This is a genomic window from Rhodospirillales bacterium (genome assembly GCA_016712595.1).
Classification (GTDB): Bacteria; Pseudomonadota; Alphaproteobacteria; order Rhodospirillales; family Defluviicoccaceae; genus Defluviicoccus.
Genome location: JADJQT010000001.1, coordinates 2,445,076 through 2,560,418, shown reverse-complemented (window position 1 = coordinate 2,560,418; position 115,343 = coordinate 2,445,076). Strand labels below are relative to the sequence as shown.

Annotated in this window: 97 protein-coding genes, 5 tRNA genes and 1 pseudogene (2 of these 103 only partly in view); 70 read left to right on the top strand and 33 right to left on the bottom strand. The window is 64.0% G+C overall.

All coding sequences use genetic code 11. The features are described from left to right. The 3 genes in view from IPK66_11510 to IPK66_11500 are tightly spaced (at most 57 nt apart) and all read right to left on the bottom strand, a layout consistent with a single transcriptional unit that may run on beyond the window. Positions 1 to 3,656: the 5' portion of a PAS domain S-box protein gene (locus IPK66_11510; protein MBK8175858.1), read on the bottom strand. Its footprint begins 94 nt before the window's first position; 3,656 of the gene's 3,750 nt are visible here — the first part of the coding sequence; its start codon is at positions 3,654 to 3,656; its stop codon lies off the left edge, out of view. Between the two features lie 57 nt (positions 3,657 to 3,713). Continuing rightward, the gene (locus IPK66_11505; GenBank protein MBK8175857.1) at positions 3,714 to 4,520 is read right to left on the bottom strand and encodes a transporter substrate-binding domain-containing protein; all 807 of its coding nucleotides are present in this window, start codon (positions 4,518 to 4,520) and stop codon (positions 3,714 to 3,716) included. Between the two features lie 5 nt (positions 4,521 to 4,525). Next, a complete protein-coding gene (locus IPK66_11500; GenBank protein ID MBK8175856.1) occupies positions 4,526 to 5,257 on the bottom strand; it encodes a response regulator transcription factor in 732 nt (243 codons plus the stop codon). 749 nt (positions 5,258 to 6,006) lie between these two features. Here IPK66_11500 and IPK66_11495 point away from each other — a divergent pair. Both IPK66_11495 and IPK66_11490 read left to right on the top strand, forming a co-directional pair. Continuing rightward, a complete protein-coding gene (locus IPK66_11495) occupies positions 6,007 to 7,230 on the top strand; it encodes an anaerobic sulfatase maturase (protein MBK8175855.1) in 1,224 nt (407 codons plus the stop codon). A gap of 229 nt (positions 7,231 to 7,459) precedes the next feature. Then, complete coding sequence (locus IPK66_11490; protein ID MBK8175854.1) at positions 7,460 to 9,511, top strand: sulfatase-like hydrolase/transferase; 2,052 nt, start codon at positions 7,460 to 7,462, stop codon at positions 9,509 to 9,511. Positions 9,512 to 9,699: 188 nt separating this feature from the next. Here IPK66_11490 and IPK66_11485 read toward each other — a convergent pair whose 3' ends face one another. The 6 genes from IPK66_11485 to IPK66_11460 form a co-directional block, all read right to left on the bottom strand. Continuing rightward, entirely contained in the window at positions 9,700 to 10,851 is a 1,152-nt protein-coding gene (locus IPK66_11485) for a glycosyltransferase family 4 protein (protein ID MBK8175853.1), read from the bottom strand. Between the two features lie 418 nt (positions 10,852 to 11,269). After that, positions 11,270 to 12,049 carry a succinate dehydrogenase iron-sulfur subunit gene (locus IPK66_11480; GenBank protein ID MBK8175852.1) on the bottom strand — a complete coding sequence of 260 codons (780 nt, stop codon included), beginning with the start codon at positions 12,047 to 12,049 and terminating at the stop codon, positions 11,270 to 11,272. A gap of 34 nt (positions 12,050 to 12,083) precedes the next feature. Then, the gene (locus tag IPK66_11475) at positions 12,084 to 13,874 is read right to left on the bottom strand and encodes a succinate dehydrogenase flavoprotein subunit (GenBank protein ID MBK8175851.1); all 1,791 of its coding nucleotides are present in this window, start codon (positions 13,872 to 13,874) and stop codon (positions 12,084 to 12,086) included. A gap of 6 nt (positions 13,875 to 13,880) precedes the next feature. Beyond that, a complete protein-coding gene (gene sdhD, locus IPK66_11470) occupies positions 13,881 to 14,261 on the bottom strand; it encodes a succinate dehydrogenase, hydrophobic membrane anchor protein (GenBank protein ID MBK8175850.1) in 381 nt (126 codons plus the stop codon). 4 nt (positions 14,262 to 14,265) lie between these two features. Then, entirely contained in the window at positions 14,266 to 14,655 is a 390-nt protein-coding gene (gene sdhC, locus IPK66_11465) for a succinate dehydrogenase, cytochrome b556 subunit (GenBank protein MBK8175849.1), read from the bottom strand. 433 nt (positions 14,656 to 15,088) lie between these two features. Continuing rightward, on the bottom strand, positions 15,089 to 15,607 hold the full coding sequence (locus tag IPK66_11460; protein MBK8175848.1) for a hypothetical protein: 519 nt from the start codon (positions 15,605 to 15,607) through the stop codon (positions 15,089 to 15,091). Here IPK66_11460 and livH point away from each other — a divergent pair. The 6 genes from livH (at position 15,587) to IPK66_11430 (ending at position 21,164) form a co-directional block, all read left to right on the top strand. Continuing rightward, positions 15,587 to 16,501, top strand: a complete 915-nt coding sequence (gene livH / locus IPK66_11455) for a high-affinity branched-chain amino acid ABC transporter permease LivH (GenBank protein MBK8175847.1) — start codon at positions 15,587 to 15,589, stop codon at positions 16,499 to 16,501. The two genes, IPK66_11460 and livH, sit on opposite strands and share 21 nt — an antisense overlap. Positions 16,502 to 16,539: 38 nt before the next feature. Beyond that, complete coding sequence (gene livM / locus IPK66_11450; protein ID MBK8175846.1) at positions 16,540 to 17,886, top strand: high-affinity branched-chain amino acid ABC transporter permease LivM; 1,347 nt, start codon at positions 16,540 to 16,542, stop codon at positions 17,884 to 17,886. Continuing rightward, positions 17,886 to 18,794, top strand: a complete 909-nt coding sequence (locus IPK66_11445; GenBank protein ID MBK8175845.1) for an ABC transporter ATP-binding protein — start codon at positions 17,886 to 17,888, stop codon at positions 18,792 to 18,794. The genes livM and IPK66_11445 overlap by 1 nt, the downstream gene beginning before the upstream one ends. A 2-nt stretch (positions 18,795 to 18,796) precedes the next feature. Further along, a complete protein-coding gene (locus IPK66_11440) occupies positions 18,797 to 19,507 on the top strand; it encodes an ABC transporter ATP-binding protein (GenBank protein ID MBK8175844.1) in 711 nt (236 codons plus the stop codon). Between the two features lie 25 nt (positions 19,508 to 19,532). Next, on the top strand, positions 19,533 to 19,907 hold the full coding sequence (locus tag IPK66_11435; GenBank protein MBK8175843.1) for a hypothetical protein: 375 nt from the start codon (positions 19,533 to 19,535) through the stop codon (positions 19,905 to 19,907). 153 nt (positions 19,908 to 20,060) lie between these two features. After that, complete coding sequence (locus IPK66_11430; GenBank protein MBK8175842.1) at positions 20,061 to 21,164, top strand: branched-chain amino acid ABC transporter substrate-binding protein; 1,104 nt, start codon at positions 20,061 to 20,063, stop codon at positions 21,162 to 21,164. 138 nt (positions 21,165 to 21,302) lie between these two features. On the opposite strand, the gene IPK66_11425 is transcribed toward IPK66_11430, so the two are convergent. Further along, on the bottom strand, positions 21,303 to 21,752 hold the full coding sequence (locus tag IPK66_11425) for a MucR family transcriptional regulator (GenBank protein ID MBK8175841.1): 450 nt from the start codon (positions 21,750 to 21,752) through the stop codon (positions 21,303 to 21,305). Between the two features lie 467 nt (positions 21,753 to 22,219). On the opposite strand from IPK66_11425, the gene rpiB reads away from it, so the two are divergent. From rpiB to leuA, 7 genes are all read left to right on the top strand, one after another. Beyond that, a complete protein-coding gene (gene rpiB, locus IPK66_11420) occupies positions 22,220 to 22,663 on the top strand; it encodes a ribose 5-phosphate isomerase B (GenBank protein ID MBK8175840.1) in 444 nt (147 codons plus the stop codon). Positions 22,664 to 22,683: 20 nt separating this feature from the next. Beyond that, a complete protein-coding gene (locus tag IPK66_11415) occupies positions 22,684 to 23,994 on the top strand; it encodes a serine hydroxymethyltransferase (GenBank protein ID MBK8175839.1) in 1,311 nt (436 codons plus the stop codon). A gap of 49 nt (positions 23,995 to 24,043) precedes the next feature. Then, positions 24,044 to 24,496, top strand: a complete 453-nt coding sequence (gene nrdR, locus IPK66_11410; protein MBK8175838.1) for a transcriptional repressor NrdR — start codon at positions 24,044 to 24,046, stop codon at positions 24,494 to 24,496. A gap of 34 nt (positions 24,497 to 24,530) precedes the next feature. After that, the gene (ribD, locus tag IPK66_11405; GenBank protein MBK8175837.1) at positions 24,531 to 25,625 is read left to right on the top strand and encodes a bifunctional diaminohydroxyphosphoribosylaminopyrimidine deaminase/5-amino-6-(5-phosphoribosylamino)uracil reductase RibD; all 1,095 of its coding nucleotides are present in this window, start codon (positions 24,531 to 24,533) and stop codon (positions 25,623 to 25,625) included. Positions 25,626 to 25,709: 84 nt separating this feature from the next. Continuing rightward, positions 25,710 to 26,120 (top strand): PilZ domain-containing protein, encoded by a 411-nt coding sequence (locus IPK66_11400; GenBank protein MBK8175836.1) that lies wholly within the window; start codon positions 25,710 to 25,712, stop codon positions 26,118 to 26,120. 101 nt (positions 26,121 to 26,221) lie between these two features. Further along, a complete protein-coding gene (locus IPK66_11395) occupies positions 26,222 to 26,452 on the top strand; it encodes a hypothetical protein (GenBank protein ID MBK8175835.1) in 231 nt (76 codons plus the stop codon). A 324-nt stretch (positions 26,453 to 26,776) separates the two neighbouring features. Then, positions 26,777 to 28,471, top strand: coding sequence for a 2-isopropylmalate synthase (gene leuA / locus IPK66_11390; protein ID MBK8175834.1), 1,695 nt, complete (start codon positions 26,777 to 26,779; stop codon positions 28,469 to 28,471). Between the two features lie 102 nt (positions 28,472 to 28,573). On the opposite strand, the gene IPK66_11385 is transcribed toward leuA, so the two are convergent. Further along, complete coding sequence (locus tag IPK66_11385) at positions 28,574 to 29,839, bottom strand: D-amino acid dehydrogenase (protein ID MBK8175833.1); 1,266 nt, start codon at positions 29,837 to 29,839, stop codon at positions 28,574 to 28,576. Between the two features lie 199 nt (positions 29,840 to 30,038). On the opposite strand from IPK66_11385, the gene IPK66_11380 reads away from it, so the two are divergent. From IPK66_11380 to IPK66_11340, 9 genes are all read left to right on the top strand, one after another. After that, positions 30,039 to 31,541, top strand: a complete 1,503-nt coding sequence (locus IPK66_11380; GenBank protein ID MBK8175832.1) for an NAD(P)H-hydrate dehydratase — start codon at positions 30,039 to 30,041, stop codon at positions 31,539 to 31,541. Positions 31,542 to 31,588: 47 nt separating this feature from the next. After that, complete coding sequence (locus IPK66_11375; GenBank protein ID MBK8175831.1) at positions 31,589 to 33,034, top strand: malonyl-CoA decarboxylase family protein; 1,446 nt, start codon at positions 31,589 to 31,591, stop codon at positions 33,032 to 33,034. 134 nt (positions 33,035 to 33,168) lie between these two features. After that, positions 33,169 to 33,253: transfer RNA gene (locus tag IPK66_11370), tRNA-Leu, on the top strand. Between the two features lie 96 nt (positions 33,254 to 33,349). Continuing rightward, positions 33,350 to 34,795, top strand: a complete 1,446-nt coding sequence (locus IPK66_11365; GenBank protein ID MBK8175830.1) for a trigger factor — start codon at positions 33,350 to 33,352, stop codon at positions 34,793 to 34,795. 169 nt (positions 34,796 to 34,964) lie between these two features. Beyond that, complete coding sequence (gene clpP, locus IPK66_11360; protein ID MBK8175829.1) at positions 34,965 to 35,657, top strand: ATP-dependent Clp endopeptidase proteolytic subunit ClpP; 693 nt, start codon at positions 34,965 to 34,967, stop codon at positions 35,655 to 35,657. 162 nt (positions 35,658 to 35,819) lie between these two features. Beyond that, positions 35,820 to 37,085 carry an ATP-dependent Clp protease ATP-binding subunit ClpX gene (clpX, locus tag IPK66_11355; GenBank protein ID MBK8175828.1) on the top strand — a complete coding sequence of 422 codons (1,266 nt, stop codon included), beginning with the start codon at positions 35,820 to 35,822 and terminating at the stop codon, positions 37,083 to 37,085. Between the two features lie 148 nt (positions 37,086 to 37,233). Beyond that, on the top strand, positions 37,234 to 39,636 hold the full coding sequence (lon, locus tag IPK66_11350) for an endopeptidase La (protein MBK8175827.1): 2,403 nt from the start codon (positions 37,234 to 37,236) through the stop codon (positions 39,634 to 39,636). A 207-nt stretch (positions 39,637 to 39,843) separates the two neighbouring features. After that, positions 39,844 to 40,116, top strand: coding sequence for an HU family DNA-binding protein (locus IPK66_11345; protein MBK8175826.1), 273 nt, complete (start codon positions 39,844 to 39,846; stop codon positions 40,114 to 40,116). A gap of 118 nt (positions 40,117 to 40,234) precedes the next feature. After that, a tRNA-Val gene (locus tag IPK66_11340) sits at positions 40,235 to 40,310 on the top strand. A 125-nt stretch (positions 40,311 to 40,435) separates the two neighbouring features. On the opposite strand, the gene IPK66_11335 is transcribed toward IPK66_11340, so the two are convergent. Beyond that, positions 40,436 to 40,573: a hypothetical protein gene (locus IPK66_11335; GenBank protein ID MBK8175825.1), complete on the bottom strand. Its 138-nt coding sequence runs from the start codon at positions 40,571 to 40,573 to the stop codon at positions 40,436 to 40,438. Positions 40,574 to 40,650: 77 nt separating this feature from the next. Between IPK66_11335 and glgX the strand changes: the two genes are divergently transcribed. From glgX to treY, 3 genes are read left to right on the top strand one after another with little or no spacing between them, the layout of a single operon-like run. Continuing rightward, complete coding sequence (glgX, locus tag IPK66_11330; protein MBK8175824.1) at positions 40,651 to 42,804, top strand: glycogen debranching protein GlgX; 2,154 nt, start codon at positions 40,651 to 40,653, stop codon at positions 42,802 to 42,804. After that, positions 42,801 to 44,678, top strand: a complete 1,878-nt coding sequence (gene treZ / locus IPK66_11325; GenBank protein ID MBK8175823.1) for a malto-oligosyltrehalose trehalohydrolase — start codon at positions 42,801 to 42,803, stop codon at positions 44,676 to 44,678. The genes glgX and treZ overlap by 4 nt, the downstream gene beginning before the upstream one ends. Further along, positions 44,672 to 47,620, top strand: coding sequence for a malto-oligosyltrehalose synthase (gene treY, locus IPK66_11320; protein ID MBK8175822.1), 2,949 nt, complete (start codon positions 44,672 to 44,674; stop codon positions 47,618 to 47,620). The genes treZ and treY overlap by 7 nt, the downstream gene beginning before the upstream one ends. A gap of 109 nt (positions 47,621 to 47,729) precedes the next feature. Here treY and IPK66_11315 read toward each other — a convergent pair whose 3' ends face one another. Further along, positions 47,730 to 49,286 carry a DUF839 domain-containing protein gene (locus tag IPK66_11315; GenBank protein MBK8175821.1) on the bottom strand — a complete coding sequence of 519 codons (1,557 nt, stop codon included), beginning with the start codon at positions 49,284 to 49,286 and terminating at the stop codon, positions 47,730 to 47,732. 389 nt (positions 49,287 to 49,675) lie between these two features. Here IPK66_11315 and IPK66_11310 point away from each other — a divergent pair. The 24 genes from IPK66_11310 (at position 49,676) to IPK66_11195 (ending at position 77,868) form a co-directional block, all read left to right on the top strand. Beyond that, positions 49,676 to 49,752, top strand: a tRNA-Asp gene (locus IPK66_11310). A 72-nt stretch (positions 49,753 to 49,824) separates the two neighbouring features. After that, positions 49,825 to 50,190, top strand: coding sequence for an NADH-quinone oxidoreductase subunit A (locus IPK66_11305; GenBank protein MBK8175820.1), 366 nt, complete (start codon positions 49,825 to 49,827; stop codon positions 50,188 to 50,190). Next, positions 50,187 to 50,729, top strand: a complete 543-nt coding sequence (locus IPK66_11300) for an NADH-quinone oxidoreductase subunit B (GenBank protein ID MBK8175819.1) — start codon at positions 50,187 to 50,189, stop codon at positions 50,727 to 50,729. The genes IPK66_11305 and IPK66_11300 overlap by 4 nt, the downstream gene beginning before the upstream one ends. Positions 50,730 to 50,756: 27 nt before the next feature. Next, positions 50,757 to 51,371 carry an NADH-quinone oxidoreductase subunit C gene (locus tag IPK66_11295; protein MBK8175818.1) on the top strand — a complete coding sequence of 205 codons (615 nt, stop codon included), beginning with the start codon at positions 50,757 to 50,759 and terminating at the stop codon, positions 51,369 to 51,371. Continuing rightward, positions 51,371 to 52,549 carry an NADH-quinone oxidoreductase subunit D gene (locus tag IPK66_11290; protein MBK8175817.1) on the top strand — a complete coding sequence of 393 codons (1,179 nt, stop codon included), beginning with the start codon at positions 51,371 to 51,373 and terminating at the stop codon, positions 52,547 to 52,549. The genes IPK66_11295 and IPK66_11290 overlap by 1 nt, the downstream gene beginning before the upstream one ends. After that, complete coding sequence (gene nuoE / locus IPK66_11285; protein MBK8175816.1) at positions 52,546 to 53,178, top strand: NADH-quinone oxidoreductase subunit NuoE; 633 nt, start codon at positions 52,546 to 52,548, stop codon at positions 53,176 to 53,178. Before IPK66_11290 ends, nuoE begins: the two co-directional genes overlap by 4 nt. A 2-nt stretch (positions 53,179 to 53,180) precedes the next feature. After that, complete coding sequence (gene nuoF / locus IPK66_11280; protein MBK8175815.1) at positions 53,181 to 54,470, top strand: NADH-quinone oxidoreductase subunit NuoF; 1,290 nt, start codon at positions 53,181 to 53,183, stop codon at positions 54,468 to 54,470. A 12-nt stretch (positions 54,471 to 54,482) separates the two neighbouring features. Beyond that, a complete protein-coding gene (locus IPK66_11275; GenBank protein MBK8175814.1) occupies positions 54,483 to 56,552 on the top strand; it encodes an NADH-quinone oxidoreductase subunit G in 2,070 nt (689 codons plus the stop codon). Beyond that, entirely contained in the window at positions 56,545 to 57,594 is a 1,050-nt protein-coding gene (gene nuoH / locus IPK66_11270; GenBank protein ID MBK8175813.1) for an NADH-quinone oxidoreductase subunit NuoH, read from the top strand. The genes IPK66_11275 and nuoH overlap by 8 nt, the downstream gene beginning before the upstream one ends. Before the next feature lie 13 nt (positions 57,595 to 57,607). Beyond that, positions 57,608 to 58,096: an NADH-quinone oxidoreductase subunit NuoI gene (gene nuoI, locus IPK66_11265; GenBank protein ID MBK8175812.1), complete on the top strand. Its 489-nt coding sequence runs from the start codon at positions 57,608 to 57,610 to the stop codon at positions 58,094 to 58,096. A 140-nt stretch (positions 58,097 to 58,236) separates the two neighbouring features. Then, positions 58,237 to 58,854 carry an NADH-quinone oxidoreductase subunit J gene (locus IPK66_11260; GenBank protein MBK8175811.1) on the top strand — a complete coding sequence of 206 codons (618 nt, stop codon included), beginning with the start codon at positions 58,237 to 58,239 and terminating at the stop codon, positions 58,852 to 58,854. Beyond that, positions 58,854 to 59,165 carry an NADH-quinone oxidoreductase subunit NuoK gene (nuoK, locus tag IPK66_11255; protein ID MBK8175810.1) on the top strand — a complete coding sequence of 104 codons (312 nt, stop codon included), beginning with the start codon at positions 58,854 to 58,856 and terminating at the stop codon, positions 59,163 to 59,165. The genes IPK66_11260 and nuoK overlap by 1 nt, the downstream gene beginning before the upstream one ends. Before the next feature lie 10 nt (positions 59,166 to 59,175). Then, a complete protein-coding gene (nuoL, locus tag IPK66_11250; GenBank protein MBK8175809.1) occupies positions 59,176 to 61,134 on the top strand; it encodes an NADH-quinone oxidoreductase subunit L in 1,959 nt (652 codons plus the stop codon). Positions 61,135 to 61,143: 9 nt separating this feature from the next. Next, the gene (locus IPK66_11245; protein ID MBK8175808.1) at positions 61,144 to 62,658 is read left to right on the top strand and encodes an NADH-quinone oxidoreductase subunit M; all 1,515 of its coding nucleotides are present in this window, start codon (positions 61,144 to 61,146) and stop codon (positions 62,656 to 62,658) included. A 28-nt stretch (positions 62,659 to 62,686) separates the two neighbouring features. Then, a complete protein-coding gene (gene nuoN, locus IPK66_11240; GenBank protein MBK8175807.1) occupies positions 62,687 to 64,171 on the top strand; it encodes an NADH-quinone oxidoreductase subunit NuoN in 1,485 nt (494 codons plus the stop codon). Positions 64,172 to 64,965: 794 nt separating this feature from the next. Next, positions 64,966 to 65,742: a type III pantothenate kinase gene (locus tag IPK66_11235; protein ID MBK8175806.1), complete on the top strand. Its 777-nt coding sequence runs from the start codon at positions 64,966 to 64,968 to the stop codon at positions 65,740 to 65,742. Then, positions 65,739 to 67,406, top strand: coding sequence for a ribonuclease J (locus IPK66_11230; protein MBK8175805.1), 1,668 nt, complete (start codon positions 65,739 to 65,741; stop codon positions 67,404 to 67,406). Before IPK66_11235 ends, IPK66_11230 begins: the two co-directional genes overlap by 4 nt. Before the next feature lie 24 nt (positions 67,407 to 67,430). Further along, complete coding sequence (mce, locus tag IPK66_11225; GenBank protein MBK8175804.1) at positions 67,431 to 67,844, top strand: methylmalonyl-CoA epimerase; 414 nt, start codon at positions 67,431 to 67,433, stop codon at positions 67,842 to 67,844. Positions 67,845 to 67,890: 46 nt separating this feature from the next. Beyond that, the gene (locus IPK66_11220; protein MBK8175803.1) at positions 67,891 to 68,133 is read left to right on the top strand and encodes a DUF1467 family protein; all 243 of its coding nucleotides are present in this window, start codon (positions 67,891 to 67,893) and stop codon (positions 68,131 to 68,133) included. A 554-nt stretch (positions 68,134 to 68,687) separates the two neighbouring features. Next, entirely contained in the window at positions 68,688 to 70,013 is a 1,326-nt protein-coding gene (locus tag IPK66_11215) for a proline--tRNA ligase (GenBank protein MBK8175802.1), read from the top strand. 72 nt (positions 70,014 to 70,085) lie between these two features. Further along, the gene (locus IPK66_11210; protein ID MBK8175801.1) at positions 70,086 to 71,330 is read left to right on the top strand and encodes a lipoprotein-releasing ABC transporter permease subunit; all 1,245 of its coding nucleotides are present in this window, start codon (positions 70,086 to 70,088) and stop codon (positions 71,328 to 71,330) included. After that, positions 71,323 to 72,003, top strand: coding sequence for an ABC transporter ATP-binding protein (locus IPK66_11205; GenBank protein ID MBK8175800.1), 681 nt, complete (start codon positions 71,323 to 71,325; stop codon positions 72,001 to 72,003). The genes IPK66_11210 and IPK66_11205 overlap by 8 nt, the downstream gene beginning before the upstream one ends. Positions 72,004 to 72,293: 290 nt before the next feature. Next, positions 72,294 to 75,569: a cobalamin-dependent protein gene (locus tag IPK66_11200; GenBank protein MBK8175799.1), complete on the top strand. Its 3,276-nt coding sequence runs from the start codon at positions 72,294 to 72,296 to the stop codon at positions 75,567 to 75,569. Between the two features lie 193 nt (positions 75,570 to 75,762). Then, positions 75,763 to 77,868, top strand: a complete 2,106-nt coding sequence (locus IPK66_11195) for a catalase (GenBank protein MBK8175798.1) — start codon at positions 75,763 to 75,765, stop codon at positions 77,866 to 77,868. Between the two features lie 267 nt (positions 77,869 to 78,135). Here the strand turns inward: IPK66_11195 and IPK66_11190 are convergent, their stop codons facing one another. Next, entirely contained in the window at positions 78,136 to 79,578 is a 1,443-nt protein-coding gene (locus IPK66_11190) for a cardiolipin synthase (protein ID MBK8175797.1), read from the bottom strand. On the opposite strand from IPK66_11190, the gene IPK66_11185 reads away from it, so the two are divergent. Next, positions 79,577 to 80,119, top strand: coding sequence for an ETC complex I subunit (locus tag IPK66_11185; GenBank protein MBK8175796.1), 543 nt, complete (start codon positions 79,577 to 79,579; stop codon positions 80,117 to 80,119). The genes IPK66_11190 and IPK66_11185 overlap by 2 nt on opposite strands. 23 nt (positions 80,120 to 80,142) lie before the next feature. Continuing rightward, positions 80,143 to 80,219: transfer RNA gene (locus IPK66_11180), tRNA-Arg, on the top strand. A 70-nt stretch (positions 80,220 to 80,289) separates the two neighbouring features. Here IPK66_11180 and IPK66_11175 read toward each other — a convergent pair. Next, a complete protein-coding gene (locus IPK66_11175; protein MBK8175795.1) occupies positions 80,290 to 81,930 on the bottom strand; it encodes a hypothetical protein in 1,641 nt (546 codons plus the stop codon). Positions 81,931 to 82,261: 331 nt separating this feature from the next. Here IPK66_11175 and IPK66_11170 point away from each other — a divergent pair, with 331 nt between their 5' ends. After that, positions 82,262 to 83,044, top strand: coding sequence for a 3-hydroxybutyrate dehydrogenase (locus IPK66_11170; protein MBK8175794.1), 783 nt, complete (start codon positions 82,262 to 82,264; stop codon positions 83,042 to 83,044). Between the two features lie 12 nt (positions 83,045 to 83,056). Here the strand turns inward: IPK66_11170 and IPK66_11165 are convergent, their stop codons facing one another. The 3 genes from IPK66_11165 to IPK66_11155 all read right to left on the bottom strand — a co-directional run bounded on the left by IPK66_11165 (position 83,057) and on the right by IPK66_11155 (position 86,317). Next, entirely contained in the window at positions 83,057 to 84,529 is a 1,473-nt protein-coding gene (locus IPK66_11165) for an acyl-CoA synthetase (protein MBK8175793.1), read from the bottom strand. 152 nt (positions 84,530 to 84,681) lie between these two features. Next, positions 84,682 to 85,230, bottom strand: a complete 549-nt coding sequence (locus IPK66_11160; GenBank protein MBK8175792.1) for a hypothetical protein — start codon at positions 85,228 to 85,230, stop codon at positions 84,682 to 84,684. Between the two features lie 64 nt (positions 85,231 to 85,294). Next, complete coding sequence (locus IPK66_11155; protein MBK8175791.1) at positions 85,295 to 86,317, bottom strand: amino acid ABC transporter substrate-binding protein; 1,023 nt, start codon at positions 86,315 to 86,317, stop codon at positions 85,295 to 85,297. Positions 86,318 to 86,470: 153 nt separating this feature from the next. On the opposite strand from IPK66_11155, the gene IPK66_11150 reads away from it, so the two are divergent. From IPK66_11150 to IPK66_11140, 3 genes are all read left to right on the top strand, one after another. Beyond that, positions 86,471 to 86,884 (top strand): DUF2384 domain-containing protein, encoded by a 414-nt coding sequence (locus tag IPK66_11150; protein MBK8175790.1) that lies wholly within the window; start codon positions 86,471 to 86,473, stop codon positions 86,882 to 86,884. After that, positions 86,881 to 87,576 (top strand): RES family NAD+ phosphorylase, encoded by a 696-nt coding sequence (locus IPK66_11145; GenBank protein ID MBK8175789.1) that lies wholly within the window; start codon positions 86,881 to 86,883, stop codon positions 87,574 to 87,576. Before IPK66_11150 ends, IPK66_11145 begins: the two co-directional genes overlap by 4 nt. Positions 87,577 to 88,317: 741 nt before the next feature. Next, positions 88,318 to 90,597 carry a ComEC/Rec2 family competence protein gene (locus IPK66_11140; GenBank protein MBK8175788.1) on the top strand — a complete coding sequence of 760 codons (2,280 nt, stop codon included), beginning with the start codon at positions 88,318 to 88,320 and terminating at the stop codon, positions 90,595 to 90,597. Here the strand turns inward: IPK66_11140 and lexA are convergent. From lexA to moaC, 3 genes are all read right to left on the bottom strand, one after another. Next, positions 90,554 to 91,255 (bottom strand): transcriptional repressor LexA, encoded by a 702-nt coding sequence (gene lexA, locus IPK66_11135; protein ID MBK8175787.1) that lies wholly within the window; start codon positions 91,253 to 91,255, stop codon positions 90,554 to 90,556. The genes IPK66_11140 and lexA overlap by 44 nt on opposite strands. 194 nt (positions 91,256 to 91,449) lie before the next feature. Then, positions 91,450 to 92,664 carry a molybdopterin molybdotransferase MoeA gene (locus IPK66_11130; protein ID MBK8175786.1) on the bottom strand — a complete coding sequence of 405 codons (1,215 nt, stop codon included), beginning with the start codon at positions 92,662 to 92,664 and terminating at the stop codon, positions 91,450 to 91,452. A 17-nt stretch (positions 92,665 to 92,681) separates the two neighbouring features. After that, entirely contained in the window at positions 92,682 to 93,158 is a 477-nt protein-coding gene (gene moaC / locus IPK66_11125; protein MBK8175785.1) for a cyclic pyranopterin monophosphate synthase MoaC, read from the bottom strand. Between the two features lie 114 nt (positions 93,159 to 93,272). On the opposite strand from moaC, the gene ftsH reads away from it, so the two are divergent. Further along, positions 93,273 to 95,093 carry an ATP-dependent zinc metalloprotease FtsH gene (gene ftsH, locus IPK66_11120; protein ID MBK8175784.1) on the top strand — a complete coding sequence of 607 codons (1,821 nt, stop codon included), beginning with the start codon at positions 93,273 to 93,275 and terminating at the stop codon, positions 95,091 to 95,093. Positions 95,094 to 95,105: 12 nt separating this feature from the next. On the opposite strand, the gene trpC is transcribed toward ftsH, so the two are convergent. Genes trpC through IPK66_11105 form a run of 3 tightly spaced genes read right to left on the bottom strand, consistent with a single transcriptional unit; the run spans position 95,106 to position 97,546 of the window. Then, on the bottom strand, positions 95,106 to 95,900 hold the full coding sequence (gene trpC / locus IPK66_11115) for an indole-3-glycerol phosphate synthase TrpC (protein MBK8175783.1): 795 nt from the start codon (positions 95,898 to 95,900) through the stop codon (positions 95,106 to 95,108). Then, positions 95,897 to 96,928 (bottom strand): anthranilate phosphoribosyltransferase, encoded by a 1,032-nt coding sequence (trpD, locus tag IPK66_11110; GenBank protein MBK8175782.1) that lies wholly within the window; start codon positions 96,926 to 96,928, stop codon positions 95,897 to 95,899. Before trpD ends, trpC begins: the two co-directional genes overlap by 4 nt. 45 nt (positions 96,929 to 96,973) lie before the next feature. Further along, positions 96,974 to 97,546 (bottom strand): aminodeoxychorismate/anthranilate synthase component II, encoded by a 573-nt coding sequence (locus tag IPK66_11105; protein ID MBK8175781.1) that lies wholly within the window; start codon positions 97,544 to 97,546, stop codon positions 96,974 to 96,976. On the opposite strand from IPK66_11105, the gene IPK66_11100 reads away from it, so the two are divergent. The 8 genes from IPK66_11100 to tkt all read left to right on the top strand — a co-directional run bounded on the left by IPK66_11100 (position 97,545) and on the right by tkt (position 105,723). Next, positions 97,545 to 98,135, top strand: coding sequence for a hypothetical protein (locus IPK66_11100; protein ID MBK8175780.1), 591 nt, complete (start codon positions 97,545 to 97,547; stop codon positions 98,133 to 98,135). The two genes, IPK66_11105 and IPK66_11100, sit on opposite strands and share 2 nt — an antisense overlap. Positions 98,136 to 98,225: 90 nt before the next feature. Then, the gene (locus IPK66_11095; GenBank protein MBK8175779.1) at positions 98,226 to 98,444 is read left to right on the top strand and encodes a heavy-metal-associated domain-containing protein; all 219 of its coding nucleotides are present in this window, start codon (positions 98,226 to 98,228) and stop codon (positions 98,442 to 98,444) included. 461 nt (positions 98,445 to 98,905) lie between these two features. Further along, the gene (locus IPK66_11090; GenBank protein ID MBK8175778.1) at positions 98,906 to 99,217 is read left to right on the top strand and encodes a carboxymuconolactone decarboxylase family protein; all 312 of its coding nucleotides are present in this window, start codon (positions 98,906 to 98,908) and stop codon (positions 99,215 to 99,217) included. Between the two features lie 197 nt (positions 99,218 to 99,414). Beyond that, complete coding sequence (locus IPK66_11085) at positions 99,415 to 99,897, top strand: carboxymuconolactone decarboxylase family protein (GenBank protein ID MBK8175777.1); 483 nt, start codon at positions 99,415 to 99,417, stop codon at positions 99,895 to 99,897. Positions 99,898 to 100,023: 126 nt separating this feature from the next. Further along, positions 100,024 to 102,108: a HAMP domain-containing protein gene (locus IPK66_11080; protein MBK8175776.1), complete on the top strand. Its 2,085-nt coding sequence runs from the start codon at positions 100,024 to 100,026 to the stop codon at positions 102,106 to 102,108. Between the two features lie 159 nt (positions 102,109 to 102,267). Next, positions 102,268 to 102,343, top strand: a tRNA-His gene (locus tag IPK66_11075). A 205-nt stretch (positions 102,344 to 102,548) separates the two neighbouring features. Next, positions 102,549 to 103,547, top strand: a complete 999-nt coding sequence (locus IPK66_11070) for a phosphoribulokinase (protein MBK8175775.1) — start codon at positions 102,549 to 102,551, stop codon at positions 103,545 to 103,547. Positions 103,548 to 103,695: 148 nt separating this feature from the next. Continuing rightward, the gene (gene tkt / locus IPK66_11065) at positions 103,696 to 105,723 is read left to right on the top strand and encodes a transketolase (protein MBK8175774.1); all 2,028 of its coding nucleotides are present in this window, start codon (positions 103,696 to 103,698) and stop codon (positions 105,721 to 105,723) included. A gap of 59 nt (positions 105,724 to 105,782) precedes the next feature. On the opposite strand, the gene IPK66_11060 is transcribed toward tkt, so the two are convergent. Then, on the bottom strand, positions 105,783 to 106,304 hold the full coding sequence (locus IPK66_11060; GenBank protein ID MBK8175773.1) for a DUF2780 domain-containing protein: 522 nt from the start codon (positions 106,302 to 106,304) through the stop codon (positions 105,783 to 105,785). A 296-nt stretch (positions 106,305 to 106,600) separates the two neighbouring features. Here IPK66_11060 and IPK66_11055 point away from each other — a divergent pair, with 296 nt between their 5' ends. Then, positions 106,601 to 107,293: a ribulose-phosphate 3-epimerase gene (locus IPK66_11055; GenBank protein MBK8175772.1), complete on the top strand. Its 693-nt coding sequence runs from the start codon at positions 106,601 to 106,603 to the stop codon at positions 107,291 to 107,293. Positions 107,294 to 107,308: 15 nt separating this feature from the next. On the opposite strand, the gene IPK66_11050 is transcribed toward IPK66_11055, so the two are convergent. From IPK66_11050 to IPK66_11025, 6 genes are all read right to left on the bottom strand, one after another. Next, on the bottom strand, positions 107,309 to 107,617 hold the full coding sequence (locus tag IPK66_11050) for a hypothetical protein (GenBank protein ID MBK8175771.1): 309 nt from the start codon (positions 107,615 to 107,617) through the stop codon (positions 107,309 to 107,311). A gap of 171 nt (positions 107,618 to 107,788) precedes the next feature. Next, complete coding sequence (locus IPK66_11045) at positions 107,789 to 108,256, bottom strand: flavodoxin family protein (GenBank protein MBK8175770.1); 468 nt, start codon at positions 108,254 to 108,256, stop codon at positions 107,789 to 107,791. A gap of 13 nt (positions 108,257 to 108,269) precedes the next feature. Further along, positions 108,270 to 108,767, bottom strand: a complete 498-nt coding sequence (locus tag IPK66_11040) for a universal stress protein (protein MBK8175769.1) — start codon at positions 108,765 to 108,767, stop codon at positions 108,270 to 108,272. A 24-nt stretch (positions 108,768 to 108,791) separates the two neighbouring features. Next, positions 108,792 to 109,490, bottom strand: a complete 699-nt coding sequence (locus IPK66_11035) for a TIGR02186 family protein (GenBank protein MBK8175768.1) — start codon at positions 109,488 to 109,490, stop codon at positions 108,792 to 108,794. Between the two features lie 86 nt (positions 109,491 to 109,576). Next, the gene (locus IPK66_11030) at positions 109,577 to 110,497 is read right to left on the bottom strand and encodes a sulfite exporter TauE/SafE family protein (protein ID MBK8175767.1); all 921 of its coding nucleotides are present in this window, start codon (positions 110,495 to 110,497) and stop codon (positions 109,577 to 109,579) included. Between the two features lie 170 nt (positions 110,498 to 110,667). Next, positions 110,668 to 111,117, bottom strand: coding sequence for an NUDIX hydrolase (locus tag IPK66_11025; GenBank protein ID MBK8175766.1), 450 nt, complete (start codon positions 111,115 to 111,117; stop codon positions 110,668 to 110,670). A 131-nt stretch (positions 111,118 to 111,248) separates the two neighbouring features. Between IPK66_11025 and IPK66_11020 the strand changes: the two genes are divergently transcribed. Both IPK66_11020 and IPK66_11015 read left to right on the top strand, forming a co-directional pair. Beyond that, positions 111,249 to 112,121 (top strand): alpha/beta hydrolase, encoded by an 873-nt coding sequence (locus IPK66_11020; protein MBK8175765.1) that lies wholly within the window; start codon positions 111,249 to 111,251, stop codon positions 112,119 to 112,121. Positions 112,122 to 112,164: 43 nt separating this feature from the next. Further along, positions 112,165 to 112,911: a DUF502 domain-containing protein gene (locus tag IPK66_11015; GenBank protein MBK8175764.1), complete on the top strand. Its 747-nt coding sequence runs from the start codon at positions 112,165 to 112,167 to the stop codon at positions 112,909 to 112,911. Between the two features lie 132 nt (positions 112,912 to 113,043). Here IPK66_11015 and IPK66_11010 read toward each other — a convergent pair whose 3' ends face one another. Further along, positions 113,044 to 113,328, bottom strand: coding sequence for a hypothetical protein (locus IPK66_11010; GenBank protein MBK8175763.1), 285 nt, complete (start codon positions 113,326 to 113,328; stop codon positions 113,044 to 113,046). 322 nt (positions 113,329 to 113,650) lie between these two features. Between IPK66_11010 and IPK66_11005 the strand changes: the two genes are divergently transcribed. Then, positions 113,651 to 114,937, top strand: a complete 1,287-nt coding sequence (locus tag IPK66_11005) for a DUF2325 domain-containing protein (protein ID MBK8175762.1) — start codon at positions 113,651 to 113,653, stop codon at positions 114,935 to 114,937. Between the two features lie 140 nt (positions 114,938 to 115,077). On the opposite strand, the pseudogene IPK66_11000 reads toward IPK66_11005, so the two are convergent. Beyond that, positions 115,078 to 115,343 (bottom strand): annotated as a pseudogene (locus IPK66_11000) (inorganic phosphate transporter) (it continues 208 nt past the right edge of the window).

The following is a 115,343-nucleotide window of genomic DNA, read 5'->3' as shown; positions in this document are numbered from 1 at the left end:
GTGATCGTGCCACCGTGCGTTTCGATGATGCCGCGGCAGACCGCGAGCCCGATCCCGGTTCCGAAGCCGATCGGTTTGGTGGTAAAGAACGGATCGAAGATCCGGGCGCGGATTTCCGCCGGAATGCCCGGCCCGGTATCTGAAACGCTCACACAGATCTGTCCGCAGACGCTATCGAGATAACCGGTGATGACCAGCCGGCGGGGGGGTGGGGCGTCGGCCATTGCCTGCTTGGCATTGATGATCAGGTTATTGAACACCTGGGTGAGCTGGTCGGCGTCGCCCATCGTCATCGGCAGCTCGGCGTCGAGTCTGCATTCGACGTCAATTCCGGCGCCGGTCAGCTCGAAAGTCAGCAGATCGAGGGCGGTGTCGATCAGCGCGTCGATGCGTACCGGAAGCCGGATCGGCGCCTGTTGACGGGCCATTGCGAGAAAGGTTCGGACGATGCGGGCACACCGTTCCGCGGCCATGCGGATCTTGCTGACACTCCCCATGATCGCCGGGTCGAGCGACTGATCCTCAAGCATGATGGCACGGCCGACGACGACCGAGAGCGGATTGTTCAGCTCGTGCGCGACCCCCGCCAGCAACGAGCCGAGCGCACTCATCTTCTCCGCCTGATGCAGTGCGTCGCGCTGGCGGGCAATTTCGTCCTCCGCCCGCTTGCGCTCGCTGATGTCGACGAAGAACACCAGCGCCAGCCGCTCGCCGCCGCGAAAGAACGGCACGGCTGACGTGGCGACGGTGATCTCGCGGCCATCTAGGGTAAGGAGGCGACGCTCGGTCTCCTTGATCACCTCACCGTTGTCGAGGACACGCCGCAATCGGGCAAGTGCCGCCGGGCGTTCGGCGTCGATAACGAAGCTGCCGTAGTGACGGCCGACGATCGTCGTTGTATCGATCGCGGCAAGCATTCGGGAGCCGGCCGGATTCATGAACACGATCGCTCGGCAGTCGTGCAGGAGGATCCCGTAGGGCGAAAGATCAACCAAAAGGCGGTAAAGCTCCTCGCTTTCACGCAGGGCCTGCTGCATGCGCTTCAGGTCGGTGATATCGGTGCGGACGATGACAAGGCCGCCCTCGTTGGTGCGATGATGGGCGATCAGCAACCAGCGGCCATCGCGCAGTTCGACTTCGATTGGCCATGTCACCGACCGCCACAGCTGGTCCAACAGTCCGTCGATGTCGGCGGCGACGTCGGCGACCTCGGCGCCCTGAACGGTTTTCGACAGCCGGGAGAACCGCGTAATCAACTCGATCGCTGATGATCCGGCGAGCGTTTCCGTGTCCTCGTCGTAGAGCGCGGCAAAGGCTGCGTTGCAGGTGACCAGCCGGCGCGACGTATCGAACACGGCAAAGCCGTTCGGGATGCTGGCGATAGCGTCACGCAGAAGTTGCAACCAGCGATGACGTTCGGTTTCCGCGCGTTTGCGTTCGGTGATGTCGCCAAACATCACGAACGCCAGGCGCTGGCCACCGCGCATCAGCGGCACGCCGGCGATGGCAACGTCGATATTATCGCCGCCCGTTGTGACCAGGCGACGCTCGGTGATGCCGACGGCGCTACCGGCGCGGACCTGGTTCAGCCGCGCCAGCGCCATTTCACGCTCGTCCGGATGAACAAAGGTGCAATAGTGTTGACCGGTGACCTGCGCTGGTCCCTCAACCCCGAGGATGCGCTGACCGGCGGGATTGAGGAAGGCGATGGCCTCGTCATTGTGCAGGAGAATACCGTAAGGTGAGACTTCGATCAGCTCGCGGTAGAATCGCTCGCTCTCCTTGAGCGCGCGCTCGGCCTGCTTGCGCTCGCCGATGTCCTGAAAAACAACGAGCGCGAGGGTTTCTCCCCCGCGCCGCGCGGGCACGCCCGCCGCCGAAACCTCGATCGGCTCGCCGTCGATGGTCAGCAAGAGCCGCTCCTCGGGTGCGAGTGGCTCGCCCAGGTCAAACATCCGGCGAATCCGATCGAAGGTGATCGCCTTTTCATCGTCGGCGACAAAATCGATCACGTGCATGCCGAGGACCAGCGATGCATCCGGCACGCCGAGAATGGCGCAGCCGGCGGGATTAAGAAAACGGATGCGCGCGCGGTCGTGCACCATGATGCCGAATGGCGCGAGATCGACGAGCAGGCGATGAAGCTCTTCGCTCTCACGCAGTTCGCGCTCGGCCCGTTTGCGTTGGGTGATGTCGATTTCGACCGTAACGACGTGAGAAAGCGTTCCCGAGGCCTCGAACAGGGGGACTTTGGTGCCCAGCAGATCGACGGATGTATTGCCGGGGATTTGCGCCGCCCATTCGTAGAACGGCAGCGGGCGGTTGGTATCGAGCACCTCCGGTCCATGGTCGACGAAGCGTGCCAGCCATTCCGGTGGAAAGATCTCGTGGACCGTCCGGCCAATGACAGCTTCGCGCTGCAGGCCGAAGAGTTCGAGAAAGTAGCGATTGACCATGCGGTAACGCAGGTTGTGATCTTTGACGTGCAGTACCGCCGGAACCGCGTCCATGACCGCTTCGAGCAGAGCAAGGGCTTCGTCGGCCTTGCGCTGCGCCGCCATCTGCTCGGTGACATCGGTGTAGGTCGTCACGAAGCCGCCGTCGGCGAGTGCACGGCGACGGATCGAGATCACCGTTCCGTTCGGGCGGTGCAGCAGGCTTTGCCGCGGCTGGCCGGCGGCAAAGCTGTCGCTCATCCGCCTGATGACGTCCACGGAACCGGCCTTCGGATAGCCGCCGCGAGCGACATCGAGTGCGTGCAAGTCGATGATCGACAGACCTTCGCGCAGCAAGGCCGGCGAGAATGAGAAGATATCGAGGAACCGGTTATTCCACGCCTTCAGGCCGAGATCACGGTCGATCAGCGTGATGCCGTCCGTCATGTTATCGAGTGTGGCGCGAAGCACCTGGGTTTGCCGGTTGAGCTCGGTTTCGCGCTGGCGCATCTGCGCGTTGCTCGCCTCAAGGTCGTCGATCAGGCGCCGAAGCGCCCGGCACATCTCCTCGTAGCTGCGGGCGAGCACGCCCAGCTCATCGCGGCGGCGCACGTCGACATCGGCGTAGAGATTGCCGCCGGCAAGCGCCCGGCTGGATGCCACCAGGCGCTCGACCGGCCGCAGGACCTTAAGGCGTAGCAGCGGAAACAGCAGCAGCAGGCCGACGGCGAGTTCAGCGGCGCCGGCGATGAAGGCGCGACGCGCCTGGCGTGTGACTTCGCTATCGGCCGAGCCTGTGCTCACGGAGATGCGCACGAGACCGATGACCGAGTCGCCGCGAATGACCGGCCGTTCAAGACGGGCGACATCGCCGCCGTTCTGTCGCTCCGGCGCCGAGGCGGTGAGGAAATCGGGCATCAATGCGCCGCTGACCTTAACTTCGATCACGCGCGGGTCACGCATCACCCAATCGATCAGCGGCTGGCCGGTATCGGGACGAACCTCCCAGATCGGTGTCGACATGCCGATGGCCAGCACTTCGACCAAGCGTCGATGTTCGCTAGCGAGATGCTCGCGCAACGTGCTGCGCCGTTCGGAAAAATCGCTCCACACGGCGATTGCCAGCGGTAGAGCAAGGCCAAGAACTAGCGCGGCGGCGATCGTTGGCCGCAGGGGTAGGTCTTCAATTCGCTCGCGCAGCCAGACGCCGATGCGTTTCATGCGAGGAACCGGATAGCGACGTCAATAAAGGTGTGGTCGGCAACAGTGCCACACCGCTCATTCGAGATAGGCATCGAAGATGGCCTGCAGGCGTCCGTCCGTTTTCATACGCGCAAGGTTGAGATTGATCGCCTCGACCATGTCCGGACTGATCGAAGCCCGGCTGAACATGAAGTGCAGCGGATCACTGGCAATCCGCAGTGGATGGCGTTCGACCCTGTCCGCCACCCCCATCGCCTTTAATTCACCGATCATGACGCCAGCGTCGTCGACGAGGACCCCGTCGATCCGGTTGAAGAGCAGTTTCTGAATACTGACCTGATAGCCGACGGCACCGTCGAGGGCGGCGGCAAACGCGGGATCGCCCGCCAGCCGATGAAATTCTTCGCCGTAGTCGTAGCCGACGATGATGCCGAGTCGCATTCCGCTCTGTGGCACCTCCGCCAGACTGTTCAGGGGATATTTCGTTGCCTCGCTGCGACGAACATAAATCGCCCGCTGGGCCGGACGGTAGGGTTGCGAGAACAGGGCGAAAACGTCGCGATCCGCCGTTCGGCTCGCCGACGACGTGACGTCCAGCTCGCCACTTTGAATTTCCAGAAGGATACGCGCCCACGGCAAGCGGTAAAACTGCGTCGTGCAGCCGACGGCGTGCGCCAACGCGGTGATCAGATCGGCGTCGATGCCGCGCACGTCACCGTCACCGTCGGTGAACGTATAAATCGCGTAAGGAGTCCAGCCGACCCGCAGGGCGCAGGCGGCGGCGGCCGACGTCGCCTGCATGACTATCGCGACGATGAGCATGGCGGCGGCGCGGAACCATCGGCGACGGTTTCGACCGGTCGGAGCGTGGGAAACGGTCATGGAGGTCAGCCGCTGCGGCGCGATGCCGGCACGAACATATAGCCGGCTCCGCGGATGGTTTTGATCGCTTCCGGTTTGGCCGGGTCTTCTTCGACCTTGCGACGAATCCTGGCGATGCGAATGTCGATCGAACGGTCGAAGGGATCGCCGTCTCGGTTGTGCGCAAGATCGAGCAACTGATCGCGCGTGAGTGTCCGGTTGGGCCGTTCGGCGAGCGCCTTCAACAAGTCGAACTCCATCGCGGTTATCGGCACATCGGCGCCGTCCAAGGAAGTGAGTCGACGCGCGTCGAGGTCGAGGACGCACCGACCAAACGGCACTTGGCGGCCCGGTGGTGACATCTGAGGCTTGGTATCGGGGGGCGCGTTGCACAGGCGACGCAGAACGCTGCGGATGCGGGCAAGCAGTTCGCGCGGATCGAACGGCTTGGCGATATAGTCATCGGCGCCGATTTCGAGGCCAACGATTCGATCGACCACACTCGACGCTGCGGTCAGCATGATGATGCCGCAGTCGCCGTGCTCCCGAATATGCCGAGCGAGGGAAAACCCGTCCTCGCCCGGCATATTAACGTCGAGCAGCGCCAGATCGACGTCGGTCTCTTTGAGGATCGTTCGCGCATCGGCCGCGCCGCCCGCCAGCACGACGATGAATCCGTGCGCGGCGAGGTATTCATCAATCATTTCCCGCACGTCCGGCTCGTCGTCGACAACGAGGATGCGCGGTTTCGTCTCCATGCGTTCGCCTCCCCCCCCTGATTACTTCGGGTGTTGCGGGCAAGCGCTGCCCGCATGTGGCAGCGCGCCAATAAATTCTTGTTGTTTTGGTTATAGCCGAAAGCAGCGCCATTGATACAGCTTCAGCGGCCCGTCGGCGGTGAACGATATCCCAACCGTGTCGGAGACCACAGAACTCTCGTTCTTCACCTGCGATGCTTGGCCGCAGGGTGAGGGATGAGTGGGGAGCGGGGGATGCTCTATCGTCGTTACCAAAATCACGGAATCGTCGCGCTGCGAAAGGCGGCGAGCGAACGTTTGCCAGAGCGGCGCCAATCAGGCCTCCGGCCCCCTTGCTGGTCGCGTCCACAATCGGGACAGGCGAAATGCGACCCTAGACTTACAAACTCAAGCGCGCGGCGCAGGGGAGTTTTGTGGCTCCCCAGCTACGTACAGGGCGCAAATACGCTCAATCCAGCCATTTGCGGCCGTTCCTACACTACATTCGAGCTATACACACGACCTGCTGACTTGATGAAGACGGCGCCGGAGGTTCACGGACTTACTGCGGCCGGCAATGGCGAGGGGGCGCTATTGCTTTCGGTGCGCCATCGCGCCGCGGCGAGTTCGCGGTCGGCCCACGGCTTCGACGACAAAACCGTAAGCACCGACGTGCCAGTGGATGATGCCCGTAGGGTCGTTCGAGCGCGCGGTTGCGCGGCATCGGCGCTTGCGAATGCATTGCGACAATCCGCCGAACGGAGGGAGAAATGACCGGACGGGCAACGCATTTCCCCCCGCCGCGAGCATTCCATGTTCTGGCCAAGCCAACCGGGGCGATCTGCAATCTCGACTGCCGGTATTGTTACTTTTTGAAGAAAGAGGCGCTGTACCCGGACAGCCGCTTCCGCATGAACGACGATGTCCTTGACGCGTACGTTCGCCAGACGATCGAGAGTCACAGCACCGACGAGGTCACGCTGTCGTGGCAAGGCGGAGAACCGACGCTGATCGGCCTCGACTTCTTCCGCCGGGCGGTCGCGCTTGCCGAGCGCTACCGCAAACCGGGGATGACCGTGCGTCACACCATACAGACGAACGGCACACGGCTGAACGAAAGCTGGTGCCAGTTCTTTCGCGAGCATGAGTTTCTTGTTGGCCTCAGCCTCGACGGTCCACGGGAGCTTCATGATCGCTACAGGGTCGACAAGCGCGGGCGCGGCACCTTCGATGCCGTCTGGCGGGCGGCGCAGCTGCTGCGCGAGCACGGTGTCGCGTTCAACATTCTGGCAACCGTGCATGCGGGAAATGCCGAGCACCCTCTCGAGGTCTACCGTTTTTTCCGTGATGAAGTCGGGGCCGCATTCATACAGTTCATTCCGATCGTCGAACGCGACAATGCGACCGGGGACAACGAAGGTACGGCGTTGACCGATCGCTCGGTAACGGGCGAACAGTATGGCGCATTCCTGGTCGCGGTTTTCGACGAATGGCTTGCCAACGACGTTGGCCGCGTGCACGTGCAGATTATCGAGGTCACGTTAGGGACGTTCTTCGGTTCAGCATCGACCCTTTGCATCTTTTCGCCGACGTGCGGCAATTCAGTGGCGCTCGAGCACACCGGCGATCTTTATAGCTGCGATCATTTCGTCGAGCCTCGTTACCTCCTCGGTAACATTACCTCTGAACCGATGATCGATATGGTCGCCTCGCCGCGGCAGCGCAGCTTCGGGCGGAGCAAGTTGCTGTCGCTGCCGCGATACTGCCGCGAATGTGATGTCCTGGCGCTGTGCTACGGCGGTTGCCCGAAGGACAGGATGGCAACGACCCCGGATGGCGAGCCTGGGTTAAACGTCCTCTGTGCTGGGTATAAGCGCTTCTTCCGCCACGTCCACTTGCCGATGCGCCAAATCGTCGAGCTTCGCCTGTCTGGCCGCCCGGCCTCCGATGTTATGCGAATCCAGCAGTTTGATGATTCGGCGCCGCTCGTTTGATCAGGATGAGGCTCTGATCGCAATGATGTGCCGATGTTCACCGCCGTTTCCCTGGCGTCGTGGGCGCGCCGTGGAGCACATCGATGCGGATTGGGTCGGTCATGAGTGCGTCCTGCGATCTTGTCCGGCGGTTATTAAGGAGCGTGGTATGTAAAAATTAGATATGTCCTGCATTAATGCGCACGAGAAACAGATATTTACTGTGGAATTGAAGCTTGGGGTAAATGGTGTGCCACAGAAAAACATTTTAATCATAGCAATAGACGATCTGAATTGCTGGCCGACGACAAAAAGTCTCTATCCTGGGACTGTTATGACGCCGCATATCGACGAAATGGCTGCGGAAGGGACGTCGTTCGACAATGCCCATGTCCAGATCGCACTGTGCAATCCGTCGCGCGCGAGCGTATGGAGCGGGGAGACGCCGGCAACGACCGGCATCCATTCGCAATCGCCGTTTTGGTTCCAGTACGTCAACCCCGAAAACACGATCCACGCCCAGCTCAAGGCGGCGGGCTACCTCACCGTCGGCGCCGGAAAACTGTATCACACACCCAGTTCGCCGGTGATTGACACACTGTTCGACAGTTACACGGCGGCTCCGCACGATAGCGGCGAGGGCCCTTACGCCGGTCCAGCGGAAGACCTTGAGGATTATCAGAACACCACGACGATCGTGAATTTCCTGCGTGACTTCAATCCGAATGGAGGGCAGCCGTTCTTCGTCTCTCTAGGAATCACCCGGCCCCATGATCCCCCGATCGTGCCGCAGTCGTATTACGACCAGTATCCTGTGGACACAATCAAGTTGCCGGCGTACCTGGCGCACGATCTCGATGACGTTCCATCGGCGATTCACGATAACGATACGCCTTACCTCACTACGCCATTATCCACCAGCGCCTGGAAAGCGAAGCTCCAGGGCTATCTTGCCAGCTCGACGTTTGTCGACGATCAAGTCGGCCGGGTGATGGACGCGCTTAAGGAAACCGGGCTCGACAAGACCACGACGGTGGTGCTGTGGAGCGACAACGGCATTCAATTGGGCGAAAAGGATACCTTCGATAAACATGTGCTGTGGGACCCGTCCACGCGCGTTCCGTTCATCGTGGTTGATCCTGACATTGGCACGCCGGGAACGGTGATCGATCACGCCGTTGAGCTCCTCGATCTCGTGCCGACGGTGTTCGATCTGGTCGGGTTGCCGATTCCGGCGAACGATGAGGGGCGCAGCCTGATGCCGTTGATCAGCGATCCGAACACAAGTTGGAGCGGCGCGGCCTTCTCGTCGGTGTTGGGCAGCTTTTCAATCAGGACCGATAATTGGCGCTACTCGCGCTATTACAACGGCCAGGAGGAGTTGTACGACTACAACTCTGATCCGCACGAGTGGACGAACCTCGCCAATGACTCGGGGAGCGACTGGAAGCGCGAGGAGCTTTCCGCAAGACTTGATTCTTATTTACTGGCTCATCGAATTTTCATCGCTCCGCCGGGAGCGAAACACCTGACCGGCACGGACGGCAATGATACCCTGATCAACGCCACGGTACCGATCACGCTCGAAGGGTTGCGCGGTGACGACGTCTATATCTTCGCCCACGGAACCACGCCGGACGTGCTCGAACGTTCGAGCCCGACCTTGGGCGGCACGGATACCGTCATTTTCGACGGCACTTATGCGATGCCGCCATATATCGAGCGGGCTTACCCGCGGGATACGCGCCAGACCGCCGTGCTGTGGGGAAACGGGCGCGACAATCTCATCCATGGATTAATCCTCAAGGGCGACTACCTGCATGGCGGCGATGGCAACGATACGTTCTATGGGATCGCCGGGAACGATAAGCTCTGGGGTGGAAAGGGCAACGACTGGATCGACGCCGGCTCGGGCGACGACACCTTGATCGGTGGTCCGGGTTCGGACCGACTGATCGGCTCGGACGGCAACGATGTCTTCGAGTTCGACGCCCTGATTGATTCGCCGGTGGGCTCTGGCCACGATATCATTCCAGTATTCAATGGCATTGGTGCCGCTTCCGGCGATCTGATCGACCTCAGTCACATCGATGCCAACGTGCTGGTTCCGGGCGATCAGGCCTTCGTCTTCATCGGTACGGCGGCGTTTACCGATGCCGGGCAGGTCCGCATCGGCTCTTCGGGCTCGAACTCGCTGATTCAGGTCAATGTCGACGCCGACCTCGGCGCTGACATGGAGATCCAGGTCAATGACGGCGCCACCCCGCCCAGTGCATGGACTGCCGCAGATTTCGTCTTATAAACCCTGAAGGATATCAAGCATCGAAAGGCACGGCCTGGGCAACGGTACCGGCTGCTCAGGCCGTGCGGCAATCGCTTTGACGTCGCAAGGAATGGGGTGCGGCCAGCGTCGGTGAGCCCGTCGCTCAGATGGCCTCAGCGTCTGGTCCATTGGGGAAGGGGACGAAGACGCCGGTCGTCAGGTGGCGCTCACAGGTTGCCGCGGGAGAACTGCAGTTCCGGTTGCCGGCGGGCGCGGCCGTCGTGCAGCCCAGTGTAGATATCCATCAGGCTCCGGTTCATCGTCTCGGCGGTGAAATACTGGGTGAAGTGCGCGCGCGCCGCATCGCCCATTTCGCGGAGCCTTTGCTTGTCAAGGCCGCGTAAAACGCCTTCCAGGTCGTTGAGATCGTTTTCGTCGAGGCTGAAGATGTAGCCGGTACGGCCGTTTTCGATCAGTTCAGGCAGCGCGCCACGGTCGCTGGCGATGACCGAGGTACCGTTGCGCATCGCTTCGATGGCGACCAGACCGAATCCTTCCCAGCGCGACGGCATCACCACGCCGTCGGCCGATGCGTAGTAGGTATCGAGCTGAGTCCTTGGCATCCATCCGAGAATATTGACGTTATCCGGCGGCTGCAGCGTCCGGTCGTCGTGTACCCATGAGCCGATGACATGCAGGCGGATCGGGGTATCCTGCAATCGTTCCATGGCCCGGAGCAGCAGGTCTAGGCCCTTTTGCCGGTCGAAGCGGCCGACGAACAGCAAGTTGATGTAGCGCTCATCGAAGGGGCTGGAGGCGATACCCATCGTCGATGCCGGCGAGATGGCGTTGCGAACGACAACACAGCGGTCCGGAAGGATACCGAAACGGGCGGCCTGCTGGTCCTCGTAACGAGAGATATTGATGACGACGTCGGTCAGCCGATACAGCGAGCGTTCGATCAACGCGTAGGTGTGACGTTTCCAACTCGGGATATCCATGAGAAACGACCAGCCGTGCGGACAGTAGATGACGCTCGGTCGCGGGCGCATCAGCGCAATCATTGGCCGGGCGACGACACCGGCGAACGACGAATGAATATGCACGACGGTGGGCTGGAAGCTCTTCAACTCGGCGTCAAGCGCTCGAGCGAACGCCCACAGCGACTTGGTGTTGCGACCGGAGCGGTGATAGCGCGCAATCAGGCGATCGGCGACACCGACGAGTTCGGAGGCATGCTCGTGCGGTACCAGCAACCGCAGATTATCGCTGCCGAGCTTGGCGGCCTGATAGGGAATAATTTCAGAAAAATAAGAGCTTACACCGCCAATGATCGTTTCGGCGACGTGCAGGACTCGTAACGGGGGAGCGTCACTCATGGCGCGGCAGGCTCGCTTTCCATTTTCGACGGTATACGCGCATTCATGACCGCGGCGGGTTCTTTGTATATTGGGCCGTCACGAGCGAGCGCCTCCCGGGGCGATGTTTCCACCCTTTTTATGGGCCGCTACCCTGCCAGATCGAAGCGCATTTTGCAGCACCCAAATGGCCTAAAGGAACGATTCCGTTGAGGGAACGCCATGCTGGACCGTCGGTAAGCGCTTGCGCGATACACAACGACACCCTCTCTCCAAAGCTCGCGACGACCACACTTGGGCGAGCAATAAATACCACAAACGGGGATAACCGAGAGCGGATTTTCAAACCCGCCGCCGAGGGTAATTCCTGGTTGCTTTCCGGATAGCCTCCCAGAGGCGCGCCCCCGGGGACTCCCGGAAGCGCGTCTTGGGAGCACGACTAAAGCGTGCGTTGTGCCAGGGCCGTCTTGATTTCCGCAATCGCCTTGCCCGGATTGAGGTGCTTCGGGCAGGTGTTGGTGCAGTTCATGATCGTATGGCAGCGGAACACCCGGTAGGGATCGTTGAGGGCGTCAAGCCGCTCGCCGGTCATCTCGTCGCGCGAATCGGCGATCCAGCGGTAGGCCTGCAGCAGCACCGCGGGGCCGAGGTAGCGGTCGCCGTTCCACCAGTAGCTCGGGCAGCTCGTCTGGCAGCAGAAGCACAAGATGCACTCCCATAGGCCGTCGAGCTTCTCGCGCTCCTCGGGGCTTTGCAACCGCTCGCCCGCGGGCGGGGGCGTATCGGCCTGCAGCCATGGCTGGATCAGTCGATACTGGGCGTAGGGCACGCTGAGATCGGGCACGAGATCCTTGATTACCGGCATGTGCGGCAGCGGATAGATCTTAACGTCACCCTTGATATCCTCGATCGGCTTGGTGCAGGCGAGGGTATTGGTGCCGTCGATGTTGAAGGCGCACGACCCGCACACGCCTTCACGGCAGGAGCGGCGGAAGGTCAGCGTCGAATCGATCTCGTTCTTGATCTTGATCAGCGCATCGAGGACCATCGGCCCGCAGGCGTCAAGATCGATGCTGAAGGTATCAAGCCGTGGGTTCTCGCCGCTCTCGGGATCGTAGCGGTAGATACGAAAGCGCCTGACGCGCTTGGCGCCCGCCGGCGCCGGGTGCACCTTGCCCTCTTTAACGCGGGAATTGGCGGGCAGGTTGAATTCGACCATCTCGGTCCTCCTTGTTTTCTCTTGCCTGCGCCGATCAGTAGACGCGTGCCTTGGGCTCGATGTATTCAGCCTCGTCGGTCAGCGTGTACGTATGCACCGGCCGGTATCCCAGCGTCACGCTGCCCTCGTCATCGACCCAGGCGAGCGTGTGCTTCATCCAGGTGACGTCGTCGCGCTGCGGGAAGTCGTCGCGGGCGTGCGCGCCGCGACTCTCCTTGCGCGCTTCGGCCGAGTAGAGCGCCGCCTTGGCGCAGGTCATCAGGTTTTCCAGCTCGAGGGCTTCGACCAGATCCGAGTTCCAGATCATCGAGCGGTCGGCGACCTTGATGTCGGCAAGCTGGGACCAGACGTCGTCGATCTGGCTGCAGCCCGAGGCCAGCACCTCCTGGGTGCGGAACACCGCGGCGTTGCTCTGCATCGTCTTTTGCATGGAAAGACGGATCTTGGCGGTCGGGAGGCTGCCACTGGCGTGGCGCAGACGATCGAGGCGGGCGAGCGCCTTGTCGGCACTGTCCTTGGGCAGCGGACGGTGTGAGCCGCCCGGCTTGACCACCTCGGCCGCGCGCAGCGCCGCCGCCCGTCCGAAGACGACGAGGTCGAGTAGCGAGTTGGTGCCGAGGCGGTTGGCGCCGTGCACCGAGGCGCAGCCGCATTCGCCGACCGCCATCAGCCCCGGGCAGATCGCATCGGGATCGGCGTCGGTCGGGCGCAAGGCCTCGCCGTGATAGTTGGTCGGCACGCCGCCCATGTTGTAGTGGACGGTCGGCAGGACCGGGATCGGCTCCTTGGTGGCATCGACGCCGGCGAAGATTTTCGCCGTTTCGGTGATGCCGGGCAGCCGGGCGTGAAGAATTTCCGGACCGAGGTGCTCGAGGTGCAGAAGGATGTGGTCCTTCTCCGGACCGACGCCGCGGCCTTCGATGATCTCCATGGTCATCGAGCGGCTGACGACGTCGCGCGAGGCGAGGTCTTTCGCGGTCGGCGCGTAGCGCTCCATGAAGCGCTCGCCCTCGGAGTTGGTCAGGTAGCCGCCTTCGCCGCGGGCCCCTTCGGTGATCAGGCAGCCGGAGCCGTAGATCCCCGTCGGGTGGAACTGGATGAACTCGTGGTCCTGCAGGGCGAGGCCGGCGCGCGCCGCCATGCCGTTGCCGTCACCAGTGCAGGTGTGGGCCGAGGTGCAGGAGAAGTACGAGCGCCCATAGCCACCGGTCGCCAGCACCGTGGTCTGGCCGAGGAAGCGGTGGATGGTGCCATCGTCGAGGTTCCAGGCGATGACACCGCGGCAGGTCCCGTCGCTGTCCATCATCAGATCGAGCGCGAAGTACTCGACGAAGAACTCGGCGTTGAACTTGAGGCACTGCTGGTAGAGCGTGTGCAGGATCGCATGGCCGGTGCGGTCGGCAGCGGCGCAGGCGCGCTGAACCGGCGCTTCGCCATAGTTGCGCATATGCCCGCCGAACGGGCGCTGGTAGATCTTGCCGTCCTTGGTGCGCGAGAATGGCACCCCAAAGTGCTCGAGTTCATGCACCGCCGGAATCGCCTGCCGGCACATGTACTCGATCGCGTCCTGGTCGCCGAGCCAGTCGGAGCCCTTGACGGTATCGTACATGTGCCATTGCCAGTGGTCTTCGGCCATGTTGCCGAGGGCGGCGCCGATGCCGCCCTGCGCGGCGACGGTGTGGCTGCGGGTGGGGAAGACCTTGGTGATCGAGGCGGTCTTCAGGCCGGCGGCGGCGAGACCCATGGTCGCGCGCAGGCCTGCGCCCCCGGCGCCGACGACGACGACGTCATAGGTATGATCGATGATGGGATAGGCAGCGGACATCGAAGCTCAGCTCCTGAGGGCGACGAGGACGACCGCCAGCACGCAGGACGCGGCGAGCGCGAACAGCACGAACTTGACGGCGAGAAGGGTGGCGATGCGGGCGGCCTCGCCATGCACGTAGTCTTCGATCACGACCTGCATGCCGAGATGCGCGTGATAGAAGAGGGTAAGCGCGGTAAGGATCATCAGAAGGGCATTGCCGAAGATGCCGATCCACTCCTGGAACGCGAAGTAGTCGGCGCCGATCTGCGAGATCACCGCGCAGACGAACCAGATCAACAGCGGGACCAGGGCGATGGCGGTAACCCGCTGCGCCCACCAGTGGCCGACGCCTTCCTTGGCGGAGCCAAGGCCGCGGACGCGGCCCAACGAAGAACGGAAGGTCATGGTCTTACGCTCCCACGGCGTAGGCGACGATCAGGGTGATGACGGTTGCCGCGCCCGCAAACGCCACGGTAGCGATCCCCGAACAGCGCAGCTTGCTCAGCTCGAAGCCCCAGCCGAAGTCCCAGGCGAGGTGGCGGATGCCGTTGGCGAAGTGGTAGAATAGGGCGAAGGTAAAGCCCCAGAGCAGCAACTGGCCGATCCACGAGCCGATGAACGCCTGCGCGTTGGCAAACGAGTCGGGACCGTAGGCGGCAGCGACCAGCCACCACGTCAGCAGCAAGGTGCCCGCCGTCAGCGCGACGCCGGTGATGCGGTGAAGGATGGACAGGACCGAGGTGATCTGCGGCCGGTAGACCTGGATATGCGGAGAAAGCGGGCGTTCGGTAGGTGGCATGGGGTTCACCCTTGTTTGTTCAGCGCGCGCGGGCTGACCGTTACGGCGCCCGCGAGGATGATCGGACGATGTTCGCTCAACAACCGTTGCATGCCGGCCACGGTAAGTCAACGTTCGCACACGCAAAATAGGGATAAAAATTCCACGCATCAGCCATGCCGTGAACGGCGATGCGCTCCGGGGCGCAGCTATGCTCCTATCTCGGGAAAGCTGTTATTCCTGAAGGTAATAGGCGATCGCAGCCGGGGTCGCGCTCGGCCCGCCGCACCGGCAGTCGAGCCGTCCTCGCGCGTCCGCGCCGCGGCTTCGCACCGGCACCATGGCCTCGCCGCCTTCGGGTTCGCGCATCGCTTGAATTCAGCCCGGTATCGAATTGTATCTATTCGATTTAAGCGAGGAGTCATCCGCGACGCCGCGAAGTGTGTCGTCCGCGTCACCGTCCGCCGCCACAGCCAGCAGTCTCCACCCCATTTGACCTATGAGTGAGCGTTTGATGCAGGGGGGGCAGGTCGTGGCCGAGCCTCGGCGTTGCAAGGACGATCGGCCCCTTCACGATCAGAGCCAGCGCGGCGAGCGCCTGTACGCCGACCACCATGCCCACCGCCAGCATCGCGATGATCGGCGCGGCGAAGAACGCGTCCGCCAGCAGGCAGCGACCGACGGTGATCGCTGGCAACGCGTACAGGCAGCGAGCCGTGCGATCGGGTTTTTGCTTGACACAAGCGGAGGTGGCGGTGACATCTTGGCGCCGGGAAAGACGGAGCGGCGAACGCTTCGCGATCACAGGCCGGGGGCTGAGACAGGGGCGATCACGGCGCGCCACGATGGGTGCGGGCGCAGAAGTGCGGGTTTTCCTGGTGCCGAGGTTGAATTCCGGACGGGCGGCGCGCGCGGGCGTGGGCGACGCCGCCGGGCAACAGGTAGAACAGGCGTGGAATATTTCCTGCAGCAACTGATCAACGGTCTGGCGCTGGGCGCGATCTATGGGCTCATCGCCATCGGCTATACGATGGTCTACGGCATCATCGGCATGATCAACTTCGCCCATGGCGAGGTCTACATGATCGGTGCCTTCGTCTCGCTGATCACCTTCCTGCTGCTCGGCGTCCTCGGCATCTCGTGGATGCCGTTGACCTTGCTGATCGTGCTGGTCTCGGCGATGTTCTTCACCGCCGTCTACGGCTGGACCCTGGAGCGCATCGCCTACCGGCCGCTGCGCGCCTCGCCGCGGCTGACGGCGCTGATCTCGGCGATCGGCATGTCGATCTTCCTGCAGAACTACGTTCAGCTCCTCCAGGGCGCGCGGGTCAAGTCGCTGCCGCCGGTGTTGCCGGGCGGCTTCACGCTGACGGAGCCGGACGGTTTCGCCGTTCAGATCAGCTATCTGCAGATCGGCATTATTGTCATGACCGTGGTGCTGATGGTGGCGTTCTCTTTGCTGATCGCCCGCACGTCGATGGGCCGCGCCCAGCGCGCCTGCGAGCAGGACATGAAGATGGCGTCCCTCGTCGGCATCGATGTCGACCGCACGATCTCGACGACCTTCGTCATCGGCGCGGCGCTGGCCGCCGTCGCCGGGATGATGGTCACGCTCTATTATGGCGTGATCGACTTCTACATCGGCTTTCTCGCCGGCATCAAGGCATTCACCGCCGCGGTGCTGGGAGGCATCGGCTCGCTGCCGGGGGCGATGCTCGGCGGCGTGCTCATCGGCCTGATCGAGGTCTTCTGGTCCGCCTATTTCACCATCGAATACAAGGACGTCGCCGCGTTCGGCATCCTCGTGTTGGTGCTGATCTTCAGGCCCACCGGTCTGCTCGGCCGCCCGGAAGCGGAAAAAGTATGAGCGCACCGGCGCCCGAGGCCAAGATGACCGAGGCCAAGATGGCCGAGGTGGGGATCGCGGCCGAGACCGTTGGTTCGCCGCGCCGCCCGTCGCCGCTGGTGGCGGCGCTGAAGGAGGCGGTCATCGCCGCGCTGGTGGCGTTGGTCATCGCCACGCCGCTGCTCGGCTTCAACACCGTGCAGGTCTCGAGCGGCCTGGTGCTGGAGACGCGCTGGCCGTGGGTCGGCCTCGCCGTTGCCGCCGTGTTCGTCGGACGCTTCTTCCTCGCGCTGTTCCATTCCCGCCGGCGAATCACCCCTGCGCGCGGCGTTACGACCCCTCTGGGCGCGGCGTTCAAGCGCTATGCCCGCCACCTCGGCCCGCTCGCCGTTGCCGTCGCCGTGACCCTGCCGCTGATGCCATTCTCCGACCGGTACATCCTCGACATCGGCATCCTGGTGCTGACCTACGTCATGCTGGGCTGGGGCCTGAATATCGTCGTCGGCCTCGCCGGACTGCTCGATCTCGGTTACGTCGCCTTTTACGCCGTGGGCGCCTACAGCTTCGGGCTGCTGTCCCTGAACTTCGACTGGAGCTTCTGGATCTGCCTGCCGCTCGCCGGGTTGCTCGCCGCGTCGTTCGGGATGATGCTGGGCTTTCCGGTACTGCGGCTGCGCGGCGATTACCTCGCCATCGTTACCCTCGGCTTCGGCGAGATGATCCGCATCATTCTGATCAACTGGTACGGGCTGACCAACGGGCCGAACGGCCTGTCGGGCATTCCGCGGCCGACCTTCTTCGGGCTGCCGTTCACCGCCTCGTCCACCGATGGCGAGCCGACGTTCAGCTCGTTCTTCGGCCTCGACTATTCGCCGCTGCAGCGGGTGATCTTTCTCTACTACCTGATCCTGGTCCTCGCCTTGCTCACCAATGCCTTTACCTTGCGCATACGCAAGCTGCCGATCGGCCGCGCCTGGGAGGGACTGCGCGAGGACGAGATCGCCTGCCGTTCGCTCGGCATCAATCCGACCAACACCAAGCTCACCGCCTTTTCCATCGGCGCGATGTTCGGCGGTTTCGCCGGTTCGTTCTTTGCCACCCGCCAGGGGTTCATCAGCCCGGAGAGCTTTACCTTCATCGAATCGGCGATCATCCTCGCCATCGTCGTCCTCGGCGGCATGGGCAGCCAGTTGGGCGTGGTCGTCGCCGCCGTCGTGCTGATCGGCGGCCCCGAGGTTGTCCGCCAATTGTCCGACTTCCGCATGCTGGCGTTCGGCGGTCTGATGGTGCTGATCATGATCTGGCGCCCGCGCGGCCTGCTCGCCTATCGCGAGCCCACCATCCGCCTTGCCCGTTTTGAGCGCGGCGGCGGCGTGCCCACCGCCGGTCCGGCGAAGGCGCCGTGATGCCGCCAGTGGTGCCATCGATCGCGGGTTCGTCGTCCCACCTTGGCGGCGAAGGTTTTCCCGCGTTGCTGACGGTCGAGCACCTGACCATGCGCTTCGGCGGCCTCGTTGCCATCGACGATGTCTCGTTCGTCGCCCGCGACCGGGCGATCACCGCGGTCATCGGCCCGAACGGCGCCGGCAAGACGACGACGTTCAACTGCCTGACCGGGTTCTACAAGCCGACGGTCGGCCGGCTGACCCTGCATCATCCGCGCAAGGGCGCGATGCTGCTCGAGCGGATGGAGGGGTTCCGCATCCCGCAGCAGGCGGACGTCGCCCGGACGTTCCAGAACATCCGGCTGTTCGGGGCGATGTCGGTGCTCGAGAACTTGATCGTCGCCCAGCACAACCGGCTGATGCGCGCCTCGCTGTTCTCGCTCGCGGGCCTGCTCGGGCTCAAGCGATATCGCAATGCCGAGCGTGAAGCAGTTGAAATCGCCTGCTATTGGCTGGAGAGAGTGGGACTCGTCGATCGCGCCGACTGGGTAGCCTCGAGTCTGCCTTACGGCGATCAGCGCCGGCTCGAGATTGCCCGCGCCATGTGCATCCGCCCGGTGCTGCTGTGCCTCGATGAGCCGGCGGCCGGGCTCAATCCGCGCGAGAGCGCCGAGCTCAACGAGTTGCTGCTCTCGATCCGCGACCAGCACGAGATAGGTATCCTGCTGATCGAGCACGACATGCGGGTTGTCATGCAGATTTCCGATCATATCGTCGTCCTCGATTACGGCCGGAAGATCGCCGAGGGCTCGCCGGACGCGGTGCGCAACGACGCGGCGGTGATCAAGGCCTATCTCGGCGAAGAGGAGGACGAGGCCCTGCCGGACGCCGTCGCCGCCGATCTGGCGCGCACCCAGGGCGAGGGCTGAAGATGCTGTCCGTTGCCGGCGTGCACACCTTCTATGGAAGCATCGAGGCGCTGCGGGGTGTCGATATCGAGGTCCGCGCCGGCGAGATCGTTACCCTGATCGGCGCCAATGGCGCCGGCAAGTCGACGCTGCTGATGACCATCTGCGGCCAGCCGCCGGCGACGCGCGGGGAGATCCGCTTCGAGGGAACCGACATCACCCGCTGGCCGACGCACGCGATCATCGGCGCCGGCATTGCCCAGGCGCCGGAGGGCCGGCGCATCTTCGCGCGGATGAGCGTGCTCGAAAATCTGCTGATGGGGGCCACGACCGGAAATCCGGCGCACCTCGACAGTGACCTCGAACGGGTGTTCGAGCTGTTCCCCATTCTCAAGCACCGCAGCGATCAGCGCGGCGGAACCCTGTCCGGCGGTGAGCAGCAGATGCTGGCGATCGGACGGGCGCTGATGAGCCGGCCGCGGCTGCTGCTGCTTGATGAGCCCTCGCTCGGCCTGGCGCCCCTGGTGGTCAAACAGATCTTCCGGACGATCGAGGAGATCAACCGCGAGCAGAACGTCACCGTTTTTCTCGTCGAGCAGAACGCCTTTCACGCACTCAAGCTGGCGCACCGCGGTTACGTGCTGGTTAATGGGCGCGTCAGCTTGTCGGGAACGGGTGACGAGCTTTTGAATAATCCCGAAATCCGCGCCGCCTACCTCGAGGGCGGGCATTGATGGCGGCCGGGGGAGATCGCCGATGATCGAAGGCTGGCTCGGCAGTTCGCTGACGGTGTTTGTCGGCGTGACCGGCATCCTGACCGGATTCGCCGCGTTCATGACCGGTCAGGCGGTCGCCGGAACCTGGAAACCCTACTGGCAGGTGGTGATCTACTGCGCGCTGCTGGGCGCGGCGGCGCGGTTTCTCGGCTTTGCCCTGTTTCAAGGCGTGCTTTGGTCGCTGACCGGCTATCTGTCAAGCGCCGCCGTGCTGTTGTTGATCGGCACCGCCAGCTTCCGTCTCACCCGTGCCCGCAAGATGGTCTGTCAGTATCCGTGGGTGTACGAGCGCTCCGGACTGTTTACCTGGCGGGAGCGGCATCCGGACGGCTCCGGCGGTGAACTCACGCGCACTTGACAACCTAATCATCGCAAATCAAGGCTGTTCAAGAGCGGTGTTCGCGCCGCGCATCACCGCGATCGGCCGTCTCGATCGTCACTCCTGTCAGCATCGCGGCCGCGCCGCTCAAGCGACACGCACACCGACAATGCATACGGAAGGAACGCACCGATGAGATTTTTCAAGCCCATCCTCGTTGCCGTCGCGGCCCTTATGGCCGGCGCGGCAATGCCAGCCTTCGCCGATATTCCGATCGCCGTCGTCGGGCCGATGACCGGTCAATACGCGGCCTTCGGCGCCCAGATGAAAGCCGGCGCCGAAATGGCCGTCGAAGACCTCAACAAGAAGGGAGGCGTCCTCGGCCAGAAGCTGGTCCTCGAAATTGGCGACGATGCCTGCGATCCGAAGCAGGCGGTCGCCGTCGCCAATCAGGTAGCGAGCAAGGGCGTAAAACTCGTCGCCGGACACTTCTGCTCCGGATCGTCAATTCCCGCCTCCGATGTCTACGCCGAGGAAGGAGTGATCCAGATCTCGCCGGCATCGACCAATCCGAAGCTGACCGAAGCCGGCAAAGCCAACGTCTTCCGCACTTGCGGGCGCGACGATCAGCAGGGCAGTGTCGCCGGCAATTACATCGCCGACCATTTCGGCAAGGAAAAGATCGCCATCGTCCACGACAAGCAAGCGTACTCGAAGGGCCTCGCAGACGAGACGAAAAAGCAGCTCAACGCCCGCGGTATCCAAGAAGTGATGTACGAGACGATCACGCCCGGCGAGAAGGACTATTCGGCACTGGTCAGCAAGCTGAAGCAGGCCGGCGTCGAGATTCTCTACTACGGCGGCTATCACACCGAGGCTGGCCTGATCGTGCGTCAGATGCGCGAGCAGGGCATGTCGACCAAGCTGATTTCAGGCGATGCGCTGGTCACCGAGGAGTATTGGGGCATCACCGGGCCGCTCGGTGAAGGTACGATGATGACGTTCAGCCCGGACCCGCGCAAGAACCCGGCGGCGGCGCCGGTGGTGGCGGAATTCCGCGCCAAGGGAATCGAGCCCGAAGGCTATACGCTGTACACCTATGGTGCGATTGAGGCATGGGCGCAGGCAGTCGGCGATGCCAAGGGCACGGATACCAAGAAGGTCATCGACGCGCTGCATTCGAAGTCGTTTGACACCGTGCTCGGCACGATCAGCTTCGACGAAAAAGGCGATGTGAAGGCGCCCGGGTACGTATTTTACGTTTGGAAGGACGGAAAGTACGATTACGCCCAGTAAGCGCTCGCATCTTGATAAAAACAGCCCGGCGGAACGGGTCCGCCGGGTGTTACCTCGTCTCCGGGCCCATATTCCGGTCCCCATCCCATGGCTGGGCGGCCAAAGGACGGGCCCCGAGATTGCCCCCCCTTGTCAGGATCAGGCGCGGGCCTTGCTTCCGCGCTCATTCTCCTGGGCCTTGCGGCCAAGACCGATGCGCTTGGCGAAATCCGATCGCTGCCGGGCATAGTTCGGTGCGACCATCGGATAGTCCGGCGGAAGATTCCACTTGGACCGATACTCTTCAGGAGTCATGTCATAGGTAGTGCGCAGGTGGCGCTTGAGCATCTTCAACTTCTTGCCGTCTTCGAGGCAGACGATGTAGTCCGGAGTCACGGACTTACGGATTGACGTCGCGGGTTTCGGCGACTCGATTGGCACCTCGACCGGCGGTACGTCCAGCGAATTCAGAGAGTTGAAGACGCTGTGAATGATTTCGGAAATCTGCGATGTCGCAACTTGGTTGTTGCTGAGGTAAGCGGCGACTACGTCTACCGCCATGCGCAACACCTCGTCCCGCGATACTTCGTCATTGTTACTGTCGCTCATGAGAATTCGACCTGACTGCAATAAGGCCCCATCAGTTTTTTATGTAGCACGCGGTCCCGCGCCACTGTCAATGGTAAAATAGAAAACGTAGAGTATTCGAAATCCGCATGCTTGTCGGGACAAAATAACGGTATCATGCAAATCGTCTCACAGAAGGTGCCACAAAGCCTGCACCGGCCGTGAACTGCCCTTTTCGGCATGGCGTGGTCGGAGGTTTCGCGGCGCTCCGCGCGACGGTATCTACCGGCTGACTGGAGAACCGGGGTCAGCTCGGGCGCGTTGTGGGCAGTCAAGTTCATGTGTGCGCAACAGGGCGGGACCGTGCGGACGAGGGGCGCCGTGCTGCGGGCGCAGGCAGCAGCAGCGGTAGCCCGGGCGAAGGATGGTGGCGGGCTGGCCATCCGCTCCGAGATATGGTACGAACAATCTTTGTAATCGCAGTTTTCTCGGACAGTTCGGCACAGACGATGAAACACGAGCCGGTCGGACTGGCCAGCGATCACGCTGGCTATGATCTGAAGCGGATTCTCCTTGAGGAGGTTGGGCAGCTCGGCTGTGTGGCGGTCGATCTTGGCGTTGATGGCACGGAGTCGGTCGACTATCCGGACTACGGGTATGCCATGGCGCATGCCTTGCGCGCGGGGCGGGTGGCGCGCGGGGTCCTCGTCTGTGGCAGCGGCATCGGTATCAGTATTGCCGCCAACCGCTTTTTGGAGGTGCGCGCCGCGCTGGTCTACGATGCGCTCGGCGCCCGCCTTGCCCGGGAACACAACGATGCCAACGTTATCTGCTTCGGTGGGCGCATGATCGGCGCCGATGTTGCGCGTGACTGTTTGCGAGTCTTCCTCGCTACGCCATTCGAGGGAGGTCGTCATCGGCGGCGCGTCGATAAGCTCGCCAAGCCACTTTGAAATCATCGCGGGAGCCTTGAATGTCTTATGCCGCTCACTCCACCACCGTCGACGCTGGCGATCGCTTCTTCGAAGCGTCGGTGAGCGAGTCGGACCCGGACCTTGCCGCGGCCATCGCCGATGAGCTGCAACGCGAGAAGGACCACATCGAGCTGATCGCCTCGGAGAACATCGTCTCGCGCGCGGTGCTCGAGGCGCAAGGCTCGGTGCTGACCAACAAATATGCCGAAGGCTATCCCGGTCGCCGCTATTATGGTGGTTGCGAATATGTTGACGTCGCCGAGGCGCTGGCGATCGAGCGGGCGCGAAAGCTCTTTGATTGCGGGTTCGCCAACGTCCAGCCGCACTCGGGCGCCCAGGCGAACGGCGCCGTCTACCTCGCGCTGATGCAGCCGGGCGAGACGCTGCTCGGCATGTCGCTCGCCGCCGGCGGCCATCTGACCCACGGGGCGGCGCCATCGATCTCCGGCAAATGGCTGAACGCCGTGCAGTACGGCGTGCGCCGCGAGGATGGGCTGATCGATTTTGACGAGGTCGAGCGGCTCGCCGCCGAGCACAAGCCGCGAGTGATCGTCGCCGGCGGCTCAGCCTATCCGCGGATCATTGACTTCGCCCGTTTCCGCGCGATCGCAGATCAGGTGGGCGCCTATTTCATGGTCGATATGGCGCATTTCGCCGGCTTGGTGGCGGCGGGCGTCTATCCCAGCCCGCTCCCGCACGCGCACGTGGTGACGACGACGACGCACAAGACCCTGCGCGGCCCGCGCGGCGGCATGATCCTGACCAACGACGCCGATCTCGCCAAGAAATTCAACACCGCGGTGTTTCCCGGCCTGCAGGGCGGCCCGCTGATGCACGTCATCGCCGCCAAGGCGGTCGCCTTCGGCGAGGCCCTGCGCCCGGAATTCCGCGGCTATGCCGAGCGGGTGGTGGAAAACGCTAAGATGCTGGCACGCACCCTCATCGAGGGCGGGCTCGACATCGTCTCTGGCGGAACGGATTCACACCTGATGCTCGTCGATCTGCGACCGAAATCGCTGACCGGCAAGGCGGCTGAGGAGAGCCTCGGCCGGGCGCATCTGACCTGCAACAAGAACGGCATTCCGTTCGATCCGCAAAAGCCGACGATCACCTCGGGCATCCGCCTTGGCACGCCGGCCGGCACGACGCGCGGCTTCGGACCCGCGGAGTTCCGCCGGGTGGGCGAACTCATCGTCGGCGTGCTCGACGCTCTCGCCAACAATCTCGACGACAACGCCACGGCGGAGCAGGCGGCGGCGGAGCAGGTGGCGGGGCTCTGCCGCCGGTTTCCGATTTATCCCGGCCTTTAAGCGCCGCTCGTAACCGACGACAGCGCCGAGATCGGCGAGGAACAGCCTTATGCGATGCCCGTTCTGCGGCCATGACGATACCCAGGTCAAGGATTCGCGTCCGACCGAAGATCATGCCGCGATCCGCCGGCGACGGTATTGCCCGGCGTGCGGCGCGCGGTGGACGACGTTCGAGCGGGTTCACCTGCGCGAGTTGACGGTGATCAAGAAGAACGGCGAGCGGGCGCCGTTCGACCGCGACAAGCTGTTCCGCTCGCTGCGCATCGCCCTGCGCAAGCGGCCGGTGGACGACGACCGCATCGAGCGGATCGTCAACAGCATCCAGCGCCGGCTGGAAACCTTGGGCGAGTCCGAAATTCCGTCGAAGGTGATCGGCGAGATGGCGATGGATCAGCTCTCGCAGCTCGATCAGGTCGGCTACGTCCGCTTCGCCTCGGTCTATCGCAACTTCCGCGAGGCGAAGGACTTCGAGGAGTTCGTCGAGAGCCTTGGCGACCGCTGAGGCCGTCTCGCCGGGCGGCACCGACGACGCTTATCTGCGTTCGGCACTCGTCCTCGCCCGGCGCGGGCTGGGCCGGGTGTGGCCCAATCCCGCAGTCGGCTGCGTCCTGGTCGCAGGTGGGCACACCGGCAGGCGCATCGTCGGGCGCGGCGTTACCCAGCCGGGCGGCCGGCCGCATGCCGAAGCCATCGCCCTGGAGCGGGCAGGGCGGGCGGCGCGGGGCGCCGTCGCCTACGTTACCCTTGAGCCATGCGCGCACGACCGGGCGGGCGGCTCGTGCTGCGCGGCGCTGATCGAAGCCGGCATCGGCCGCGCGGTTATCGCCTGCGAAGACCCCGATCCGCGCACCAACGGGCAGGGCGTCGCCCGGCTGCGCGCCGCCGGCATCCCCGTCACCGTCGGCCTGCTTGGCGAGGAGGCGGCGGCGCTCAACGAGGGCTTCTTCCGCAGGGTGCGGGACGGCCGGCCGATGATCACCTTAAAGCTCGCCACCTCGCTCGACGGGCGCATCGCCGCGCCGTCGGGCGACAGCAGGTGGATCACCGGCGAAGAGGCCCGTGCCCGCGGCCACCTGCTGCGCGCCAGCCACGATGCCATCCTTGCCGGCTCAGCAACGGCGCTCGCCGACGATCCGTCGCTGACCTGCCGACTTCCCGGACTCGAAGACCGCTCGCCGGTGCGGGTGATCGCCGATCGCCGCCTGCGCCTTTCGCCGGACGCTCTGGTGATCCGCACCGCCCGTCAGACCCCGACCTGGGTGCTGACCTCCCCCGATGCCGATGCGCAGCGCCGTCGTGCCCTCGAAGCGGCAGGCGCCGAGGTCGTCACCCTTGCCGGTGCGCCGCCCGATGCCGCGGCGATGGCCGCAGCGCTTGCCGCCCGCGGCATTACCCGCCTGCTGATCGAGGGCGGCGGCGAAATTGCCGCGGCCTTTCTTGCCGCCGGCCTCGTCGATCGCCTCGCCTGGTTCACCGCGCCGCGCATCCTCGGCGGCGACGCCACCCCCGCCGTCGCCGCCCTCGCCTTGCAACGGGTGAGCGATGCCCCTACCTTCGCTGTCCTAGGGCGGGGATGCTTCGGCGATGATTTTCTGACGGACGGCACTCGCCGCAGCCAAGACATACGCTAAATCCGCCAGGGCGTTCCGCTGGTCGTCGTGACCAAGGCGGGCTAAACATGCTCGCCGTCACCGTCGATCGATCGAGCATCGAGCATGAGGCACTTCATTCGCCATCCCGTGGACATTCCGATCGAAGTGAGCGCGGATGAGCAGTCACTTCACGCCTTGCCTCACGCCTGCAACGTGAGTGTCGGCGGGCTGGCCATCCAGTCCGACGTCGAGCTCAAGCCCGGCGCGATCATCGATATCCGCATCCCTTTCGTGCGACCGATGTTCGAGACCAAGGCGAGGGTGGTCTGGTGTCATGATCATGAACAGAATTTCGACCTCGGGGTCGAATTCCTCGATCCCGAAGACGCATTTCGCGCCCGCATGGTCGAACAGGTCTGCCACATCGAAAAATACAAACAAGACATGCACAGGGAAGGCCGCTATATCACGCCTGAGGAGGCGGCCATGGAGTGGATCGACAAATACGCATGGCGATTTCCTGGAAACTATTAACTATATTTCTTTAGTACACCTTTAAAAAACATCTTGGTAACTGCTCACCGGGTTGGCATTTTGGGGTTGCGCGGGCGGGCTGGATGTGAGTCAAGGCATGGATGCCTCCGCCGTTTCGGTACCGCCTCAGTGACCGGGAGAAGGACGCGCTGCTCACGGAGCAGGCGGCGTTGATCGAGCGGCAGGCGATGCGCATCGCGGAGCTCGAGGCGCTGCTGGTGAGCAATTACGGCTTTGGCGCTGGCCCGATGGACAGGCCCGCGGCGCGCGGGAGGACAGCACATCGGCGGTTGACAGGACGGGCCGGGGAATGCACTTTAATCTCATTATGACGAAGATGAGATGCGGCCTTCTCCGACTTTCCTGCCCGGCCTCCTGAAGAGGGGTCGGGTTTGTTGTGGGATAAGATCTAGGGTCCGCAGACCGGGTTTCGTTATGGTTTCCTCGCCGATGTCTTGTGCTGGTGGTGCTGTCGCGCCCGAGCCGCGCGCCTGTGCCTTCGTTCTCGCCCCGGTGAACGTCCCGGCGATTGTTCTTGTCCGCGCGCGCCTGCGACTTCCCGGCGGTCGTCGGGACTGACGGCAGCCCGGCGGCCGTAGCGCTGCCCAATTCCTCCTTATCCACACTGAAACGCCTTAAGCGGAGCACGCTTTGCCATGCTGTGCGCACCCGAGACCAAGTATCGTCCGTTTACCCCCGTCGATCTGCCCGACCGCACCTGGCCGGCGCGCCGCGTGACCCGCGCGCCTCGCTGGTGCTCGAGCGACCTGCGCGACGGCAACCAGGCGCTGATCGATCCGATGAACCGCGAAAAGAAGCGCCGCTTTTTCGATCTTCTGGTCGATACCGGTTTCAAGGAGATCGAGGTCGCCTTTCCCTCGGCCTCTCAGACCGACTTCGACTTCGTCCGCCACCTGATCGAGGGGCGCGGCGTGCCCGAGGACGTCTCGATTCAAGTACTCACCCAGTCGCGCACCGATCTGATCCATCGCACCTTCGAGTCCCTGCGTGGGGCGCAGCGGGCAACCGTGCATCTTTATAACGCCACTGCTCCGGTGTTCCGCCGCGTCGTTTTCGCGATGGACCGCCAGGGCGTCATTGACCTTGCCGTCGCCGGCGCCCGCACCATCCGCGATGCCGCCGACCAACAGCCGGATACCCGCTGGAGCTTCGAATACTCGCCCGAGACCTTCTGCTTTACTGAGCTCGACTTCGCGCTCGAGGTCTGCGAGGCGGTACTCGACGTCTGGCAGCCGACTGCCGAGAACCCGGTGATCCTCAATCTGCCGGCGACGGTCGAGGTGGCGATGCCCAATGTCTATGCCGATCAGATCGAATGGATGTGCCGGCACATCTCGCGGCGCGACGCGGTGGTGATCAGCGTGCACCCCCATAACGACCGCGGCACCGGAGTGGCTGCCGCCGAGATGGCGATGCTCGCCGGCGCCGATCGCATCGAGGGTTGCCTGTTCGGCAACGGCGAGCGCACCGGCAACGTCGATCTGGTCACCCTGGCTCTCAACCTCTATTCGCAAGGCATTGATCCCGGCCTCGATTTCTCCGACCTGCGCCAGGTGGTACGCACCGTCGAGGAATGCACGCAGATCCCGCTGCACCCGCGCCATCCCTATGCCGGCGAGCTGGTGTTCACCGCCTTTTCCGGCTCGCACCAAGACGCCATCCGCAAGGGCTTCACCGCCCAGGCGCAACGCAACGACGGGATCTGGGAGGTGCCGTACCTGCCGATCGATCCAGCCGACCTCGGCTGTTCCTATGAGGCGGTTATCCGGGTGAACAGCCAGTCCGGCAAAGGCGGCATCGCCTGGGTGCTCGATCAGGACCAGGGGCTGCACTTGCCGCGCCGCTTGCAGGTCGATTTCAGCCGCGTCGTCCAGGAGCTGGCCGACCGCAGCGGGCACGAGCTCACCGGCGCGGATATCTGGACCGCGTTTCGCTCGGCCTACTGCCTCGACGGTCCTCAGCGCTTCGCTTTGGTCAGCTATGCCGAGGGCGCGGCCCATCGGCCGGTGGAGGGGTCGAGAGATGGCCGGCGCTTCAGCGGGCGGATCAGCGTCGATGGCACGGAGCGGGCGATCGGTGGTGTTGGCAACGGCCTGATTTCCAGCACCCTCGATGCGCTGAGGAGCGCCTGCGGCGTCGAACTCGACGTCGTCGACTATCACGAGCACGCGCTCGGACGCGGCGCCGATGCCCAGGCTGCCGCCTACGTCGAGTGTACGACTGCGGATGGGCGCACCGTCTTCGGCGTCGGCATCGATGCCGACGTGGCCACCGCCTCGGTCCGCGCCGTGCTCAGCGCCGCCAACGCCCTTGCCAGGGAATCGTCGTAAGCGCGCGTCCGGCAATGCCGCCCGGCCGTACGATCGCGGTCGCGGCGGCGAGACCGCCGGCCGGGCCGCCATTGCTGGCTCGTCACTGCGGCCGTCCGGCGATCAGGCGAAGCGGTCGAGGGCGAGGCCGTCGAGTGGCACCGGGGCGGGACGGCCGGCGATCACGTCGGCGAGGATGCGGGCGGAGCCGGCGGCCATCGTCCAGCCGAGCGTGCCGTGCCCGGTGTTCAAGAACAGGTTCTCGAAGCCGGTGCGGCCGATGACCGGCACGCCGTCGGGGGTCGCCGGGCGCAGACCGGCCCAGAACTCGGCGCGGCCGGCATCGCCACAATCGGGAAACAGCTCCAGCGCCGTGCGCAGCAAGAAACGCCCGCGCGCCTCGCTGATGCGGACGTCGTGACCGATGAATTCGCCGGTGCCGGCGATGCGCAGCCGCTCGCCGAGCCGGCTGTAGACCATCTTGAACGCATCGTCGATGAGGCTGACCGTGGGCGCTCCAGCGTGCCCGGCGACGGGGACGGTCACCGAGTAGCCCTTGGCGGGATAGACCGGCAGTCGCAGTCCTAACGGCGCCAGCAGCCGCGGGCTGAAGCTGGCGAGCGCGACAATGATGACGTCGGCCTCGATCTCGTCGCGGTCGGTCTCGACGGCGGCGATGCGGCGCGCACCGCCCGCCGCCGCCGGGCGCAGGCGGCGAACGGTCTCGCCGAAACGGAAGACCACACCGCGCTCGGCGCAGACGCGGGCGAGTTCACGGGTGAAGACGTGCGCATCGCCGCTCTCGTCCTGCGGGCTGAAGATGCCGCCGACGAGCTGGTCGCGTACGCTGGCCAGCGCCGGCTCGAGCGCGATGCAGCCCTCGGCGTCGACGACGCGCCGCTCGCAGCCGAGACTGGTCATCAGATCGGCGCCGGGCAGCGCGTCGTGAAAGTCGCGTGGATCGCGGAAGATATGCAAAATTCCCCGGGTCAGCGCATCGTAGACGATGCCGGTCTCTGCCCTAAGGCGGGCGATCTGCCGGCGGCTTTCCAGGGCCACGCCCAGGGCTCGCTCGATGTTGATCCGCACCCGGGCCCGGGTACAGTTGGCAAGGAACCGGGCCAGCCAAGCGGCGAGCGCCGGGTCCCAGCGCGCGTGCAGCAGCAGCGGTGCATCGCTGCGGCCGAGCCAGCGCAGCGCCTTCCATGGCGTCGACGGCGTTGCCCACGGAGTGACGTGATTGGCCGAGATCTGCCCGCCGTTAGCGTAGCTGGTCTCCAGTCCAGCGCCCGGCTGACGGTCGATAACCGTCACAGAGGCACCATCTTTGGCCATGTAGTATGCCGTTGTCACGCCGATGACGCCGGCACCGAGGACGACGACGTTCATGCGGCACGCGCGCCGCGACCAACAGACGCGGTCGCAGCGCCGATAGCGTAAGGACTGGTGATCAAAGGGATGGCGGCGAGAGGGATATTCATTGGAGGGTTATAGGTCGCGCGCCCACATTTCACCAGACCGGCAGGCAGGATATCATCGGCTCTCCGCCGGCTTGCGGCGGCGCTGCGAGACCCGCGGATTGTTATCCATGCGCAGCACCACCTTGTTCGCCGATGCATTACTCACCGTCGCGGAAATGTACCGGGCGGATTCTGCCGCGGTTGCCGCCGGCGTGCCCAGCCTGGCGCTGATGGAGGCGGCGGGGGCGGCGATCGTCCGCGAGATCCGCCGGCGCTGGCGGCCACGTCCGGTCACCGTCTTGTGCGGGCCGGGAAACAATGGCGGTGACGGCTTTGTCGCTGCCCGGCTGCTGGCGGGGCAGGGATGGCCCGTCCGCCTCTGCCTGTTGGGCGATGTCTCCACCCTGCGCGGCGATGCGGCGGTCAATGCCGCGCGCTGGGCGTTTGCCGTTCACCCGCTTGACGACGCACGATTGGAAGGTGAGCCTCTGATCGTCGACGCGCTGTTCGGCGCCGGTCTGTCGCGGGCGCCCGACGGGCCGGTGGCGAGCTTGATCGACGCGATCAACCGGCAGGGTCTCGATTGTATCGGCGTCGATGTGCCGAGTGGCGTGCACGGTGATACCGGCGCGGTGCTGGGAACGGCGCTGACCTGCCGGCTGACGGTGACATTCTTTCGTCGCAAGCCGGGGCATCTGCTGCTGCCGGGACGCGAGCGGGCGGGCGAGGTCATCGTCGCCGATATCAGCATCCCGGCCAAGGTCCTGGACGACATTCGCCCCACGGTCTTTGCCAACGCTCCGGCGCTCTGGCTTGAGCGGCTGCCCCGGCCCGGAGCCGAAGCACACAAGTACACCCGCGGCCACGCGTTGATTGCTGCCGGGACGGAGATGAGCGGGGCGGCGCGCCTTGCGGCCGATGCCGCGCGGCGGATCGGCGCGGGGCTGGTGAGTGTCGCGGCCCATCCCGATGCCCGGGGGATCATCGCCGCCGGCAGCCCGGGGACGATCGTCGCAACCGTGAGCGACGAGGCGGCGTTTGATGCCCTGCTCGCCGATCCACGCCGTAACACCGTGCTTCTTGGTCCCGGTGCCGGCGCCAGCGAGCAGACACGCCGGCGTGTACTCGCCGCGCTGGTCGCCGGCAAGTCCTGCGTGTTCGATGCCGACGCGTTGACCAGTTTCCGCGACGCCCCGCGCGTCCTGTTCGATGCGATCGCGTCACCCTGCGTGCTGACCCCGCACGAGGGCGAGTTCGCCCGGCTGTTTCGCTTCGAGGGCGATAAGCTCACCCGCGCTCGCGCCGCCGCCGCCGCCTGTGGCGCGGTGGTCGTGCTCAAGGGTGCCGATACGGTGATCGCCGATCCCGGTGGGCGGGCGGCGATCAACGAGGGGGCGCCGCCCGAGCTCGCGACCGCCGGCAGCGGCGACGTGCTCGCTGGGATGGTCGCGGGGCTCTTGGCACAAGGATTGCTGCCATTCGATGCGGCCTGCGCCGCGGCGTGGATTCACGGCCGCGCGGCCGCCGCATTCGGCGCGGGGCTGATCGCCGAGGACGTGATCGGCGCGATCCCGCAGGTGCTGACCGTGCTTCGCACGTCTCGCGGGAATGGGGCGATGCACGATCAATGATGATTGCGATCTCAACACTCACAGGCGCGAAAGACCGGGTCCGATCCATGGAAACAAAGACACTCGCCAAACCCGAAGATGGAGGCAGTCTTTTTCAGCAGGCGCTGCGTTCGCTGCGCTATCGCTGGCAGAATATCGCCGGAGCGGAATACGACGCGGAGGCGGCGAGCACCCGTCCCAACCTTCCGGAAGACGACCTTGAGCGCTTGCGCCGGCAGATGCGCGACTGTCTCGAGGCACGCGGCGGCGAGGTTACCGCGCGGGCGCGTGCCGCGGCGCTCGGACGCGCTTATTTGGCACTCGATCAGCAGGGGCGCGAGCGCTTCCTGCGCATGCTGGCGGAGGATTTCGACGTCGTCGACGAGGCGGTGGAGGCGGCGATCGAATCGTTGCACGAAACCCAGAGCATCGAGGAGCGCCGGCTCGCCCGGCGACGCCTGCGCCAGGCGCTGGAATCGCCGCGCAGCACGCTGCTAACGCAGTTTAACAGCTTGCCCGAGGGGGTGAAGTTTCTTGTTAATATGCGCGCAGAACTGCTTGCGATAGTGCGAAAAGATCCAATTTTTGGTTTGCTTGAGGACGATCTTCGGGCTCTTCTCGCCACTTGGTTCGATGTTGATTTTCTTGAGCTGCGACGGATCACCTGGGACACGGCTTCGGGCGCGCTGCTTGAAAAGCTGATCGCATACGAGGCGGTACATGCGATCGAAAGCTGGGACGAGCTCAAGGACCGCTTGGACTACGACCGGCGATATTTCGCCTACTTTCATCCGCGCATGCCCAACGAGCCGTTGATCTTCGTCGAGGTGGCGCTGGTCAGCGGCATGGCCGATAATGTTCAGGGCTTGCTCGATCCGGCGACACCGGTGCAAGATCCGGCCTCAGCCAACACCGCCATCTTCTACTCGATCAACAATGCCCAACGCGGTCTCGATGGCATCAGTTTTGGCAATTTTCTGATCAAGCGCGTGGTCGACCGGCTCTTGCAGGAGTTCCCCAACCTCAAGGTTTTCGCCACGCTATCGCCGATCCCGGGGTTTATGAAATGGCTGGGCGCGACGTTGTCGGATGGCGACGCCGGCTTGCTGCTTCCCTCGGAGCGAAAGACCCTGGGCGGCGTTCTCGGCGTCGATAAGGGCGCCAAGGGATGGCTGAAAGAAACGCTGAGTTCGACCGCGTGGGCCGAGGACGAAGCCCTGGCGAAGGCCCTGCGGCCGATTCTCTGCCGGCTGTGCGCCCGTTATCTCGTGCACGAGAAGCGGGCGAGCGGCGCCGCGCTCGATCCGGTCGCCCACTTCCACCTGAGCAACGGCGCGCGCATGGAGCGGCTGAACTGGATGGCCGACCGATCGAGCAAGGGCTTGCGGCAATCGGCGGGACTGATGATCAACTATCGCTACGATCTGGCTCGCATCGACGCCAATCATGAGGGTTACCGCGCCAATGGCCGGCGAGCCCTGTCGTCGTCGATCAAGGGACTGCTCGGCGATTGACCGCAGCCGCGACGGGGCATAGGGCAATTGGGTCAGGCGGCAGGCGGGAAGCCCCGCGCCGATGGCTGATGATGATTGACAGACGAGCGCACTCAATTAGAGTTCGCATCCCTGCTGGCGGGTGCGGCGTTCCGGCGGGCGTGGTGGAACTGGTAGACACGCAGGATTTAGGTTCCTGTGACGAAAGTCGTGGGGGTTCAAATCCCTCCGCCCGCACCATCCGACCTCCCCACCCGTCCATGTCGGAGCGGGCGGCAACGCGAAGCTCTGCGGCCGCCTTTGGCCTGCCGGCTTCCTCGATATCTACGTGAGACGATGCAAGTTACTGAAACGCAAATCGACGAACTTACCCGGCAATTCCGCGTGGCGCTTACCGCCGACGAGATCGAACGCAAGGTCGAGACCCGGCTCAACGAGCTTGCCCTTTCGGTGAAGATTCCCGGCTTTCGCCCCGGCAAGGTGCCGATCGCCCTCATGCGCAAGCGCTACGGCGCCTCGGTCAAGAGCGAGGTTCTCGAAGCGGCGATCAACGAGAGTTCGCAGACGGTGATCAGCGAGCGTGGCTTGCGCGCGGCGCTGCCGCCGCGGGTCGAACTCGCCGCCTTGCCCGAAGACGGCGATGTCGAATTCACCGTCGCCGTCGAACTGCTGCCGGAGATCACGCCGCCGGATTACGCGCAGATTCAGCTCGAACGGCTCGTCGCGTCGGTGGACGAGGCGGATGTCGAGCGCCGTGTCGAGCGCTTTTCCGAAGCCGTTGGCGAGGAATCCCCCCTGAGCGAGTCTCGGGCGGCGCAGACGGGCGACATCGTCGTGCTCGACGTGCTCGGTCCCGACGATCGCTGGCCGTTTGATGCGGAGAACAGCACGGACGTTCGCATGCGCGTCGGAATGGACGGGCCGGTCCCGGGATTTACCGAGCAACTGATCGGCGCTGCCGCCGGTGAACGCCGCCAGATCACCGTGACCATCCCGGACGACGCCGAGCGGCGCGATCTCGTAGGGCAGGAGCGGACGTACGACGTCGAGATCAAGGAGATAAGAACGCTGCAACCGGCTGCGATCGACGACGAACTGGCCAAGCGCGGCGGGTGGGAAAATCTCGAGGACCTGAAAACCTGGTTGCGCGAGCAGCACGACAACGAGCTGAAATCGATGACGCGGATGCGCCTGAAACGCGCGCTCCTCGACCGGTTGGCGGAACTCTACGACTTTGCCGTGCCCAAGGGGCTGGTCGAGCGCGAATATGGGACGATCCTTGCCCAGTTCGCCGAGAAGACGGCCGACGCCCATAGCGATGATCACGATCACCACGATCATGAGCATCACGATCATGAGCATCACGATCATGACCACAGCCAGTGCGATCATGACCACGGCCCTGCGCACGACGCGCCGGCGGCCGATGCGGCGCTCAGCGATGCGCAAAAGGACGAATATCGGGCGCTCGCCGAACGGCGGGTGCGCCTCGGCCTGCTGCTTGCTGAAATCGGCCGCGTCAACAACCTGCGGGTCACATCGGAGGAAATGGGCAAGGCGATTGTTGCCCAGGCGCGACGCTTCCCCGGCCAGGAACAGCAGGTGATCGATTTCCTGCGCAAAAATCCGCAGGCACACGAGGGACTGGCTGCTCCGATCCTCGAGGACAAGGTGGTGGATTTCATCCTCGAAATGGCACAGGTCAGCGAGCGGAACGTTTCCGCAGAAGAGTTGTTGCGCGACCCGGATGCGCAGACCACATCATCCGCGGTGGCCGAGTAGCGATTTTGAATGCGGTATTGGCAAGACGTTCGCGCGCGGTCACTGACGTCGAAGCGATGGTAATGTTACGTCTTCATTGCATCGGCGCAAACGAAGGCATGCAGGCGATACCTGCCCGATCGCTTTGCGGCAGCTGATCATCAAGGCGCAGGTCGGCGCCAGATCGGCGATGCCCGCGAGGCTTGAGGGTGATAGATTCGAGAAGGGATGGCTGGTGGAAACCTACATGAATTCGCTGATCCCCATGGTTGTCGAGACGACCAATCGCGGAGAACGTGCGTACGATATCTATTCGCGCCTGCTCAAGGAGCGCATCGTCTTCCTGACCGGTCAGGTGCATGACGGCGTCGCGAGCCTTATCTGTGCGCAGCTTTTGTTCCTTGAGTCGGAAAACCCCAACAAGGACATCGCTTTCTACATCAATTCCCCGGGCGGCCTGGTGACTGCCGGTCTCGCCATCTACGATACGATGCAATACATCCGCCCGGACGTTTCGACTGTCTGCATCGGTCAGGCGGCGTCGATGGGATCGCTTTTGCTCGCGGCGGGCGCTGCCGGCAAGCGCTTCGCCCTGCCGAACGCCCGGATCATGGTGCACCAGCCATCCGGTGGCGCGCAGGGCCAGGCGACCGACATCGAGATCCAGGCGCGCGAGATCCTGTCGTTGCGCGCACGCCTCAACTCGATCTACGTCCATCACACGCGCCAGCCGCTCGACGTCATCGAGCGCGCGGTCGAGCGTGACCGCTTCATGAACCCGGAGGAGGCAAAGGAGTTCGGCATCGTTGACGACGTGGTGAGCAGCCGCCCGCGCAGCGACGACGGCGAACGTCCGGCGGCGGTCCGCGTGCAACGCACGTGAACGGGGCGCCCGCCGGCCTTGCCGCGTTTGGGGAATTGCCGCCGCAAGGACCGGCAACAGCCCTGGACGCGGCGCTCGACGGCTTGCCAGCGTTTTGGCATTGTACCAATCGCTTGCAAATGGATAACATAGCAACGTTACGGCGCGGTTACGGAAGAGGCCATGAGCAAATCTGCGGGTGGTGACTCGAAGAACACCCTCTACTGCTCCTTCTGCGGCAAGAGCCAGCATGAGGTCCGCAAACTGATCGCCGGCCCGACGGTGTTCATCTGTGATGAATGCGTCGAGCTGTGCATGGACATCATCCGCGAGGAGCATAAGACGGGACTGATCAAGTCAGGCGAGGGTGTCCCCACGCCGCTTGAGATCTGCACTGTTCTCGACGACTACGTCATTGGCCAGAGCCGGGCGAAGAAGGTCCTGTCGGTTGCCGTGCACAACCATTACAAACGGATCAATCACACAGCCAAGAACAATGATGTCGAGCTGGCGAAGTCGAACATTCTGTTGATCGGCCCGACCGGCTGCGGCAAGACGCTGCTGGCGCAGACGCTGGCGCGCATCCTCGACGTGCCGTTCACCATGGCGGACGCGACGACGCTCACCGAAGCCGGCTATGTCGGCGAGGATGTCGAGAACATCATCCTCAAGCTGTTGCAGGCGGCCGACTACAACGTCGAGCGGGCACAGCGCGGGATCGTCTACATCGACGAGGTCGACAAGATTTCGCGCAAGTCCGACAATCCGTCGATCACCCGCGACGTCTCCGGCGAAGGCGTGCAGCAGGCGCTGCTGAAGATCATGGAGGGCACCATCGCCAGCGTGCCGCCGCAAGGCGGGCGCAAGCATCCGCAGCAGGAGTTCCTTCAGGTCGATACGACGAACATCTTGTTCATCTGCGGCGGTGCCTTCTCCGGACTGGATAAGATCATTTCCGCCCGCACCAAGGGCACGACGGTCGGCTTTGGCGCCGATGTGCGCGCCCCGGACGAGCGCCAGACCGGCGAGATCCTCAAGGAAGTCGAGCCGGAAGATCTCCTGAAGTTCGGCCTGATTCCCGAGTTCATCGGCCGCTTGCCGGTGATCGCGACCCTGGGCGACCTCGACGAGGAGGCACTGGTCGACATCCTGACCAAACCGAAAAACGCACTGGTCAAGCAGTATCAGCGGCTGTTTGAAATGGAGGGAGTGCGCCTCGAATTCACCGAAGGCGCGCTTAAGGGCGTGGCCAAGCGGGCGATGCAGCGCAAGACCGGCGCCCGTGGCCTGCGTTCGATCATGGAGAGCATCCTGCTCGAGACGATGTTCGACCTTCCCGGCCTCGAAGGGGTTGAGGAGGTGGTGATCAATCGCGAAGTCGCCGAGGAGCAGGCCAACCCGCTGTTCATCTACGCCGATCGTCGCGGCGACGTCGGTAGCAGCGCCTGAAACCGGCACGCCCCGGTCCGTTCGCCGTGAACTTGACCGGGGCGGGTTGCCGCCCCACCTCTCGGCATGATCGCCGCGAGTTCCGGCGAATCGCGTCGTTGGTTTTCGCTCGCGATCCGCAGCCGGAAGGAACAAGGATGCCAGCCTCGTGACCAGCCAGACGAATATTTTCCCGGTCCTGCCGCTTCGCGACATCGTCGTCTTTCCGCACATGATCGTGCCGCTGTTTGTCGGCCGCGAAAAGTCGGTTCGCGCTTTGGAAGACGTGATGAAGGACGACCGGCAGATCCTGCTGGTGGCGCAGAAGAATGCGGCGCAGGACGATCCCACGCCTCAGGACATTTTTTCCGTCGGCACGATCTCGACGGTTCTGCAGTTGCTGAAACTGCCGGACGGCACGGTCAAGGTTCTCGTCGAGGGCGGGCATCGCGCGAGCATCCGCGCCTTTACCGACCGGGACGAGTTCTTCGAAGCGGAAGCGGTGGTCATTCCCGACGGCGGTGGCGAACAGCAGGAACTGGAAGCGTTGTCGCGCTCCGTGGTCGGGCAGTTCGAACAGTACATCAAGCTGAACAAGAAGATCCCACCCGAGGTGCTCGTTTCGATCAACCAGATCGAGGAGCCGAGCAAGCTCGCCGATACGGTTGCCTCGCACCTGGCACTGAAGATCGCCGACAAGCAGGAACTGCTGGAGATCGATACGGTCGCCGAACGCCTTGAGCGGATCTATTCGTTCATGGAAGCCGAGATCGGTGTCCTGCAGGTGGAAAAGCGCATCCGTAACCGCGTCAAGCGGCAGATGGAGAAAACGCAGCGCGAGTACTATCTGAACGAGCAGCTCAAGGCGATCCAGAAGGAACTCGGCGAAAGCGAGGACGGGCGCGACGAAGCGGGCGAACTCGAGGAGCGGATCAAGAAAACGCCGCTCAGCAAGGAAGCGCGGGAAAAGGCGCTGGGCGAGCTGAAGAAGCTGCGTTCGATGAGCCCGATGTCGGCCGAAGCCACCGTCGTGCGCAATTATCTCGACTGGATGCTGACCATTCCGTGGAAAAAGCGCACACGGATCAAAAAGGACATCAAGCACGCTCAGGAAATCCTCGATACGGATCATTATGGGCTGAGCAAGGTCAAGGAGCGAATTCTCGAATATCTGGCCGTCCAGCAGCGGACCAACCGCCTTCGCGGCCCGATTCTTTGCCTCGTCGGCCCGCCCGGTGTCGGCAAGACCTCGCTCGGCAAGTCGATCGCGCGGGCGACGGGGCGAAATTTCGTGCGCATGTCGCTGGGTGGCGTGCGCGACGAGGCGGAGATTCGCGGTCACCGGCGGACCTATATCGGCTCGATGCCGGGCAAGATCATCCAGGGGATGAAGAAGGCCAAGGCATCGAACCCGCTGTTCCTGCTCGACGAAGTCGACAAAATGGGGCACGACTGGCGCGGCGATCCGGCCTCGGCACTGCTTGAGGTCCTTGATCCCGAGCAGAACAGCGCCTTCAACGATCACTACCTCGAGATCGATTACGACCTGTCGGACGTGCTGTTCGTCACCACGGCGAACACGATGAACATGCCGCCGCCGTTGCTTGATCGCATGGAGATCATCCGTATCTCGGGGTATACCGAAGATGAGAAGATCGAGATCGCCAAGCGGCATCTGATGCCGAAACAGATCGAGGCGCACGGCCTGAAGGCGGAGGAGTGGTCGATCGCCGATGAAGCGCTGCGCGATCTGATTCGCTACTACACTCGCGAGGCCGGCGTCCGCAATCTTGAGCGCGAGATCGCAACACTCACGCGCAAGGCGATCAAAGACATCATGATGGGCGAGCAGTCGAGCGTCCACGTGACCTCCACCAACCTTGAGACCTATGCCGGCGTCAAGAAATTCCGCTACGGCGAGATCGAAGAGGAAGACATGGTCGGTGTCACCACCGGCCTTGCCTGGACAGAGGTCGGTGGCGAGCTGTTGTCGATCGAGGCCGTGGTGGTGCCCGGCAAGGGGCGGGTGACCTACACCGGCAAGCTCGGTGACGTGATGCGCGAATCAATCCAGGCGGCGAAGTCGTTCGTGCAGTCGCGCGCCATTCGATTCGGTATTTCACCGCTCTCGTTCAGCCGACGGGACATTCATGTCCACGTCCCCGAAGGCGCAACGCCCAAGGACGGACCGTCGGCGGGAGTGGCGATGGTGACCTCCATCGTCTCCGTGCTCACCGGCATCGCGGTGAGAAAGGACGTGGCGATGACCGGCGAGGTAACGCTGCGTGGCCGTGTTCTGCCGATCGGCGGCTTGAAGGAGAAGCTGCTTGCCGCGCATCGCGGTGGGCTGAAAACCGTGTTGATTCCGCGTGACAACGAACGGGAGCTCTCGGAGATCGCTGATAACATCAAGCAAAGGTTGAACATCATCCCGGTCGCGACCGTCGACGAGGTACTGGCCAACGCGCTCGTCGGCGATTTGACGCCCATTGAATGGGATGAGGATTCCGATCTCCAGGCACCGTCAGTTGCGGCGGAGGAGGATGATATCGGCGGCGTGCTGACCCACTGACCTGCTTGCGGCGGCCGCGCGGGTTTTTGCGTGCTCGCCGCCGCACATGGTCCTCACCGTTTCCGGCCGATCCGTGCAAACGGTTGTGCTATCGCGCTGTTTCCGCGATTGACGGACGGATTGAACAGCATTTACAGTTTTTCTACGGAGCATTTGGGTGCTTCCGGCGGGCAAGCGGCCCGGCCAATCCTCAATCGGGGGAGTTCATTGAATAAGAATGACTTGATCAACACGGTTGCGACTGAGACCGGCCTCGCCAAGCAGGAAGCGGCGAAGGCGATCGACAGCGTGTTCGACGCGATTACGGGCGCACTGAAGATCGGCGACGAGGTCCGTCTGGTCGGGTTCGGAACGTTCAGTGTCTCCGAGCGCGCCGCCTCGCAAGGGCGCAATCCGCGCACCGGCGATACAATCAGCATCTCGGCCTCAAAGCAGCCGAAATTCCGCGCCGGCAAGGGGCTGAAGGACGCGCTCAACTAATCGCGCGTAGCGGCGTTGCCGCCGCGCGCACCTGTACGCGGCGTTCCTGCTTGCGCTAAGATCAGACGGGCAGTCGAGGTTCACGCCCTCACCAAAAACGGCAGGTATCAGTGCCTCCGGGCGGTTAGCTCAGTTGGTAGAGCGCCACGTTTACACCGTGGATGTCGGCGGTTCGAGCCCGTCACCGCCCACCACTGTCGTTCGCTGCCGGCATTTTGTCGGACCGGGCCCAGTCGTGAGATGATAGACTGCTCCGATCCGCGCCGGTGCGCCGACCATTTTCTGCGCAGGCGCTCGAACGAGACGAACACACACAAGATCACATAAAATGCCGGCGGGTCGGCAGGTGAGCGCCTGCGCTGATCTGATAGGGGAACCTTTCGCGTTGCCCGAACGTTGATTTCCTGCGGTGATCATCGCCGTCACCGCCGAGTTCGTTTTCAATCACGCCAGCCATCCCGGTCTTCCATCCCAGCCTGTCAACGCGTCGTCTGGCGAGCGGTGTTGGACCGTGCCCCAAGGGAGTTGCACCCAATGACCTCTGAGAGCCTTCGTGTATGGCCTGGAAATCCCTACCCGCTGGGTGCCACATGGGACGGCATGGGGGTGAATTTCGCTCTGTTTACCGAGCATGCGGAAAAGGTTGAGCTTTGTCTGTTTGACGAGGCCGGCGAGCGGGAAACGGCGCGCGTCGTCCTGCCCGAATACACCGACGAGGTCTGGCACGGATACCTGCCGGACGTTCGGCCGGCGCAGCTCTATGGGTATCGCGTTCATGGCCCTTACGAGCCGGAACGGGGGCATCGCTTCAATGCCAACAAGCTGTTGATCGACCCTTACGCCCGCTCTCTGTCCGGCGACGTCCTCTGGCACGACGCCAATTTCGGCTATCGCATCGGTGCGCCCGAGGGAGATCTCAGCTTCGATGAGCGTGACAGCGCCCCCTACATGCCGAAATGCCGCGTCGTCGATTCCGCGTTCACCTGGGGCGAGGATCGTGCTCCGCGCGCCGAGTGGCACGACAGCATCATCTATGAGATGCATGTCCGCGGCTTTACCATGCGCCATCCGGCGATCGACGAGACGATGCGCGGAACCTTCGCCGGCCTGTCGGCGCCGGCGTCGGTCGATTATCTGCGCAGCCTCGGGATCACCGCTGTCGAGCTGTTGCCGGTCCAGGCCTTTCTGCACGACCGCCACCTGATCGAGCGCAAGCTGTGCAACTATTGGGGCTACAATACGCTGGCTTTTTTCGCCCCCCATCCGACGTACCTGTCGACCGGACATCTTGGAGAATTCAAGACCCTGGTGCAGGTGCTGCACTCGGGCGGCATCGAGGTCATTCTCGACGTCGTCTACAATCATACCGCCGAGGGCAGCGAGCTAGGTCCGACCTTCTCATTCCGCGGGATCGATAACGCGTCCTACTACCACTGCGTTCCCGGCAATGAGCGCTACTACATGGATTTTACCGGCTGCGGCAATGCCTTCGACCTTCGCCATCCGCGCGTCCTGCAACTGGTGATGGATTCACTGCGCTACTGGGTCGAGGACATGCATGTCGACGGGTTCCGCTTTGATCTCGCCTCGACGCTGGCCCGCGAGCAGGAAGGGTTCGATCACCACTGCGGCTTCCTCGATGCGATGCGACAGGACCCGGTGCTCTCACGGGTCAAGCTCATCGCCGAGCCATGGGACGTCGGTCTCGGAGGCTACCAGCTCGGCGGCTTTCCCGCCGGCTGGGCCGAATGGAACGATCGCTACCGCGATACCGTGCGCAAGTTCTGGAAGGGTGACGACGGCCAGGTCGCCGAACTCGCCACGCGATTGACGGGATCGAGCGACATCTTCAACACCCACGGCCGCCGTCCGTGGTCATCGGTCAACTTCGTCACCGCCCACGACGGCTTCACCCTGGCGGATACCGTCGCCTATAACGGCAAGCACAACGACGCTAATCAGGAGTCCAACCGTGACGGCACTGACAGCAACAATTCGTGGAACTGCGGAACGGAAGGGCCGACGGATGACCTCGATATCCGCCACCTGCGTCGCAAGCAGCGACGCAATCTGATCGCGACCTTGCTCCTCTCGCAAGGTCTGCCAATGATCGTTGCCGGCGATGAATTTGGCCGCAGCCAGGGCGGCAACAACAATGCCTACTGCCAGGACAGCGAGATCAGCTGGATCGACTGGCAGGCGATCGACGCGGAGGAGGAAGCGTTCCGCGAATTCGTCAAGTCGGTCATTCAGCTCCGCCGGCAGCACATCGTCCTGCACCGCCAGCGATTTTTTTTCTCACGCTCGATCAAGGGTACCGAAATCACCGATATCGCCTGGTATCGCCCGGACGGAAAGGATCTGGATCAGGACGACTGGGGTGATGGAGGATTGCACAGGATCAGTTTCGTCGTTCGCGGCGAGGCGGGGGAGTATCACTTGACACCGCGCGGCGAGCCGCAGCCGGATGACAGCTTCTTCGTCATCCTCAACGCCGACCATGAGGTAGTCGAGTGGACGATCCCAACGATGTCGGCTGGCCACGTCTGGCAATTGTTGATTGAAACCGATCGCGACGAGATCGTTGATGGTGAAACCTACGGCGATGGTGACCTGTTCGCGGTACAGCCGCGCTCCCTTGCCGTCTTCATCCGCAAGCACGAAGTCGAGAACGGAGGAAATACATGACGGGGGCGAGCGCAATCCATCGCATGCCGTTCGGTGCGGAACCTGATGGCGAGGGGGTCAGGTTCCGCCTGTGGGCGCCGAACGCGAACACGATTACCCTGTGCCTTGAGGGACCGGAACAGACGGATGAGCAGCCGATGCCAGCGCTCGCCGATGGCTGGCGCGAGGCGCACGTCGCCGGCATTGGCGAGGGGGCGCGCTATCGCTTTCGCGTCGATAACGATCTTCTCGTGCCCGATCCGGCGTCGCGCCATCAACCGCTGGACGTGCACGGTCCGAGCGAGGTCATCGATCCTACCGCTTATGTCTGGCGCTGTACCGACTGGCGGGGCCGGCCCTGGGAAGACGCGGTAATCTACGAGTTGCACGTCGGTGCATTCACCCCTGAGGGGACCTTCCGCGCGGCGATCGATCAACTCCCCTATCTCGCCGCGCTCGGTGTCACCGCGATCGAACTCATGCCGGTCGCCGATTTCCCCGGCGCCTACGACTGGGGTTATGACGGCGTTTCGCTGTTCGCGCCGGACGCGACCTACGGCAGGCCGGAGGACCTCAAGGCATTCGTCGATGCGGCGCATGGCCATGGCCTGATGGTGATCCTCGACGTCGTCTACAATCATTTCGGTCCCGAGGGGAACTACCTGCACGTTTATGGCAAGCGTTTCTTCAACGAAGCGAAGCACACCCCTTGGGGAGCGGCCATCAACTTCGACGCCGACGGCTCGACGATCGTGCGCCGCTTTTTCATTGATAACGCACTCTACTGGCTGGAGGAGTTCGCCTTCGACGGTCTGCGGCTCGACGCCGTGCACGCGATCGACGACAGCTCTGATCCCGATATTCTCACCGATATTGCCGCCGCCGTGCGCGAGCGGATTCCCGCCGGCCGCCACGTCCACCTGGTGCTGGAAAACGATGCGAACGAAGCCCGCTACCTCGCGCGCGATGCGCGCGGGGAGCCGCTGCACTACGTCGCCCAGTGGAACGACGACGTTCACCACGCGCTGCACGTGCTGATGACCGGCGAAGACCAGGGATACTATCTCGATTATGCCGACGATCCGGTGGGCCGGCTGGTCCGCTGCCTGACGGAGGGTTTTGCCTATCAGAACGATCCGTCGACCTATCGCCGGGGCGAGACTCGCGGAGAGGTCAGCGCGCATTTGCCGCCGACGGCCTTCGTCGCGTTTACCCAGAACCACGATCAGATCGGCAATCGGGCCATGGGCGAGCGCATGGCCACGATCGCGCCGTCCGCCGCAGTTCGTGCCGGCCTCGCGCTGCTGTTACTGGCACCGGCGCCGCCGTTGCTGTTCATGGGCGAGGAATGGGCCTCGCGACGACCGTTTCAGTTCTTCTGCGATTTCGGTGATGACCTGAGCGCCGCCGTCCGCGATGGGCGCCGGCGGGAATTCGCCGCCTTTCCGGAGTTCGCCGATGATGCGGCGTTGGCGCGCATTCCCGATCCGACCGCGCGATCGACGTTCGAGGCGAGCAAGCTCGACTGGCAGGAGCGGCTCGGCACCCCGCATTCCGAGGTCCTGGCGATGACGCGCGCCCTGCTCGCCTTGCGCGCCCGCGAGGTCGTGCCGCGCCTCGCCGGAACCGGTGATCATGCGGGGCGGGCGCTATGGATGCGAGAGCGAAGCTTTGCCGTCAGGTGGCGACTGGCGGATGGCAGCGGCCTCGTCGTTACCGCCAACCTCGGCGACGTGGCGGCACTCACACCAGATAGCCAGGCCGAGTCAGGGCGGCTGCTCTTTACGACTCACGCCGATCTTGATGCCGAGGCGCGCAACAGCCTGCCGCCGTGGTGCGTCCGCTGGCATCTTGCCGTGATCGGTGCCGCGACGAAGCGGGAGGTGCGATCGTGACCCAGGTTCCCAGCGTTCCCCGTGCGACGTACCGCCTGCAGTTCAACCGCGACTTCGGCTTTGCCGATGCCGAGGCGGTCGTTTCCTACCTTGCCCGCCTCGGCATCAGTCATGTCTATGCCTCGCCGTACCTGAAGGCGCGCGCCGGCAGCACCCACGGCTACGACATCACCGATCACAACGCCTTCAATCCCGAGATTGGCGATGAGTCGGCGTTCGTCTCGTTCAGTGATGCGCTCGGCGCCGAGGGCATGGGGCAGATCCTCGATTTCGTGCCCAATCACATGGGGATCAGCCACGATGACAATGTCTGGTGGCTCGACGTCCTCGAGTGGGGGGAGGAATCGCCCTACGCCCAGTACTTCGACATCGACTGGAGCGCGGTCAAGGTCGAGCTGAGCGACAAGGTGCTCCTGCCGGTTCTGGGCGACCATTATGGCCGTGTGCTGGAGGCGGGCGAACTCAAGCTGGGCTTCGATGCGGGCACCGGCAGCTTCAGCGTATGGTACTACGACCATCGCTTTCCGGTTACACCCGGTACCTATCCGCGCATCCTGCGCGGGGTCATGACCGAATACGTGCGCGTGGGCGGCGATGACAGCGCGACGATCATTGAGCTCGAAGACCTGCTCGTTGGCTTTCGCGACGTCGGCAACTGGACCCCGGCGATGGGTTCGGCGTCGATGCGGCGCGCGGAGGCCGACCGGCTAAAGGCGCGCCTCGTCGATCTCGTCAACCGGACCCCATCGGTGGCCGAAATCATGTCGATCGCCCTTGCCCGACTGAACGGCAAGGCCGGCGATCCGGAAAGCCTCGTTGCGGTGCACGAATTGCTCGAAGCGCAAAACTATCGTCTCGCTTACTGGCGCGTGGCGGCGGAGGAAATCAATTACCGGCGGTTCTTTCAGATCAACGAGCTGGCCGGCATCCGCGTCGAGCTGCCGGCGGTGTTCGAAGACGCCCATCGGCTAGTGCTGTCGCTCATCGGCCAAGGGCGGATTCACGGCCTGCGCATCGATCATATCGACGGACTTTTCGATCCCAAGCAATACCTCGATCGTCTGCAGCAGGCCGCGCGGGCAGCATTGTCCGGCGAAGGCGGCGGCAGCGATGACAGCGCGACGGGCCTTTTCTACGTCGTCGTCGAAAAGATCCTCGCGGGCCACGAATGGCTGCGTGAGGAATGGCCGATCGCCGGTACCACCGGCTACGAATTTCTCAACCGAGTGAATGGCTTGTTTGTCGAACCACGCGGCGAACGGCTGCTGCAGCGGATTTACGAACGCTTTCTCGGCAAGCGTGTGTCGTTCGAGTCGACCGCCTACAACGGCAAGCTGCAGGTCATGGAGTTCGAATTGGCGAGCGAGTTGCGCGTTCTCGCCAACGAATACGATCGGCTGACCGAGAGTAGCTGGCTCACCCGTGACTACACCTTGGTCGGCCTGCGCCAGGCATTGCGTCAGGTCGTCGCCAGCTTTCCGGTCTATCGGACCTATGTCGATGCGAATGGCGCCGCGGCGTCCGACCGCCGCGACATCGATTGGGCGATCGCCCATGCGCGCAGGTCCAGTCTCAGGGCGGACAAGACGGTGTTCGACTTTATCGACGCGGCTTTGACCACTGATCTTTCCAGCGGGCCGAGCCCCTATAATCGGCGCGAGGTGCGGCGGCTGGCGATGAAGTTCCAGCAGTATACCGGCCCGGTCGCGGCCAAAGGGGTAGAAGATACCGCCTTTTATCGTTTCAATCGGCTGATTTCGCTGAACGAGGTGGGCGGCGAGCCGACCCGCTTCGGCATGACGGTCTCGGCGTTCCACAAGATGACGCAGGACTCTGCCCGAAGGTGGCCGCATGCCATGCTGTCGACCGCGACCCACGATACCAAGCGCGGGGAGGATGCGCGGGTTCGCATTGACGTCCTTTCGGAGATGCCGGCCGAATGGGGCCGCCGGGTGCGCCGCTGGGCGATGATCAACCGGCGCCGCAAAGCGGTTGTCAACGACGAGCCGGCGCCCACGGCCAATGACGAATATCTTTTCTACCAGGCACTGGTGGGTGTGTGGCCTGCGGAATTTCATGACGCGGAAGGGATCGATCCAACCATTATCGAGGACTTGAAGGAGCGCCTGTGCACTTACATGACCAAGGCGGTCCGCGAGGCGAAAACCCATTCGAGCTGGATCAACCCCAACAACGAATACGAAGACGCCCTGTTGTCCCTCGTCCGCCGTTGTCTCGACATCACCCGACCAAATCCGTTCCTCGCCGATTTTGGTGACTTCCATCGACGCGTCGCTCTCATCGGCATGGTCAACAGCCTGGCGCAGACCGTACTCAAACTGACCGCACCCGGCGTCCCGGATGTCTATCAGGGCTGCGAGTTTTGGGATTTCAGCTTGGTCGATCCGGACAACCGGCGGCCGATAGACTTCGCCGAACGTCAGCGGCGTCTTTGTGCCTTGGAAGACGCCCGCGCGCAGGGGGAGGACGGGACCGCTGCCCGTCTTCTCGCCTCGTGGCCGGACGGCATGGTCAAGCTGTTCGTCACCTGGCGCCTGCTTACTCTGCGCCGCGAGCGGCCCGAGGTGTTTACCGATTCGACCTACGATCCGCTCGACGTTACCGGCGAGCACGCCGAACACGTCTGTGCCTTCGTACGTGAGGTGCCGAGCGAGCGCATCCTCGTCGTCGTTCCGCGCCTGGGGCACCGGCTGCTCGGTGCCGGCAACGACGCCTTGCCGCTGGGCCCGGACGTTTGGGCAGGCACCGCTCTCGTCCTGCCCGAAGCGGGGGCGCTGCCGTGGACCGATGTGCTGACCGATCGAACGATGACGCCGATCACCAGCGAGGAGGGTGGTACGTTGCTTGAGATGAGAACGATTCTGGCGGCATTTCCCGTCGCGGTGCTGAGACAGGCGATCGACGCGAGCACAACACCGTAACGGTTTCGATGCTTGTTGCGCCACGCCGGATTCCGCACGTGGCGCAACAAAAGCCAATGGAGAGCGCCAGACTCATGGCGCTCTTCGTTCCGCGCCGCTTTAGCGCAGCTTATCGGTAGAAAATCTCCCAAACTTCGTTCATGCCGTGCTGCTGGGTGAAGAAGGCGCGTGCGCCGTCCAGCCCGCTGGCGCGACCGAACATATTGCCGATGCCGGGCTTGCCGTTCGAGACGTGAATGCCGGTCGGCTCATTGTCGCCAAGCAGGACTGATACCGGATCGCGGCCGAGGGCCAGCCAGCGCACTGTCGGCTCGCCAGTAACCGAATAGCCCCACATCGAATCGAGCGTGTTGAGTTGTTCGTGGAGGGAATCGCCGCGATCCTCCTCGGCGAGCAGGGTTGTCGGATCGGCGAAGGCGAGGTTATCGAAGGAGTTGTGCTCAGCATCGCCGAGAACGAACAGCGAGATCTTGTTGCGGGCGACATTGAGTTCGAAGATCGATCCCCACGCGCCGCGTTGGGCAAGCGCGAGCACGTTGCCGGAATTGACGTCGGTATCGCCGGTTTCGTCGAAGTAGAGCTTGCGGAAGTTGGTTCCGGGCTGGAACTGGAAGTTTTCCGGCCGTTTGAATGGCGTAGCGCCGGCGTCCTTGGCCATCTGGTTGGCATCGAAACCCGCTGGCTGCGCCGCCGCCGAATCGAGCACACCGGTATCATGCACCAAAACCCAGGCGATCGGCCACGACGTGTAGGGTGTGTGCAACAGCAACTGCGCCTGCGAGAAGACGTCGGCCTCGGGATCGTCGGCGTGGAAGGTAATCGGCGAGCCGTCGACGCTTACCTGCAACGCCTGCAGCTTGCCGCCTTTCAACAGGTTCGTCTTATCGTAAGGCAGAAAGCGATACATGAACGCGTTGGGCTGGCGCGCAGCCTTGGCGCTGTTTGGATCGCCAGGATCGACATGAATCTTGCTCCCGCCAATGTCTTCCGCCAGATAGAGATTTCCCGCCGGATCGACCTGGATCCCTTCGAATCCTGTGGTGCCGAGAATGCCGTCGAGGGCTGCGAGACGCGGCGGCCAAGTCGCCGGGATCTGCAATACGGCGCCGCCGTCTTCCTGGGTGAACAGCAGCGTCTTGGTGAACGGATCCCAGGTCGATCCGTCGATGGCGTTGAAATGGGTCAGGCCATCCGGGCCAACGGGGGTGACCAGGGTGATTCGATGCGATGGATCATCGACATCGAGGTTGATGCGGGTGACGTAGGCGATATCGCCGTCGTTCTCGTGCCCCTGGAAGAGGAAGTGGCGCCCGTAGTCGTAGCCAGAGACCGGTCCGCCCGGGTTGCGCGCGAGTTCGAGGTAGGTATTCTTGTCGGGTTCGGTCGGCGTTGCCGCCGCAGCGCCCTTGGCGATCTGATCCGCGGTGACCGCGCCATTATTGAGAAAGCCGAAGCGGGTAATCAGGCCCGACGGGTTTTCCAGCGGATCGGCGCCCTTGGCGACCAGCGTCTTGGCGAGATCGGGCGATATCCGGTTGAATTGAACGCCGTCGCGCGGGTTTGCGGTCGGTACGGGAACGTTCACCGGACCAATACCACTGGCGTTTGCCGTACCACCAATTAACAGCAATACTGCGACAATGCTTGAAGCGTTGCGAGAGATCATGAAACTACCCCAAGTATAAACTATTTGAAAAAATAATTGAACCGAATTCATGATATTGGCTAATGATAATTTTATTACTGTATTTTGACAATAAAAATGCAAATTTTTTAGTGTAAAAATTCTATTGTGTAATAAGTTAAATATTAACAATTTTTAATGTTTATGTTTATTGAAAGCTCTTGCCATCTAGTATTATGTAATTATCGGTTTTTCCACGACTCGGTTGTCGCGAACCGAAGCGGTGCTGCATGGCGGCGCGCGATGTGCCGCCGGCACGGCGGTCTGCAAACCAAGGCCGGCGCTAATGGCCGGGTGCGGCAGCCTGCTATCCTTGACAGGGTCGAGGACGGGGGCTAAATCCTCGTTTCCCAGCCGGGCGGCAAAGCGCGGGGGGTGTAGCTCAGTCGGTTAGAGCGCCGGCCTGTCACGCCGGAGGCCGCGGGTTCGAGTCCCGTCACTCCCGCCACTTTGCCCGCATGTCTCCGCGCAGCCGTCGCCGGCGTTCCTCCCGGGTCGGGCTCCAGCAACGAGGGATCACGTGAGACCGCTGCTCGTCGAATACCTGCCCATCTTGATTTTCCTCGGAATCGCTGTCGCGGTCGCCGTCGGGGCGCTGGGCGCCTCATACCTCGTCGGCGGCGAACGCCCGGACAGCGAAAAAAATGCTCCATACGAGTGCGGCTTCGATCCGTTTGAGGACTCACGCGGCAAATTCGACGTCCGTTTTTATCTTGTCGCGATCTTGTTCATTATTTTCGATCTGGAAGTTGCGTTTCTCTTTCCGTGGGCGGTATCACTCGCCGATATTGGTGCGTTCGGCTTCTGGTCGATGATGGTTTTTCTGGCCATCCTCACCGTCGGCTTTATATATGAGTGGCGGAAAGGGGCTCTGGAGTGGGAATGATCGAGACTTCCGCAAAATCCGGCGTGTCCGCGGCGCCGAAGGACGTCGACGCGCTGTGGAGCGGCGTGACCGACGCGGTCCAGGAGAAGGGATTTCTTCTCGCCAAGCTCGATGATGTCGTCAATTGGGCGCGCGCCGGGTCGCTGTGGCCGATGACCTTTGGTCTCGCCTGTTGCGCCATCGAGATGATGCATGCCTACGTCAGCCGCTACGATCTTGATCGCTTTGGCGTCGTACCACGGCCGAGCCCGCGCCAGTCGGACGTGATCATTGTCGCCGGCACGCTGACCAACAAGATGGCGCCAGCGTTCCGTCGCGTTTACGACCAGATGGCCGAGCCACGCTACGTCATCTCGATGGGATCGTGTGCCAACGGCGGCGGCTACTATCACTACTCGTATTCGGTGGTTCGAGGCTGCGACCGGGTGGTGCCGGTGGACGTGTACGTCCCCGGGTGCCCGCCAACCGCCGAGGCCCTGGTGCATGGCATCTTGCTGCTGCAAAAGAAGATCCGGCGTACCGGGACATTGTGGCGCTAGCGCCGACCTGACTATCGTGGGAACGACATGGACTTAGCGCTTCGCGACCTCGGCGAATACGTGCAGGCGGCGCTGCACGAAGCCATCGTCTCCGTCGACATCGACCGGGACGAACTGTCGATTCTTGTCCGCCGTGCTGCGATCGTCCGCGTCCTGACCTTTCTGCGCGACGACGTCAATTGCCAGTTCAAGCAGCTCATGGACGTGTGCGGCGCCGATTTTCCCGCCCGCGTCGAGCGCTTCGATGTCGTCTACAATCTGCTCAGCGTCAGCCATAATCGGCGTATCCGCATCAAGGTGCGCACCGATGCGGACTCTCCGGTACCGACAGTCACCGGCGTGTTCGCCTCCGCCGGCTGGTGGGAGCGGGAGACGTGGGATCTGTTCGGCGTCCTCTTCCAGGACCACCCGGACCTGCGGCGCATCCTTTCGGATTACGGCTTCGAGGGCCATCCGCTGCGCAAGGATTTCCCGCTCACCGGCTATGTCGAGGTGCGCTGGGACGACGAGCAGAAGCGTATCGTCTACGAGCCGGTAAAACTCGTGCAGGATTTTCGCAACTTCGACTTCCTCAGTCCGTGGGAGGGCATGCAAGCGCTCTTGCCGGGTGACGAGAAGGCGAAGCGGGACGAGAAACACTGATGGCCGAAACACAAATCAAGAATATGACGCTGAACTTCGGGCCGCAGCATCCCTCGGCCCACGGGGTTTTGCGCCTCGTCCTCGAGATGGACGGCGAGACCATCGAGCGGGCGGACCCGCACGTCGGGCTGCTGCACCGCGGGACGGAAAAGCTCATCGAATATAAGAGCTACCTGCAGGCGGTTCCTTACTTCGATCGTCTCGACTATGTCGCGCCGCAGAATCAGGAGCACGCCTTCGCCCTCGCGGTGGAAAAGCTGCTCGGCATTCAGGCGCCGCCGCGCGGTCAGTACATCCGCGTCATCTACGCCGAGCTCGGGCGCGTGCTCAATCACATCTTCACCGTCTGCGCGTTCGCCATGGACATCGGCGCGATGACGCCGATGCTATGGGGATTCGAGGAGCGCGAGCGGATCATGGAGTTCTGCGAGCGCGTCTGCGGTGCCCGCCTGCACATGAACTATTTCCGCCCGGGCGGTGTCAGCCTCGATCTGCCCGCCGGACTCGCCGACGATATCTGGGCGTGGACCGAGACGTTCCCGAAGTGCATCGACGATCTCGAAGCGCTGCTGACCGAGAACCGGATCTTCAAGCAACGCGCGGTCGATATCGGCGCCATCGACGCCGACCAGGCGTTGAACTGGGGTTTTTCTGGCCCGAACCTGCGCGCCGCCGGCGTGCCGTGGGATCTGCGCAAGGCCCAGCCGTACGACGCCTACGATCGTGTCGACTTCGACGTGCCGATCGGCAAGCACGGCGACTGCTACGACCGCTACCTGGTACGGATGGTCGAGTTGCGCGAGAGCCTGAAGATCATCCGCCAGTGTCTGCACGAGATGCCGGCGGGACCGGTGAAGGTCGATGACCGCAAGATTTCGTCGCCGCCACGTGGCGAGATGAAGCACTCGATGGAAGCGCTGATTCACCACTTCAAGCTCTATACCGAGGGCTATCACGTGCCCGCGGGCGAGACATATACCGTCGTCGAGGCGCCGAAGGGCGAGTTCGCCGTCTATCTGGTCTCCGACGGCACCAACCGGCCGTACCGGTGCAAGATCCGCCCGCCCGGATTCGCCCATCTGCAGGCCATGGATCTTTTGTGCCGCGGGCATATGCTGGCCGACGTCGTCGCCGTCCTGGGCTCGCTTGACATCGTTTTCGGGGAGATCGACCGATGAGCGCGCCAGCCGCGATCGCGCCCTCTGGGCCACCCTTCGCCTTCACGCCCAAGAACATCGAGGCGGCGACGAAGATCATCGCCAAGTATCCCGCCGGAAGGCAGGCAAGCGCGGTCATGCCGCTTTTGCATCTTGCCCAGCGGCAGAACGGCGGCTGGCTGACCCTGCAGGCGCTCGATTATATCGCGGCGTATCTGTCGATGCCGCCGATCCGCGTCTACGAGGTGGCGACCTTCTACACGATGTTCAATCTTCGGCCAATCGGTCGCCACCATGTGGAGGTGTGCACCAACGTTCCGTGCTGGCTGCGCGGCTCGGACGAGATCGCCGCCACGTGCAAGAAGCGACTCGGCATTGGTTTCGGCGAGACGACCGCCGACGGCCTGTTCTCGCTCAGCGAGGCCGAATGCCTCGGCGCCTGCGTTAACGCACCGATGGTGCAGATCGGCGACGACTATTACGAGGACCTGACGGCGGAGAGCATGGAGGTGATCTTGGACGCGCTGGCGCGCGGCGAGACCCCGAAGGCGGGGCCGCAGAGCGGGCGGCATGGCTGCGAGCCGGCTGGCGGCCTGACGAGCCTGACGGACACGCCGGTTCAGCACCCGATATCAGGCGGAGACGCGTAACGATGCTGCGCGACCAGGACAGAATATTCACCAACCTCTACGGTCTCGGCGTTCCCGGCCTTGCGGGAGCGCGGATGCGCGGCGACTGGGACGGTACCCGCGAGCTGATGCATCGAGGCCGCGATGCGCTCATCGACGAGGTACGCAAATCCGGTCTGCGCGGTCGCGGCGGCGCTGGCTTCGTGACCGGCATGAAATGGTCGTTCATGCCGAAGGAGGTGAGCGATCGCCCACACTATCTTGTCGTCAATGCCGACGAGGGCGAACCCGGAACGTGCAAGGACCGGGAGATTATGCGCAGCGAACCCCACAAGCTAGTGGAAGGCTGCGTGCTCGCCTGCACGGCGATGGGCGCACATGCCGCCTATATCTACATCCGCGGCGAGTTCTACCGCGAGGCCGAGGCCCTGCAGCGGGCGATCGACGAGGCTTACGAGGCGGGTCTGCTCGGCCCCGATGCCTGTGGCTCGGGCTGGGCGATGGACATTTATATTCATCGCGGCGCCGGCGCCTACATCTGCGGCGAGGAAACGGCCCTGATCGAAAGCATCGAGGGCAAGAAGGGCCAGCCGCGCCTGAAGCCGCCGTTCCCGGCCAATGTCGGCGTGTTCGGCTGTCCGACGACGGTCAACAACGTCGAGACCATCGCCGTGGTGCCGACCATCCTGCGCCGCGGTGCCGACTGGTTCGCCGGCTTTGGGCGGCCGAAGAACACCGGCACCAAGCTGTTCAACATCTCCGGCCACGTCAACAACCCCTGCACCGTCGAAGACGAGATGGGCGTTCCACTCAAGGAGCTGATCGAACGGCACGCGGGCGGTGTGCGCGGCGGCTGGAATAATCTTCTGGCGATCATCCCCGGCGGCTCGTCGGTTCCGGCGATGCCGCGTGCCGTCTGCGAGACGGTGCGCATGGATTTTGATGGCCTGCAGCAGGCGAAATCCGGTCTCGGCACCGCGGCGATCATCGTCATGGACAAGTCGACCGACATCATTCGCGCCATCGCCCGCTTCTCACGCTTTTACAAGCACGAGAGCTGTGGGCAGTGCACGCCCTGCCGCGAAGGCGCCGGGTGGCTGTGGCGGGTGATGGATCGGATGGTTGAAGGGCGGGCGCGGATCGAGGAGATCGATGTGCTCGAGCAGGTGTGTCGGCAGATCGAGGGCCATACGATCTGCGCGCTTGGCGATGCCGCCGCCTGGCCGATTCAAGGGCTGATCCGCAATTTCCGCCCGGAGATGGAACGACGGATTCGCGAATACGAAGAGTCCCGCAGCCAGCAAGCCGCGTAAGGGTCCGCTGCCATGCCGAAACTGACGATCGACGGGAATGAGATCGAGGTCCCAGCTGGACTAACGCTGTTGCAGGCGTGCGAGCTGGCGGGGATCGAAGTCCCGCGCTTTTGCTACCACGAGCGCCTTGCCATCGCGGGCAATTGCCGGATGTGCCTCGTCGGCATGCAGGGTTCGCCCAAGCCGATCGCCTCATGCGCGATGCCGGCGGCCGATGGCATGGTGGTGCAGACCAATACGCCGAAGGTGCTGGCGGCACGCAAAGGCGTGATGGAATTCCTGCTGATCAATCATCCGCTCGACTGCCCTATCTGTGATCAGGGCGGCGAGTGCGATCTGCAGGATCAGGCGCTCTACTATGGCTTCGATCGCGGCCGCTTCGCCGAGAACAAGCGCGCGGTTCAGGACAAGAACTTCGGTCCCCTGATCAAGACGATCATGACCCGGTGCATCCATTGCACCCGGTGCATCCGCTTCGCCACCGAAGTGGCGGGGGTTCCCGAGCTTGGCGCAACCGGGCGTGGCGAGACGATGGAGGTCGGCACCTACGTCGAGAAGGCATTGTCCTCGGAACTCTCGGGCAACATCATCGATCTGTGCCCGGTCGGCGCGCTCACGTCCAAGCCTTACGCCTTCGTCGCCCGTCCTTGGGAGCTGACGAAGACGGAATCGGTCGACGTCATGGATGCGGTCGGCTGCAATATCCGCATCGATGCGCGCGGCGCCGAAGTGCTGCGGGTGTTGCCGCGGCTGAACGAGAGCGTCAACGAGGAATGGATCTCGGATAAGACCCGCTTTGCCTGCGACGGCTTGCGACGCCAGCGGCTCGACCGGCCTTATCTGCGCGAGAACGGCAAGCTGCGCCCGGCGAGCTGGTCCGAGGCGTTCGATGCCATTGCCCACCGGCTCAAGGGCGTCGCCGGGGAGCGCATCGCCGCCATTGCCGGGGATCTCGCCTGCGCCGAATCGATGCTGCTGCTCAAATCGCTGATGGGTGCGCTGGGGTCGCCCCACATTGATTGCCGCCAGGACGGCGCGAAGCTTTCGGGCGGAACGCGCGCCGGCTATCTGTTCAATACGACGATCGGCGGAATTGATGCGGCCGATGCCTGCCTTCTGATCGGCACCAATCCGCGCACGGAGGCGGCGGTGCTGAATGCCCGGCTGCGCAAGCGGTGGCGCGCCGGCGAATTCCCCGTTGCCGTCGTCGGACCGAAGGCGGATCTGACTTACGACTTTGAGCATCTCGGCGATCATCCGTGGGTCTTGGAGAGCCTCGCGACCGGTGAGCATCCATTCGCCAACGTATTGCGCGAAGCGCAACGGCCGATGCTGATCCTCGGCATGGGTGCGCTGACGCGGCCGGACGGCGAGGCGCTGCTCGGCGTGGCCCGGCGCATCGCCGAGGCAACCGGCATGATCGGCGGCCCCCGCGGCTGGAACGGCTTTAACGTCCTGCATTCCGCGGCGGCGCGCGTTGGCGGTCTCGATCTCGGCTTCGTGCCAGGCGCAGGCGGGCGCGACGTCGCCGGCATTCTCGCCGGAGCGGAGGCGGGGGAACTCGAGGTCGTCTACCTTCTCGGTGCCGACGAGATCGATACCGCCCGGCTCGGTAAAGCCTTCGTCATCTATCAGGGGCATCATGGCGATGCCGGCGCGCACCGGGCGGACGTCATCCTGCCGGGCGCCGCCTATACCGAGAAAGACGCCACCTACGTCAATACCGAAGGGCGGGCGCAGCGCGCCTGGTTTGCCTGCCTTCCTCCGGGCGAAGCCAAGGAGGACTGGGCGATCGTCCGCGCGCTGTCGGCCAGCCTCGGCAAGACCCTGCCGGCCAATTCGCTCGCCGATGTCCGGCAACTTCTTGCGGCGGCGGGGCCGGCGTTCGCCGCGATCGACCAGGTTGTCGCCGCGGAGTGGGGGCCGTTCGGTGGCTCTGGCGGTATCGACGATGCCCCGCTGCTGCCGACAATCGATACCTTCTACCTGACCAACGCAATCTGCCGGGCCTCGGCGACGATGGCGCGATGCGTCGAAGCCTTTGGCGCCGACAGCAAGATGAAGACGGGGACCCATGGTTGAGCTCTGGTGGGGATACCTCTGGCCGGCGATCTGGATCGTCCTGCAGATCCTGGTGATCGTTCTGCCGCTGCTGCTCGGCGTCGCCTATCTGACGTTCGCCGAACGCAAGGTGATCGCCTCGATGCACCTGCGCCGCGGACCGAACGTCGTCGGCCCGTTCGGGCTGCTGCAGCCGATGGCCGATGGCCTGAAGCTGTTCCTCAAGGAAACAGTCATTCCGTCGGGGGCCAATCGGGCGGTGTTCGTCATCGCGCCGATGATCACCTTCATCCTCGCGCTGGTCGCCTGGGCGGTCATCCCCTTCGGCACACACGATGGCGGCGCGCCGCTGGTTGTCGCCGACATCAACGTCGGTGTCCTCTACCTGTTCGCCATTTCCTCGCTCGGCGTCTACGGCATCATCATGGCCGGCTGGGCGAGTAACTCGAAGTATGCCTTCCTCGGCGCCATCCGCTCGGCGGCGCAGATGGTGTCCTACGAGGTTTCGATCGGATTCGTCATCGTCACCGTGCTGCTGTGCGTTGGCTCGCTGAACCTGTCGGCGATCGTCGAGGCGCAGGCAGGCCCCTATGGCATGCTCAACTGGTTTGTCTTCCCGTTGCTGCCGATGGCGGTGATTTTCCTCGTCTCCGCACTGGCGGAGACCAACCGTCATCCGTTCGATCTGCCGGAGGCGGAGGCGGAACTGGTCTCGGGTTATAACGTCGAGTATTCGGCGATGACCTTCGCCCTGTTCTTCCTCGGCGAATACGCCAACATGATCTTGATGTCGGGGATCATGAGCGTGCTGTTTCTCGGTGGCTGGCTGTCGCCGCTGCCATTCGCGCCGTTCACCTGGGTTCCCGGCCCGATTTGGTTCCTCTTGAAGATCGCCGCCTGCCTGTTCGTGTTTTTGTGGGTGCGCGCGACCTTTCCCCGTTATCGCTACGATCAGTTGATGCGGCTTGGCTGGAAGGTGTTCCTGCCGATCTCACTGTTCGCCGTCGTTGCCGTCGCCGGCGTTCTGGTCGCGTTCGACTGGCTGCCCGCGCGCGTCGGCTGAGGAGGCCGCACCGATGAGTTTCATAGATCGCACGGCCCGTACCGTTCTTCTCTCCGAGCTGGTCTCGGGGCTGGCGCTCACCTTCAAGTACATGTTCCGGCCGAAGGTGACGCTCAATTATCCTTACGAAAAAGGGCCGATCAGCCCGCGTTTCCGCGGCGAGCATGCCTTGCGCCGCTATCCCAACGGCGAGGAGCGCTGCATCGCCTGCAAGCTGTGCGAGGCGATCTGCCCGGCGCAGGCAATCACCATCGAGGCGGAACCCCGCGAGGATGGCAGCCGGCGGACCACGCGGTACGATATCGACATGGTCAAGTGCATCTATTGTGGCTACTGCCAGGAGGCGTGTCCGGTCGATGCGATCGTCGAGGGGCCGAACTTCGAATTCTCCACCGAGACGCGCGAAGAGCTGCTCTACGACAAGGACAAGCTTTTGGCCAACGGCGACCGCTGGGAAACAGAGATTGCTGCCAGTCTGGCCGCGGACGCTCCTTATCGCTGACGGTTCACCCGCGGATCGTTTGACCGCCGACCGTTTGGCCGTTGACTGATGCCATGCGATCGGACAGAAAAGGGCCGCACCATGCGCCGCGTCAAACCTGTTGAATTCATGGCGGCACCTTCATCCCGTACGGAAGTCCGATGATCGTTCAAGCGCTCGCGTTCTACATTTTCGCCGCCGTGGCGATCCTGTCGGGTCTGATGGTGATCTCGGCACGCAATCCCGTGCACTCCGTGCTGTTCCTGATCCTCGCCTTCTTCAATGCCGCCGGACTGTTCGTGCTGCTTGGCGCCGAGTTCCTGGCGATGATCCTCGTCGTCGTCTACGTCGGCGCCGTCGCGGTGATGTTCATGTTCGTGGTCATGATGCTTGACATCAACTTCGCCGAGTTGCGCCAGGGCTTTTTGCGCTATCTGCCGATCGGCGGCCTGGTGGGGATGATTCTGCTCGTCGAGCTGCTGGTCATCCTCGGCGGCTGGAAGCTGTCGCCGGCGGCGAGCTCGGCCGTCGCGACCACCGTCGCACCAGCGCTCGACAACGTCAGCAACACCGACGCGCTCGGCCGGCTGATCTATACCCATTACCTCTACCTCTTCCAGGCGGCCGGGATCGTTCTGCTCATCGCCATGATCGGCGCCATCGTGCTCACCCATCGGCAACGGCCGGGGGCGCGCCGGCAAAACATCGCCCGGCAGGTCAACCGCCGTCCGGAAGACACCCTCGAAATTCGCAAGGTTGCCAGCGGAAAGGGCGTATGATGCTGGAGATCGGTCTTTCCCATTACCTCAGCGTCGCCGCGATCCTCTTCGCCATCGGCATCTTCGGTATCTTCCTCAATCGCAAGAACATCATCATCATCCTGATGTCGGTTGAGTTGATGCTTCTCGCGGTGAATATCAACCTCGTCGCCTTTTCCGTCGAGCTTCACAATCTCGTGGGCCAGGTGTTCGCCATGTTCGTGCTGACCGTGGCGGCGGCCGAAGCGGCGATCGGGCTCGCCATCCTCGTCGTCTACTTCCGCAACCGCGGCACCATCGCCGTCGAAGACATCAACTTGATGAAAGGTTGAGAAAACTGCGATGCCGGTCGCCATCGTCTTCCTGCCGCTTCTCGGCGCGCTGATCGCGGGTGCTCTCGCCTTCGCCAAGCCCGAGGACAAGCACGCCAAACATCGCATCGATGCCCTCGCCCAGCGGATTACCTGCGGGGCGCTGCTCGCGTCGATGGTGCTTGCCATCATTGTCTTTCGCGACGTGGCGATCCTGGGGCAGGCGTCGACGACTCCGCTGCTGACCTGGGTCGATTCCGGCAGATTTGAGTTTTCGTGGGCGCTGCGCGTCGACACGCTGACCGCGGTGATGATGCTGGTGGTTACGGTCGTCTCGGCGATGGTCCACGTCTATTCGATCGGCTACATGCACCATGACACCAGCATTCCGCGGTTCATGGCGTACCTGAACCTGTTCACCTTCTTCATGCTGATGCTGGTGAGCGCCGACAATCTCGTGCAGATGTTCTTCGGCTGGGAGGGCGTCGGTCTTGCCTCGTACCTGCTGATCGGCTTCTGGTACGACCGGCCGTCGGCCAACGCCGCGGCGATCAAGGCATTTATCGTCAACAGAGTCGGTGATTTCGGCTTCACTCTCGGCATCTTCGCCACCTTCGTTCTCTTTCAGTCGGTCGATCTCGAGACCATCTTCGCTGCCGCGCCAGACCAGGCGCAGGCGACGCTCCACGTCTTCGGCGGCGAATTCCACGCGATGACGGTGATCTGCCTGCTGTTGTTCGTCGGCGCCATGGGCAAGTCGGCACAGCTCGGGCTGCACACTTGGCTGCCGGACGCGATGGAGGGTCCGACGCCGGTCTCGGCGTTGATCCACGCGGCGACGATGGTCACCGCCGGCGTGTTCATGGTGGCGCGCTTATCGCCATTGTTCGAGCTGTCGGATACGGCGCTGACCGTGGTTACCCTAATCGGCGCGGCGACGGCGATCTTCGCGGCCACGGTTGCCTGCGTGCAGAACGACATCAAGCGGGTCATTGCCTATTCGACCTGCTCGCAGCTCGGCTACATGTTCTTCGCCTGCGGCGTTTCCGCCTACACCGCCGGCATCTTCCATCTGATGACGCATGCCTTCTTCAAGGCACTGCTCTTTCTCGGCTCGGGCTCGGTCATTCACGCGATGTCCGACGAGCAGGACATCCGCAAGATGGGCGGGCTATGGAAGCTGATCCCAGTGACCTACGCGCTGATGTGGATCGGTAGCCTCGCGCTTGCCGGCATCTGGCCGTTCGCCGGATATTTCTCCAAGGACTTCATCCTTGAGGCAGCATGGGCTTCCGATACCGGCGTTGGCGCGTTCGCCTTCTGGATCGGGGTTCTCGCCGCGTTCCTGACCGCCTTTTACTCCTGGCGGCTGCTGATCCTGACCTTTCACGGTCGCCCGCGTGCTGACGAGAGCGTCATGGCACGGGTTCATGAATCGCCGAAGGTGATGCTGATCCCGATGATGGTGCTCGCCGTCGGCGCGGTGTTCGCCGGCTTCATCGCCTACGAGCCAATGGTCGGCGAGCATTGGGAGGCGTTCTGGCGCGATGCGATCGTCATTCTTGCCCAGCATCCGGCGGTTGAGGGTGCGCATCATGTGCCGTCATGGGTCAAGCTCGCGCCTTTGGGTGTCGGGCTCGCCGGTATCGCTCTCGCGTTCTTCCTTTATGTCATGGCTCCGGGACTTCCGGGCGCCCTGGCCGCGCGCTTTGGCGGCGTCTACCGCTTCCTTTTGAACAAGTGGTACTTCGACGAGCTCTACGATGCGCTGTTTGTCCGCCCGTCGTTCGTCCTCGGTCGGGGACTGTGGAAAAGCGGCGACGGCGCGCTGATCGACGGAGTCGGGCCGGACGGCGTTGCCGCCGCGACGGTGCGTATCGCCCGGGGCGTCGGTCGGATGCAGACCGGCTACATCTTTCACTATGCCTTTGCCATGCTGATCGGCGTGCTGATCCTCGTCAGCTGGTTTCTGTTTCACGTGGCTGGTTGAGGCACCGACATGGGCAATCTGCCGATCCTCTCGCTGGTCACCTTCCTGCCCTTGCTGGGGGCGGGATTTATCCTCTGCGTCCGTGGCGACGATGCCGTCGTCGCCCGTAACTGCCGCAACGTCGCGCTGCTGACGTCGATGGCGACCTTCCTTTTATCGCTGGGCATCTGGTTCAACTTCGATCCGGCCACCGCCGACTTCCAGTTCGAGGAGCGGGCGGTGTGGATGCCGGCGTTCAACATCGCCTATCACATGGGCGTCGACGGGATCTCGATGCCGTTCGTGCTGCTCTCGACGCTGCTGATCCCGGTGTGCATCCTCGCCAGCTGGACGAGCATCAAAACCCGCGTCAAGGAGTACATGATCGCGTTTCTGGTCATGGAAACGATGCTGGTCGGCACGTTCTGCGCGCTCGACATGATCCTCTTCTATCTGTTCTTCGAAGGCACGCTGATCCCGATGTTTCTGATCATCGGGGTGTGGGGTGGCCCGCGCCGGGTTTATTCCGCCTTCAAGTTCTTCCTCTATACGCTGGCCGGCTCGGTGCTGATGCTGCTGGCGCTGCTGACCATGTACCTCGACGCCGGAACCACCGATATCCCGGCGCTGCTCCAGCACAACTTCGACGTCGGGCTGCAGCAATGGCTGTGGCTGGCGTGCCTTGCCGCTTTCGCCGTCAAGCTGCCGATGTGGCCGGTGCACACCTGGCTTCCCGACGCCCACGTCGAGGCACCGACGGCTGGATCGGTGGTGCTCGCCGGCGTGCTGCTGAAGTTCGGCGGCTACGGGTTTCTGCGCTTCTCGCTGCCGATGCTGCCCGAGGCTTCGCTGATCTTCGCGCCACTAATCTTCTCGCTCAGCATTATCGCGGTGATCTACACCTCGCTTGTGGCGCTGGCGCAGGAGGACATGAAGAAGCTGATCGCCTATTCGTCGGTCGCCCACATGGGCTTCGTGACCGTGGGCGCTTTCAGCATGACCATCCAGGGCGTCGAGGGCGCGATCTTCCAGATGCTGAGCCACGGGATCGTCTCCGCGGCGCTGTTCCTCATCGTCGGCGTCGTCTACGATCGGGTGCATTCGCGGGAGATCGCCACCTACGGCGGCCTTGTCCATCGCATGCCCGTCTATGCCTTCGTCTTCATGCTGTTCATGTTCGCGTCCGTCGGCCTGCCGGGCACCAGCGGCTTCGTCGGCGAGTTCCTCGTTCTTGTCGGCGCGTTCCAGGTCAACGCCTGGATCGCCGCGCTCACCGCGACGGGCACGATCCTCGGCGCCGCCTATATGCTCTACCTCTACCGCCGGGTCATCTTCGGCGCGCTGACCAAGGAGACTCTCAAGGGGCTCCTCGATCTGTCACCCCGCGAGATCGTCGTTTTCGCGCCGCTCCTCGTGCTGGTGATCTGGTTCGGCGTCTATCCGCAACCCGTCCTCAACGTCATGCACGTATCCGTTCAGAACGTCGTCGAGCGTCTCGACGTGGCTCGGGCGGCGCTGGACAGCGCCGCGCTGGCCGCGCGCTGACACGCCACGCCTAGGAGCCCGAGAGTCAATGCCCGTGGCCGTAGTCCCGAACCTCGTGCCGGCGATGCCGGAAATCTTCCTGGCACTGGCGGCCATGGCGCTGCTGATGCTGGGCGTCTTCCAACGCGAGGCCGACAAGGCAGCGGTCATTCGCTTCAACCGGCTGGCCATCCGCCTTGGCGCCCTTGCCCTTCTCCTGGCGCTCCTTCTGGTGGTGACGATTTCAGCCCGCGGAGCCGTGCTCACCTTCGACGGGATGTTCATCTCGGACGACTTCGCGATCTTTTTCAAGGTATTGATTTTGCTGGCATCGGCGTTCTCGCTGATCGTGGCGCAGGACTACCTTGAGCTGAACGGCATCGCCCGCTTCGAGTTCGTCGTCCTCGTACTGTTCGCCGCGACCGGCATGATGCTGATGATTTCGGCGAACGACTTCATCGCGCTCTACCTCGGGCTCGAAATGCAGAGCCTTGCGCTCTACGTGATCGCTTCGTTCCATCGTGATTCCGTCCGCTCGGTCGAAGCGGGCCTGAAATATTTCGTTTTGGGCGCGCTCGCTTCGGGGATGCTCCTTTACGGCGTGTCGCTGGTCTACGGTTATGTTGGCGCGACCGGGTTTGATGCGATCGGCGCGGTTCTGCGCGATCTGCACGGCGCGGTGCCGCCGACTGGCCTAATCGTCGGCCTCGTCTTCGTCGCCGCCGGTCTGGCCTTCAAGGTTTCGGCGGTGCCGTTTCATATGTGGACGCCCGACGTTTATCAGGGCGCGCCGACGCCGGTGACGGCGTTCTTCGCGCTGGCGCCGAAGGCGGCGGCCATTGCTCTGCTCCTGCGGGTGATGATCGAGCCATTCGGCGCGCTGCTCGCTCAATGGCAGCAGCTCATCCTCTTCATCTCGATGGCCTCGATGGTTCTCGGCGCGTTCGCGGCTATCGGGCAGTCCAACATCAAGCGGCTAATGGCCTACAGTTCGATCAGCAACGTCGGTTACGCGCTGATCGGTCTTGCCGTCGGCGGCGAGGAAGGCATCCGCGGCGTGCTGATCTACATGGCGATCTATCTCGTCATGACGCTGGGCACCTTCACCTGCATCTTGTGCATGCGCAGGCGCGAGCAGATGGTCGAAGGCATCAGCGATCTCGCCGGACTGTCGCGCACCAATCCGATGATCGCGCTCGCACTGGCGATTTTCATGTTCTCGATGGCCGGCATCCCGCCGCTCGCCGGGTTCTTCGGCAAGCTCTACATCTTCCTTGCCGCCGTTGATCGCGGCCTTTACACGCTTGCCATTGTCGGTGTGCTCTCCAGCGTGGTGGCGGCTTTTTATTATTTGCGCATCGTCAAGGTGATGTACTTCGATGAGGCCGCCGATCCGCTTGACCGGGCATCATCGACGGAAATCCGGCTGGTGATGCTGGTTTCGGCGATCGTCATCGTCTTGTTTTTTGTCTATCCCGAACCGATCTTATCGAGCGCCGGCACCGCTGCGGCTTCGCTGTTTTCCGGCGGCTAGGCAACGGCGGACATGCATGCGGCGCTGCCGGGGTTTTTCAATCTCATCGTTTTCGAGACAATCGATTCAACCAGCGACGAGGCAAAGCGCCGGGCCGCCGACGGCGCGGCGGAAGGTACGCTGATCTGGGCGCGCCAACAGACGGCAGGGCACGGGCGTCTCGGGCGCTCATGGATCTCGCCGCCGGGGAATCTCTATTTCTCGCTGCTTCTGCGTCCGTCGCGCCCAGCGCACGAGGTCATGCTGGTGACGTTCGTCGCCGCCGTCGCCCTTGCTGATGCGCTCCAGTCCGCATTACCGATGGACAGTCGGCTGACCTGCAAGTGGCCGAACGATCTGCTGATCGATGGTCGCAAGGTCTCAGGCATTCTGCTTGAATCGCAATCCGGAGGAGGCGGTGGTATCGATTCTCTGATTGTCGGGATCGGCGTGAACATCGCCTCACATCCGCCGGACGGCGGGTTGATCTACCCGGCGACCTCGCTGTGCGCGCAAGGCGGCAGCGCGGAGACGCCTCAAAGCGTTCTCGAACGGTTCGCAACGACGTTCCTGCAGTGGTATACTGCGTGGCTCGACTATGGCTTCGAGCCGGTCCGCAGCGCGTGGCTGGCGCGTGCCGATAAACTGAATCAGCCCGTCTGCGTCTCGCTGAGTGGCGAGATGGCCCACGGACGTTTGTCGATGTCGATCGCTTTGGCGCCATGGTGCTCGATCAAGAAGGGGCACGGCGGCAGATTTTGGCCGGCGACGTTGTACCCCCCGCCGCGTAACGTAAAGGGCGCAGACCAAGACCCATGTTACTCGCAATTGATACGGGCAATACGAACACCGTCTTTGCCGTTTTTGACGACGCCGGACATATTCTTGGTGAGTGGCGCGCGTCGACGAATGCCAACCGCACCGCCGACGAGACGGGTGTCTGGCTTGTCCAGCTTCTGGCGATCGAGAACATCGCCCGTTCGGCGATTACTCACGGCATCATCGCAACAGTGGTTCCGGCCTCGCTGTTCAGTCTGCGCCGGATGTTTCGCAAATACTTCGACTGCCAGCCGTTGATCGTTGGCGCGCCCGACGTCGATACCGGCGTGCGCGTGCTGCTCGACCGACCGGAAGAGGTGGGTGCCGATCGACTGGTCAATGCGGTAGCGACATTCATCGAATACGGCGGTCCCAAGATCATCGTCGATTTCGGCACGGCGACGACCTTCGACGTCATCGATGCCGGAGGCAGCTACCTCGGCGGCGCTATCGCCCCCGGGGTCAACCTTTCGCTTGAGGCGCTGCACATGGCCTCCGCGCAGTTGCCGCGCGTCGCCATCGGGCGCCCGGATCGGGCGATCGGCAAATCCACCGTTCAGGCTATGCGCTCCGGTGTCTTCTGGGGCTATATCGGCATGATCGAGGGAATGATCGCACGCATCCGCGCCGAACTTGGCGTTCCTGTCGGCGTCATCGCCACCGGCGGGCTGGCGACGCTGTTTACCGAATGCTCATCGGCACTCGAACGATCGGACCCGCAACTGACGCTCAAGGGCCTTTACGCCATTTATCTGCGTAACAGCCGGCAATGAAAGCATCCGAAAACGAAGAGCTGCTGTTTGTCCCGTTGGGCGGCGCGGGCGAGATCGGCATGAATCTCAGCCTTTACGGCTATGGGCCGCCCGGCGCCCACCGCTGGCTTATGGTCGACTGCGGCGTGACCTTCGGCGGGGACGGCATTCCTGGCACCGACGTGATGATGCCGAATGCATCGTTCATCGCCGAACAGCGCGAGAATCTGGCCGGCTTGGTGTTGACCCACGCGCATGAGGATCACCTCGGCGCCGTGCCGTACCTGTGGCCGCAACTGCAATGCCCCGTCTACGCCACCGCGTTTACGCTGGCGATTCTTCGTCGCAAGCTGGAGGAGCGGGGGTTGCTGGAGCGGGTCCAGCCGACGTTGATTCCGCCGGATGGCAAATTCACCGTCGGGCCGTTCAACCTTGAGATGATCGGGGTGACGCATTCGATCCCCGAGGCGCATTCGGTGGCGATCCGCACGCGCGCCGGGACTGTTGTGCATTCCGGCGACTGGAAGCTCGACCCGGAGCCGGTCGTCGGCCCGGCCTCCGATGAGGCAGCGCTTTCCGCGCTCGGCGACGCCGGCGTCCTGGCATTCGTCTGCGATTCCACCAACGTGTTCAATGCCGGCAAGACGGGCTCGGAAGGTGCCATTCTCTCCGAGCTGACCCGTCTGGTCGCGGCTTGTTCGCAGCGCGTCGTGGTCACCTGTTTCGCCACCAACATCGCGCGGCTGCACACCATCGGCCAGGTAGCACAGGCGACGGGCCGCGACGTGGTCATGGCAGGGGCGTCGCTGAAACGCAATTACGTCGCCGCACGCGAGTGTGGCTATCTTGGCAATCTGCCGCGTTTTCAGGACGAGGCGGTCTGCCGTAAGCTCGCCCGGAAACGCACGCTTCTCGTTTGCACCGGCGGCCAGGGAGAGCGGCGCGCGGCCTTGTCGCGGATCGCCCAGGGCGCGCACCCCTATCTGGCGCTGGAGCGAGGAGACGCCGTGCTGTTTTCCTCACGCGTCATTCCCGGCAACGAGCCGTCGGTCGGTCGGCTGCACAACGCACTGTTGCGGCTGGGCGTCGAGTTGATCACCCATCGCGACGGAATGATCCACGTCTCCGGGCATCCGGCGCGAGAGGATCTCACGCAGATGTATCGCCTGATCCGTCCCCAAGTGGCGCTTCCGGTGCACGGCGAACTCCGTCACATGCTCGAGCACGCCAAGCTTGCCCGCACGCTCAATGTCAAGGAAGCGATCGTCGCCGAAAACGGCACGATCGTCCGCCTCGCTCCCGGGTCGGCGTGCGTCGTCGACCATGTTCCCGTCGGCCGCATGTCTCTCGAGGGAAACCGTCCGGTCGCGGCGGACAGCGAGATTGTTCGCGGGCGGCTCAAGGCACTCGACAATGGAACCGTTTTCACCACCGTCGTATTGGACCGGGCGGCGCGGATCGTGCAAGATGTCCATCTTTCATCGATCGGGCTGCTGGAGCAGACAGAAACGCAAATCGTTGAGGCTATTCGTCTATCGGTGCGCGAGGCGGTCGCAGACTTACCGTCGGCACGATACGCCGACGACGATGCGGTGCGAGGCGCCGTCCGGATTGCCGTTCGCCGCGTGACCCGTCGCTTCATCGAGAAACGCCCGGTGGTGCATGTCCATATCGTCAGGACGTAAGTAAGCAAGAGGAGTAGGGAGACTATGATCGGCCGATTCAATCACGTCGCGATTGCCGTTCCCGACCTGGAGGCGGCAGTGAAGAAGTATAAGGACACACTGGGCGCGAAGGTATCCGACCCGCAGCCGGTGCCGGAGCACGGCGTGACCGTTGTGTTCATCGAGCTTCCCAATACCAAGGTCGAGCTGTTGCATCCGCTGGGCGAGAAATCGCCGATCAAGGGCTTCCTCGACAAGAACCCCGACGGCGGCATCCACCACATCTGCTACGAGGTTGAGGATATCCTGGCGGCGCGCGACCAGCTCAAGGCAACCGGTGCCCGGGTGCTCGGCGACGGCAATCCCAAGATCGGCGCGCATGGCAATCCGGTGCTGTTCCTTCACCCCAAGGATTTCTGCGGCACGCTTGTCGAACTTGAACAGGCGCACGCGCACTAGTGCATGATCGCGCGGACGGGTACGCGCTGCCGATGGGTAATTGGTGATGGGCTGGATTAGTGGCGCTGCCGTCTACCTCATCTTGTGGTGGACGGTCCTTTTCGCCGTTTTGCCGTTCGGCGTACAACCGATCTCCGCCGACGAGGTCACGAAAGGCCACGCCGCAGGAGCGCCCAGACGTCCGCGCATGTTGTTGAAGACGGCGGTGACCTCTGTGGTCGCCGCCGTTCTTTGGCTGATCGTCTATTTTGTGATCCAGTCGGGCGTGATCAGCTTTACAGACACGTAAAGCCGGATGGCCGCAGCGATTGCGGCGGGGATTTAGCCCAATATCAAGGGGCGGTTGTGCTTTTGTCTGCAAACAAACGAAAACGGTCGCGAATGCGACCGCTTCATATTGTGACAACAACGTCGCTGCGAACTTGCGTCGCAATGAGGCCTATTTAAGCCAACTTAAACGAGCGCTCTGTCGTTTTCCCTCAAAAGGCAGGGTTAGCTTCTAAATATGTAGCCTTGGTTGTTTCCTCAAAACCCGGGCCGGCAAACAGCGGTGCTTCAAAATCACACTAGCTAATCTAAATTAGCGAACCGGGGTGAAAAGGTATACTGCTTTTTCGATTGTCAGTGCCGAATCATCCACCGATCGATGCCCCCGTCTGCGGGGTTGATCACGGCAGGCATTCCGCACTACCGGCAATGTGCTGCGATCAACTTCTGCGTGCCGTCGTGGTCTTCGTACGCGCTGATTGAGGTGCTCCGGGCGAGCATTGATGTCGCCCGGAGCATCCCCTAAAGTCCCGCGTCCGCAAACGGATCCCCTCCAACCGAAGGATGACGTCAGGCATGCGCCTCAGCCGATATTACCTGCCGACACTGAAGGAAAATCCGGCAGACGCGCAGATTGCCTCGCACCGGCTGATGCTGCGCGCCGGGCTGGTTCGACAGTCGGCCGCCGGCATCTACTCGTGGTTGCCGCTGGGTCTGAAGGTCCTTGACAAGGTCGCGGGTATCGTTCGCGAAGAGCAGTACGCCATCGGCTGCCACGAGATGTTGATGCCGACGGTCCAATCCGCCGAGCTGTGGCGTGAGAGCGGCCGGTACGACGCGTACGGCCCGGAGATGCTGCGCATCCGCGACCGGCACGAGCGTGAAATGCTTTATGGGCCGACCAACGAGGAACTGATCACCGATATCTTCCGTGGAACCATTCGCAGCTACAAACACCTGCCGAAGCTGCTCTACCACATCCAGTGGAAGTTCCGCGACGAGGTAAGGCCGCGCTTCGGCGTGATGCGCGGCCGCGAATTCCTGATGAAGGACGCGTATTCGTTCGATATCGACCGGGCCGGCGCCATCCGCGCCTACAACAAGATGTTTATCTGCTACCTGCGCACCTTCCAGCGCATGGGCCTGAAGGCGATCCCGATGCGCGCCGAGACCGGACCGATCGGCGGCGATCTCAGCCACGAGTTCGTCATCGTTGCCGATACCGGCGAGAGCGAGATCGCCTATCATCGCGACTTCGAGGCGATCGACTGGATCGGCTCGGATATCGACTTCGAGGGTGACCTGCAGCCGCTGGTCGACAGTTTCACCACCAAATATGCCGCGACCGACGAGCAGCGCGATGCGGCGGCCGAGGCCGCGCTCGGCGACCGGCTGATCACCGGCAGGGGGATCGAGGTCGGGCACATCTTTTACTTCGGCAGCAAATATTCGAAACCGATGAATGCCAAGGTTACCGGACCCGCCGGTGAGGAAGTGTTCGTCGAGATGGGGTCCTACGGCATCGGTGTCTCCCGCCTGGTCGGCGCAATCATCGAGGCCTCGCACGACGAGGCAGGAATTATCTGGCCGGCGAGTGTCGCGCCGTTCGCGGTCGGCCTGATCAACGTCAAACAGGAGGACGCCGCCTGCGCCGCGATCTGCGCGCAGATCGAATCCGCACTCACCGCAGCGGGGATCGATGTGCTCTATGACGACCGCGCCGAGCGGCCGGGCGTGAAGTTTTCCGAGATGGACTTGATCGGCCTGCCGCACCAGATCATCGTGGGGCCGCGCGGCGCCAAGGCGGGAACCGTCGAGTTCAAGATCCGCAAGGGTGGTGCTGACGGCGGCGAGCGATGCGAGTTGAGCGTTGCCGACGCACTCGCGCGTCTCGCTTCCTGAGCGGCCGCGTCCTGCCTGTCCCTTGCCGGGCGACTTAGTGTCCGGCTCGTTCGCCCGAGGATTGTCTCGCCCATGTTCAACGCCTTCGAGTGGATGATCGCCATCCGCTACCTGCGGCCGCGACGCCAGGAAGGGTTTATCTCGGTCATCGCCCTGTTCTCCTTCCTCGGCATCTTTCTCGGCGTCGCCACCTTGATCATCGTTATGTCGGTGATGAATGGCTTTCGTGACGAACTGCTCACCCGCATTCTCGGCCTCAACGGCCACCTCAGCGTCTATGGGCCGGTGAGCGGCCTGACCGACTACGAACCGATGCGCGCGGAGGTGGCGGGCATTCCGGGTGTGCGCATCGTCGATCCGATGATCGAGGGCCAGGTAATGGTCACCGCCAATGGCGTCTCCCGCGGCGCCGTCGTCCGCGGTCTTGCGCCCGATGATATGCGCAAGCGCACGACCGTTGCCGGCCACATCGTCGCCGGCTCCCTCGACGACTTTCACGGCGAGGACGCCGTACTCGTCGGCGCCCGGCTGGCCGATCGGCTGGGGCTTTCGGTCGGCAAGCGCATCACCTTGATCTCGCCCAAGGGCAATATCACCGCGTTCGGCACCGTGCCGCGTCTGCAGTCCTACCAGATTGTCGCTATCTTCGACGTCGGCATGTACGAATACGACAGCAGCTTCGTCTTCATGCCGCTCGCCGCTGCGCAGGTCTATTTCCGCATGCCGGAAGCGGTGACCAACCTTGAGGTGTTCATCGACGACCCCGCCAAGGCCCCGGCGCTTGCCCGCGAGTTGATGCGAACGCTGGACGGCAACGTGCGTGTCCTCGACTGGCAGCGAAGCAACGGCAGCTTCTTCAATGCGGTTCAGGTCGAACGCAACGTGATGTTCCTGATCCTGACGCTGATCATCGTCGTCGCCGCGTTTAATATCGTCTCCAGCCTGATCATGCTGGTCAAGGACAAGGGGCGGGCGATCGCCATCCTGCGAACGATGGGGGCGACGCGCGGCGCGATCATGCGCATTTTCTTCATCTCCGGCGCCAGCGTCGGCGTTCTCGGCACGCTGTTCGGTTTCATCGGCGGGCTCGCCTTCGCCCGCAATATCGAGACCATCCGCCAGTGGATCCAGGCGCTGACCGGCACCAACCTGTTCGCGCCCGAGATCTATTTCCTCTCCAAGCTGCCGGCGAAGGTCGATGGCGTCGAGGTGGCAACGGTCACGATCATGGCGCTGGTGCTGTCATTCCTGGCGACGATCTATCCATCGTGGCGGGCGGCGCGCATCGATCCGGCCGAGGCGCTGCGCTATGAGTGAGCCCACGGTCCGTCTCGATGGCATCGTTCGCACCTTCCGCCAGGGGCGGGGAGAATTGCGGGTGCTGCGCGGCGTCGATCTTGCCGCTGGCGCGGGCGAACTCGTCGCCCTGATCGGCCCGTCCGGGTCGGGCAAATCGACCTTGCTGCATATCGCCGGGCTGCTCGAGCGACCGGACGAGGGGGAGGTGTTTCTCGCCGGCGCGGCGTGCTCGCGGCTCGATGACGACCGCCGCACCGCCCTGCGCCGATCGAACATCGGCTTCGTCTATCAGTATCACCACCTCCTGCCGGAGTTTTCCGCTGAGGAGAACGTCGTACTGCCGCAGATGATTGCCGGCGTCGGTCGTGGCAAGGCGCGGGCAAGAGCGCGCGAGCTTCTCGCCCAGCTCGGCCTTGCCGATCGCTTCGAGCACCGGCCGGGCCAGCTCTCCGGTGGCGAGCAGCAGCGCGTCGCCATCGCCCGGGCGCTCGCCAACCGGCCAAAGGTTGTGCTCGCCGACGAGCCGACCGGTAATCTCGATCCGGTCACCGCCGAGGAGGTCTTCGCCCTGTTCGTCCGGCTCGCTCGCGACGCCGGACTTACCGCGATCATCGCCACCCACAACCCGGCGCTCGCCGCGCGCATGGATCGCAGTGTCCGCCTCGCCGACGGCCGCCTGGTTCCCGCATGAGGGAAGAGAACCCGGATTTTAGGATTAGGTGGTTAAGTGGAGTGGGCTCAGCTCTGTCGTGATAGACGGAGCGGATAATGAGCAAGCCGAGACGAAGACTGACGCGGCGCTGAAGGTGCAGATCGCGCTGGAGGCGCACGGGAGCGGGCGACGGGGGCGGATCTCGCTGTCAGCGCCTGCGCGCACGCAGGCGTGAGCGGAAGGGCGGCGGGGAGGCTGGAGATTCGCGCGCGGTGCGCGTAGGCTGAGCAGCCAACGCGAACATTCAGCTTTTCCGGGATAACAAAGCCGTGCCCGACGATCTCTCCGCTCCTCGCCCGTCGCCGTCCTCGCCGTTGAACGTCTACCGTCTGCAGCATCCGGTGCGCTTCGTCACCGCCGCTTCGCTGTTCGACGGTCACGACGCGTCGATCAACATCATCCGCCGGATGCTCCAGTCCTCGGGTGTCGAGGTCATCCATCTAGGCCACAACCGCTCGGTCGACGACGTGCTCGAAGCGGCGTTGCAGGAGGACGTCAACGGCATCGCCATCAGCTCCTACCAGGGCGGGCATGTCGAATACTTCAAGTATTTGCTCGATCTTCTGCGCGAAAACGAGGCGGCGCAGATCCGCGTGTTCGGCGGCGGTGGCGGGGTGATCGTCAGCGAGGAGATCGAAGACCTGCAGGCGAGCGGGGTGTGCCGCATCTATTCGCCCGAGGACGGGCGACGCATGGGCCTGCAGGGCATGATCGACGACATGGTCAAGAAGGCCGACTTCGACGTCGCCGCGGACCTGCCCGATGATCTTGCCGGACTCGAAGCGGGGAAGACCCAGCATCTGGCACGGATCATTAGCGCGCTCGAGAACGGCAAGCTCGACGAACTTCGCCGCGAGCAGGTCCACGCGATCGCCCACCGCCGTGGCGTCGTGCCGGTGATCGGCATCACCGGCACCGGCGGTGCCGGCAAGTCCTCGCTCACCGACGAGGTCATCCGTCGCTTCCGGCTCTATGCCGGCGATCCAAAGATCGCAGTGATCGCCATCGATCCCACCCGGCGCAAGAGCGGCGGCGCGCTGCTCGGCGATCGCATCCGCATGAACGCGAACGGCGGCGGGAAGGTCTACATGCGCTCGATCGCCACCCGCGAGTCCGGCAGCGTTCTGCCGCCTGCCCTTGCCGATATCATCGCCGCGACCAAGGCCGCCGGCTATGAGCTGGTCATCGTCGAGACTCCCGGCATCGGCCAGGGCGATGCCGGCATCGTCCCGCACGTCGACGTCTCGCTTTACGTGATGACCCCTGAATTCGGCGCGGCGAGCCAGCTCGAAAAGATCGACATGCTCGACTTCGCCGACGTCGTCGTCATCAACAAGTTCGATCGGCAGGGCGGGCGCGATGCACTGCGCGACGTCGCCAAGCAGATCCAGCGCAACCGTCTTGCCTTCGGCCAGAGCACCGAGGCGATGCCGGTGTTCGGCAGCATCGCCGCCCGCTTCAACGACGAGGGCGTGACCGCGGTGTTCGTCGAGATCGTCCGCCAGCTCAACGAGCGCGGGCTGGGGGCGTGGACGTCGATGGCACCGGCGATCGCCGGCAAGGCCTCCGAGCCGGGCGCGGGGATCGTGCCGGCCGCGAAGCGCCGCTACCTCGCCGAAATCGCCGAGACGGTGCGCACCTATCACCGCACTGTCGCCGAGCAGGTGCAGGCGGCGCGCGACTGCCAGAGCCTGCGCGAGGCGCGGCGGCTGACCGATGACGCCGGCGGGGAGGTCGGCGGCGCGCTGAATGCCGCGCTCGCCAAGGCCGAGGGCCGGCTCGACGGGCGGTGCCGCAAGATGCTTTCGATGTGGCCGACGGTCTGCGAGGCCTACCGCGGCGAAGAGTACGTCGTGCGCATGCGCGATAAGGAGATCCGCACCGCGCTCGCCAGCACGTCGTTGTCCGGCACCCGCATCCCCAAGGTCGCGCTGCCGCGCTGGCAGAACGACGGCGAGGTACTCTCATGGCTGCTTCGCGAGAACGTGCCCGGCAGCTTCCCCTATACCGCCGGCGTCTTCGCGTTCAAGCGCGAGGGCGAGGACCCGACGCGGATGTTTGCCGGCGAAGGCGATCCCTTCCGCACCAACGCCCGGTTCAAGTTCCTGTCCAAGGACTCACCAGCGAAACGGCTGTCGACCGCCTTCGATTCCGTCACCCTCTACGGATTCGATCCGGCGGAGCGGCCGGACATCTACGGCAAGATCGGCAACTCGGGGGTATCGATCGCCACCGTCGACGATATCAAGGCGCTCTACGACGGCTTCGATCTGTGCAATCCAACAACGTCGGTGTCGATGACCATCAACGGGCCGGCGCCGACCATTCTCGCGATGTTCTTTAACGCGGCGATGGACCAGCAGATCACCAAGTTCGAGCAACAGAACGGCCGCGCGCCGACCGAGGAGGAGGCGGAGAAGATTCGCGAATGGACGCTTGAGAACGTCCGTGGCACGGTGCAGGCCGACATCCTCAAGGAAGACCAGGGGCAGAACACCTGCATCTTCTCGACTGAATTCGCACTGCGGATGATGGCCGACATCCAGGAGTTCTTCGTCCACAACCGCATCCGCAACTTCTACTCGGTGTCGATCTCCGGCTATCACATCGCCGAGGCGGGGGCGAACCCGATCAGCCAGCTCGCGTTCACGCTCGCCAACGGGTTTACCTACGTCGAGGCCTACCTCGCCCGTGGCATGCATATCGACGACTTCGGCCCCAATCTGTCGTTCTTCTTCTCGGCGGGCATGGACCCCGAGTACAGCGTGCTCGGCCGCGTCGCCCGGCGCATCTGGTCGGTGGCGATGCGCTTCAAGTACGGTGCGAATGAACGCTCGCAGAAGCTTAAATATCATACGCAAACGTCCGGCCGCTCACTGCACGCCCAGGAGTACGCGTTCAACGACATCCGTACGACGCTGCAGGCGCTGATCGCCACCTACGATCACACCAACAGCCTGCACACCAACGCCTACGACGAGGCGATCACCACGCCGACCGAGGAGAGCGTGCGTCGGGCGATGGCGATTCAGCTGATCATCAACCGCGAGTGGGGGCTTGCCAAGAACGAGAACCCCAACCAGGGCTCGTTCATCATCGAGGAGCTGACCGATCTTGTCGAGGAGGCGGTGCTCAAGGAGTTCGAGCGCATCTCCGAGCGCGGCGGCGTGCTCGGCGCCATGGAAACAGGCTATCAGCGCGGCAAGATCCAGGACGAATCGATTTTCTACGAGATCAAGAAGCACGACGGCAGCTATCCGATCATCGGCGTCAACACCTTCGTCAATCCCAACGGCGAGGAGCCACCGACCCCGGAGCTGGTTCGTTCGAGCGAGGAAGAAAAGCAGAGCCAGATCGCCCGGGTGCGGGCGTTCCAGGCGCGCGGCGCCGAAGACGCACCGGCGATGATCGCTCGCCTGCGGCAGGCGGCGATAAGCGGCGGCAACATCTTCGCGGTGCTCATCGATGCGGTGCGCGTGCTCTCGCTCGGCCAGATTACCCAGACCTTGTTCGAGGTCGGCGGCCAATACCGCAGATCGATGTAGAACGAAGCACATCGACCGGCATACGCGCCGGCGCACCGAGTGCGCCGGCGCGTTCTGTGAATTGGAACAACTATAATCTCTCGCCGTTGTCCTTGTCGCAGCGGACAAGCTGGTGTCTGTACTCCTGGCCTTGCGATTCAGTGGCCGAGGAAGACTGCGTACGGCTGTCTGTCATCGGTGCAAGGAGAGGCGCATGGCGAGATCGACGAAAACCCAGAAGGATGCCCCGGAGGGCCAGACCCTCCGCGGGATAGGCGGGGAGATCCATCAGACCGCTGGTGGCGACGTGGCGGTACTGACGACGCAGCAAGGAGTTCCGGTTGCCGACGATCAGAATTCGCTTCGGGCCGGCGAGCGAGGGCCGACCTTGCTCGAAGACGTTCACTTTCGCGAGAAGATCTTTCACTTCGATCACGAGCGCATCCCCGAGCGCGTCGTCCATGCGCGTGGCTTCGGCGCTCACGGTTATTTCGAGACGTTGGAGACGCTGGCGGACGTGACCCGCGCCGACATCTTCCAGCGCGTGGGGGAGAAGACGCCCGCGTTTGTGCGCTTTTCAACCGTGGCCGGCAACAAAGGATCGGCCGATCTCGCCCGCGACGTCCGCGGCTTCGCTGTCAAGCTCTATACCAAAGAGGGCAACTGGGACATCGTCGGCAACAATATCCCGGTGTTCTTCATTCAAGACGCGATCAAGTTTCCCGACCTGATCCATTCCGCCAAACAGGAGCCTGACCGCGGCTTTCCCCAGGCGCAGACCGCTCACGACAACTTCTGGGACTTCATTTCGTTGACCCCGGAAAGCATGCACATGGTCATGTGGATCATGTCTGACCGGGCGATTCCCCGCTCGTTCCGCTTTATGGAGGGCTTCGGGGTCCATACATTCCGGTTCGTCAACGAGGCTGGCAAATCGACCTTCGTCAAATTCCACTGGAAGCCAAAGCTGGGTTTGCAATCGGTGCTGTGGAACGAGGCGGTGAAAATCAACGGTGCCGATCCCGATTTTCACCGTAGGGACCTGTGGCAGGCCATCCAGTCGGGAGCCTACCCGGAATGGGAATTCGGCGTGCAGCTCTTCGACGAGGACTTCGCCGAAAAGTTCGCCTTCGATGTTCTCGACGCGACCAAACTCATTCCGGAAGAAGAGGTCCCGGTGCGAATCATCGGCCGCTTGGTCCTTGACCGCGTCGTCGACAACTTCTTCGCCGAAACCGAGCAGGTGGCATTCTGCACCCAGAACATCGTTCCCGGCATCGACTTCTCCAATGATCCTCTGCTCCAGGGGCGCAACTTTTCCTACCTCGATACCCAGCTCAAGCGGCTCGGCAGTCCCAACTTCACCTTCCTCCCCATCAATGCGCCGAAGTGCCCATTTCACACCCTGCAGCAGGACGGGCATATGGCCTTCGTCAATCCCAAAAGTCGGGCAAACTATGAGCCGAACTCCTGGGATGGAGCGCAAGGCGGTCCGCGCGAGGCGCCCGCGCGTGGATTCGTCTCCCATCCCGAGGAACTGAGTGGTGCGAAGCTGCGGATTCGCTCGGAGTCGTTCGCCGATCACTACAGTCAGGCGCGGCAGTTTTTCATCTCGCAGACCGAGATCGAGCAGGAACACATTATCGATGCCCTCGTTTTCGAGCTCAGCAAGGTCGAGACTCCAGCGATCCGCGAGCGGATCGTCGCTCATCTCCTCAACATCGACGAGGTTCTGGCAAGCGTCGTGGCGCAGAAGCTCGGTCTGAAACAGCTTCCTGCTGCGGTCGAGGCTGCCCGCCCGACACGCACCGACCTCGATTCGTCGCCGGCGCTCAGCATACTTCGCGGACCGTCGAGCCTGAAGGGGCGCACGATCGGTGTTCTCGTCACCGACGGGTGTGATGGAGGCGTGCTCGCGGACTTGCAGGCGGCGGTGAAGGCGGAGGGCGCACAGGTTGCGATCGTCGCTCCGGCCATCGCCGGCATCGTAACCGGAGACGGCAATAGGGTCGAAGCCGATCATGTGGTGGGTGGCGGTCCCTCGGTGCTATTCGACGCCGTCGCCGTCATGACGTCGCGCGCGGGCGCGGCGGACCTCGCTGAGCTGGCGGCGGCGCGGGAATTCCTCGCCGACGCCTATGCGCACCGCAAGTTTATCGGGTACGGCACCGAGGTGAAGCCCTTGCTGACGGCGAGCGGTATTGACGCCGGCATCGATTCCGGATTCTTCGAACTGGCGAATGCCGAGGACGTTGCCGCGTTCGTCGCAGCCTGCCAGGGGCTGCGCTATTGGCTGCGTCCGGCAAGCATCTCCGGATAACGGGAATGCGCGATTGTATCCAAACTTGTGATTGCAATCACTTTCGAGTGTCGATCTGTGGCGTATAACCAGACGTGTTCGGGGGCCCCCCCACCTCCGACAAACCCCTCACGGGGACCGCCGGGCCGCAATGGCCCGGCGAGGCCCCGGCGAAATCCGAACACCGGCAACGTCCAGGCCTCGTTTGCGTCTAGCGAACTTGTCGGATCTTATCCACCCCGAACCCGAACGAGTTGCGCGCCGTCTCGCGCGCGATAGATGGCGGGATCACAGGTAAGGCGAGAGCAGCCAGGCAGCGCTGTCGCGCAGCTTGACGGCAAGTCCGCGTCGCTTGAAGGCGGCGTAGGTCATGCGCCGGGCGCGAAGGGTTCTCTCTTCGACCAGCGCGTCGAGCACACGGCCCAGACCGGCATCATAGCATTCGACATCGAGCTCGAAATTCAGCCGCAGGCTGCGCGGGTCCCAGTTGGCTGATCCGATCAGGCTCCACTGACCGTCGACGGTCATGACCTTCGCATGATCAAACGGCGGCGGCGTCAGCCATAAGGAGCAGCCGCAAGCAAGCAGATGGCCCAGCTTTGCCCGCGCCGCCCAATCGACGAGGCGCAGATTGCCGTGGGCGGGGATAACGATATCGACGACGACGCCACGCAGCGCGGCGAGCTGCAGTGCGGTCAACAGCGTATTGTCCGGCAGGAAATACGGAGTAAGAATGCGGATCCTGTCCTTCGCCTGGGCAAGCGCGCCGAGGATCGCCCAGCGAATGCGCTCCAGCGCCTCGTCGGGTCCGGCGGCGATGGCGCGGGCGAAAACCTCTCCCACCGGCCAGACATCCGGACACCAGAGGTCCGGAGTCAACCGTTCGCCGCTGGCGAATGCCCAGTCGTCGGCGAAAGTCTCAGCGAGCTGGGTGACCACCGGGCCGCGCAGGCGAAAGTGGACATCGGCGATCGCGCCCTTGCCGGCGGAAAGGCAGTGCCCGTCGCGGATGTTCATCCCGCCGGTGAATCCGACGCGCCCATCGGCGATGAGGATCTTGCGATGGTTGCGCAGATTGCTGAAGACGAACGAGCGTGGCAGCAAGGTAGGCAGAAACTCCGCCGTCGTCACCCCGCGATCGCGAAGCATGCCGGCAACCGAGGCCAGCGAATAGCGGGCGCCGATGCCGTCGATCAGCACCCGTACGGCGACGCCGCGTTCGCGGGCGTCGGCGAGCGCATCGACGAACCGCCGCCCCCAATCGTCATCATCGAAGATATAGGTCAGCAGGCCGACGCTGGTCCGTGCCGATTCAATGGCCTCCAACATCGCGGCGTAGGCCCGTTCGCCGCCCGCAAGCGGCTCGATGGCATTGCCGGCGGTCAGCGGCCTTGCGGTCAGCCGGTCGCAGAGCAGCGCGACCGAAAGCAGATGGTGATGGGACGGCGCCAGCGCGTGGGCAAGGGCAGCGCACGGCGCGACGTCGTTCTCGGCAGCGCGTCCACGCGGCCGGCGCGCGCGCAGGATGCTGGCCCGCCGCCGGACCCGGTTGATACCGAACAGGCCGTAAAGCAGGGTCCCCGCAAACGGAACAAGCCACAGCAGGCCGATCCAGCCGATGGCCGCGCGCACGTCGCGCTTATGCAGAGCGGCGTGCGCCGAGGCCAATGCCGCAAGGGCGACCTGCAACACCAAAAGCAGCGGTCCGCGCTCGATCCAAAGGTCCGGCATGGTGGATACGATCCGCTCTCGTGCGCACCGGGGCGCGAGGCCACGCCCGCGCGCCATCGTTGCATGCGGCGTCCTCGCATGCAGCGTCTTAGCGTGCAGCTTGGCCATTCGCGGCGGCGATGCCAACGGGATTACGCGCCATCGCCGCCTGATCGCGCCGGCAGGGCTTTGCCATGTCGGCCAAACCGGTTATTTTTCGCACCACTCTGTGCGTTGCAACCCGACAATCGCCGCCGGACGGCGAGGAGAAACAGCCGTGACCGACGTTCGCATCTTCCAGCCGAGCAAGACCGCCATGCAATCGGGGCGCCGCAAGACCCACCAGTGGATGGTGCAGTTCGAGCGCGACGCCCCTCAGGTCGCCGATCCGCTGATGGGATGGATCGGCTCGAGTGATACCCGCCCGCAGCTTCGCCTGCAGTTCGATACGCGCGAGGAGGCGATCGCCTTCGCCGAGCGCAACAACCTCGCCTACGTAGTCCAGGAACCGCGCTTGCACACGGTCCGGCCGAAGAGCTATTCCGAGAACTTCCGGGCGTAGCGACGCACGACGAACCCATCCCGGCGCCCGTAGCTCAGCCGGATAGAGCAACTGCCTTCTAAGCAGTAGGTCGCAGGTTCGAGTCCTGCCGGGCGCGCCACTCTTTCAAAGCTCGATCGTTCGCGCCCAACAGTGCGGATTCCATCCGGACATTCTTTGTCAGCGAACCGTTAGAGCTGTTTCAAGTACTCGAGCAAGGCTCGCTTGTCCTCTTCGGAAAGATGCGTGCCGTACTCGTGTCCGCAGCGGCTGTTGCCGGAGTCACGCATTTCGCAGCCGGTCGTCTTGAGCGTATAATCGAACTGGGTCTGCTCGGCCGCGAGGCCGACGTTCACCAGATCGTAGGCGGGGCCGATGCGAAAGGTCGCGATGCGTTCGGAGGCTGGCTTCAGCAGCTCCGCGAGTGTCGGCACCGAGCCATTGTGCAGGTACGGGGCCGCCGCCCACACACCCTTCAGCACCCGGGATTCGTAAGCGGCTTTGGTCAGTGCGGCTTCCGTCGGTGTTGCGAACATCTCTGTTTGCGTCGCCTCAGGGCGTGCCGCCGCGACACGTGCCGCCTGAGGTGTTTGCGGCGGCACCACGATATGTTGAGCGATCGCTCCGGTCACGGTAGCGCTCAGGATCGCGATCGCGGTGTCCTCATCGCCAAAACGTGCGTCGGGTACGCTAAGCTTTGGTGCGCCTGCCAGGATCCCGGTCGTCGCTCCCCGGCTCAGCAAGTCCTGCTCCTTCGAGTCGGTACCGACATCTTTGATCGGCGTGGCCCAGGTTCTGTGCAAGGAGGAGCGGAACGTTCCGGTTCTGATCGCGTGACACTCGTTGCAGTTCTGCGCGAACAACGACTCGCCTCTGCGCGCTAGCGCTCTATCGATTGGCCACGGCCATTTGGGCGCGTCCAATCTCCAGACAAGGTGTTCCAGGCGCTCCAAACCCCTGAAATTCGCCGAGTTGTTATTCAAGTAGTCGATCTTCAGCAAGCCGCCGTTACGCGTCGGCTCAAATTCGGCAAAGACGCCGTAAACCTCGCCCAGGTTGCGGGACAGAGCCAAAAGACCGTTGCCGTTGTCAGCAAATCCCGGCCATTGTGTCTTGTCCTGCCGCGGCGAGTTCCACAGGAAGGGATATCGTGCGGGGGCCTCGGCGCGATGAATGTTTTCCGGAATTAAACGCGAGGGTTCCGGCCCGATGTCGAGTCCGGTCACGCGGTTGAAGATCATCGCGACTGCGTCGAGGCGCGATGGCCCCCAGGAGGTCGTCGGCAACGCGCGGTCCATGAGCGTATGGTAGCGCTCGTACCATGCGCTCACTGCCGTGTGCAGCGTCATGGTCTTGTCCGTCCCTGGTGATGCCCCGAGCACGCGCTCGGCAAAGCCACCAAAGGCCGCCTCGCTCGCCAGCACTTCGCCCACCGCGCGGTCGAGATCGGCAAGGAAGCTTTGGAAATCGACGATCGCCGGGCCGCCATCAACGCGGTACACCGAAGGGCCGACCTCAATCTGCCGGGTATGGCAGGCGGCGCATGTCATGCTCAGCGCCTCCTCGCCGCGCTGACCAGCGGCGAGAAATCCCACGGGCAGTCCATGCGTGCTGGCGGAAGGGTTTGGCAAGTAGCCATACCGTGCAAGACCATCGGCCAGAAACGGCTGACCGTCGACTTGACTTAGCGCCTGCACCCAGCGCAGCGGAATGATACGCGAGCCCTGGTCGCGTTGGTAAAATTCATTACGAACCCGACAGGTCCATCCTCCGCCCTGCTCTAGGCTATAGAAAGTGTCTCCAGAACATTTGAAGACTTTGTCGGCCGGCAATGCCGTCCGTTGTGTCGCACCAACGGCCGGAGTCACCGCAAATGCCAGGACGCAGACAACGGCGATCAGCCGCCAGAACGCTACCCTTGTCGTCTCCATGCACGTCCCCTCCACGCGTGAAGACCATCCCACATGCAAAGTTAGCACAGTCAGCATATTCGATCAGCATATTATGCCGTGATGGACCCAAATCGGGCCTATAAGCGAGCGCCCGAAGCGGGTGCTCCCGGCGGAGCCCGACGTTTCAGCCTCTGGCGCCACTTGTCCCGGCTTTACCGTGCGCTTTGATCCGTGCACGATCGAGGCACGGCATTGGCAAGGGCGGTAGGCCATGGAAACCCAGCGCACTGTTGTCGTCACCGGCTCGACCAGCGGCATTGGGCTTGGCATCGCCCAGGCGTTCGCCACCGGTGGGTGCAAGGTGGTGCTTAACGGGCGCAGCGGCGGTGCTGCGAGCGCGGCGTTGTGCGCCCAGATGAAAAGCGAGACCGGTGCCGACGTGACCTTCGTTGCCGCTGACGTCGGTCGCAGCGAGGAGGCCGCGGGACTGATCGCGGGCGCCGAGGCGGTGTTCGGCGGCGTCGATATCCTGGTCAACAATGCCGGTATCCAGCATGTCGCGCCGCTCGAGGCGTTTGACGCCGAGCGCTGGGACGCGGTCCTCGCTACGAACCTGTCGTCGGTTTTCTACACCAGCCGGGCGGCGCTACCGGGCATGCGCGCGCGCGCGTGGGGGCGGATCATCAACATCGCCTCGGTGCACGGACTCGTCGCCTCACCGTTCAAGGCCGCCTACGTTGCCGCCAAGCACGGGGTGCTCGGCCTAACCAAGGTGATCGCGCTGGAGGCGGCGGAGGCGGGGATCACCTGCAATGCGGTCTGCCCCGGCTACGTATGGACGCCGCTGGTCGCGAACCAAATCGAAGATCAGGCGGCCGCTCACGGCATCCCCCGTGAGCAGGTGATCCGCGACGTCATCCTCGCCCCCCAGCCGACCAAGGCGTTCATCGACGCCGGCGAGATCGCCGCGCTCTGTCTGTTCCTGGCCTCGGATGCCGCGAAGTCGATCAACGGCGCCACGCTGCCGGTCGACGGCGGCTGGACGGCGCGCTGAGCGGCTCCTGTTCTATCCGCCGTTGCTCGGTTCAGGATCGCGGCGCGGCAGCTCGCGGCGGAGCAGCTTGCCGTTGCGCGTGCGCGGCAGGTGATCCACGAAGATCACCCGACGCGGCAACTTGTAGCTCGCAAGGTGCTCCTTGGCAAACGCGAGCAGCGCCGCTTCGTCGCCGTCGCCATGCGGTACGACGAAGGCGGCGAGCACGCTGATCCCGGACGCCACGGCGATTTCGCCGACCGCCACCTCGTGCACCATCGGATGGCGGGCGAGCACGCCCTCGACCTCGAGCGGTGAGAGGCGGTAGCCCATCGGGTTGAGGATATCGTCGTGGCGGCCAGCAAACCACACGTAGCCGTCGTTGTCGATGTGTGCGAGGTCGCCGCCGCAGAACCATTCGCCGCGAAACACCGCGGCCTCCTCGTCCGGCCGGTTCCAGTAGCCGAGCATCAGGCCGGGATCGGAGCGGTGGACGGCGAGGAGGCCGACGTCACCCGGTGGCAATTCGCGCGGCTCTGGCTCATCGGCGGCGAGGATGGCGATACGCCGCCCACGTTGCGGCTTGCCGGGGCTTCCCGGCCGGATCGCCATGCCGGGGCCGGTGGAAATGTAGGTGGATATCTCGCTCATGCCGAGTGCTTCGTAGAGCGGCTTGCCGGTCGTTTGTCCCCAGGTGTCGAGAACGGCGGCGGGGAGCGCTTCGCCGGCGGTCAGACCGTGGCGCAGGGAGGCGAGGGGGGGGGCCGAGCAATCACCGTACTTCAAGATACGTCGATAAAGGCTTGGTACGGTTGCGAAGATCGTAACGTTATGCCGGGCGATCAACCGCGTCCATACGCCCGGATCATTGGGGCCGTTGTAGAGGACGGCGGTGGCGCCGTTGGCCCAGGGGTCGATCAGGCCGACGCCGAGGGTATAGGTCCAGTTGAACGCTCCGGCGTGAAGGACGACGTCGCCGGCTGCGAGACCGGACCAGCCGTCGTACATCGGCCGGCGCCCCCAGGCGGAGCGGTGAGCGTGCAGTACTCCTTTTGGTCGTCCCACCGTCCCCGAGGTATAGATCAGAAATCCGGGATCGTCGGCAGCGGTGTCGCCATAGTCGAGCGCGGAGTGGGTGCGGGCCAGAGCCTCGATGTCCTCGGCGCGCAGGACGCTTACCCCCTCCGGCGCCGCGTGCGCCAAGGCCAGCGCATCGGATAGCGCGATCGCCGCCGCGCCGGAATCGACGAGCAGGAACTCCGCCTCCGCGGAGGTCAGGGCCGACGACGACGGCAGCGGCACCAGCCCGGCGGCGAGCGCGGCGAAGAAGGTGACGATGTACCAGACGTCGTTGTCCATGCGGATCATCAGCCGCGCGCCGCGAGGCAGACCCATCGCCCGCAGCCCGCCGGCGAGCCGGCGGACCAGCGTGTCGATTTCACTGTAGGACCAGCGATGCTCGCGATCCGGCGCGTGCGCCACGATCAGCGCCGTCTTCTCCGGCATGACCGCCGCGTGGGCCGTCAGGCAATAGCGCGCGATGTTGAACCGGGCGGGCGGCGGAGGGAGCGGGGAAGCGTGATGAGAGGGGATCACGGGCTAGTCTCGCATAGGCTTCGGCTACCGCCGGCGGGCGACGACCTTCCCGCCCGCGTTGGCTAACGTGCCGTTTTCTGTAAAGTGGCCTTGAGCACCTTGGGTGGCTCGCCTTCGTGCAGGCGGGTAAAGTGCAGATCAAGGCCATCGTCGGTAAGCGTGCGGTCGTAGACCTGAAGATCGTAGCCGCCGTCGTCGTCGATCACCAAGGCATAGAGCGACAGCGTTCGCCCGTTGATGCGACACCAGACATAGGGCTCCCCCTTCATCGGATCGTGGGGAACACGGTTGCCGAACAGGTCGGTGCGCATGGCCGAACGGAAGATTCCCGGACGCACGCTGGGTTCGAAGGCAATGACGTAAGTCTTGCGCTTCTCTTTGCCGTCCTTCGTCTTCGAAACGGTCGTCCAGCCGACGGAAAAGCCTTCGCTTGACGGCTCGATGGTCACGGCGAGATCGCGCATCGTCGTCTCGCCGTCGTCGACGAGAATTGCCTTGCCGTCGTAGTGCCCGAAGAATGCCTGCGCCGGGGACTCTCCGCTGCGCGCGCAAGGACCAGAAGCGAAAATCCCCAGTACCAGGACGAACGGGAGAATCAACGCACGTATCAAACCGGGTCTCCCAAGTGATCTCGACCATCGTCGTCGCCGTTTCCTCGCGACGACAAACGAACGGTCAGCGGAACGGCATCGCATACATCAGCCCGCCTTTCGTCCACAGCGCATTCGCGCCACGCGGCAGTTTCAACGCGGACCCCGCGCCGAGATTGCGATCAAAGCTTTCGGCATAGTTGCCAACATCGTGGATGATCGCGCGCGCCCAGCCGTCGGCGAGGCCGAGCGCGGCCGCCGCCCCCGGTGTCGCGCCGAGCAGCCGGGCAACGCCTGGGTCGTCCGAGCGCGCAGCGGCATCGACGGTATGCGAATCGATGCCGCGCTCTTCCGCCTCGATCATCGCGAACTGTGACCACTTGACGATGTCAAACCAGCGATCATCGCCCTGACGGACCGCCGGTGCCAGCGGTTCCTTGGAGATCAGCTCGGGCAAGACGACGTGCGCGTCGGGATCGGGCGTCGCGTTGGCGCGGATGGTCGCCAGCGCCGAGGCGTCGGCGCTGAGCGCATCGCAGCGTCCGGCGAGATAGGCTCCCACCATCTCCTCGTACTTCTCGATCGTCACCGGCCTGAGGTCGAGGCCGGCGGCACGGGCGAAGTCAGCGAGGTTGAGCTCGGTCGTCGTGCCGGTTTGCAGGCAGACGCTGGCGCCGGAGAGCTGGCGGGCACTGGCGACGCCGAGGGACTTGCGGACGAGAAATCCTTGGCCGTCGTAGTAGTTGATGACGGTGAAATTGATCCCCGCCGCCGTGTCGCGGGTGAGGGTGAACGTGGTGTTGCGGGCCAGGACATCGATTTCGCCGCTTTGCAACGCCGTCAGCCGCGCCTGGGCATTGAGCGGCACGAAGCGGACCTTTTCAGCGGTGCCAAACACGGCGGCGGCGACGGCGCGGCAGACGTCGACGTCGAGCCCGGTCCAGTGGCCCTTGGCGTCCGGCGCGCTGAAACCGGGCAGGTCGTTGGCCACGCCGCAAGTCAGCCAGCCGCGGTTGCGTACGGTCTCGAGCGTATCCGCCGCGGCGGTGGTTGTCATGCCGGCCAGTACGGCGAGGAGAGCGAATGCCCATCGCATCCATCGCATCATCGCCGCTGTTGCTCCCGTCCTGACACCCCTCGTCTATCTATCACACTACCGTCGTCGGGCTGGCGCGCAAATCGGCGGCCGATGGTCGTACTTAATTGCATATTCGCGTGTCACAGAATATATATGCAAATATGCACTTTTGAGACAACGGACATGACGCGAGCTCCGCAGACAGGCAGGCAAACGACGGTTGACCCCCTCAACAACCGGGCACACATCGCCGCCGGTTTGAAGGCATTTTTCGTTCTCGCCGAGCTGTGGAAGCTGAACAACGAGCAGGCGCGGGTTCTGCTCGGTCGCCCATCGGAGCGCACGTTCTACAATTGGAAGAGCGGCAAGGTCAGCGGAGCCCCGCGCGATACGATGAGCCGGATCGGTTATTTGCTCGGAATCCATCGGGCGCTGCGGACATTGTTCGCCAATCCGGAGAACGTCTACGGCTGGATCAGCCGCAACAACGATGATTTCAACGGTCAGGCCCCCTTGCAGCGGATGCTGGCTGGTGACGTCACCGACCTCGCCTTCGTCCGCCAGTATCTCGATGCCTTGCGCGGGGGCTGGGTGTGACGCCGCCAGCGTTCGCGCGCGCGCGGGTGGACTGGCAACGGGCGTGGCGGATCATTCCCAGCAAGTATCCACCGATTCAACTGTTCGAGGACTTAACGCACGACCCCGCCGACTGGGAGTTGCTGGCCGAACTGGAGTCCGCGGTCAATCCGCGCGTCCGCCAGGAACTCGGCGCGATCAGCCTAGTCCCCCCCGAGCTGCGGGTCCGCTCGACGGCGGTGATGGCCGCATTCGTCCACCTCAATCCTCTCGGCTCGCGGTTCAGCGACGGGCGCTACGGCGTCTATTATGCCGCGCAGTATCGGGAAACCGCCATTCGCGAGACCGTTTACCATCTTGAGCAGCGCCTGCGCGCCGGTGCCGCTGTTCCCGACGATCTTGACCAGCGGGTCTACGTCGGTGCGATTGTCGGCACGTTCGTCGATTTGACGCGTGATACCGAAGCCTTGGCGCCGCTCATGGCGCCCGACGACTACGAAGCGAGCCGGCGCTTCGCCGCCGAGATGCGCGCCGCCGGCGAGGATGGCATCGTCTATGTCAGCGTCCGTCACCCCGGCCACAAGGCGCTCGCCGTGTTCCGAGCGCCGTGCATCTCGCCGCCCGTCCAAGAGCGGCACCTGCGCTATCACTGGGATGGATCGCACATTCTGCGCTACTTCGATTATGCCAGCGAGGAGTGGTTCGAGCTTTGATCCCAGGCGCGTCGAACACCCGTGCGACGCGGAAATAGAGAGACGAAGAGTGAACCAATATTGGCTTTTGACTTTGGATGCTCTGTTCAAGCAGGCGACACTATGAGAATTTGCCAAAATAATATCTGGCATAGGCAAGCGATCGCTGGTGAACGGGGGACCCGGACAGCAAGCAGGTGAAGGCGACATCCTGTGATGGTGGTCATTTTATGATCATGGTGCTTGCCTTAATCTTAAGCTAACAGGTCGCGCGACGATGGAGCGCCGATCAATCAATAAGCCGGCACGACTTGGCCGGGCTCTTACGGCCCGGCCAAAATTCTCAATTCCCTCACCATAATTTTCCGAATGGCCGAATGGGTCCGCGGTTTTCCCGTTGACTTCGTTATCACACAATCCCGTCAAGGATTACTGAAAGCGGGTTGCATCGACGGGTTCAAGGCGGCATGAGCCTTTGTTATCCACGGATTCGACGTAGAGCTCCTGATCGTGTCCCTGGCTTGATGGGATCGGCGCATCCTGCGCCAACGGTGAAATGAGCCCCGGCGCATCGGTTGCAACAGGCGCGATCCTTCCTGGCCCGGCCTCGCCACGGCGACCTCTTCGCTCGGGATGACTGGGTATCGCGGTGGCAAGCAAAGCCGTAGCTGGCCATATCACCCCAAAAAGGGGTACTCTAAGTAGAGTTGGTCGCCAGAAGATCCGCGGCATCCGTTCGAACGTTCGAGCGCCATGGAATCAATGAACGTCGCGCCAGCGCGCGCAGTGGGAAACATTCCCCGGATTGGGCGCTTCCATGCGTTCGCCGGCTGGATCGGCGCATCCCTGCTCGCCGAACGCGAACGCTGGGTGCTGTGGCTGCCGGTCTTCGTCGGTATCGGCATCGGCATCTACTTCTGTCTTCCAAGCGAACCCCGGCCTTGGAGCGGGGCTGCAGCGCTCTTTCTCGGTTTTATTGCGCTGCTCCTGGTCACCGGCTCGTCGGAGCACGGACAGGTGCTGCGACCGGTCGCAGTTTGCGTCGTCGCCGCCATCCTCGCCGTTGCCGTGGGATTCGCGGCCGCACAGATCAAAGCCAATGCTCTTGGAACGCTCACACTGGAAAAGGCGATCGGGCCCACGGTGGTGCACGGTCGAGTCGGGCGGGTTGAACACTTCCCAAGCGGGCTGCGGGTAACGATCGACCAGCTCGCCATCAGCCGGCTGGCGCACGACAAACTCCCTGAGCGGATACGCCTGCGGTTGCGTGGCAGTCAGCCGGCTATCAGGCCAGGAGATGAGATCGAACTCCTGGCCATGGTGATGCCGCCGCCGGCACCCTCGGTTCCAGGAGGCTACGACTTTCAGCGTGAGGCCTACTTCCGCGGGCTGGGGGGCGTCGGCTACTCTGTCGGCTCGGCGCGCGTACTCAGCGACGATCATCCGCAAAACGGCGTCACAACCGCGTTCGCCCGCGCCCGATTCACCATTGCCGAACGGGTCCGCACCTATCTCGACGGTGCAACGGCGGCGGTGACAACCGCGCTGCTGACCGGGGAGACACGCTCGATCCCCGACGCGGCCATGGCAGCGATTCGCAATTCGGGCCTGGCGCATCTGCTGTCGATTTCCGGCCTGCATATCGGTCTCGTCGCCGGCATCATCTTTGTTCTTACCCGCAGCGCCCTCGCGCTGATCCCGGCCCTGGCCCTGCGTTTCCCGATCAAGAAATGGGCGGCGCTCGCCTCCGTCATCGCCGCGGGGGGCTATACCCTGCTGGCGTCGGCCCCGGTGCCGGCACAGCGCTCGTTCGTAATGATCGCTATCGTTCTGCTGGCTATTCTCGTCGACCGGCAGGGCATATCCATGCGCCTCGTCGCCGCCGCCGCCTTGATCGTGCTGATCACGCAGCCGGAATCGATGCTGGGCCCGAGTTTCCAAATGTCCTTCGCGGCGGTTTTGGCGCTGATCGCCGGCTACGAGGAACTGCACGTCCGCCGCCGACAACCGGAGGAGCGCCACGGGCTGCCCGTGCGCCTGCTGCTCTATTTTGCTGGCGTCGTCTTTTCAACCCTGCTGGCATCGAGCGCGACCGCACCTTTTGCCGCCTATCACTTCAACCGCTTTCAGCTCTATGGGATCGTCGCCAATATGCTGGCGGTGCCGCTGACCGGCTTTTGGGTCATGCCGTGGGCGGTCGCGGCGGTGCTGCTGATGCCGTTTGGCCTCGAGGCATTCGCGCTGGTGCCGATGGGTTGGGGTGTAGCAGGGATAATCCACATCGCCGAAGACGTCGCCGCATGGCCGGGCGCAGTAATTCTGTTGCCGACGATGCCGCTTTGGGGACTCGTCGTCATCACCTTCGGAGGACTGTGGATTTGTCTTTGGCAGCGGCCGTGGCGATGGCTGGGGGGGCTTGGTATCGCGGCCGGGCTCGTCGGAATGCTGTTCGTCGAGCCCCCAGACGTGTTCGTTGATGCAAAAGGACAGCTCTTTGCCGTCCGTGACGATGACGGCGGGCTGATGTTCTCATCAAAGTCCGCCGCTCGCTCGGCGCGCGAGTCCTGGATTCGCCGGGTCGGCGATGAGGCTGCATCTGGCTACTGGCGGGACGACGGCGGTAAGGCACGCGACGGCGCCATTCGCTGCGACGAACTGGGCTGCGTCTATCGCCGAGGAGGCCATGTCGTTGCCTTCGCGCGCCGTGGCGAGGCATTGATTGACGACTGCACGCAGGCTGATGTGATCATCAGCCTGGCGGTCGTCCGCAGGCGATGCGCCTCGGCCACGACGGTCGTCGATCGAGCCGCTCTCTTGCGCAACGGAACGCACGTCTTATGGCTGGATGCGGGAACGGTGCGGCTTGAAAGCGTCAATGGCCGGAGGGGCAACCGTCCTTGGGTGCCGGTCCTCGCCGACGAGTCCGCAGATACCGATGCGGACGCCGGTGATGACGACGCGGATGCGTCTCGGAAGACTCGCCCCGGCGAGCATCGGATCAGTAGCGTCGCAAAAGACCAACCAGACGACCTTGAACCTTGACCTGATCCGGCCCACAGATGCGCGCCTCGTAGGCGGAATTCGCCGGCTCGAGCGCGATGGACTGGCCGCGACGACGCAGCCGCTTGAGGGTGACCTCCTCATTGTCGACCAGAGCAACGACAATCGTGCCGCTATCCGCCGTTTCCGACTTCTGGATGATCACCGTATCACCATCAAGAATGCCGGCCTCGATCATCGAATCGCCCTCGACCTCGAGAGCATAGTGCTCGCCATTGCCGACGAGAACCGAAGGCACATCGATCGAACGCGAGTGGTCGCGCAGCGCCGCGATCGGCGTCCCGGCGGCAATCTTGCCGTAGAGCGGCAGCGGAACGACGTGCGCACCGGGAGGCGCCGGATGGCCGGGAAGCTTGAAGTCCGCCTTGATGACGTTGGGGGCGAAACCCTCGCTTCGACGCACGGCGATGCCGACGGAGGTCATGTTCTCGGGTAAACGCAGGACCTCGAGTGCTCGTGCCCGATGCGGCAGTCGGCGAACGAAGCCGCGCTCCTCGAGACCGGTCATCAGACGGTGGATTCCAGATTTCGAGCGAAGCCCGAGCGCATCCTTCATTTCGTCGAACGACGGCGAAACCCCGGATTCCTTCAGCCGCTTGTCGATAAACATCAGCAGCTCGAATTGCTTTTTGGTCAACATGCGTCCGTCTCCCGGGCAGGCGCTGCGAACAGTATTTGCGATCAGGTTTAACCCAATGAGGGTTTTCCCGAGAAAACCTGGAGCAGCGCTCTTTCGCGACCACAATATCTAGAACAAAACAAAAACTGTTGACTATGTTCTAGTTTGGTTCCCACGTGGCGTCAAGGTCGCGCTTGCGTTCTGCGCGAATAAAATCAAAACGTCGGCGCGTGATCGGAAAAAATGAGGGCCGCCGAACGCTCGCCTGCCTTCGCTGCCGCGGCGTGCGGCGGCCTGACGAGCAGACATTCGGCGGCGGCGAAGGCGCTCAGCAACGCACTGTCTTGCGAGCGAAGCGGCGTCGCAATGACATCTCCGTCGGCATCGCGGCAGAGGGTCGCGCGGATATAATCCTCGCGATCGTCATTCGCCGGCAGATCGGTGGCGAGCTGGACGGTCGGCAGAGGCGGGGACGAGGCATCGAGACCCAGCATCGCTTCGATCGCAGGTTTTGCAAAGCGCAGCAGGGTGATACCGGCGGAGACGGGATTTCCCGGAAGACCGAGCACCGGCATGGCGTTAAGGCGGCCGAAGATCAGGGGTTTGCCTGGACGCATTGCGACCTTGTAGAAATCGAGATCGAAGCCTTCGCCGTCAAGCGCGCGGCGGACGAGATCGAAATCGCCGACCGACGCTCCGCCGATGGTGATCAAAAGATCGGCGCCCCGGGCAGCCCGGATCGTGCCCGCGAGCGCGGCCGCGTCATCACCGGTGATGCCGAGGGATACGGGTTCGGCGCCGAAGCCGCGCAAGGCTGCGGTTACGAACACGCTGGCGGAGCTGACGATCTGCGCCGGCCCGATCGGCTCGCCCGGCAGCACCAGCTCATCTCCGGTCGCGACAACGGCGATGCGCGGCTTGCGGTGAACCCTGAGCCAGGGCACGTTCATCGCCGCAACAAGACCAAGATCCCGGGCTGAGAGCCTGCGGCCAGCCTTGAGCAGGACATCCCCCGCGGCGAAGTCCTGTGCCATGCGGCGAATATGCCGGCCAGGCTGGGGCGGCCGCTGCACGACGACGTGTCCGTCCGATTGCTGAGTGTGCTCTTGAATGATGATCGTATCGGCGCCCGCCGGCACCGGTGCACCGGTGAAGATGCGCACCGCTTCTTTCGGCTGAATGCGCTCAACGTAGCCGGCGCCGGCCGTCGATGCGCCCGGAACCCGCAGCACCGCCGGTACCTCGGGGACATCATCGGCCCTGATCGCATAGCCATCCATGGCCGAGACGGCACAGGGCGGATGCGAAACATGGGCCGCGACCGCCTGCGCGAGCACGCGACCCAGGGCTTGATCGAGGCTGATCGTCTCCGCCGGCAGCGCCGAGAAGGCGGCGCGGATGCGGGCGATCGCCGCTTCGACGGCGATCATGCGGCGTCGCCCTTCATTCAATCGGCCTCGAACGTGCCAGACGACCCACCCGATTTGTGCACCAGGCGGATGGCTTCGATCCGCATGCCACGATCGAGCGACTTGCACATATCGTAGACTGTAAGCGCCGTGATCGCCGCCGCCGTCATCGCCTCCATCTCGACGCCGGTGCGCTCGCGCACGCGGCAGGTCGCAGTGATGTCCACGGCGCTCTCCACCGCATCGCAGACGAGATCGACGGTAACCGAGGTGAGCGACAGGGGATGGCACAAGGGAATCAGTTGCGATGTCTGCTTCGCCGCCATGATGCCGGCCAAACGGGCGACAGCGAGAACGTCGCCCTTTTTCGCCGCGCCACCGGCGATGGTTGCCAGCGTTTCCTGGCTCATGACAACGCGGGCTTTCGCCGTCGCCGTGCGATCATTGGGCTCCTTGCCGGAGACGTCGACCATCCGGGCATTGCCCGCAGCATCGAAATGCGACGATCCGGTCATATCCGCCCTGTTATCGTAGACATCCGAGCCGCACGCTATCAGTCGCTGAGGCGGGGAGCAATATCGGGTAAAACAGCCTTTTCCGAGGCGGAGCAAGGCGCGAAAGGACGGCAGATGGACAAAAAGCAGGTCGTGAACGTTTGGTACGTGCTCATGGCGGTCCTGGCGTTGCTGTTCTTTCAGAACTGGTGGGTCGAACAGCGCGAGGTCGAAACGCTACCCTACAGCGCGTTTGAAAAGCTGCTGACCGAAGGCGGCATCGATAAGATGTCGGTCGGCTCTACGGTGATCGAGGGGACGCTTAAGAAGGCGACGGCCGACGGTCGGACCGGGTTTCGTACGGTCATCGTCAACCCGGCGCTCGCTGAGCAATTCGCCAAGTACGATGTCCAGTACTCTGGGGTCGTACATAGCACCTTCTTCAGCGATCTTCTGTCGTGGATCGTACCGATGGTCGTGTTTTTCTTTTTGTGGATGTTCTTCATCCGCAAGATGGCGGAAAAGCAGGGCTTTGGCGGCCTGACGGCGATCGGCAAAAGCAAGGCCAAGGTCTACGTCGAGCGCGACACCAAGACCACCTTCGACGACGTCGCCGGTGTCGACGAGGCCAAGGAGGAACTCGAGGAGATCGTCGATTTTCTCAAGAACCCGAAAGCGCACGGTCGTCTCGGCGCCCGTGTGCCCAAGGGGGTGCTGCTGCTGGGTCCGCCCGGAACCGGCAAGACCCTGCTCGCGCGCGCGGTCGCGGGCGAAGCCGGCGTGCCGTTCTTCTCAATGAATGGCTCGGAGTTCGTCGAGATGTTCGTCGGCGTCGGCGCCGCGCGGGTGCGCGATCTTTTCGAGCAGGCGCGCAAGCAGGCGCCGTGCATCATCTTCATCGACGAGCTTGACGCGCTGGGCCGCTCGCGCTCGCTGGCGCCGATGGGCGGGCACGACGAAAAGGAGCAGACGCTCAACCAGCTCCTCGTCGAACTCGACGGCTTCGATCCCGGCACCGGCATCGTTCTGCTCGCCTCGACCAACCGGCCGGAAATCCTCGATCCGGCGCTCCTGCGCGCCGGCCGCTTTGATCGTCACGTGCTTGTCGACCGGCCGGACCGGATCGGCCGCGCCGCCATCTTGGGCGTGCACTTGAAAGAAAAGGCGCTCGATCCAAGCGTCGATGCTGAAGCGGTTGCGAGCCTGACGCCGGGATTCACCGGCGCCGATCTCGCCAATCTCGTCAACGAGGCGGCGTTGATCGCCACCCGCCGGGATGCTGCGGCGATCTCGATGGCGGACTTCACCCAGGGAGTCGAGCGCATCGTTGCCGGTCTCGAGAAGAAGAATCGCCTGCTCAATCCCCGCGAGCGCGAAATCGTCGCCTTCCACGAAATGGGCCACGCGCTCATTGGCATGGCGCTGCCGGGCATCGATGTCGTCCATAAGGTTTCAATCATCCCCCGCGGCGTCGGTGCCCTCGGCTACACCATTCAGCGCCCGACCGAGGACCGTTTTCTCATGTCGCGGGCCGAGCTTGAGAACAAGATGGCGGTGCTGCTCGGCGGGCGCACCGCCGAGCGCCTCGTCTTCGACGAGATCTCGACCGGCGCCGCCGATGACCTCGCCAAGGTCACCGACATCGCCCGCGCCATGGTCGCGCGCTACGGCATGATCGATGCGCTCGGCAACGTCGCCTACGAGGAGGAGCGCCGCTCGCTGCTCGGCCCGGCGGAATTTCAGGCACCGTCACCGCGCAAGTACAGCGAGGCGACCGCGCGGGAGATCGATACCGCGGTACGCGATCTCGTCGCCGCTGCCTCCGCGCGGGCGCGTACCCTGCTCGAAGCCAACCGCGCCTTGCTCGACCGCAGCGCCCGGTTGCTGCTCGATCGGGAGACGCTCGACGAGGCAGAACTCAAGGCTTTCGCCGCAGAGGTCAAAAAGGCGGCGTAAACGCCGCGGGTCTCAGGGCGTGGGCGCGAGCAAGGCGCGCGTCGCCTCGGCGACGTCCGGCTGGCGCATCAGCGATTCGCCAACCAGGAAACAGCGCACCCCGGCGCGGGCCATGCGATCGAAGTCGACGTGGGCGAACAGGCCGCTCTCGCTGACCAGGAGGCGATCACCCGGACAGAATGGCGCCAGCCGTTCTGTGGTCGCCAGATCGACGCTCAGGGTCGCAAGGTTGCGGTTGTTGATACCGATGAACGTGCAATCGAGCGCCACCGCCCGGCGCATCTCGGTCTCGTCATGCACCTCGACCAGGGTATCCATACCGAGATCAAAGGCGCACGCCCGCAGCTCGCGCGCGCAGCCGTCGTCGATGGCGGCGAGAATCAGCAGCACGGCATCAGCGCCGATCGCCCGCGACTCGATGATCTGGTAGGGGTCAAGCAGGAAGTCCTTGCGTAGCACCGGCAAGCTCACTGCCGCCCGAGCCGCGATAAGGAATGCATCGTCGCCCTGGAAATAGGGACCGTCGGTGAGCACCGAAATGCAGGTGGCGCCGCCCGCCTCGTAGGCGGACGCGAGCACCGGCGGATCGAAGTCGGCGCGGATCAGCCCCTTTGAGGGCGAGGCGCGCTTGATCTCGGCGATGAGACCGTAGCCGCCTTCAGCGATCACCCGCCAGAGATTACTGGCGAAGCCGCGTGGCGGCGATGCGTCGGCGGCGAGCCGCTCAAGCTCTGCCTGGGGGCAGGTGCGCTTGCGCTGGGCGACAAGGGCGCGCTTTTGCGCGCAGATTTCTTCAAGGACACTCATCCGCTCTCCACCGCGACGCTCGGTTGAAGGTTGGTAATGGCGATCAACCGATCAAGGGCTGCCCGCGCGCGCCCGGAGGCGATCGCCGCAGCGGCGCAGCCGACGCCGCTGGTAAGGTCGGCAACCTTGCCGGCGACGAGCAGGGCCGCGCCGGCATTGAAAACGACGGCATCGCGGAACGGGCTGGGCGCGCCGTCCAGCATCGCCCGCATCGCCGCGGCGTTCGTCAGCGCGTCGCCGCCCTTGAGGTCCTCCGCCCATGCAAACGGCAGGCCGGCATCAGCGGGGGAGACGGTAAACGTGCGCACCGCGCCGCCCGCAAGCTCGGCGACGAACGACGGGCCGGTTGTCGTCAGTTCGTCAAGGCCGTCCGAGCCATGCACCACCCAGGCCCGCTCGCAGCCGAGGTTGGCGAGCACGCGGGCCATCGGCTCGATCCAGGCGCGGGCGAAGGCACCGGTGAACTGGCGGGTTACGTGCGCCGGGTTCGACAGCGGCCCCAGCAGGTTAAGGATGGTGCGCACGCCGAGCTCGCCGCGAGGGCCGGCGACATGGCGCATCGCCGCATGGTGTCGGGGCGCCATCAGAAAGCCGATGCCGGCCTCGCGGATGGCCTGCTCGATGAGGCTCAGGTCGGCATCGAGGTTAACGCCAAGGGCGGCCAGCACGTCGGCCGCCCCGCATTTGGACGAAACCGCGCGGTTGCCGTGCTTGGCGACCGGCACACCGCAGCCGGCGACGACCAGCGCGGCACCTGTCGAGATATTGAATGTCCCGCCGCCATCTCCGCCAGTGCCGACAAGATCGATCGCGCCCGCTGGCGCGGTGATCGAGAGCACCCGGGCCCGCATCACCCGGACTGCACCGGTGATTTCCTCGACGGTCTCGCCGCGTACCCGGAGCGCCATGAGGATCGCGCCGATCTGCGCCGGTGTTGCTTCGCCGGCCATGACGATGGCGAACAGCTCCTCGGCCTCGTCGACGCTGAGCCGGGCACCGGAGGCGAGGGTGGCGAGAAAGGCCTTCAGCCGGGATCGGGGATCGTTTTCGGCGCGATCGCTCACCGGCGAGCCCTACTGCCGCGTCGCATCGAGGAAGTTGCGCAGCAGCGCGTGACCGTGTTCGGTGGCGATGCTCTCCGGGTGGAACTGCACCCCGAAGATCGGTAGCTCGCGATGGCGCAGGCCCTGGACGACGCCGTCCTCGCTTTCCGCCGTCGGAACCAGGCACTCCGGCCAGGTTTCCTTCTCGACCATCAGCGAGTGATAGCGGGTGGCGGCGAAGGGCGAAGGCAGGCCGGCGAAAACGCCGCTGCCGTCGTGGCTGATCCGGCTGATCTTGCCGTGCATCGGCTTGGGCGCGCGCACCACCTTGCCGCCGAACGCCTGACCGATGCTCTGGTGGCCGAGGCAGACGCCAAGCAGGGGTGTCTTCCCGGCGGCCTGCTCGATCAGCGCCAGACAGATCCCCGCCCGGTCGGGATCGCACGGCCCCGGCGACAGGACGATGCCGTCCGGTTTCAGCGCCAGCGCGTCCTCGGCGCTCAGCGCATCGTTGCGGCGGACGTCGACATCGGCGCCGAGCTCTCCCAGATAATGAAAGAGATTGTAGGTGAAGCTGTCGTAGTTATCGATCAACAAGAGCATGAGCGAGAGCCGGACCAGACAGGCGGGAATCCCCGCCACGCCGCACCATGCCGGCCCGCCCGGCCAGCGTCAAGGCCGGCCGGGCGCGGATTTGGGCCATGGGAGGCACCGCGCCGCCCGCCCAGGGTCGAGCGCCGCGCTTGTCGCCAGCTTCGCCGCAGCGGTGCTGGCGGCGAGCGTGCTCGCCGCGTTGTGGGCGCTGCCCGCGGCGGCGGACTCGCTGACGCGCAACCCGCCCCCGGCGATGCTGGCGCCCCCGCCCGTCAAGCCACCGGTTTCACCGCTCGTCAGCCCACCGGCCGTCCCGCTATCGAACCCGGCCGGCGAGAGCCCGCGCGAGCGGACATTGCTCGACCAGCAGCGTCAGGTCGAAGGGCAGATCCGCACCCTCGACCGTCAGCTTGGCCCTTACGAAATCGAGCGCCTGCGCCGCCCACCACCGAACGCGCCGCACCGCATGACCTACGATCCGCTGCAAGAGCGCCGAGAGGGCGAACGCCGCGGCCTCGAACTGCGCAGTCGGATGATCGAGCAGGACCTTCGCCACGAACAGTTCGAGCAGGACCTGCATCGGTCTCCGCGCTGGTGAGGCGGGGCGGGGCGGACGAAAGCCGCTTGCCGTTGCGCGCCGCATCGACCATCTACGAGCAAAATCGCGATGAGCTATGAGGAGACAACGATGGGCAACGTGCGAACCTACTCGGTTGACGGCATGACCTGCGAGGGCTGCGTGCGCGCCGTGACCAACGCCATCCGCAAGGCCGGCCCCGACGCCTTTGTGCAGATCGACCTTCCGACCGGCACCGTCAGCGTCGGCGGCATCGACAGCGACGATACCGTGCGCACCGCCGTCGAGCAGGCCGGCTTCGACTTCCTCGGTCCGGTCAATCCCGTCTGATGCTGACACGCCGCGGACCGATCGCGCTCAGAAAAGCACCCCATCGGGCTTGGTTTCATCCCATTCAACAGCCCCTTGTTTCCGATAAGCCATTGAAACAACAAATATGCTCTCGCCGCAACCGTGCGTCCGTCATCGCTTGTCGTCAAATGTCGTCATTGTGTCCTAGCTTTTCCTTGCCGCAGGCGGCCGTAAGGTACATAACGAGAACATATAGGGCCTCCCGACCCGCGTCAACCGCCTGAAGTTTGGGGCAGGGCAACGCCCGTAACCTTCCGGACGCAGCCTCCCGCGAGCGGGGTGCACAGCCTGCCTCACCCCATCGACAATGAGATCGTCTTTTGCGATAGCGGGTTGATGGTCCGAGCGAGACCGATAAAGGGTGTACTCGGGCGTTCGAGAGATCATCTCAGGGTTGGGGCAACCAGAACGATTGCTGCCCTGATCGCTGAGGAGGAAACATGAGCGCCGCTGATGAACTGAAGAAGCTGGCTCCACTCGGAGAGCTTAAGCCAGAGGTGATGAAGGCCTTCGTCGCCTTCGATAGCGCGGCCATGGCCGATGGCGCGCTGTCGCGAAAGATCAAGGAGCTGATGGCGGTTGCCGTGGCGCTGACCACCCAGTGCCCTTACTGCCTGACCATTCACAGCGAATTCGCGCGCAAGGCGGGCGCGACCGACGAGGAACTGGCGGAAGTCACCTTCCTCGCCGCCGCGCTGCGCGCCGGTGCCGCGGTCACGCACGGCGCCAATCACGTGCTGCCCAGGACCTGAACGTCCAACCCGGCCGGCGTGCGCCTGAACGTCTGGCCGGCGCGTGTCGCGATCCTCGCCGGGATTTCCCCGCGAGGATTTCGGCGCGAGGACTCCCACATGAGCATCGTCGGTATCATCGCGTCCGCTCGCGGACAGGCCTTCTTGAAGACGAGTGCGGCGCTCCTTAGATGCCGAAAGGGGTAGGAGATAGGCTCTTGGACGCGCGAATCAATCCCTATCAGGCGGCTCCCGAGGCGATGAAGGCGATGCTGGCGCTCGAGAGCTACGTCGGCGGCTGCGGGCTCGAGATCTCGCTGATCGATCTCGTCAAGACGCGGGCCTCGCAGATCAACGGCTGCGCCTTCTGCATCCACATGCACACGCATGAGGCGCGGGCGCGCGGCGAGAGCGAGGAGCGCCTTTATCTGCTGAGCGCCTGGGAGGAATCGCCGCTCTACAGCGAGCGGGAGCGGGCGGCGCTGGCCTGGACGGAGGCGGTGACGCGCGTTGCCGAAACCCATGTTCCCGATACAGTCTACGAAGCGGTGCGCCGATACTTCGCCGAGGACGAACTGGTCAAGCTCACCCTGCTTGTCGCCACCATCAACGCCTGGAACCGCATCGCCATCAGCTTTCGCGCGGTTCATCCCGTCGCGGCTGCTGCCGGGATACAACCGGGTACGGCCGGCGCCGCTTGAAAACCTTGCGTTAACCCGGCGCTGCTAGCCTGAGACCCGAGGCGTATGGCCTCTTGGGATTGGCGGCTGGCATCGCGATGACGGACGATCGGTCTTCGTGGCCGGCCGGGATAAGGGTCTCGGCACATGCGCATTCGATCGAGCGTTTCCATCAAGGCGAAGGTCGTCGGAATTGCCTTGCTTGTCTTCCTTGCGATCGTCATCGCCGCAGTGTCCACGTTCTGGGAGACGCGGCGCGAACAGGCGGCAATCGCGGAGATCGAGCACGCAGCGTCGACGGTGACCGAACGGATCATGCCGCTCGCCACTCACATCGCGATGATCCGCTACGACGTTGCCCAGGTGCAGCAGTGGTTGACCGACATCTCGGCGACGCGTGGGCAGGATGGTCTCGACGACGGGCCGCAACAGGCCGCCGAGTATGCCGCCGATTTTGAACAGCAGGTTGCGGCGTCGATCCCGCTCGCCGGGGATCTCGGCCTTACCGAGGTGGTGAAGGCATTACAGGAAGCGCAAGAGAACTTCCCACCCTATTACGCGACCGGTCGGAGCATGGCGGAGGCGTATGTGCAGGGCGGCCCTCCGGCGGGAAACAAGCTGATGTCGGCGTTCGATGCGGACGCCGAGCGCATCGGCGATACCATGACCCGCCTGCTCGAATCGGCTGAAACGGCCGCTGCACAGCGCGTTGCCGAGCTGAATGCCGCATCCGTGGAAATTCGCGCCTCGGGGAACGATCAACAGCGTACGCTGTTGATCTCCGGCATTGCCATCCTGGCGGCGATCATCGGCTTTGTCGTCTACCTGCGCGTTTTCGTTACCCGGCCGCTGGGAACGCTGACCGGCGTCATGCGCTCACTCGCCGAGGGAAATCTTGACGTGCCGATCGGCTTCGAGGCGCGCGGGGACGAGATCGGCCAGATGGCCAAGGCGGTCCGCGTCTTCCAGCGCGCGGCGATCGAGAATGGCGCCCTGCGAGCGCAGCGGGAGCAGGCACAGGCGCAGGCGGAACGCGAGCGGCACACGGCATTGAGAGACATGGCGGACACGGTCGAAACCGAAACCCGTTCCGCGGTCGATCGTGTCGGCGGTCAAACCGGAGAGATGGCGGCGCGCGCCGCAACGATGCTGAACTCGGCGCAGGAGGTCACCGCGATCTCGAACGGTCTTGCCACCGACGCGGACCTCGCCTTTGCCAATGCCCAGTCCGTCGCCGCCGCGACCGAACAGCTCTCGGCGTCGACTCAGGAGATCGGCACGCAGGTCAGCAGCGCGTCCGATGTCACCGGCCGGGCGGTGGACAGGGCGCAGTCAGCACGGGCGAGCATCGAGGCGCTGAGCGAGGCTGTCGAGCGGATCGACTCGATGGCCCAGCTCATCGAAGGCTTCGCCAACGAAACCAATCTCTTGGCACTGAACGCCACGATCGAATCGGCACGGGCGGGCGCGGCCGGTCGCGGCTTCGCTGTCGTCGCCAGTGAGGTTAAGAACCTGGCGAACGAAACTCAGCGATCGGCGAGCGAGATCGCGGCGCTGCTGGCCCAGGTCCGCCAGGCGACGTCGGCCGCCGTCGGCACGGTGAACGAGGTCACCCAGACCATCGCCGAGGTCTCGCAGATCTCATCGGCGATCGCCGCCGCCGTCGAGCAGCAGAACGCAACGACGCGTGAGCTTGCAAGGGCGAGCGCCGAAACCAGCCAAGCCGCCCAGCATGTCTCCGCCAGCGCCACGCGTGCCGCGGGGGTCGCTCAGACCACGCACACCGTCGCCGGCGAGGTCCGCGACGGTGCCGCAGAAATGTCCGCCGGCATCGACGACCTGCGCGAGAGCTTGGTCCGCGTCGTCCGCTCCGCCACTGCCGAGGTCGATCGCCGGTCGAACGCCCGCATTCCCGTGGCCCTGTCGTGCGCGATCGAGGCGGCGGGCGGGCGCCACTCAGGCGAGGTGATCAATATTTCCTGCGGCGGCGCCGAGATCACCGGCGTTCCGCTTCTCGCCGCGGGACAACGCGGTACGCTTCACATCGGTGGAATGCCCCAGGCCCTGCCGTTCGATGTCAAGGCGTGCAAGCACGAGCATCTGCATATCGCCTTCCATCTCACCGACGCCGAGTCTCAAGAACTCTCCGGCTTTCTCGCACGCCTCGCCTCGGCTGTCGTGCCTTGCCCGTCTGACCTGAAGGAGGACGTTCCGCTGCGGTCGGCGGCGTAGGCGGTACGTCTTTCTGTCGCCGACGCTGCGGATCTCATCCGCAATTGGAGCGGCGTTCGTCGCCGGGACCGGCGGTGACGCCGGCCATTCATCCAACACCGGTGCCGGCGAATGCTTGACGGGCGGGGCGGCGGGGTCTTACATCTCCGCGGTGTGCTGGCGGGAGTAGCTCAGTTGGCAGAGCACCGGGTTGTGGTCTCGGGTGTCGCGGGTTCGAATCCCGTCTCTCGCCCCAGTTCCCGTATGCCCATGCGCCCCGTCCTTTTTGTCCGCTCGTGTTAATTACGGCGGGAGTAAGTGGCGTCCCCAACCGCCAGAAAATCAGGCGGCTTTGCTTTCGCGCAGGGCAGGGGTGCACGCAACGGACGCGGCAGGGGGTTTTCAAATCACCCGCAGCACAGTATTGAGAAGGCCAGCGCACCCGCGGCACAGCCGCAAGGGTGCTTTTGTCGTCGGCCAGGAGTGCAGCGGTGAAGATCGGGGTTCAACGCCGGGAGCGGCCGGTCATCATCGGTATCGTCGGCGATTCCGGTGCCGGAAAGACGACGTTCGCCGCCGGCCTTGCCGCCATTCTTGGCCCGGATCGGGCGCTGAACATCTGTATCGATGACTATCATCGCTATTCGCGCGGACAACGGGCTGTCAATGGGCTGACGCCGCATGATCCCGCCTGCAACTATCTTGATATTCTCGAGCAGCACATCGACCTCTTGCGCGCCGGCCAGCCGATTCTCAAACCGGTCTACAATCACGTCGGCGGCGTGCTCGAAGCGCCGGAGTATGTCGAGCCGAAGCGCTTCATCATTCTCGAAGGACTGCACGGTTACGCGACACCGCGGCTGCGCGATGCCTATGATCTCAAGTTCTACATGGAACCACAGGAGGCGCTGCGCTTGCGCTGGAAGTTCCAGCGGGACACCGGACCCGGCGGCCTCGGCTATACCATCGAGCAGGCAATGGCGTTGCTGCCGAAGCTGAACCGCGACGCCGGGCTCTACGTGGCCCCGCAGCGGGCCTATGCCGATGTCGTCGTCAGCTTCTACGTACCGGACGGCTTGGCGGAGGAGGCGGGCAGCCGCCTGAACGCCCGCCACATTCTTCGCCCGACGCTGCCCTATGTCGACCTCGCGCCGCTGCTGGAGGCAGGAGCGGATGCTGGCTTGGTCCTTGAACTTGCCCGCGACGTCGACGGCCGGCCGGCAGACGCGCTGCACATCGAAGGAGCAGTGGAGGACTGGCGCGCCCGCGCGCTGCAGCGCGACCTGTGGCGATTGTTGTGCGAGCTGCCCGGGTTCGGCGCCTCGGCGTCCGGGTTGCCGAGGCTGGGGGTTTTTCGCGATGCCGACAATGCCATTTGCGAGAGTCACCCGCTCGCCGTCTCGCAACTGGTCATCGCGCACTATCTTTTGAACGCGGCGGTCGGGGCCCATGCGATCTGAGGACAAGCAACCGATGAACGTGGTTCGATCCCAAGCGATTTCTCAGGACACGCTGCTGACCGCGGCACCTGGGGCGCGGCTGGATAACACGCTTGAGAGGCCGTTCGATAACGCGGCAGAGGCGCCGTTGCCGGCGCGCTTCGCGGAGATGGTCAACGCCATCCGCTTTCTTGCAGCCGACGCGGTGCAGAAGGCGAAGTCCGGCCATCCCGGCATGCCGATGGGCATGGCGAACGCGGCCAGCGTTTTGTGGACGCAATTTCTCAAGTTCGATCCGCAGCATCCTGAATGGGAGGACCGGGATCGCTTCATCCTCTCCGCCGGTCACGGCTCGATGCTGCTTTACGCCTTGCTCTATCTGAGCGGCTTCGAAGAGATCACTCTCGAAGAAATCCGCAACTTCCGCCAGCTCGGCTCGAAGACGCCGGGCCATCCCGAATACGACGTGCCGCGCGGCATTGAAACCACGACCGGACCGCTGGCCCAGGGCCTCGGCAACGCCGTCGGCATGGCGCTCGCGGAGCGGTTGCGCGCCGCGCGCTGCGGCGAGGACATCGTCGATCACTACACGTATTGCATCGTCGGCGACGGTTGCCTGATGGAAGGCCTCAGTCAGGAGGCGATCTCGTTCGCCGGCTTCCACCGGCTCGCCAAGCTGATCGTGCTGTGGGACGACAATCGCATCTCGATCGACGGGCCGACGACTCTCGCGCTCGGCGATAACCAGCTCGCCCGCTTCGAGGCCTGTGGCTGGGATGCGCAGAGCGTCGATGGCGACGACCCGCAAGCCGTCGCCCGGGCGATCGCCAAGGCACGGGCTTCCGACAAGCCCTCGCTGATTGCCTGCCGGACGACCATCGGCAAGGGCGCGCCGAAGAAAGGGGGCACCGAACAGGCGCACGGCGCGCCGCTCGGCGACGAGGAGATCGCCGGCGCGCGCAAGGCGCTCGGCTGGGAGCATCCGCCGTTCGTCGTCCCCCCGCATGTCCTGGACGCGTGGCGGGCGGCGGGACGTCGCTCGCAGTCCGAGCGCGAGGCGTGGGACGACCGCTTTGCCGCGTTGCCCGCCAAAAAGCAAGAGGCGTTCCGCAAGACCACCGCCGGCAAGCTGATGTCGGGCTGGCAGGCGCCACTCAACGCCTTCAAACGCAAGCTCGCCTCGGAGCAGCCGAAGTGGGCGACGCGCAAGGCCTCGGGGGAAGCGCTGGAGATTCTCACCACCACCTTTCCTGAGATGATCGGCGGCTCGGCTGATCTGTCCGAATCGGTATTCACCAAGACGACGTCGGTGACCGACATCGTGCCCGGCGACTTTTCCGGCCGGTACGTTCACTACGGCGTGCGCGAACACGCCATGGCCTCGATCATGAACGGCATGGCGCTGCACGGCGGCTTCATTCCCTATGGCGGCACCTTCCTCGTCTTCGCCGACTACATGCGCGGGGCGATGCGGATGTCGGCGCTGATGCGTCAGCGAGTGATTTACGTGCTCACCCATGATTCGATCGGCGTTGGCGAGGACGGCCCGACCCACCAACCGTCGGAGACGGTGGCGAGCCTCAGGGTCATGCCGAACATGCTGGTGTTCCGCCCGGCCGACGCCATCGAGACCTTCGAGTGCTGGGTGATCGCCCTGACCGAGAGCGATATGCCCTCGTGCCTGGTGCTCACCCGCCAGGCGGTTCCGGCTGTCCGCCTTGAGCACGAGAGCGTCAACCTGTGCGCCCGCGGCGCCTATGTGCTCCACGAGGCCGTCGATGGCGAGCGCGAGGTGACGCTGTTCGCCACCGGCTCGGAGGTCCACGTCGCCGTCGAGGCTCGCGCCCGCCTGCAGGCCGACGGCATTCCCACCGCCGTCGTCTCCATGCCGTGCTGGGAACTGTTCGACATCCAGCCGGAAAAGTATCGGCGGGAGGTCCTGGGGCCAGCTTGGCCGGAATGCGTGCGTGGCGCCGTCGAGGCGGCGATCTCTCCCGGCTGGGACCGTTACATCGGCGAGAACGGCGTGTTTGTCGGCTTGAACGGCTTCGGCCTCTCCGGACCTGGCGAGGTGTTGTTCAAGCACTTCGGGATCACGCCCGAAAATGTTGTCACCCAGATCAAGGCGGCGCTCGCCCGCCGCGCCGACGTTTTCCGTCGGCGCGACCGCAGGTTCGGTATGGACGTGGTCGGCTGAGCGCCAAGGGCGCTCAGCTATATGCCGGTTTCAGCCGCCTGATCTTGAGCCGCCCGATTTCAACCGCCAAGGAGCGCGCTGCCGAGCATCTTGGAAACGGACGCGCCACCCTCCTGCTCCACGTAACCGACGACGGTCTCGACCATCGGGGCGATCTGGTCGTTGGATAAGCCCAGGCTCTGGAACGGACCGGACAGGGCGGTCAGCGATGAGGCGCCGGATACGCCGGGAACCACCCCCATCGCGCCGGTTCCCAACGCCTTGGCGCTGCCGCCAAGGGAACTCGCCGCACCGGCCGTAGCACCGCCGCTGGCTGACGTCGTTAGCTCTGGCGCCTGATCGATGAGGTTATCGACGCCGGGGACCGAATCGGCAACCTTGCCGAACTGATCGGCGCTCATGCGTTGCTGTGCCAGTTCAAACACCGCTCCGGCGCCGCCAGCGGCCTGCTTGGGGCTGATTCCCATCTTGCCCACAAGGATGCTGACCAGTTCGGTCGCATCCGCCGAAGCCGGCAGGGGCGCAAGCAGGCACGAGGTCAGCAGCGCGGCGGCAAGGCCGCCAGTCTTTAACATGCGCATGGTCATTGTCCTCTTCGAGCAAAGGGTAGACATCGTGCTGTCGGCGTCGCACCCGTCCTGGCAGGGTTGATAAACCGGCTTGGCGAAACCCGCTACTTCTGGATCGCCAAAAACGCGCAGGTTTCACGCGCGCTGGCGCGGCGGTGTTCGGCATTATAGGTATGACTATGGGGATTCTGCGGCCGGGATCGGCGGCGAACAAGGCAGAAGGATGCGCGTAGGTGATTGACGGTGTGGAATACGCTGGGCATCGGTCAGCGAACGCTGCGGCGCCCGGAGGCGAGGCGAACGGGTCGATGCCTTCCGCCACGGTGTCCATCGCGCCTTCCGGCGCGGTGTGGATCGCGCCCTCCATTCTCTCGGCCGATTTCTCCCGGTTGGGGGAGGAGGTGCGGGCAATCGACACCGCAGGGTGCGACTTCGTGCATATCGACGTCATGGATGGCCATTTCGTGCCGAACCTGACCTTCGGCCCACCGGTGATCCGCGCGCTGCGCCCGCACACGCAAAAGCCTTTCGACGTGCACCTGATGATTGATCCGGCGCAGCCCTTTCTGCCCGATTTCGCCGCGGCGGGAGCCGATATCATCACCGTTCACGCAGAGGCGGACAAACATCTCGACCGCAGCCTGCAGGTGATCCGTTCGCTCGGGTGCAAGGCCGGCGTCTCGCTCAATCCTGCGACCTCCGCCGAGTGTCTTGAATACGTCCTCGATCGCCTCGACCTCATTCTGGTCATGACTGTCAATCCCGGTTTCGGTGGCCAGACGTTCATTGAGACGCAACTGGAGAAGATCCGAAAGGTGCGCGCCATGATCGGCGATCGGCCGATCGCGTTGGAAGTCGACGGCGGCGTCAACGCCGATACGGCACCGCACATCGTCGCAGCCGGAGCGAATATCCTAGTCGCGGGCTCCGCCGTGTTCCGTAACGCTGCGTATGCCGAGAATATCCGGGTGCTACGTCCGTTTGCGAATTCGCCGGCTTGAGGAGAACGAACCCCATTATCTGCCGGTGCAGGCGCGGACGCGATGCAGGAACGCCAGGGGAGCGTATCCGTAGAGCTGCTCGAACTGACCTTCGGCAACGGCGGCCAGATCCAGGAGCCCGAACGCTTCGTGCATGACCTCGGACCACTTTTCAGCGAGCGATTCGGGCGGTCCGGCAAAACGCCCGGTGGCAACGCCGGTGATAATGAAGTCGTGAAGCCACATGGCGCAGGAAACTACGGGCTCGGCTATGGTGGGTTCATCATCCGCCGCCCCGAGCGGGCGCTGATGATGAACCGGGAAGTTGATGACCGTACCGCCCACCTCAGAGATTCTCCGCTGTGCCGGCAGGCGCGCTCGACAGCGCCATTGACGACGTGGCTTGTAACGGATGCGAACATACGCGCTGTAATTGTGAGGGATGCGCGCGTGCGCGCAGTGCCGACCGTCACGCCGTAGGCTCTTTTTGTTTGATCGGAAGGAGAGGGAAGCGGCTCAGAAGGCGCCGAGCTCAAGACCGGCAGCCATAGCCGCGCCAAGATCGCGGCACTGCTCGGCAAAAATCGGCTCGAACCCGCCGCGGCAGATCAGCGGCGGCTGTACCGCGCGCCAACGCAGGCCGCCGACGATCGCTTCGACGGCGCGCCGGGTACCGGTGCCATCATGTCCGGCGCGAATCACCAGTGCGTAGGGCAAACCCTGTGTTGCTTCGAGACAGGGGTAGTAGATGCGATCGAAGAAGTCTTTCAGCGCACCGCTCATGTAGCCGAAGTTCTCGGTCGTCATCAAAAGGATCGCCGCGGCGGCGAGAACGTCGGCGGGCCCGGCCGCGAGCGGGGATACGAGGCGGACATCGACGTCGGCGATCTCACGATCGCCGGCCCCCTCGATCAGGGAGCGCAGCAGTTCTTGCGTGTTGGGCGAGGGGGCGTGGGCTACGACCAGCAGGCGCTTGCCGCTCATCGGACCGGCAACGTCAACTGATCGCGTCGATCTGTTCGTCCGACAGCCCGCCGGGAACGATGGTCACCGGGATTGGCAGGCGGCCGACGCGCTTGATCACGTGGGTAATGATGCGCCCGGCCTCCGAGCGCGGCGCCGCACCCAGCACGAGAACCGAAAGATCCGGCTCGCTCTCCAACAGGCTCATCAACTCGCCGGTGAGTTCGCCGTCGCGGATGAAGACGACCGGCGTTCGTCCGGAAAGCTTCTGAACCACGGATGAGACCACCTGCAGCATCTCTTCGGCCTGTTCACGGCGCTCTTCCGCCATCAGGTGACCGACCGACATCCAATGTTGATATTCCACAGGCTCGATGACGTAGAGAAGCGCAACCCGCCCGGCGGTGTGCTTTGCCCGGCGGCAGGCGTAGCGCAGGGCGTGGTGCAGTTCCTCCGATTCGTCGACGACACAAAGGAACGTCCGGCCGGACTTCGGGTATGTCGCCGAACGGCCCTGCTCGCCAAAGTCCAAGTCGTTGTCGTCGCTGCTCACCGGTCAGCCTTTTCGGAAGGCGAGGTTTCCGAGCCATCCTGCCATCGCCGCGATGATGACTGCAACCATGCCGTATAAGAACGACTGGTGATGGGCAAAGGCGTAGATCCGCGCTTCGAGCCCGACCTTGCCGACGACGAGTGGCGTGGTCTCGGCGCTAACCACGTCATGGTCGCGGACGAGGAACACGCTGACTGTGTAGGTGCCGATCGGCGCATTCGCCGGAATCCACAAATCGGTGCGGAAGAGGCGGTTGCCGAGGAAATGGATCTCGCCGGGCATGGCGGCGAACAGGCCCTCATCCATCCGGGTGCGGACGAGCGCATCATGGAACTCGCGAGCCCGCCGCACGCTGGTGTTCTCGAGCGGCGTAAAGACGAGCCGCTCGAGGCCCAATTGGTGGAAGTCGGCGACCGTATCCGGAAGGATCTCGGCGATCGGCCTGGTTGTCGCCATCGCCCAGAATCCGGGCACACCCGAAAAGCTCATGCCCGCTTCATTGACCCAGATACCCAGGGATCGGCCCTTGCGGTGGACCGAGGCGAGACCGTCTGGTCCGCGAACGACGACGACAATGTCGCTGGGGCCGCTCGAAGCGGCGCTGGACTCATCGCCGGCACTATCGATCGCGCCGAACAGCAGCACGTCGCTGCCGCTGAAGCCGGCGGTCACCGCCACGAGGTGATTCGACAGTGCCGCCACCAGATCGGCTCGTGCCGGCGGCGAAGGCGCGGGAATCGCCGAAAGCAACAGCGTCGCCGCAATCGCGATCCAAGAGCGCGCCCGCGTCATTCGGCTTCCGAAACCTTGCTCACCGTATAAAGATCGGCGGGTGGAACGACGAGATCATAGGCGAGCTTGCCCGCGACGCACAGCACCAGCAACGCCAGCAGCACGCGCATCTGATCGCCGCGCAGGCGGCTGCCGACGCGGACGCCGAATTGTGCGCCGATCACGCCGCCGGCGATCAGCAGCAGGGCGAGAACGACGTCGACGGTCTCGGTGCTCACCGCCTGCATGATCGTCACGCTGGCGGTCACGAAGATGATCTGAAACAGCGATGTGCCGACCACGACCGAGGACGGCATGCCAAGCAGATAGATCATCGCCGGCACCATGATGAAACCGCCACCGACGCCCATGATCGCCGCGAGGATGCCGACGATGATGCCGATGCCGACCGGCAGCAGCGCGCTCACGTAGAGTCGGGACCGGCGGAAACGCATCTTCAGCGGCAATGCGTCGAGCCACGTCCGGTGTGATCGGGCTCGAACCGGTCGCGCGCTCCGACGCCGCGCCATCGCCCGCACGCTCTCCATCAGCATCAAGATCCCGATGGCGCCGAGAAAGATCACGTACGACAGGCGGATGACGAGATCGATCTGGGAAAGACTGTGCAGGATGGTGAACACGCCGACACCGAGGATCGAACCGGCGATGCCGCCGACCAGCAGCGCGAGCCCCATCTTGACGTCGACATTGCCGCGCTGCCAGTGGGCGAGAACCGCTGAGACCGAGGGGGCGACGATCTGGTTGGCGCCGGTGGCGACCGCGACCGGGGCGGGGATGCCGATGAACATCAGCAGCGGCGTCGTCAGGAATCCGCCGCCGATACCGAACAGCCCCGACAAAAAGCCGACGAGCCCGCCGAGACCGAGGATGACGAAAGCGTTGACGGTCATCTCGGCGATCGGCAGGTAAATGTCCACTCTTGGTGTTTCCTGCGCTTGGACGGCTGCGGTAACGGCCCGTCCTGCCACCCCGGCGAGTCCCTCCATCCGGCCGGCGACGGCGGATGAGGATCAAGCTGCACAATACCGGCGGGAATCCACGGGTTCAAAGCCAATCGCCAAAGCGGCGCCGCAGATACGGATGCAGCTCAGCCCGCCCCTGCGCCGGTTGCGCATAACAGCCGTGCTTCGTCGATGATTCGCACCGTCTCGGACCAGGCGACGCGGGCTTCAAGGTCGTCGGCGCCGACCCAGGCGGCATCGGCAGCGTCGGAGGCGGCGACTGCTTCGCCCGCCTGCCACAGGGCAGCGACGTCGATGAGGGTGTAATGATAGCGGATGGCTCCGGTGGCCTCGTCGCGTTCGATGAGATCGACGACGTCGACGATGCCGACCGGGCGGATGACGATGCCCGTCTCCTCCATCACCTCACGACAAGCGCCGGCGAAGACGGTCTCGCCCAGCTTCTGCAGTCCGCCCGGCAGGCTCCATTCACCTTGACGCGGCGGCTTGGCGCGGCGGATGAGCAGCACCTGCTCGCCACGGAAGACGACGGCGCCGATGCCGACCAGCGGTCGCGGGGGATAGTCGCGCGCCATCAAATCTCTCCGTGGTTGCAGTGCCTCGATCGCGCGATGATATATAAGACGGTTGCGCGCGGCGGAAGCGGCCAGCGACCGGTGCGTGCCCACCGCAAAGCAGGGCCGTGGCGGACACAGGAGGGGTTTTGGTGTTCGAGGGATTCGACGGCAAGGACATCGCCAGCCGCGAGACGACCATCCACGTCGAGGCCGGCGGCTCGGGTCCGCCTTTGCTGCTGCTGCACGGCTATCCACAAACGCACGTCATGTGGCACAAGATCGCGGAGAATCTCGCGCAACGCTTTACCGTCATCGCCAGCGACCTGCGCGGATACGGCGACAGCGGCAAGCCCGCCTCGGACTCTTCCCATCGCGCGTATTCGAAGCGGAGCATGGCCCAGGACCAAATTGACGTCATGGCGGCGCTTGGCTTTTCGCGCTTTTTCGTCGCCGGCCACGACCGCGGGGCCCGCGTCGCGCACCGCATGGCGCTCGATCATCCCCAGGCGGTCATCCGCCTTGCCGTGCTCGACATCGTGCCAACATACGAGGTGTTTGCCACGGCCGACAAGGAGATGGCGACCGCGTACTATCACTGGTTCTTCTTAATTCAGGGCAGCGGTCTGCCGGAAACGCTGATCGGCCATGATCCAGCCTATTACCTGCAGGCAAAGCTGCGGCAATGGGCGGGCAACGTGAGCGCCTTCGATCATGAGGCGCTCGCCGAATACATCCGCTGCTTCAGCGATCCGGCGGCGGTTCATGCGTCGTGCGAGGATTACCGGGCAGCCGCCAGCATCGATCTTGTCGACGACGAAGACGATCTCGACCGCAAGATCGCCTGTCCGCTGCTGGTGCTATGGGGCGACAGAGGCTTCGTCGGGCGCCGCTACGACGTCATCGCCGCCTGGCGCAAGCGGGCCTCCGACGTTCGCGGGCGCTCCTTCGATTGCGGCCATTTTCTCGCCGAGGAAAAGCCGCAGGAAACTTTGGCCGAACTCGTGGCGTTCTTCTCGGCATGACGCACCACCGCCTGATCCGCACAGTTGCCACCCGGTGCAGGGCATGACGGCAGTGCCGACCGATCCCGGTGAGCTAGCGCCTTCCGGCGAGCGCAAATCCATCCGACTGGCACTGATGGCACGGCTGCGGGCGTACTTCTTCGCCGGCATCCTGGTTACCGCGCCGATCTCCATCACCATTTACCTCGCTTGGCTATTCGTCAGCTTTGTCGACGCGCGGGTGACCCCGCTGCTGCCGGCGCGGTTCAATCCGGAAAGCTACCTGCCGTTCGCCGTGCCGGGGCTTGGCCTGCTCATCGTCATCGTCGCGCTGACCTTGATCGGCGCGTCGACCGCAGGCTATTTCGGCCGGGCGCTCACGCGCTTTTTCGATACGCTGCTCGCCCGCATGCCGGTGATTCGCAGCGTCTACGGAGCGATCAAACAGATCGTCGAGACGGTCCTGGCAAAGAAGTCGAGCGCGTTTCGCCAGGCAGTGCTGATCCAGTATCCGCGCTACGGCATCTGGACGATCGGTTTTCTGACCGGCGTGACCGAGGGCGAGGTGCAGGCGGTCACCCAGAGCCAGGTGATCAATGTCTTCGTGCCGACGACGCCGAACCCGACCTCGGGATTCCTTTTGTTCGTGCCGCGCGCCGAGGTCGTGCCGCTGGCGATGTCGGTCGAGGACGCGCTGAAGATGGTCGTCTCCGGCGGCATCGTCACCCCACCAGTGCTGCCGGTTCCGGCGGCGCGGGAGGAGGAGAGCGCGACGCCCGGCGAAAAAGCAGCGGATGACGTCGCCGCCTGATCCGCGGCGCCTAACTCCCGGGAGGGGGGATTAGCGGCGCGAACGCCAAAGGCGACGCGGCCGGCACGTCGGCAACCGTTTCCATCCGGCTGGACCCGCTCCCAAGGCGCGCGGTCGCGCCGATGACGATGATCAGGAGGCGGCGAGGGGGCAGCCGCAGATCGGGCAGACTGCCTGGGCAAGAAACGCTTGCCGCTGCTCGTCGGTGAGGTTGGTGGCAGCGAGCGAGGCACGCAGGTCGGCCAGCGCCGCGGCGTGCGCGGGACCGGCGGTGCAGGCGAGGCGAGCCGCCTTGTATTCGGCGGTGAGGCTCGCGGCCGGCTGTTCGACGACGAACGCCTTCGACGTCGAAATGCCGGCAAGGATGCCCAGCGGCGTGAGCGCGGTCGTCGAGAGAAAACGGCGTCGCGACAGCATCGAGAGCCCTCCATCACGCGTGATCCGCCCGCAGACACAGCACCAGCCTCGCCGGGCCGGGCGCGACGATGCTTATGATAAGCGTCTCACTCTTCGCTGTGCAAACGAAACGTGGGCATCGCCAAAGCCATCCGAGCTGCCTCTTGCGGACCGTGTCACCCGTTTATTGCAATTAAGAATAATTCGCATATAGTGAGGGAATGAAATGCCAGTTCGCCATGTTGCCGGTGATGATCGCCAGTGGCGATTGGCGGTCCCAGCCAAATCGACCGGCCACGATCGGGCAGGGTGATGGTTTCGATAATGTGAAGGGAGAAAGGCGATGTGTGGGTCTAGCGAGGACGCCGGCATCGCGACCGTCGCCGCCGCTCCGGACGGTCGTCGGCGCAAGTTGTGGGAAATCGATCCGCGGCTGCTGTGCTCGGTGATCGGCACGTGTCTGACCCTGGGCGACCTGCACCGGATCGAGCGCCGGCTGGCCATCGAGCCGCTGAAAGCCGCCCGCGACTTTCAGATCCATGGCAGCTTTGTCGTCTGGGCCGGCCAGCCAGGGCCGGTGGCGAAGCAGATGCATAAAGTGCTCGAACGGCGCTACGCCGCCTCACTCCGCCGTTTCGCCGCGCTGAGCGCCAGCGACGACGTGGCGGCGCTTTGGGAGGCGAGCCTGCAGGATAGTGACGTTCCCGGACCTTATTGGGCGGTACTCACCCATCCCGCGACCAGCGAGGATCTATCGATGCGTGCCTTCGGCCAGGTGCACATGCTCTCGCACCTCGTCGGTGCCGCCAATCGCGCCGATATCCGCCGCCTCGTGGCATTGGAGAGCGAGCGCGACGCACTGATCGAGCAGTTGGCGGCGGCCAAGCGTCGCTGCGCCGAACAGGAGCGCGATGCGCGGCGGCTGGTCGATCAGCATGCCGCCGAGCTGCGCGAACTCGCCGCGCGTGTCGCGGCGGTGGGATCGCTGGAGGCGCGGGTACACGGACTCGAAGCCCAGCTTGCCGCGCACGAGTCCGGCGAGTCGGCGCGCGCCTTGCGCGCGGAACTGGACGCGGCACGCAGCGAGCTGCACGACTCCGAGGGCATCATCTCCGCGCAGCGGGCCAGCATCGCGGCATTGACCGCCGATACCGCCCGTTACGATCAGCGCCTGGCGGGCATCGATCAGATGTTCCGCGCCGCCAGCGCCGAATGCGAGGCGATGGAACGCCTGCTGCGCCAGCAGATTGCCCCGCTCGTCGTGGGTGGCGGTGCGGCCAGCGACGGGAGCGAGGGTGAAGGCGAGGGGGGGGACGACGCGCGGATCGACCTCGGCGGCCGCCGGATCGTCTACGTCGGTGGTCGTGGCTGCCTCATCCCTCACCTGCGCGCCCTGGTCGAGCGCTTCGGAGGCACCTTCCTGCACCACGACGGCGGCCTCGAGGAACAGAGCGCCCGCCTCGACGCGCTGCTTGGCCAGGGTGACGCGGTGTTCTGCCCGGTCGACTGCGTCAGCCACGAGGCCTGCCTGCGCGCCAAGCGCGTCTGCCGCCAGCGCGCCACCGCCTTCGTGCCGATGCGCACCGGCAGCTTGTCTTCCTTCGTTCAGGGTCTGCGCCAGCTCGCCTGAACGCGGAAGCCTCGCCGGAACTCCGCGGCTCATCCGCCGCGCTAGCTTCAGTCAGCATGTAGCAGAAGCGATTACAAAAGCTGGGAGAAGGTCCAATACAGCACACCGGCAAGGGTGACCGCCGCCGGCAGGGTCAGCACTCAGGCCATCGCCAGGTTACGCACCGTCGACCACTGCAATCCCGGGCCGTTTGCCGCCATGGTCCCGGCGACGCCTGACGACAGGACGTGGGTGGTCGACACCGGGAGACCGTACATGTCGGCGGCGGCAATCGTCGACATCGCCACGAGCTCGGCCGATGCGCCCTGGCCTTAGGTCAGGTGCTGCTTGCCGATCTTCTCGCCGACGGTGATGACAATCCGCTTCCAGCCGACCTTGGTCGCTTGCGCCCAGTCGACCCCCGACG

What these genes read in the sequence shown, in the direction of transcription:
- moaC (MBK8175785.1), bottom strand. Translation starts at nt 93,158, where the DNA reads ATGACCGGATCGTCGCATTTCGATGCTGCGGGCAATGCCCGGATGGTC.
- nuoH (MBK8175813.1), top strand. Translation starts at nt 56,545, where the DNA reads ATGGTTGAGCTCTGGTGGGGATACCTCTGGCCGGCGATCTGGATCGTC.
- IPK66_11190 (MBK8175797.1), bottom strand. Translation starts at nt 79,578, where the DNA reads ATGCCGGACCTTTGGATCGAGCGCGGACCGCTGCTTTTGGTGTTGCAG.
- IPK66_11025 (MBK8175766.1), bottom strand. Translation starts at nt 111,117, where the DNA reads ATGGCGCGCGACTATCCCCCGCGACCGCTGGTCGGCATCGGCGCCGTC.
- IPK66_11105 (MBK8175781.1), bottom strand. Translation starts at nt 97,546, where the DNA reads ATGCTCTTGTTGATCGATAACTACGACAGCTTCACCTACAATCTCTTT.
- IPK66_11150 (MBK8175790.1), top strand. Translation starts at nt 86,471, where the DNA reads ATGACGCGAGCTCCGCAGACAGGCAGGCAAACGACGGTTGACCCCCTC.
- IPK66_11385 (MBK8175833.1), bottom strand. Translation starts at nt 29,839, where the DNA reads ATGAACGTCGTCGTCCTCGGTGCCGGCGTCATCGGCGTGACAACGGCA.
- IPK66_11245 (MBK8175808.1), top strand. Translation starts at nt 61,144, where the DNA reads ATGGGCAATCTGCCGATCCTCTCGCTGGTCACCTTCCTGCCCTTGCTG.
- nuoI (MBK8175812.1), top strand. Translation starts at nt 57,608, where the DNA reads ATGAGTTTCATAGATCGCACGGCCCGTACCGTTCTTCTCTCCGAGCTG.
- IPK66_11365 (MBK8175830.1), top strand. Translation starts at nt 33,350, where the DNA reads ATGCAAGTTACTGAAACGCAAATCGACGAACTTACCCGGCAATTCCGC.
- IPK66_11380 (MBK8175832.1), top strand. Translation starts at nt 30,039, where the DNA reads ATGCGCAGCACCACCTTGTTCGCCGATGCATTACTCACCGTCGCGGAA.
- IPK66_11010 (MBK8175763.1), bottom strand. Translation starts at nt 113,328, where the DNA reads ATGCTGTCGCGACGCCGTTTTCTCTCGACGACCGCGCTCACGCCGCTG.
- nuoF (MBK8175815.1), top strand. Translation starts at nt 53,181, where the DNA reads ATGCTGCGCGACCAGGACAGAATATTCACCAACCTCTACGGTCTCGGC.
- nuoE (MBK8175816.1), top strand. Translation starts at nt 52,546, where the DNA reads ATGAGCGCGCCAGCCGCGATCGCGCCCTCTGGGCCACCCTTCGCCTTC.
- IPK66_11445 (MBK8175845.1), top strand. Translation starts at nt 17,886, where the DNA reads ATGCCGCCAGTGGTGCCATCGATCGCGGGTTCGTCGTCCCACCTTGGC.
- IPK66_11100 (MBK8175780.1), top strand. Translation starts at nt 97,545, where the DNA reads ATGAGCGAGAGCCGGACCAGACAGGCGGGAATCCCCGCCACGCCGCAC.
- IPK66_11275 (MBK8175814.1), top strand. Translation starts at nt 54,483, where the DNA reads ATGCCGAAACTGACGATCGACGGGAATGAGATCGAGGTCCCAGCTGGA.
- IPK66_11215 (MBK8175802.1), top strand. Translation starts at nt 68,688, where the DNA reads ATGCGCCTCAGCCGATATTACCTGCCGACACTGAAGGAAAATCCGGCA.
- IPK66_11230 (MBK8175805.1), top strand. Translation starts at nt 65,739, where the DNA reads ATGAAAGCATCCGAAAACGAAGAGCTGCTGTTTGTCCCGTTGGGCGGC.
- IPK66_11080 (MBK8175776.1), top strand. Translation starts at nt 100,024, where the DNA reads ATGCGCATTCGATCGAGCGTTTCCATCAAGGCGAAGGTCGTCGGAATT.
- IPK66_11415 (MBK8175839.1), top strand. Translation starts at nt 22,684, where the DNA reads ATGTCTTATGCCGCTCACTCCACCACCGTCGACGCTGGCGATCGCTTC.
- IPK66_11395 (MBK8175835.1), top strand. Translation starts at nt 26,222, where the DNA reads ATGCCTCCGCCGTTTCGGTACCGCCTCAGTGACCGGGAGAAGGACGCG.
- IPK66_11485 (MBK8175853.1), bottom strand. Translation starts at nt 10,851, where the DNA reads ATGAGTGACGCTCCCCCGTTACGAGTCCTGCACGTCGCCGAAACGATC.
- clpP (MBK8175829.1), top strand. Translation starts at nt 34,965, where the DNA reads ATGCCCGCGAGGCTTGAGGGTGATAGATTCGAGAAGGGATGGCTGGTG.
- IPK66_11015 (MBK8175764.1), top strand. Translation starts at nt 112,165, where the DNA reads ATGACGGCAGTGCCGACCGATCCCGGTGAGCTAGCGCCTTCCGGCGAG.
- IPK66_11045 (MBK8175770.1), bottom strand. Translation starts at nt 108,256, where the DNA reads ATGAGCGGCAAGCGCCTGCTGGTCGTAGCCCACGCCCCCTCGCCCAAC.
- IPK66_11205 (MBK8175800.1), top strand. Translation starts at nt 71,323, where the DNA reads ATGAGTGAGCCCACGGTCCGTCTCGATGGCATCGTTCGCACCTTCCGC.
- IPK66_11375 (MBK8175831.1), top strand. Translation starts at nt 31,589, where the DNA reads ATGGAAACAAAGACACTCGCCAAACCCGAAGATGGAGGCAGTCTTTTT.
- IPK66_11430 (MBK8175842.1), top strand. Translation starts at nt 20,061, where the DNA reads ATGAGATTTTTCAAGCCCATCCTCGTTGCCGTCGCGGCCCTTATGGCC.
- rpiB (MBK8175840.1), top strand. Translation starts at nt 22,220, where the DNA reads ATGAAACACGAGCCGGTCGGACTGGCCAGCGATCACGCTGGCTATGAT.
- IPK66_11220 (MBK8175803.1), top strand. Translation starts at nt 67,891, where the DNA reads ATGGGCTGGATTAGTGGCGCTGCCGTCTACCTCATCTTGTGGTGGACG.
- IPK66_11130 (MBK8175786.1), bottom strand. Translation starts at nt 92,664, where the DNA reads ATGATCGCCGTCGAAGCGGCGATCGCCCGCATCCGCGCCGCCTTCTCG.
- IPK66_11300 (MBK8175819.1), top strand. Translation starts at nt 50,187, where the DNA reads ATGATCGAGACTTCCGCAAAATCCGGCGTGTCCGCGGCGCCGAAGGAC.
- IPK66_11140 (MBK8175788.1), top strand. Translation starts at nt 88,318, where the DNA reads ATGAACGTCGCGCCAGCGCGCGCAGTGGGAAACATTCCCCGGATTGGG.
- clpX (MBK8175828.1), top strand. Translation starts at nt 35,820, where the DNA reads ATGAGCAAATCTGCGGGTGGTGACTCGAAGAACACCCTCTACTGCTCC.
- IPK66_11475 (MBK8175851.1), bottom strand. Translation starts at nt 13,874, where the DNA reads ATGTCCGCTGCCTATCCCATCATCGATCATACCTATGACGTCGTCGTC.
- IPK66_11505 (MBK8175857.1), bottom strand. Translation starts at nt 4,520, where the DNA reads ATGACCGTTTCCCACGCTCCGACCGGTCGAAACCGTCGCCGATGGTTC.
- IPK66_11005 (MBK8175762.1), top strand. Translation starts at nt 113,651, where the DNA reads ATGTGTGGGTCTAGCGAGGACGCCGGCATCGCGACCGTCGCCGCCGCT.
- ftsH (MBK8175784.1), top strand. Translation starts at nt 93,273, where the DNA reads ATGGACAAAAAGCAGGTCGTGAACGTTTGGTACGTGCTCATGGCGGTC.
- nuoN (MBK8175807.1), top strand. Translation starts at nt 62,687, where the DNA reads ATGCCCGTGGCCGTAGTCCCGAACCTCGTGCCGGCGATGCCGGAAATC.
- IPK66_11195 (MBK8175798.1), top strand. Translation starts at nt 75,763, where the DNA reads ATGGCGAGATCGACGAAAACCCAGAAGGATGCCCCGGAGGGCCAGACC.
- IPK66_11425 (MBK8175841.1), bottom strand. Translation starts at nt 21,752, where the DNA reads ATGAGCGACAGTAACAATGACGAAGTATCGCGGGACGAGGTGTTGCGC.
- IPK66_11095 (MBK8175779.1), top strand. Translation starts at nt 98,226, where the DNA reads ATGGGCAACGTGCGAACCTACTCGGTTGACGGCATGACCTGCGAGGGC.
- IPK66_11210 (MBK8175801.1), top strand. Translation starts at nt 70,086, where the DNA reads ATGTTCAACGCCTTCGAGTGGATGATCGCCATCCGCTACCTGCGGCCG.
- sdhD (MBK8175850.1), bottom strand. Translation starts at nt 14,261, where the DNA reads ATGACCTTCCGTTCTTCGTTGGGCCGCGTCCGCGGCCTTGGCTCCGCC.
- leuA (MBK8175834.1), top strand. Translation starts at nt 26,777, where the DNA reads ATGCTGTGCGCACCCGAGACCAAGTATCGTCCGTTTACCCCCGTCGAT.
- nrdR (MBK8175838.1), top strand. Translation starts at nt 24,044, where the DNA reads ATGCGATGCCCGTTCTGCGGCCATGACGATACCCAGGTCAAGGATTCG.
- IPK66_11440 (MBK8175844.1), top strand. Translation starts at nt 18,797, where the DNA reads ATGCTGTCCGTTGCCGGCGTGCACACCTTCTATGGAAGCATCGAGGCG.
- IPK66_11185 (MBK8175796.1), top strand. Translation starts at nt 79,577, where the DNA reads ATGGTGGATACGATCCGCTCTCGTGCGCACCGGGGCGCGAGGCCACGC.
- IPK66_11495 (MBK8175855.1), top strand. Translation starts at nt 6,007, where the DNA reads ATGACCGGACGGGCAACGCATTTCCCCCCGCCGCGAGCATTCCATGTT.
- nuoL (MBK8175809.1), top strand. Translation starts at nt 59,176, where the DNA reads ATGCCGGTCGCCATCGTCTTCCTGCCGCTTCTCGGCGCGCTGATCGCG.
- IPK66_11235 (MBK8175806.1), top strand. Translation starts at nt 64,966, where the DNA reads ATGTTACTCGCAATTGATACGGGCAATACGAACACCGTCTTTGCCGTT.
- IPK66_11090 (MBK8175778.1), top strand. Translation starts at nt 98,906, where the DNA reads ATGAGCGCCGCTGATGAACTGAAGAAGCTGGCTCCACTCGGAGAGCTT.
- mce (MBK8175804.1), top strand. Translation starts at nt 67,431, where the DNA reads ATGATCGGCCGATTCAATCACGTCGCGATTGCCGTTCCCGACCTGGAG.
- IPK66_11400 (MBK8175836.1), top strand. Translation starts at nt 25,710, where the DNA reads ATGAGGCACTTCATTCGCCATCCCGTGGACATTCCGATCGAAGTGAGC.
- IPK66_11315 (MBK8175821.1), bottom strand. Translation starts at nt 49,286, where the DNA reads ATGATCTCTCGCAACGCTTCAAGCATTGTCGCAGTATTGCTGTTAATT.
- IPK66_11290 (MBK8175817.1), top strand. Translation starts at nt 51,371, where the DNA reads ATGGCCGAAACACAAATCAAGAATATGACGCTGAACTTCGGGCCGCAG.
- IPK66_11480 (MBK8175852.1), bottom strand. Translation starts at nt 12,049, where the DNA reads ATGGTCGAATTCAACCTGCCCGCCAATTCCCGCGTTAAAGAGGGCAAG.
- glgX (MBK8175824.1), top strand. Translation starts at nt 40,651, where the DNA reads ATGACCTCTGAGAGCCTTCGTGTATGGCCTGGAAATCCCTACCCGCTG.
- IPK66_11295 (MBK8175818.1), top strand. Translation starts at nt 50,757, where the DNA reads ATGGACTTAGCGCTTCGCGACCTCGGCGAATACGTGCAGGCGGCGCTG.
- lexA (MBK8175787.1), bottom strand. Translation starts at nt 91,255, where the DNA reads ATGTTGACCAAAAAGCAATTCGAGCTGCTGATGTTTATCGACAAGCGG.
- trpC (MBK8175783.1), bottom strand. Translation starts at nt 95,900, where the DNA reads ATGAGTGTCCTTGAAGAAATCTGCGCGCAAAAGCGCGCCCTTGTCGCC.
- IPK66_11155 (MBK8175791.1), bottom strand. Translation starts at nt 86,317, where the DNA reads ATGATGCGATGGATGCGATGGGCATTCGCTCTCCTCGCCGTACTGGCC.
- treZ (MBK8175823.1), top strand. Translation starts at nt 42,801, where the DNA reads ATGACGGGGGCGAGCGCAATCCATCGCATGCCGTTCGGTGCGGAACCT.
- tkt (MBK8175774.1), top strand. Translation starts at nt 103,696, where the DNA reads ATGGTCAACGCCATCCGCTTTCTTGCAGCCGACGCGGTGCAGAAGGCG.
- IPK66_11060 (MBK8175773.1), bottom strand. Translation starts at nt 106,304, where the DNA reads ATGCGCATGTTAAAGACTGGCGGCCTTGCCGCCGCGCTGCTGACCTCG.
- nuoK (MBK8175810.1), top strand. Translation starts at nt 58,854, where the DNA reads ATGCTGGAGATCGGTCTTTCCCATTACCTCAGCGTCGCCGCGATCCTC.
- IPK66_11260 (MBK8175811.1), top strand. Translation starts at nt 58,237, where the DNA reads ATGATCGTTCAAGCGCTCGCGTTCTACATTTTCGCCGCCGTGGCGATC.
- livM (MBK8175846.1), top strand. Translation starts at nt 16,540, where the DNA reads ATGGCCGAGGTGGGGATCGCGGCCGAGACCGTTGGTTCGCCGCGCCGC.
- IPK66_11165 (MBK8175793.1), bottom strand. Translation starts at nt 84,529, where the DNA reads ATGCCGGAGAAGACGGCGCTGATCGTGGCGCACGCGCCGGATCGCGAG.
- IPK66_11500 (MBK8175856.1), bottom strand. Translation starts at nt 5,257, where the DNA reads ATGGAGACGAAACCGCGCATCCTCGTTGTCGACGACGAGCCGGACGTG.
- IPK66_11170 (MBK8175794.1), top strand. Translation starts at nt 82,262, where the DNA reads ATGGAAACCCAGCGCACTGTTGTCGTCACCGGCTCGACCAGCGGCATT.
- IPK66_11055 (MBK8175772.1), top strand. Translation starts at nt 106,601, where the DNA reads ATGCCTTCCGCCACGGTGTCCATCGCGCCTTCCGGCGCGGTGTGGATC.
- IPK66_11335 (MBK8175825.1), bottom strand. Translation starts at nt 40,573, where the DNA reads ATGGCTGGCGTGATTGAAAACGAACTCGGCGGTGACGGCGATGATCAC.
- sdhC (MBK8175849.1), bottom strand. Translation starts at nt 14,655, where the DNA reads ATGCCACCTACCGAACGCCCGCTTTCTCCGCATATCCAGGTCTACCGG.